Genomic DNA, 115,343 nt, shown 5'->3' on the forward strand with positions numbered 1-115,343 from the left:
GAACTGAGGTCAGGCCGTGTTGCCGGGCCAGCGCGAACAGGCCGGTGGCGGCCAGGTCTTCCGGGTGTTGTTGGGTGGCGACGCCCAGGTGCGTCAACGCCAGGGCGTAACGCTGCGCCAGGGCGGGGCTGCCGACCAGATGCACAGTGGCGTGGCTACCACGATGCTCGCGGAGCTCGTGGCCGATCAGCAGGCCCGAGAGGTACGAGGGCAGGGCCTGTGCGCTGAGGCGGTCGAACAGACCCAGCGTGCGGGTGCCGAACAGGTGGTGGCTGAGGCCGCCGGGTTCGGCGCTGCGATCCACGCCTGACAGGAATGCGGCCTCATCGAGATCGGCATGGTCGTCGGGCATCAGCTTGCCGAGGATGCTGTGCTGGCGCAGTACCGCGTACAGCTCGCCGGTCATCACGGTGGCGAAGTCGGTCAGCTGGCCGTTGGCGATCGTCGCCCATTTGCTGTGCGTGCCGGGCAGGCAGGCGATGTGGTCGCCGTCGCCAAGTGCGGCGATCAGGCCGACCAGTTGGGTTTCTTCGCCGCGCATGACATCCGGCACGCCATGCTGCGCGCCGGTGCTGACGCCGGGGACGAACCACAGCGTGCGGCCGGGCAGCAGATCGTCGTAGCGGCGCATGGCGGCAGCTAGTGCGGCGGTGTCGGCCGGGCAGGGCAGGTAGGCCTGTTCGACCCAGCCGTTGCGGCTGCCGATCATGCCCGACAGCACGACCGGGCCGTCCCAGCCATCGATCAATGTGCGCAGGACGTCGCCAAAGCGGCCTTGGCAGGCGAGGATGCCGTCGCTGGCACGGCGTTGATCGAGCACGGCGCCGGTGGCGTCGACCAGGTAGGCGCGCAGGCTGCTGGTACCCCAATCGACCGCGATCATGCGCTGGCCACCCGGCTTTCGGGCAGACCGGCGATGGCGACGTCGCAGACGAACAGGCCGCCGGCTTCGGGCATGCGTGCGAGTTCTTCGGCGCTATGGTCCAGGCGCGAGGAGATCACGTGCAGGCGATCCAGCGCCGCGCCACCGAAGGCGCTGCAGGTGGGGTGTTTGACCGGCAGGTGCACGATGCGCTCGACACTGCCGTCGGGACGATAGCGCACCACGCGCGAGGCGCGCCATTGCGCATTCCACAGATGGCCTTTGCTGTCGATGATCGAGCCGTCCGGCTCGGCGTCGTCGCGGTCCAGGGTGGTGAACACGCGCGTGTTGCTGGTTTGCGCGGTCTCCGGGTCGTAATCGCAGCACAGGATCTGCGGGCGCACCGAGTCGCAGTAATACAGTGTGCGGCCGTCGAGGCTGAAGCAGATCGAGTTGGGGATCGATACGCCCGGCAGTGGCAACGCGCGCAAGCCATGTGCCAGCGAGAACTGATACATCGCGCCGCGCGCGGCCTTGTTGTCGTGTTCGTCCATGGTGCCGAACACCAGATTGCCGTGCCGATCGGCGCGGCCATCGTTGCTGCGCGTCAGCGGGTTGTCGGCCTCGATATCGGCCAGTTTTTCGAAGGGCAACACGTCGTCTTCGGTGCTGTCCGGGTCGGCGATGCCGATGGCCTTGGCCAGTGCGATCAGCAGGCGGCCATCGTCCATTAGGCCGAGGCAGCCGGGGCGATCGGGCAGCGTCCAGTAGCGTGTCTGCGCGCTGGCCGGATGATGCCGCCACAGGCGTTTTTCGCTGATGTCGACCCAGTACAACGCCTCGCGCTGTTCGCACCACAACACGCCTTCGCCATGCGTGCAGCGGCTGTCGATCGCCAGTACGGCGGTGTGCTCGGGCATGCTCACCATTCGGCGATGCTGCCGTCGGCGTGGCGCCACACCGGGTTGCGCCAGTCAGGCGGATTTTCGTTTGCGCGCTTGAGCATCTCTTCGTCGATCTCCACACCGAGCCCGGGCTTGGGCAGTGCGGCGATACTGCCATCCACGCACTGAAAATCGTCTTTATTGATGACGTAATCGAGCAGGTCGGCGCCTTCGTTGTAATGGATGCCGATGCTCTGTTCCTGCAGTACCGCGTTGTGCGACACGAAGTCCACGTGCAGACAGGCAGCCAGCGCGATCGGGCCGAGCGGGCAGTGCGGGGCGAAGCCGACGTCGTAGGCTTCGGCCATCGCGGCGATCTTGACGCACTCGGTGATGCCGCCGGCATGCGACAGGTCCGGCTGCACCATGCCGATGCCACCGGCGCACAGCACGTTCTTGAATTCGAAGCGCGAAAACATGCGCTCGCCGGCAGCCAGCGGGATCGAGGTGCTGGCGGCCAGGCGCGGGTAGTACTCGGCCTGTTCGGCCAGCACCGGTTCTTCGACGAACAGCGGCTTGAACGGTTCGAGCTCGCGCAGCAACGCCTTGGCCATCGGCGCGCCGACGCGGCCGTGGAAGTCGATGCCGAAGTCGATGGTGTTGCCGAAGGCTTCGCGGATTTCGGCGACCTTGACCACGGCGGCATCGACGGCGCGCGCGCTGTCGATCAGCTTCATTTCCTCGGTGCCGTTGAACTTGAAGGTGTCAAAGCCCAGCGCGCGGTAGTCGGTGATCTGCTGGATGATGGCGCCGGGGCGGTCGCCGCCGACCCAGCGGTAGGTCTTCATGCGATCGCGCACCAGCCCGCCCAGCAGCTCGTACACCGGCACGCCCAGCGCCTTGCCCTTGATGTCCCACAGCGCCTGGTCGATACCGGCGATGGCGCTCATCAGGATGGCGCCGCCGCGGTAGAACCCGGCGCGGTACATGGTCTGCCACAGGTCGTTGATGCGCGCCGGGTCCTTGCCGACGACATAGCCGGCCAGTTCGTGCACGGCCGCTTCCACGCTACGCGCGCGGCCTTCGATGACCGGCTCGCCCCAGCCGGTGATGCCCTCGTCGGTCTCGACCTTGAGGAACAACCAGCGCGGTGCGGCGTGGTAGGTGGTGAGGCGGGTGATCTTCATCCTTGCAGTTCCTGGTAGGCCTGCACGAAGTTGCGTGCATGCGTCTGGGTCGTTTCGAGTGATTGCGCGGGTTTGTACAGTTCGCCACCGATGCCGGCGCCGGCGGCGCCCTGGGCGATGAAGCCAGCCAGGGTCTGCGGGCTGACGCCGCCGACCACGTAGACCGGGATGTGGGTGGGCAGCACCGAGCGCAGCGCGCGCACATGCGCAGCGCCATAAGTCGCGGCCGGGAACAGCTTCAGGATCGTTGCGCCGGCATCGATGGCGTCGAACGCCTCGCTGGCGGTGGCGAAGCCGGCCACCACGGTCAGCCCGCGCGACACCGCATGGCGGATCAGGCTGGGGCGCGTGTTGGGGGTGACGATGAAGCGCGCACCGATGTCGGCCAGGGTGTCGACGTCTTCATTACGCAGCACGGTGCCGGCACCGATCCAGGCGCGCTCGCCATAGGTCTGCTGGGCGAGGGCAATGCTCTGTTGCCAACGCGGCGAATTGAGCGGGATCTCGATCGCATCGAAGCCGGCGTCGATCAGTGCGCCGACATGGTCCAGCGTTTCTTCCGGCGTGATGCCACGCAGGATGGCGATCAATGGCAAGGCGAACAGGCTGGCGGTGGTGTCTGAGGTCATGGTGTTACTCGCGATAGAGCGGAAAGCGGCCGTTGGCGGCCAGATGGCCGGCAACGTCGTGGGAGCTTGCGCGACTGCGCGCGGCAAGCAGGTGCTGCCGATGCGCAATCCGGAGAAGAAAACGAAGCGCGGGTGGGCGGGCGCCCGGGTGGTCGATGCTCGCGTGATGCGCGACATGTCTACCGCTACGGCCCGCAAGTGGCCGGCAAGATGCCGTCATCGTCGTCCACCTCCGCGGTCATGGCGTGCGTGCTGCCACCTGATCAAAGGCGGTCACGTCTGTTCTGGCCGCGCCCGGGAGGTAGGGGCTCCTGCTGCGGCGAGCGCTAGCCTCGCCTGGGGAGATATGTGCTGCAAATGAAATTTTCGGCATATTCTATTCCTCCGACGAATACACAGCCGCAACCGCACCCCATGGCAAATTCCGGTACTCCCTGGTTCAACGCAGCCCGCCTCAAGACGCGTCAACTGCTGCTATTGCTGCATCTGCACGAACAGCGCTCGGTATTGCGTGCGGCCGAGGCCGCCAGCATGACCCAGCCGGCCGCGTCCAAGCTGCTGGCCGAGATGGAAGACATGCTGGGGGTCAAATTGTTCGAGCGGCATGCCCGCGGTGTGGAACCCACCTGGTACGGCCATGTGCTGATCCGGCGTGCCCGTGCGGCGATGTCGGAGATTGGCCGCGCGCAGGAAGAAATCGCCGCGTTGCGGGCCGGCCGTATGGGCCAGGCCTCGATCGGGACCGTGGTCAATCCAGGAACCAATCTGGTGCCGCAGGCCATTGCCGAGGTCAAGCGCGAGTTTCCGGACATCCTGGTGCGGGTGGAGATGGACTACAGCCGCCCGCTCGTTGCCAAGTTGCTGGATGGTCAGCTGGACATCGTGATCGGCCGCATCCTCGGCCCGGAAGGCGTGGGCGAACTGGAATTCGAGCCGCTGGCCGATGAGCCGCATTCGGTGATCGCCCGTGCCGGCCATCCGCTGGCCAGCCGCGTCGGCCTGCAGCATGCGGACCTGGTGCGGTATGGCTGGATCCTGCCGCCGGCCGACAGCGTGCTGCGCGCGCGGCTGGACTCGATGTTCATGGAGCACGGCGTGCAGACGCCGACCAACGCCATCGAAACCTCGTCGTTGCCGGTGACCTCCACGCTGTTGCGCGGCACCGACATGCTGACCGCATTGCCGGTGGAATCGGTGGCGCCGCTGATCCAGGCCAAGTTGCTGACGGTGCTGCCGATCGAGCTGGGGGTGCGGATGGAGTCGTTCGGCATCATCCGTCGGCGCGATTACATCCTGCCGCCGGGTGCCGAGCGCATCCTGCAAGCGCTGCGAACCACCGCGCGCCGCTTGTACCCCGGTCTACGCGGGCCGGAATCCCTTACCTAGCGGGCTCTGCCATTTCTATTCCGTGAAGTAATACCAGTCCGTGAATTTTTCATTGGCTGGCGCTAGACCGTGCGCCTATATCTGTGCGCCAGATCGCACGCTGAAGCGCACGTGAAGTCGGGCAGGTGATCGGCGGCCAAGCCGCCAAGTTGAGCAACGGTGGAGATCGGCATCAGTGCCTGTTTCCACCCGATCACGCGGGGCGTTTTGCGCCGCGACAACCAGTCTTCAGTCGTCTTGCGTCCTGGGAGGGATTCAGATGTTCAAGTTTTCAAGCCATGCCTCGGCAGGTACGGGCGTGCGCGCCCGTCGTCTGCAACATCTGCGTCACTCGGCCATGGCCGTCAGCATCGGCGTGTTGCTTGCCGCACCGGTTTACGCGCAACAGGCGCAATCGTCGCCGGGCGCTGCGTCGAACAAGGCCGGCGCCAGCGCGGTGGATCTGGATACGGTGGAGGTGCGCGGTGTGCGCGCCAGCCTGATCAAGTCGCAGGTGATCAAGCGCGACTCCACCCAGATCGTGGATTCGGTCAGTGCCGAAGACATCGGTGCGCTGCCCGACCGCAGCGTCACCGAAACCCTGCAGCGCGTCAGTGGCGTGACCATCGACCACTTTGCCGCGCGCAGCGACCCGGACCACTTTTCGGCAGAAGGCAGTGGCGTGATGATCCGCGGCCTGACCCAGGTGCGCGGCGAACTCAATGGCCGCGACATCTTCAGCGCCGCCAGCGGCCGTGGCTTGAGCTTTGAAGACGTCCCGGCCGAGTTGATGGCCGGCGTGGACGTGTACAAAAACCCGTCGGCAGAAATCATCGAAGGCGGTCTGGGCGGCACGGTCAACCTGCGCACGCGCATGCCGTTCGACAACCCGGGGCGCATCGTCGGCGGCAATATCGATGTCAACTACGGCGACATGAGCAAGAAGTACAAGCCGTCGGCGTCGTTCCTGTTCAGCGATCGCTGGGACACCGGCGTCGGCGAAATGGGCTTCATGATCGATATCGCCCATTCGGAACTGGCGACACGCTCGGACGGCATCCAGGTGGAGCCGTATGTGCGGCGCACCGACGACGCGGTGCTGGCCGGCAGCGGGCGCAGCGAGGTGTACGTGCCCGGTGGCGTCAATTGGCGTCAGCTGGATTTCGAACGCAAGCGCGACGGGATTGCCGCAGCGTTCCAGTGGAAGCCCAGCGACCAGACCGAGATCTACGCGCAGTACCTGCGTTCGCGTTACGACATGAACTGGCAGGAGCGCGCGGCGTTCTTCAACGACAGCAACAACAGCATCAGCCCGGCGCCCGGCACCACCTTCGAGTACGACCAGGACGGCGTCTTCCAGCGCGGCTCGCCGGTGTCCAACTCCTGGCGCGGCGTGCTGACCGGCGACGGCGTGCGCTTCAATACCGACAACCGCTATTCCGAGCAGCGCACCACCACCTCGGACCTGTCGGTGGGCTTCAGCCACTATTTCAACGACAACCTGCAAATCAAGGGCGATGTGCAGCTGGTGCAGTCGGAGAACGACCAGCTGGACTTCACCGTGTTCAGCGCGACCTATCTGCCTGGCTTGACCTATGACGTGTCGGGCAAGTATCCGACCGTGCAGATTGCCAACCAGGGCTTCACCCAGGACCCGTCCAATTATTTCTGGGCGGCGGCGATGGATCACCTGGGCAAGAATCGCGGCCGGCAGCTGTCCACCCGCGTGGACCTGGAATACACCTTCCAGGACAGCAGCTGGCTGCGTTTCATGCGCTTTGGCATGCGCGCCACCGACCGTAACCAGACCAACAAGAACTCCGGGTACAACTGGGGCGTGTTGTCGGACAACTGGGCGGCGATCCCCGGCAGCGCGACGGGCCTGGCGGACATGTCGCAATACCTGCCCGACGAGTCGTCGCGGTTCACTTTCTCCAATTTCTTCCGTGGCGGCGTGAACGTGCCCACCACGCTGGTGGTGCCCAACGGTGGCCTGGTCAAGAACTACCGGCGCGCGTCGGACCTGCTGCAACAGCAGATCGTGGCATTGCGGGGGTGGGGCTGGGCGCCGGATACCTATCAGCCGCAGGACACCAATCGCCAGTTCGAGCGCACCCAGGCCGCGTACGCGGCGCTGTACTTCGGCAACGACGAGGCATGGGGTGTGCCGGTGGACGGCAATATCGGCGTGCGCATCGTACAGACCAAGACCCAGGCCGAAGGTTTCGGTCAGTTTCAGGACCTGTCCGGGTTGAACGTGTCGCCGGAGCTGCAGGCCCGTTACACCGGCCAGTACTTCGACAACAACGCGCAGGGCAGCTACACCAATGTACTGCCGAGCTTGAACATGCGCTTCCGCTTCACCGACACCTTGCAGTGGCGTATCGCTGCGTCCAAGGCGATGGCACGCCCGGATTACACCCAGTTGCAGCCATACGTATTGCTCAACGTGGAAACCGACGACGCCGGCAATGCGACCAATTTCGTCGGCACTGCGGGCAATCCGACCCTCAAGCCGATGACCGCCAACCAGTTCGACACCGCGCTGGAGTGGTACTTCGACAGCAGCGACATGCTGTACACCACGCTGTTCTACAAGAAGGTCAAGGATTACTTCTCCACCCAGACCCGCAGCGAGACCTACGACAACCGCGAGTGGCTGGTGACCCGGCCGTACAACACCGACGAAGGCACCATCCGTGGCGCCGAAGTCGGCTACACGCAGTTCTTCGACGAACTGCCGGGCTGGATGAGCGGGTTCGGCATCAATGCCAACTTCACCTTCGTCGACAGCAAGGGCGGCGCCAATACCGCCATCGACCCGTACACCCGCACCACGGTGACCGGTGTCGAGCTGCCGCTGGAAGGCTTGTCGCGGCGCAGCTACAACCTGGCCGGCATCTACGAGAAGGGCCCGCTGTCGCTGCGCCTGGCCTACAACTGGCGCTCGCGTTATCTGTTGACCACCAGCGATGCGGCCACGCGCCTGCCGACCTGGGCCGACGACTACGGCCAGCTCGACGGCTCGTTCTTCTACCGCTTCAACGACCATCTGCAGCTGGGCGTGCAGGCCAACAACCTGACCAACACCGTGACCAAGGTGCTGATGGGCCCGACCTCGTATGCGGACGGCGAAGTGGACCCGCGCCTTTACACGCGCTCGTCCTTCGTCAACGACCGGCGCTACTCGCTGGTGCTGCGCATGAACTGGTAAGCGACGTCGATCACGGATCCACTGTGAGCGGACTCGCAGAGTCGAGTCCGCTTCTGCCGAGCCACTTACCCTGCCTGCCGATGCCGGAGCAATCGGGTTTGCCGGGCTTGCTATAGCTTTAACGAATACCTTTCCAGGAATATTTCATTGGTGTGGCATGACGGCCGCGCCCTATGCTCCCGCCGCAGCCGCAGGTCTGCCCGCCAGGGCGACCACGCATCCGCGCCTCCGGTCTTGCCGGGTGGCAGATGCGGGCCAGCAACAACGACGGGCAGGGCGTTCGCGCACCGGCCCGCTAAAACGAGTAGTACATGCGTCCTGGGAGGGAGCACCATGTCAGTGCAATATCGCCACATTCCGGCAGGCCGGACTGTGGGCCAGCGTTCGATCCGTGATTTCCGCCGCTCCGTGATGGCCATCAGTGTGGCCACGCTGTTGAGCGCGCAGGCCTACGCGCAGGATGCGACCACCACTGCCGCGCCCGCATCGGACGCCACCACCCAGCAGCTGGACACCGTACAGGTCACCGGCACGCGCAGCAGCGTCACCAAGGCGCAGCTGGTCAAGCAGAACGCCGAGCAGATCGTCGATTCGATCGTCGCCGAAGACATCGGCAAGCTGCCCGACAACAACGTCGCCGAGGCGCTGCAGCGCATCTCCGGCATCCAGATTTCGCGCAACTACGGCGAAGGCAGCTCGATCGCCATCCGTGGTCTGACCCAGGTGCGTACCGAACTCAATGGCCGTGACATCTTCACCGCCAACGATGGTCGCGGCCTGAGCTTCGAAGACGTGTCGGCCGAGCTGCTTGGCGGCGTCAACGTGTACAAGAACCCGTCTGCCGACATGATCGAAGGTGGCCTGGGCGGCACCGTCGACCTGCGCACGCGTCTGCCGTTCGACTACGACGGCCGCAAGATCGCCGGTAGCGTGCAGTACAACCATTACGACCTGGCCGACGATGGCAAGCCGGCGTTCTCGGGCCTGTTCAGCGATCGCTGGCAGACCGGGATCGGCGAGATCGGCATCCTGGTGAACTACTCGCAGCAGAAGAGCCCGTTCCGCCAGGACACCATTTCGATCGAGCCGTGGTACACCCAGACCGATCTGCCGGGCTATGAAGGCCAGCAGATCTCGGTGCCGCACGGCGCCGGTATCAACACCACCGTTGGCGAGCGCGAGCGCAAGACCGGCGCGTTTGCGATGCAGTGGCGTCCCAACGATGCGGTCGAGGTCTATACGCAGGTACTGCGTTCGGAATACGACTTCAGCTGGCACGACTATTCGTTCTTCGCGTTGACCGGTGCCAACCCGATGCAGGGCACCCCGGGCATCCAGATCAACGACCGCAACGAGTTCGTCAACGGCACCTTCCAGAACGTGCCGGCCGACTCCAACACCAGCCTGACCGAGCGGCATTCGGTGACCACCGATTACTCGCTGGGCGCCAAGTGGACGGTCAACGAAAAGCTGACCCTGAGCACCGACTTCCAGTATGTCGATGCCACCACCACCGGCACGCGTTACATCGTGGCGACCGGTTTGAACAACACGCCGTTCTTCAATATCGATTTCCGCGGCGACCTGCCCAAGTTGTCGGTGACCGATGCAAGCGGTGCCGAAGGTTTCCTGGCCAACCAGGACAACTACAACGGCTGGCGCTGGCACCTGGATAACAAGGACGACAACAAGGGCACCGAATTCGCCTGGCGTTCGGATATGGATCTGGCGTTCGACAGCGATTTCGTGCGCAGCTTCAAGGCCGGCGTGCGTTACACCGACCGCGATGCCGAGACCAAGGGCAACGTGTTCCGTTTCATGTGCATCAACGGATGCGCCGGCACGCCGTTCTCGCAGTTCCCCACCGTGGGCGTCGTGACCAACCCGATCACCGACTTCTTCCGTGGCAAGAGCAGCACCTTCGGCCCGACCTTGACCGCATCCGATGTTGCCGTGGGTAACTACGAGCAGACGCTTGCGACCTTTGGCGGCACCCCGCTGGAGTTTGCGCCCAACAACATCAATACGCAGAACGAGAAGACCTACGCCGCCTACGGCGTGCTGCGCTTCGGCGTGGATGGCGACATCCCGTTCGACGGCAACATCGGTGTGCGCGTGGTGCGGACCGAAGTCGGCTCGCAGGGCGTGCGGACCGGCACCGACGCTGAAGGCGGCGGTCTGATTCCGGTCGATGCACAGCAGACCTACACCGACGTGCTGCCGAGCTTGAACTTGCGTTGGATGCTGAGCGATCAGCTGCAGTGGCGTTTTGCGGCCTCGCGAGGCATTTCGCGCCCGACCTTCGATCGCCTCAATCCGAACCTGAGCCTGAGCACCGGCACCTCCAATGGCGCGTCGACCTTCACCGGTGCCGCAGGTAATCCGAGTCTGGAAGCGGTCAAGGCCGACCAGTTCGACACCGCGCTGGAGTGGTACTTCGGCCAGGGCTCGATGATGTACGGCACCTTGTTCTACAAGAAGGTGGAAGGCTTCATCGCCAACGCCGTCTTCAACGAGGTGTACGACGGCCAGGTGTGGCAGATCACCCGTCCGGTCAATGGCGACTCGGGCAAGATCCGCGGCGCGGAACTGGGCTACACGCAGTTCTTCGACTTCCTGCCGGGCTGGTTGAGCGGCTTCGGCGTGCAGACCAACTACACCTACGTCGACAGCGAGGCGCCGAGCCCGACTGCCACCGATACCAACGGCCAGTCGTTGACGGTGCCGCTGGAAGGCCTGTCCAAGAACAGCTACAACGCGATCCTCAGCTACGAAACTTCGCGCTTCCAGGGCCGTGTGGCCTACAACTGGCGCAGCGACTGGCTGGTGACCACCGCAGGCAACGGCACCGGCAACCTGCCGGTCTACAACAAGGGCTTCGGCCAGCTGGATGCTTCGCTGCGTTTCAACATCAATGCTGTGTGGTCGATTTCGCTGGACGGCGTGAATCTGCTCGATACCCGTCGCGAAAGCTACCTGGGTAACGAGTCGCGCTACCGCGACTTTGTGATCAACGATCGTCGGTATGGCCTGACATTGCGGGCCAGCCTGTAGAACGCGCCGTAGGAAGTGCGTCTCCGGTCCGGCGAGCTGTGCAGGCAGCTCGTTGGACCGGTGTTTTTCCTATCGATGGCGCTGCCGTCGATCGCGAAGGGAGCCGGAGGAATGATCGCCATGATCGATCCGCCTACTAAGCGCCGCCTTTTCGCAGCACATGCGTGGCTGACTGCTGTTTGCCTGACGCTGGTGTTGCTCTTCATGACGTCTCACGTGCACGCGGCCGAGCCCGTCACGCAGGGGCCGTACCAGTGGCGCAGCGTGGCCATTGGCGGTGGCGGCTTTGTCACCGGTGTGCTGTTTCATCCCGCCGAACGCGATCTTGCCTATGCGCGCACCGATGTCGGTGGCGCGTATCGCTGGGATGCGCGTGCGCAACAGTGGGTGGCACTGACCGATTGGTTGGGCGCCGACGACTGGAACCTGATGGGCATCGATGCGTTCGCCATCGACCCTGCCAATCCCGCCGCCATCTATCTGGCGGCCGGGACCTATATGCACGCGCGCGCCGGCAATGCCGCGGTGCTGCGTTCGTTCGATCGCGGCCGCAGCTTCGAGCGCGCCGATCTGCCGTTCAAACTGGGCGGCAATCAACTGGGCCGCGCCAACGGCGAACGGCTGGCGGTGGACCCGCACGATGGTCGTGTGCTGTTGCTGGGCGCACGCGATGCAGGCCTGTGGCGCAGCGATGATCGCGGCGCGCACTGGGCGCGGGTGGACGGATTTCCTGCCGAGGCATTGGCCGGTGCCACCGCGCGCAACCATGTCGGACGCGACCAAACGGTGGGGATTGCCTTTGTCGTGTTCGACGCCGCCAGCGGCCGCGCTGGCAGTCCCACGCCACGGATCTACGTTGGCGTCTCCACCACGCGCACCAGCCTGTATGTGTCCGACGACGCCGGTCGCACGTGGTCGGCGGTGGCCGGGCAGCCGCAAGGCTTGCGCCCCAGCCATATGGACGGCGGCCGCGATGGGCAGTGGTATCTCAGCTACGGCGATCAGCCCGGCCCGGACCTGATGGCCGGTGGTGCGCTGTGGAAGTACAGCCCGGCGCAGGGGCGCTGGAGCGAGATCAGCCCGATTCCGCAGCCGGCCACTGGCGATGGTTTTGGCTGGGGCGCTGTGGCGGTGGACCCGCACGATCCGCAGGTGCTGCTGGCCAGTACCTTCCGCCGGCGGACGCCGCGCGATGAGCTGTTTCGCAGCGTCGACAGCGGCAAGCACTGGACGCCGTTGTTGGCCGATGCGGTGTTCGATCACAGCGCCGCGCCGTGGACCGCGCAGGCGACACCGCACTGGATCGGCGCACTGGCGATCGATCCGTTCGACAGCAACCACGCGCTGTTTGTCACCGGCTACGGCATCTGGGCCTCGCGCAATCTGCGCGACTTCGCCGACACGCGGCAACCGTTGCAGTGGTGGTTCCAGGACCGGGGGCTGGAAGAGACCGTGCCGTTGGACTTGCTCAGCCCGATGGCCGGCGCGCCTCTGCTCAGCGCGCTGGGCGATATCGATGGGTTTCGCCACGACACTCTGGATACCGCGCAGCTGCAGTATGTCGGCCCGCGTCTGACCAACGGCGAGAGCATCGATGCTGCAGGGCAGGCGCCGCTGACGGTGGTACGCAGCGGCACCGTGCGCGACCGTCGCAACAACGAGATCCGCGCGCTGCTGTCGCGCGATGGTGGCGCGCACTGGAGCGCGTTTGCCAGTGAACCACCGGCCGGGCAGGGCGCGGGCACCATTGCCATCGCGGCCGATACATCGCAGGTGGTCTGGACGCCCAACAACGGCGGCAACTGGCGCACGGGCGATTTCGGCAAGCAGTGGCAGCGCGTGCAGGGGCTGCCCGACACGGCAGTGGTGGTGGCAGACCGCGTCGATGCGCAGCGCTGGTATGCCGCCGACACCGTCAGCGGACACTTTTACGAAAGTAGCGATGGCGCGGCCAGCTTCCGCGATACCGGGCACCAGGTCGGCAACCCTGCGCGCGATGAGCGTGTGCGTCCGCAGCTGCGGCCCGACCCCTGGCGTGCCGGCGTGGTGTATCTGGCCAGCCCTTCGCTGGGCGTGATGCGTTGGCAGAACGGACGCTTGCAGACCCTGTCCAAGCCGGACGAAGCGCGCTCGCTGGGCATCGGCAAGCCACTGCGCGATGGCGCACCGCCAACGCTGTATCTGGCCGGGCGCGTGGCCGGTGTAGATGGCGTATTCCGCTCTGACGATGAAGGCACGCAGTGGCTGCGCATCAACGACGACGCGCACCGTTTCGGCAAGCCTTACAGCGTCACCGGCGACCCACGACGACCTGGCCGCGTCTACTTCGCCACCGGTGGCCGTGGCATTTTTTACGGTGATCCACGATGAGCGCTGCGTGCCTGCGCGCGGCATCGCGCTGCCGTACCTTGACCCGCTGCATTCCCTATCGCCTCGTTGCGCGCCGACCGGCCGCGCTGTTCCTGGAGATCACCGCATGACCGCACCTCTCGTTCGCCGCGCCTGCCTGCTGGGTCTGGTGCTGGCCAGCCCGCTCGCGCTGGCCCAGCCGACCCTGCCGCTGTTGTTTGCCGATGGCGCGGTGTTGCAGCGCGACCAGCCCATGCCGGTGTGGGGGTGGGCATCGCCCAATGCCGCGATCACGGTCAGCTTCGATGGCAAGCGCGCCACCGCCAAAGCCGACGCAAAGGGCGCCTGGAAGGTGAGCTTGCCCGCGCACAAGGCGGGCGGCCCGTACGTGTTGAGCGTGCAGGGCGATGGTGGGCAGCTGCAGGTGCGCGACGTGCTGGTCGGCGATGTATGGCTGGCCAGCGGGCAATCGAATATGGAATGGCCGCTGGCGCAGGCCAGCGATGGCCCGCAGGCGGTCGCTGCCGCCAACGACCCGCAGTTACGCCATTTCAAGGTGCCCAAGTCGTGGTCGGTGCAGCCGGAAGCGCGCCTGACCGGTGGCGAGTGGAAGGCCGCCACGCCGGCCACTGCCGGCGAGTTCACCGCGGTGGGGTATTTCTTCGCCAAAGAGCTGCGCGCCAGCACCGGCGTGCCGATCGGCATCGTCAACAGCACCTGGGGCGGCAGTGCGATCGAGGCGTGGATGGATGCCGCGTCGCTGGGCTTGAATGCCGAGCAGAACCAGGGCGCGATCGAAGCGATCAAGCAACGCGACGCTGCCGCACAGGCCGCCACCGGCAAGCGCATCGCGCGCTGGCCCAAGGTCGACGGCGACATGCCGCAATGGCGCGACGCCGAGTTCAACGACAGCGATTGGGACAGCATCCCCACCACCCAGCAATGGGAGTCCAACGGTTACGACGGCATGGACGGTATCGCCTGGTACCGCACTACGGTGACCTTGAGCGCTGCCGAGGCCAAGGCCGGCATCACCCTGGGCGTGGGCCAGATCGACGATTCGGACATCACCTACGTCAACGGCCAGCAGGTAGGCACGACCGAGAAGCAATGGAATCTGCCGCGCGTCTACAGCGTGCCGGCGGCGGCACTGCATGCCGGCGTCAATCACATCGCCGTGCGGGTGGAAGACCTCAGCGGCGGTGGCGGCATGCACGGCCCGGACGAGCAGCGCTTCGTGCAGACCAGCGATGGCGCCAAGCGCGCGCTGAGCGGCTGGAAATTCCGCCCCGCCGCAGTGCGCGTGTCGTTGGTCGACAACAAGAACCAGCTGCCCACGCTGCTCTACAACCAGATGATCCACCCGCTGCAGCCGTTCCCGGTCAAGGGCGTGATCTGGTACCAGGGTGAAACCAATGCCACCGACAACGGAGCAGTGGCGTATCGCGAACAGTTCGCCGCGATGATCCAGCAATGGCGTGCCGAACGCGGCGCCAAGGCGCTGCCGTTTTTGTGGGTGCAGCTGGCCAACTTCAAGGCGGGTGACGACAAGGGTGAACTGAGCCCGTGGGCGCTGTTGCGCGAGTCGCAGTCCAAGACGCTGGCGCTGCCGGCGACCGGGCAGGCGGTGATCATCGATATCGGCAACCCCACCGACATCCATCCCACCAACAAGCGCGATGTCGGCCATCGTTTGGCGCTGGCGGCGCGGCACGTGGCGTACGCCGAAACGCTGGTGTACAGCGCGCCGGTGTTCAAGCGGGCAAGGTTTGAAGGTGGCAAGGCGGTGCTGACATTCGACCTGCAGGGCAGTGCGCTGCAGGTACGTGGCAGCGGTGTAGTGCAGGGCTTGCGTGTCGCTGGTGCCGACAAGCAGTTCCATCCGGCCACCGCGCGCATCGACGGCGATCGGGTGAGCGTGCAGAGCGATGCGGTGCCTGCACCGGTTGCAGTGCGCTACGGCTGGAGCGAGAACCCCGACGACGCCAACCTGATCAATCGCGACGCCCTTCCTGTTTCCCCTTTCCGCACCGATACCTGGTGACACGGAGCCTTATGTCCATGTATTCCCCCGTTGCACATGCCATCACGTATTCCAACGCGCGGCGTTGCCTGCGTCCGCTGCTGCTGTCCGCACTGACGCTGGCCTTGGCCGCGTGCCAGTCCGGCGAGCAGGGCGATGCAGACAAGCCTGCCGCCTCCACGCCGGCTGCAACCACCGCAGCGGCAACGCCGGCCACCGCACAGACCCCGGCCGCGCAGACAGCGATGCCGCAGTTCGTCAGCAAGGACGGCAAGCATGCCTTGATGGTCGACGGCGCGCCGTTCCTGATCCTGGGCGCGCAGGTCAACAACTCCAGCAACTATCCCGGCGTGATGGACAAGGTGTGGCCGGCCATGCAGGTGCTGGGCCCCAACACCGTGCAGGTGCCGATCGCCTGGGAGCAGGTCGAGCCGGAAGAAGGCAAGTTCGATTTCTCCTTCGTCGACACGCTGCTCAACCAGGCGCGCGAGCACAAGGTGCGGCTGGTGCTGCTGTGGTTTGCGACCTGGAAAAACAATGGCCCGGCCTACGCGCCGTTGTGGGTCAAGGCCGACAACCAGCGCTTCCCGCGTGTGATCACTCGCGAGGGCAAGGCGATCGGGTCGCTGTCGCCGCATGCGCAGGCCACGCTGGATGCCGATCGCAAGGCGTTCGTTGCCTTCATGCAGCACCTGAAAAAGGTCGACCCGCAACACACCGTGATCATGATCCAGCCGGAAAACGAGCCGGGCACCTACGGCAGCGTGCGCGACTTTTCGCCGATGGCGCAAAAACTCTTCGACGGCCCGGTACCGGACGCACTACTCAAGCGCTTGAACAAGCAGCCGGGCAGCTGGGCGCAGGTGTTCGGCGCCGATGCCGATGAAATTTTCCATGCGTGGTCGATCGGGCGTTACATCGATCAGGTCGCCGAAGCCGGCAAGGCCGAGTATCCGTTGCCGATGTACGTCAATGCCGCGCTGCGTGGCCCGTTCAATCCGGGACAGCCCGGCCAATACGCCAGCGGTGGCCCTACCGACAACGTGCTCGATGTCTGGAAGGCGGCCGGCCCGCATATCGATCTGCTGGCGCCGGACATCTACATGCCCGAATACCGCATGTACACCACCGTGCTGGAGCGTTACGCACGCCCGGACAATGCCTTGTTCGTGGCCGAAACCGGCAACCGCCAGGAATACGCGCGTTACCTGTATCCCACGCTGGGCCACAACGGCATCGGCTGGTCGGCGTTTGGCATGGACTACACGCGCTATTCCAACTATCCGCTGGGCGCCAAGCACGTCAACGAAGAAACGCTGGCGCCGTTCGCGCTCGGCTTCCAGGCGGTCAGCATGGGCATGCGCCCGTTCGCCAAGGCCGCCTCCGAAGGCAAGCTGCACGGCACCGCCGAAGAGCCCGGCCAGGCCGTGCAGGAGCTCAAGCTCAACGACCGCTGGAGCGCCACCATCACCTACGGCGTGCCACAGTTCTGGTTCAAGGGCGAGCCGCCGGGCAACCCGGAGCCGATCGGCGCGGCGTTGATCGCCGAGCTGGGCCCGGATGAATTTCTGGTCACCGGTTACCACGTGCGCGTGACATTGCACCCGGCCAGCGACGCCACCGCAAACATGTTCTACGACCGTGTCGAGGAAGGCGTGTACGAAGACACCCAGTGGAAGTTCCAGCGCAATTGGAACGGCGACCAGACCGATTACGGCGTCAATTTTTCCAGCGTGCCACAGCTGCTCAAGATCAAGCTAGCCACCTACAAATAATCAGCAATCCATGCGCTGCCGCCCCCGCGGCAGCGTTTCGAAATTCAAAGGGAGTGACCATGCAAACCACCATCCGTTCCGCCGGCACCGCGCCTGCCAACCGACGTACACCGCTTGCCCATTGCCTGGCGTTGTCGCTGGCCCTGTTGGCCAATGCCGCGCATGCGCAGGAAGTGCGCAAGGCCGCCGATGGCGTCACCGTGGTGCCGAGCGCCAAGGGCGCCGCACCGGTGCGCCTGCAGGTGGTCGATGCCGGCATCATCCGCGTCAGTGCCGATCCGGACGGCGACTTCGCACGCAGCCCCAGCCTGATGCGCGTGCCGGTGCAGGGCGATAGCGCCTTCCAGGTGGCCGAGCAGGCCGACAGCGTGCAGCTGAAGACCGGCAAGGTCACCGCCACAGTGTCCACCGTCGACGGCCATGTTAGCTTCGCCGATGCCAATGGCAAGCCGGTGCTGTCCGAAGTGGCTGGCGGACGCAGCTTTGCCCCGCTCAAGGTCGAAGGCAAGCAGTACCTGAGCGTGCGCCAGCGCTTCCAGTCGCCCGATGACGAAGCGTTGTACGGCTTCGGCCAGCACCAGCAGGGCTGGATGAATCAGAAGGGCCGCAACGTCGAATTGCAGCAGAACAACATCGACATGGCGGTGCCGTACCTGGTGTCCAGCCGCAACTACGGCCTGCTGTGGGACAACAACTCGATCAGCCGCCTGGGCGACCCGCGCGGCCTGCAGCCGCTGCCCAAGACGCTCAAGTTGTACGACGCCAAGGGCAAGGCCGGCGCACTGACCGCACGCTATGCCATCAACGGCAAGCAGGTGCTGGAGCGTCGCGAGAGCGAGGTGAACTACCAGTACCTCAGCGACCTGACCAAGTTCCCCAAGAAGGCCATCACCAAGGACAAGGACAGCCGCATGCAGGTCACCTGGGAGGGCGAGATCGAAGCGCTCACCGGTGGCGAGCACACCTTCTCTCTGTATTCGAGCGAATACGCCAAGTTGTACGTCGACGGCAAGCTGGTGATCGATCGCTGGCGCCAGAACTGGAACCCGTGGAATCACGAGTTCAAGCTGGACCTGGAGCCGGGCAAGCGCCACACCGTCAAGGTCGAATGGGATCTGATCGACCCCAGCTACATCGCGTTGCTGCATCGCGACCCGCTGCCGGCAGCGGAAGCGAAAGATCTCTCGCTGTGGTCCGAAGCCGGCCAGATGATCGATTACTACTTCGTCTCGGCCGATTCCTACGACCAGGCCGTGGCCGGCTACCGCGAACTCACCGGCAAGTCGGTGATGCTGCCCAAGTGGGCCTATGGTTTCTGGCAGAGCCGCGAGCGTTACAAAAGCCAGGATGAGTTGGTCGGCGTGCTGGCCGAGTACCGCAAGCGCAAGCTGTCGCTGGACAACATCGTGCTCGACTGGTCGTACTGGCCGGAAAATGCCTGGGGTTCGCATGATTTCGACCCGAAGCACTTCCCGGATCCGGATGGCATGGTCAAGTCCGTGCACGACATGCACGCGCAGATCATGATTTCGATCTGGCCCAAGTTCTATCCCACCACCGCCAACTACAAGGAACTGGATGCCGCCGGTTTCATGTACAAGCGCAACGTGGAAGTGGGTGAGCTGGACTGGATCGCCAAGGGCTACAAGAACTCGTTCTACGACCCGTACTCGGAGAAGGCGCAGGCGATCTATTGGCGCCAGGTCAACGAGAAGCTCAACAGCAAGGGCTTCGATGCGTGGTGGATGGACGCCGACGAGCCGGACGTGCACTCCAACCTGGACATCGGCGAGCGCAAGGCACGCACCACGCCGACCGCGCTGGGCTCGTCCACCGAATACTTCAATTCCTACCCGCTGCCGCACACCCATGGCGTCTACGAAGGCGACCGTGCGGCTGACGACAAGCGCGTGTTCATCCTCTCGCGCAAGGGCTATGCCGGCACCCAGCGCAATGCGGTGGCGGTGTGGAGCGGCGACATCGTGTCGCGTTGGGACGACATGCACGACCAGATTTCCGCCGGCGTCAACATGGCGCTGTCGGGCCTGCCCAACTGGACCTTCGACATCGGCGGGTTTGCGGTGGAGAAGCGCTACGAGAACCAGGACCCGGCGCATCTGCCGGAATGGCGCGAGCTCAACACGCGCTGGTTCCAGTTCGGTGCGTTCGTGCCGATCTTCCGCTCGCACGGCCAGTTCCCGTACCGCGAAATCTGGAACATCGCCCCGGAAGGCACGCCGTTCTACGACAGCATGGCCTACTACAATCGCCTGCGTTACGCGTTGCTGCCGTACATCTACAGCCTGGCCGGCGATACCTATCAGCGCGATGGCGTGATCATGCGCGGCATGATGATGGACTTCCCGAATGATGCGAAGGCGCGCGACATCAACGACCAGTACCTGTTCGGACCGGCGTTCCTGGTGGCACCGGTGACCCGCTTCGGCGCCACCTCGCGTCAGGTGTATCTGCCGGCCGGCACCAGCTGGCTCGACTTCGCCACCGGCAAGCGTTACGACGGCGGCCAGACCATCGAGGCGGCCGCGCCGATCGAACGCATGCCGCTGTTCGTGCGTGCCGGCTCCATCGTGCCGACCGGCCCGGTGCAGGAATACGTGGACCAGAAGCCGGATGCGCCGCTCACCGTGGTGGTCTACACCGGCGCCGATGGCCAGTTCTCGCTGTACGAAGACGATGGCAAGGGCTATGGCTACGAAAAGGGCGAGTTCAGCCGCATTCCGCTGGTATGGAACCAGGCCAAGGGCGAGCTGAGCATCGGCAAGCGCGAAGGCAGCTGGACCGGCATGCAGGCCAAACGCACCATCAATGTGCGCTTCGTCGATGGCCCACGCGACGATGCCGGTGCGCTCGAGCCCAAGATCGACACCAGCCTCCAGTACGACGGCAAGGCGGTCAGCGTGTTGCAGCGCAAGATTGCGTCCGGCAAAGCACGTCGTCGATGATCGCAGGCTGTCTTCAGTCGATGAGCAAGCAGATGCCGGAACGCCGCAAGGCAGTCGCGGGCGGTTCCGGTGATGCAGCACGGCGGTGGCCGTGCTGACGCGTCGGGAACTGTGCAAGGCAACCGGGGCTGCGATGGCGGTCCTGGGTGCCGCACCGGTTGCCGCACAGGCTGCAGCGTCTTCCAAACACGCCGCGTTGCCGCCCGTGGCGCCCGCTGACGCATTGCAGCTGTGGTACCGCGAACCGGCCAACGAATGGGTGGAGGCCTTGCCGGTCGGCAATGGCCGACTCGGCGCGATGGTGTGGGGCGGTATTGCCCACGAGCGCCTGCAACTCAACGAAGACACGCTCTACGCTGGCGGGCCCTACGATTCCACCAGCCCGGACGGATTGGCCGCGTTGCCGCAGGTGCGTGCGCTGATCTTCGCCGGGCGCTATGCCGAGGCCGAACAACTGGCCGATGCCAAGCTGCTCTCGCGTCCGCTCAAGCAGATGCCGTATCAACCGCTGGGCGATCTGTTGCTGGATTTCGATCGTGTCGACGGCATCAGTGAGTATCGCCGTCAGCTGGATCTGGACACCGCAGTGGCCACCACCAGCTTCCGCTCCGGCGGCGTGCTGCATCGGCGCGAGGTGTTCGTCTCTGCGCAGTCGCAGTGCATCGTGGTGCGTCTGTCGTGCGAGCGGCCACGCGCGATTTCCTTGCGCGTGGGCATCGACAGCCCGCAACACGGCGAGGTCACGGCAGAGCAGGGCAGCTTGCTGTTCACCGGCCGCAACGGCAGCTTTGCCGGCATCGACGGCAAGTTGCGGTTTGCGTTGCGCGTGCTGCCGCAGGTGAAAGGCGGCAAGGTGACCGCGTTGCGCGATCGCTTGCGTATCGAAGGCGCCGATGAAGTGGTCTTGCTGCTCACCGCAGCCACCAGTTACCAACGCTTCGACGCGGTGGATGGCGACCCGCTCGCACGCACCGCAGCGAGCCTGCGCAAGGCCGGAACGCTGGACTATGCCGCATTGCTGCGCGCGCATCTGGCCGATCACCAGCGCCTGTTCCGGCGTGTGGCGATCGACCTGGGCACCAGCGACGCGGCAGCGCTACCCACCGACCAACGCGTGCAGCGCTTTGCCGGCGGCAACGACCCGGCACTGGCCGCGCTTTACCATCAGTACGGCCGCTATCTGCTGATCTGCAGCTCGCGGCCCGGCTCCCAGCCGGCCAACCTGCAGGGCATCTGGAACGACCTGATGCAGCCGCCGTGGGAAAGCAAGTACACCATCAACATCAACACCGAGATGAACTACTGGCCCAGCGAGGCCAATGCATTGCACGAGTGCGTGGAACCGCTGGAATCCATGCTGTTCGACCTGGCCACCACCGGCGCGCATACCGCACGCACGCTCTACGACGCGCCCGGCTGGGTGGTGCACAACAATACCGATCTCTGGCGTCAGGCCGGGCCCATCGATGGCGCCAAGTGGAGCCTGTGGCCGATGGGCGGGGTGTGGTTGTTGCAGCAGCTGTGGGACCGCTGGGATTACGGGCGCGACCGTGCGTATCTGAGCAAGATCTACCCGTTGTTCAAGGGTGCGGCGGAGTTCTTCGTTGCCACGTTGATGCGCGACCCGCAAACGGGCGCGATGGTGACCAATCCATCGATGTCGCCGGAAAACCAGCATCCGTTCGGCGCTGCCGTGTGCGCCGGGCCGAGCATGGATGCGCAGCTGTTGCGCGACCTGTTTGCGCAGTGCATCGCGATGAGCAAGTTGCTCAACGTCGATGCAGCGCTGGCGCAGCAGCTGGCCTCGCTGCGCGAACAACTGCCGCCCAACCGCATCGGCAAGGCGGGGCAGTTGCAGGAGTGGCAGCAGGATTGGGATATGGACGCGCCGGAGATCCACCACCGTCACGTCTCGCATCTCTACGCGCTGCATCCGTCGAGCCAGATCAATCTGCGCGATACGCCGGAACTGGCCGCTGCCGCCAGGCGTTCGCTGGAAATCCGTGGCGACAACGCCACCGGCTGGGGGATCGGCTGGCGGCTGAATCTGTGGGCACGGCTGGCCGATGGCGAGCATGCGTATCGCATCCTGCAACTGCTGATTTCGCCCGATCGCACCTACCCGAACCTGTTCGACGCACATCCGCCGTTCCAGATCGACGGCAACTTCGGCGGCACCGCCGGCATCACCGAAATGCTGTTGCAAAGCTGGGGCGGCAGTGTGTTCCTGCTGCCCGCCTTGCCCGCTGCCTGGCCGCGCGGCAGCGTGCGCGGCTTGCGCGTGCGTGGCGGCGCCAGCATCGATCTGGAATGGGATGGCGGTCGCTTGCAGCAGGCACGCCTGCACAGCGATCGTGGCGGACGCTATCAACTGTCCTATGCAGGGCAGACCCTGGACCTGGAACTGGGCGCGGGCCGCACTCAGCAGGTGGGACTCAACAACAACCGATTGGTGAAGCAATGAGCTTGTACGTAGGACTGGACGTGGGCACGCAGAGCGTCAAGCTGGTGGCCTACGACGCGCAGGAGCGCGCCGTGATCGCCACCATCGCCGCACCGATGGAGCTGATCAGCCGCGATGACGGCACCCGCGAGCAGCAGGCGCAGTGGTGGGTCGACGGCATCGTGCATTGCTTCGCGCAGCTCGATGGCGAACAACGTGCGCGCGTGCGCGGCATCTCGGTGTCGGGCCAACAGCACGGCTTCGTGCCGGTGGCCGCCGATGGCAGCGTCACCGCGCCGGTCAAGCTGTGGTGCGATACCAGCACGGCACTGGAGTGCGACGAAATCATGGACGCGGTGGGCGGCGCAGCGGGCAGCGTGGCTGCCGCAGGCAACCCGATCCTGGCCGGCTACACCGCATCCAAACTGCCGTGGACGCGCAAGCATCGCCCTGAGGCGTATGCGGCGATGACCACGGTGATGCTGCCGCACGATTACATCAATTTCTGGCTCACCGGCGAACGCTTTGCCGAAGTGGGCGATGCCTCCGGAACCGGCTGGCTGGATGTACGCACGCGCCAGTGGTCCGAGCGCATGCTCGGCGCCGTCGATGCGCAGCGCGACCTGCGCGCGGCGTTGCCGCCGCTGGTGGAAACCGGCGCGGTGTATGCGTTGTCCGATGCGGCCGCCGATGCATTGAAATTACCGGCCGGCGTGCGCGTCACCACCGGTGGTGGCGACAACATGATGGCGGCCATCGGCACCGGCAATGTGGTGCCGGGTCGGCTGACGATGAGCCTGGGCACCAGCGGCACCTTGTTCGCCTACGCCGATCATCCGGTGGTGGACGACGACGCACGTTGGGCCGCGTTCTGCTCGTCCAGCGGCGGCTGGTTGCCGCTGATCTGCACCATGAACTGCACCGTCGCCACCGAAGCGGTGATGCGCATGTTCTCCATCACCCGCGAGCAGACCGAGGCGATGATTGCCGACACCGCACCGGGTGCCGACGGGCTGGTGTTGCTGCCGTTCTTCAACGGCGAGCGCACACCCAATTTGCCCGATGCACGCGGCTGCCTGTTCGGTATGGATCTGCACAACACCACTGCCGCGCATTTCTATCGCGCCGCGATGGAAGGGGCCACCTACAGCCTGCGCAATGGCTTCGATGCCTTCGTCGCGGCCGGCCTGCAGTTCGATACCATCCTGCTCACCGGCGGCGGCAGCAAGAGCGCGCAGTGGCGGCAGATGGTGGCCGACGTTTTCAATCTGCCCGTCGTGGTGCCAACCCAACCCGAAGGCGCCGCCTTCGGTGCCGCGCTGCAAGCGTTGTGGGCCTGCGACCGCGACGATGGTGGCGATGCCGCGTTGTCGGAGGTGGTGCTGGAGCACCTGCAGGTAGACGACGCACTCGCCGCACAGCCCGACCCGCAGCGCGTGGCCCAGTATCAGCAGCACTACCAAGCCTTCCTCAAGCACCTGCACGTCGTCAGCCCGCTCTACGCTGACTGATTCACCACTCCCCCAGAACCAAGGACATCACACCCCATGAGCAACACCGTTTTCATCGGCGCGAAGGAATATTTCCCCGGCATCGGCAAGATCGGCTTCGAAGGCCGCGACTCCGATAACCCGCTCGCGTTCAAGGTCTATGACGCCAACAAGAAAATCGGCGACAAGACCATGGCCGAGCATCTGCGCTTTGCCGTGGCCTACTGGCACAGCTTCTGTGGCAACGGCGCCGATCCGTTCGGCCCGGGCACGCGCGCGTATCCGTGGGATGCGGGCAACACCGCGCTGGGTCGCGCCGAAGCCAAGGCCGACGCCGCGTTCGAATTCTTCACCAAGCTCGGCGTGCCGTATTACTGCTTCCACGACATCGACCTGTCGCCGGATGCCGACGACATCGGCGAATACGAAAGCAATCTCACCCACATGGTCGGCATCGCCAAGCAGCGCCAGGCCGACACCGGCATCAAGTTGCTGTGGGGCACCGCCAACCTGTTCTCGCACCCGCGTTACATGAATGGCGCATCCACCAACCCGGACTTCAATGTGGTGGCGCGTGCAGCGGTGCAGGTCAAGGCTGCGATCGATGCCACCGTGGAATTGGGCGGCGAAAACTACGTGTTCTGGGGCGGCCGCGAAGGCTATGCCTGCCTGCACAACACGCAGATGAAGCGCGAGCAGGACAACATGGCGCGCTTCCTCACCCTGGCACGCGATTACGGCCGCGCGATCGGCTTCAAGGGCAATTTCCTGATCGAGCCCAAGCCCATGGAGCCGATGAAGCACCAGTACGACTTCGACAGCGCCACGGTGATCGGCTTCCTGCGTCAGCATGGCCTGGACCAGGATTTCAAGCTCAATATCGAAGCCAACCACGCAACGTTGTCGGGCCACAGCTTCGAGCATGACCTGCAGGTGGCATCCGATGCCGGGTTGCTCGGCAGCATCGATGCCAACCGCGGCAACCCGCAGAACGGCTGGGATACCGACCAGTTCCCGACCGACCTGTACGACACCGTCGGCGCGATGCTGGTAGTGCTGCGGCAGGGCGGGCTGGCACCGGGCGGCTTGAACTTCGATGCCAAGGTGCGGCGCGAGTCGTCCGACCCGCAAGACTTGTTCATGGCGCATATCGGCGGCATGGACGCGTTCGCACGCGGTCTGGAAGTGGCCAACGCGCTGCTGACCTCCTCGCCGCTGGAAACCTGGCGCGCCGAGCGTTACGCCAGCTTCGACAGCGGCGCCGGTGCGGCGTTCGCCAATGGGTCCAGCACGCTGGTGGACGTGGCCAAGCATGCCGCCGGCAATGTGCCGACCCAGATCAGTGGCCGCCAGGAAGCCTACGAAAACCTGATCAATCAGTACCTGACGCGTTGATGTCCCGTGGCCGGCGGCGCATTGCGTCGCCGGCCGACGGCGGCCACACCAGTGACCGCTCCCTTGCATGTTTCCAGGTGAACCCATGTCCAGTGTCTCCGTAAACGGCGCCCCCGATGCCGGTGAGAACACCCGTTTCATCGTCCTGATCAGTTGCGTTGCAACGATCGGCGGTTTTTTGTTCGGTTTCGATAGCGGCGTGATCAACGGCACTGTCGATGGTCTGAAGCAGACCTTCCATTCCAGTGCCGCCGAGACCGGATTCGAGGTCGCCTCGATGCTGCTGGGTTGCGCCATCGGCGCCTTCTTCGCCGGCCGCCTGGCCGACCGTTGGGGCCGCCGCGCGGTCCTGATCATTTCTGCGGCGCTGTTCCTGCTCTCGGCCATCGGTGCCGGTGCCTCGCACAGCTCCGGCTTTTTCATCTTCGCGCGCGTCATGGGCGGCTTTGCCGTCGGTGCGGCGAGCGTTATTTCACCGGCCTACATAGCCGAGGTTGCCTCCGCGCGCTATCGCGGCCGGCTGGCCACGATGCAGCAGATCGCCATCATCAGCGGGCTGTTTTGCGCCTTCCTGAGCAACTATCTGCTCGCCAATGCGGCGGGTGCCTCCACCGAACCGTTGTGGGCCGGGCAGGCCGCCTGGCGCTGGATGTTCTGGATGCAGGCGATTCCGTCGCTGGCGTTCCTGCTGTTGCTGCTGGTCATCCCCGAAAGCCCGCGCTACCTGGTGGTCAAGGGCCGTCGCGAGCAGGCGCTGGTGGTGCTCAAGCGGCTGTATGGCAATGCTGCCGCGCAGACCAAGCTGACCGAGATCTCCGCGTCCATGTCGGCCGACCAGCACAAGCCTAAGTTCTCCGACCTGATCAGCAAGGCCACCGGCAAGGTTCGCCCCATCGTCTGGATCGGCGTCGGCCTGGCGGTGTTCCAGCAATTGGTCGGCATCAACGTGGTGTTCTATTACGGCGCGGTGTTGTGGCAGGCGGTGGGCTTCTCCGAACAGGATGCACTGCTGATCAACGTGCTCTCCGGCGGCCTGAGCATCGGCGCCTGCCTGGTCACGGTGATGCTGGTCGACAAGATCGGCCGCAAGCCGCTGCTGTGGATCGGCTCGGTCGGCATGGCTGTGTCGCTGGCCTTGGTGACTTATGCGTTCGCCACCGCGTCGCTTGACGCCACAGGCAAGCTGGCGATGTCCGATGCCATGGGCATGCTGGCGCTGGTGGCCGCTAACGTCTACGTAGTGTTCTTCAACGCCTCGTGGGGCCCGGTGATGTGGGTGATGTTGGGCGAGATGTTCCCCAACCAGATCCGCGGTTCGGGCCTGGCCATTGCCGGTGCCGCGCAGTGGACCTCCAACTTCGCCATCACCGTCAGCTTCCCGATCCTGCTCGGCAGCATCGGTCTTGCCGGCGCCTACGGCATCTACACGGTTGCCGCCTTCATCTCGGTGTTCTTCGTGCTCAAGTACGTCTACGAGACCAAGGGCAAGGAGTTGGAGCAGATGGAGGGCTGATCGTGTCTGCTATGCCAATATAGGCATGTAAAACGAAGAAGGCCGCGCACTGCGCGGCTTTTTTTGTTGGGACGATTCCTTATGGCCAACCGCTATGCACGCTTGCATCAGCTGCATCAGTAAGCCGAACCATGCAGCACGGTCTGGTTCGCGTCATCAGCATTGCGCGCTTGCGTTTTCCTAGCCGATGCACCGTCAGATGCATTGGCTATCGCTAGCTACCGAACTCAGCGTTCATCCATGTATGGGGCTAATGCACCAGCAAAGTGCAATGTGCGTCGTTAAACGCACGCGCTACACGCCAGAACGTACACCTCCTTATCGCAATGTGTGCGCCATCGCTATACTCCGCTGAGCAGTTCCCTCCAGACTAGGACGCATCGTGGAACCAAGGAGTGGTGGTATGTCGGTAGCCAAGGAAGTCCTCAGAGGCATGCTGATCAGCGTGTGCTACGGACTGACGTTTGTGATGCTTTGGTTCTTCTCTATTGATCAGTGGTATCTGCCTGTCGGCTTACGTGTCGTCACGTTGCTATTTCGGCCATATCGTGAGTGGCCGTTCTTATTAGCTGGCGATGCTGCGGCCATGCTCTGGCTTCGTGTTCCATTGGCTCAGCGTCAGGACTACAGCCTGTTATGGGCTTATTTCAGCCCGTTTTTGCATGCGCCGATGATCGCGTACTTTATATGGTTAGCTCGGCATCACGCACGCCTGCTTTTTCAACAAGCTCGCTGGTTGATTCCCTTTGGCATTGCCATTGCTTTTTGTAATTCACTGTGGAGCATCGTGGTCAATGCATTGCTGGATGGCCCGCCTACAACAAATTTTTGGGAGTTCCTACTTCGCTACTGGCTTGGTAGCTATCTTGGTATATTGATGTTCTTGCTTCCAACGATGCTTCGGTCGCCTAAGCAGTCGCAGCCGATCAGGGGTGACTTGCCACGTGATCTTGGCGCTTCAGTGATTGTCATTGTTGCGTTGTTTTACATGCTTACTTACGTGCATGCCCCGCTTCCAAAGAACGCGTTGATGATCGCCCTGATAGGGCCCGCAATTTTTCTAACTCGACGTCATGGCCTAGTAGGGACTACTTTAGGTACATTGTTGGCAATTGTTGCACTTTCCATTAGTATTCCAAAGGTCTATCAAATTGGGTATTACGACCCAAATCTATTCTTGATTCAGTTGTTCCATGTATTTGTCAGCACTGGCCTTTTTATCTTCGGTGCTCGGCTAACTGTTCCTTTGAAACGTTTCGATACCATCCGTCGCATCAGGGCGGAGGCGCAGCAGACTGTGAAAGATAGCTATTTGGCCGCTGAGCGCACTTTGCGCAGTCAGGTCGTGGAATATTCTGATGTCAATGTGCAAATAAATCGAATGAGTAAAGATATTGTTGCAGACTTGCGCGCGCGTGGACACCACGCGGCGGCAATGGAGATTACAAGAGTTGCAGTGATTGAATCGCGGTTACTTCAAGAATATGTGGCAAACCTGTATCCACTAGAGATCGAAACGCACGGTTTGTTCAAGTCGCTTCGTTCGCCAGCACTGGCGCGCTTCAAATCTACAGAATTCGAATACCTGTTGCAGGGAGACTGCCGTCAGCTCTCACTCGGTCTTCAGTTGGCTGCCTATCGTTGTACGCTGAGTGCGATCGAGTTGCTGCCCCATGCAAATAAACATTTTATCCAAGCCCGTGTATGGCGGGGCCGAGGCGGGCAAGGTGTTGCAATACGCGTGTTTGCGGACACGTCGTTGGTAGAGTCTGTGCGGCGTGATTCGCCGGAGGTGGAGGCGGAGTTTCGTGCCAGATTAAAGTCGCATGGCGGCATGTTCCGTCGCCGCCATGCGCTAGTGCTGACCTTCCTTGTCGCGGAGACGTCTGCCCTTATTTCGAAGGAGAGACCTTCCAGTGTTCCCCGTTGGCTTGCGACTCGACGTGTACAGTGAAGTTTGCAGTTCGATAAACCATGCGAGCCCCGTAGCTAATTGCTGTGTTAGCCGCGGAATAAGCTGTGTTGGCCCAAATGGAGTTGGTGGGTGGTAGTGAAACGCGGTCTACATCCTCGCCCATCGGGACTACCCAAAGCGCATTGTCGACACGCGCCACCACTGCCCGCACTATGCCTGCAGTGTCGTTGATCTGCAGGTAGGTCACGCCATCACGTTGGAATTCGTAGATTGACCACTCAGCATCCAATGCGAGGTTAGTGGCAATCGGATGGCTGTCACCGAGTCCCGTCGCTCGCACTCCCGAGCCACCAGTGGGGCAGCATACTTGTGCCGACGCTTCGCCTAAAATCAAAAATCCCGCCAGCACGCATATGGCTTTCAGTGCGTTCGCTTTCATATTCATGATTGTCGCCTTCCCCTGCTAGGGGCGATTCTGCCTGCGATTCAGGCTCGCCTACGTTACGTCCATAGAGCGGACGGGTGTGGGCGATCACACAAAAATTGCTGACAGTCACTCTGTCTCGCGCACTTTCGACATTTAGGCAGGACTGACTCTGCCTTTATCTCCTCCCAATCTCTTATCGACTGCAGTGCCCAAGAGGATATGCAGAGTCAGTTATTTGACAGCTTGCCAGCTGCGAGCATTGGTCTCAGCGAAAGGTCGCGTTCGTCTGCGCATCGGAAATTAAGAGTCGCCGAGCGTTAGATCTGTTGTCTTGCCCAGTTCGCTAGTGATACGAATCTTGACGAGGTTTTTGAACGCCATAACCCAGCGACTTAACGTGTTGGTCCCAAATTCTGCAGAGCACGCTCAAACCACCCAACCACCTGCTGGTGATGCACCGGTCCCCAGCGACGCAGGAATTGCAGGGTGTGGTGGTCGCCAGGGTCGTGAAGCGCTGACAGGCGCTGGGCAATGAACGCCTCTGTCAGAGGCTGGGCGCAGTCGACCTCAATGCAGTGGCGCCAGGCGTTATAGGTCTCGGGGAGATGGTGGGACATGGGCGGCTTCTGGACGAGGAGATGAACGCGGGGCGCAGGACGGCAGTGACGGGCTTGCTTTTGCCGAATGAATGTTACTTTATAACACTTCGTTGCCGCCACCCAGTCTTGCCTACCGTGTCCTGCCTTCGTCTGTGTAGCTGCTGTCTGGAATCGCACCGCGCTCTGCGCTGCCGTTTGCTGTGGCGGGTCGATTGCTTGAGTTGTGAGGGGAGGGCGTGATGAAGCGTCGGCACCTATTACAGGGTGGAGCTGTCGCATTGATGCTTGCGCCGGCGTTGGGGTCTGCGCAGAGGCTGCCCGCCTTGCGGGGATGCAGCGTGCAGCAGCACGGCGAGTTGGTGCGCGTGCGGCTGGAGTTGTGCGCGCAGGTCGCCTATCGCAGTTTCAGGTTGTCCGACCCCGAGCGTTTGGTCATCGATCTCTCTGGCGTTTCGTCGCAAGCGCCGCGCATCGATCCATTGCCCGCCGATGCTGCAGTGACCCGCGTACGCACTGCGCCGCATCTCGATGGTCTACGCGTCGTGCTGGATCTGCAGCAACCATGTTCAACCAACCTGCACTGGGAGGACAGTACGCTGGTGTTGGAGCTTTCCGCCATGTCCGGCCCTGTGGCGTTGTCCGCAAGCGACGATGCGGCAGCAGCGGCGACATCGCCAATAGCTTCCACCCGCTCGCGCCTGCATCCCTATATCGTCGCCATCGATGCCGGCCATGGCGGCAAAGACTCCGGTGCGGTTAGTGCCGATGCGCGTTATGAGAAGTATGTCGCTATGGCGGTGGCCGGGCGTCTGCATCAGCGGCTCGCTGCCGACACGCGCTATCGACCGACCATGATCCGTAGCGACGACCGTTTCGTACCGTTGCACGAACGGGTGTTGATCGCCCATCGCCACAACGCCGATCTGTTCGTGTCCATCCATGCCGACGCCGCGCCCAACACGCAGGCCAGCGGCGCGTCGGTGTTTGCCTTGTCCGAAAATGGTGCCAGCTCGGCGTTGGCGCGTTGGATTGCCGACAGCGAGAACGCCGCAGACGACATGGGCGACAACGCACGCCGGCTACGCGTGCCGAGCAATCCGGTGCTGTCGCAGGTGCTGGCCGATCTGTCGCTGAGCGGAACCATCGCCAGCAGCGTTGCGTTCGGTAACTTGATGCTGGGCCGCCTGCAGCACGTGACCCGGCTGCATCAGCCTCAGGTGGGGCAGGCCGGTTTTGCGGTGCTGAAGTCGCCCGACATTCCCTCGCTGCTGGTGGAAACCGGCTTCATGAGCAACCGCGACGATTGCTATCGCTTATGCGGCGATGCGCATCAGGACGAGCTCGCGCAGACCCTGCATGCGGGCATCGACGACTACTTCCAGGCATTTCCTGGCCGCGCCTGATACGCGGCTGTCATCTTCATCATCAACGAGTTCCCGATGTCCGCCACGCTTCCCGATGTTGCCGTTACCGAACCGCCCGCGTTGAGCGCACCGCTGCGCTGGGTGGGCATGCACGATATTGCCATCCCCGTACGCCTGGATGAGGCCGAGCCCAGCGGTACCGTCTCGGCTCGCGCCAGCGTGCAGGTCGATCTGCCGCGCCCCGAGATCAAGGGCATCCATATGTCGCGGCTGTATCGCCTCTTGGACCGGCATCTGGAACAGCCGGTCTCGCCAGCGATGTTGTCGCAGTTGCTGCAGGCCTTGATCGACAGCCATGCCGACTGCGGCAGCCGGGCGGCGCGGGTGACGCTGTCGTTCGAGGTGATGCTGCGCACGCCGGCTTTGCTCAGCGAAGGCCTGGCCGGCTGGCGCGCATACCCGGTGCGCATCGATGCGCAGTGCAGGGCAGGGCGCAGCCAGGTCCAACTGCAGATCGACGTGCTCTATGCCTCGACCTGCCCGTGCTCGGCGGCATTGTCGCGGCAGTTGTTGAGCGAGGCATTTGTGCAGCAGCATGCCGGCCGCGCTGCGGTGCCGTTGGACGACATTGCGCAGTGGCTGCAGGTGCACGGTTCGTACGCCACACCGCACAGTCAGCGTAGCCTGGCGCAGGTGCGCGTGGATCTGTTGGCCTGCCTGCAGCGGCTGGATATCCGCGCATTGATCGGCGTCTGCGAACAGGCATTGGCGACGCCGGTGCAGGCGGCGGTGCGGCGGATCGACGAGCAGGCATTCGCACGTTTGAACGGCGCCAACCTGATGTACGTGGAAGATGCCGCGCGGCGTTTGCGCATGGCGTTGGCCGAGCGCTACACGTCCTTCGACGTGGCAGTGCGCCACCTGGAAAGTTTGCATGCCCATGACGCCGTTGCCGAAACCGGCAGCGATGAAGATCGCACATCCCCGTTTGCCAGTTGAGGAGAGGCCATGCACTGCAAATATCCAAGGCGTGTCGCGCGGATGGCGCGCAAGTACGGCATGTCGGCTATCGCGATGGGGCAGGAGCGATACAACATGCGCTGCGCGCCAGGGATCGATCTGTCTGTGCTGCTGGCGCTCATCGTGTTGCTGTGATCGACCAGCCTGCGGATCACGCCGCGCACGCGGGGCAGTGCAGCAGATCGCTCGGCGGGGTGCGATCTCGATTGCTTCCAGGTCGGCCAATGGTGTGGCGCTCAACCGGACTCGGCCAGATGACTCGATTGACCGGAGAGTGCTGGTGACGGGAGGACTGCCGAACGTCACGGCCTGTGCGGTCTCGCTGCCCGCCGCTGCAGCGGCACCACCCATTAAAACTACCTGCGCCACAATGCAAAAACCCCGCAATGCGGGGCTTTGGCGTGGTCTGCAGCAGGACGAACGTGGTGCTCCCTAGGGGACTCGAACCCCTGTTTTAGCCTTGAGAGGGCCACGTCCTAACCATTAGACGAAGGGAGCGTTTTTGTCGCGTCTTGTGCAGCGCGCTAGTATAGTGAGGTAATAGCCGTTGGGCAATCCTGCAACACAAGACGGAAGCGCCATCATCGAACCCTCAGTTACATCCCCGTTCACGCTGCGCGTCATCCCACGCGATCAGCACACCATTTCGCGTAAGGACATCAGCCCCAACGCGCTGCGCGTGCTGTATCGCCTGCGCGAGTCCGGCTTTGGCGCCTACCTGGTCGGTGGCGCAGTCCGCGACCTGCTGGTCGGTGGCCACCCCAAGGATTTCGACGTTGCGACCAGCGCCACGCCGGAAGAAGTCAAGGCGCTGTTCCGCAATTGCCGGTTGATCGGCCGTCGCTTTCGTCTGGCGCACGTGGTGTTCGGCCGCGAGATCATCGAAGTGGCCACGTTCCGCGCCAACATCGACGATGGCAGCGGCGACCGCGAGCTGGATAACGGCCGCCTGGTGCGCGACAACGTCTACGGCAGCATCGAAGACGACGCGATCCGCCGCGACTTCACCTGCAACGCCTTGTATTACGCGATCGAAGATTTTTCGGTGCGCGATTACTGCGGCGGCTTCGAAGACGTGCAGGCACGCCTGATGAAGTTGATCGGCGACCCGGAGCTGCGTTACCAGGAAGATCCGGTGCGCATGCTGCGTGCAGTGCGCCTGGCGGCCAAGTTGAACTTCGAAATCGAAGCCGGCAGTGCCGAACCGATCCCGCGTCTGGCCGGGCTGTTGTCCGAAGCCGCGCCGGCACGCCTGTTCGAAGAAATTCTCAAGCTGTTCCTGTCCGGGCACGGCGTGGCCAGTTTCGAAGGCCTGGAGCGTTACGGCCTGCTCGGCGCGTTGTTCCCCGAGAGTGCAGCGGCGCTCAAATCCAACCGTAGCGGCGCGTTGCGCGCGATGGTGCTGGAAGGTTTGCGCAATACCGATGCGCGCGTGGCCAACGACGAGCCGGTGTCGCCGGCCTTCCTGTTCGCGTTGCTGCTGTGGCCGGCGTTCTGCCGCACCTTGATGGGGCTGCAGGCGCAGGGCGTGCAGCCGGAAGATGCGCAGCGGCGCGCCGCCGACCGGGTCACCTTGCACCAGCTTGAGCGGGTGGCGTTGCCGCGCCGCTTCTCGCTGCCGATGCAGGAAATCTGGCTGCTGCAGACGCGCTTCTCGTCGCGTCAACGCAAGCGCGTGTTCCGTACCTTGTCGCATCCGCGCTTCCGCGCGGCGTTCGATTTTCTGGTGTTGCGTCAGTTCGCGTCGGCCGATCATGCGGCCGATGTGGAGTTCTGGCGCGAGGCGCAAAAGTCGTCCGGCCAGGAGCTGGTCGATGCGATCGAATCGGCGCAGGCCGATCACGACGGCGACGAAGGTGCACCGCGCAAACGTCGCCGCCGTCGTCGTCGCACCGGCGCGTCGGCAGGCGAGTAAGGCATGCATGTCGCCTTTGTCGGCCTGGGTGCCAACCTGGGCCCGGCCGAGGCCAGCGTGCGTGCAGCCATCGCTGCGCTCGGCGCGCTGCCGCAGTCCACGCTGATTGCGGCTTCGCGCCTGTACCGCACGCCGGCCTGGGGCCACGAAGACCAGCCCGATTTCATCAATGCCGTGGCGCAGCTGCGCACCGAGCTGGCGCCGCTGCCGCTGCTGGAGGGCTTGCTCGGCATCGAGCAGTCGTTCGGCCGTGAGCGCCGCGCCGGCGAGCGCTGGGGCCCGCGCACGCTGGATCTGGACCTGCTGCTCTACGCTGATCAAGTGATCGATCTGCCGCAGCTGCAGGTGCCGCACCCGCATCTGCACGCACGCGGCTTCGCACTGCTGCCGTTGTCCGAGCTGGCACCGGAGGCCATCATTCCAGGTCATGGAACAGTGCGGCACGCATTGCAGGCGATCGATGTCTGCGGGCTGGAGCCGATTGGGTAGATAATGGCCGGCTTATCACCCCACGTAATGACTTCATGAGCAGCCACGCCGACAGCAAGCCCTGGACCGTGCCCGCCTTGGCGCAGGCCAAGCGCGAGGGTCGAAAACTGGTGATGTTGACCGCCTACGACGCCGGGTTTGCGCGCAGCTTCGACGCCAATGGCGTGGACCTGATCCTGGTCGGCGACTCGCTCGGCATGGTGGTGCAGGGGCACGATTCCACCTTGCCGGTCACCACCGCCGACATGGTCTACCACACCGCCGCGGTGGCACGCGTGCTGGAGCGGGCCTTGCTGGTGGCCGATCTGTCGTTCCAGGCCGATGCCACGCCCGAGCGTGCGCTCGATGCCGCCACCCAGCTGCTGCAAGCCGGTGCGGAGATGGTCAAGATCGAAGGCGCCGGGCACAAGCTCGACGTCATCCGTTACCTGGTGGAGCGCGAGATTCCGGTGTGTTCGCACCTGGGGCTCACCCCGCAATCGGTGCTGCGGTTTGGTGGCTACAAGGTGCAGGGCCGCGGCGAAGCCGGCGAGCAGTTGCGCCGCGATGCGCAGGCGGTGGTCGACGCAGGAGCCAGCCTGGTGGTGCTGGAATGCGTGCCCACGCCGATCGCCGCGCAGATCAGCGCCGACCTCAGCGTGCCCACCATCGGCATCGGTGCCGGCCCTGGCTGCGATGGCCAGGTGCTGGTGATGCACGACATGCTGGGCCTGGACAGCGGCCATCGCCGGCCGAAGTTCGTCAAGGATTTCCTGGCCGAAGGCGGCTCGGTGGCCGGCGCGGTGCGTGCCTATGCGCAGGCCGTGCGCGATGGCAGCTTCCCCGATGCAGAGCACGCGTACGCCGCATGATCCAGACCATTACCGATCTTTCCACCTTGCGCGCCCTGGTCACCGGCTGGAAGCGCGAGGGCCTGCGCGTGGCGCTGGTACCGACCATGGGCAACCTGCACGCCGGGCATTATTCGTTGGTGATGCTGGCGCGCCAGTATGCCGACCGCGTGGTGTCGAGCGTGTTCGTCAACCCGACCCAGTTCGGGCCCAATGAAGACTTCGCCCGTTACCCGCGCACGCCCGAGGCCGACCTGCGTGGGTTGGAAGACGCCGGTTGCGATGCGCTGTGGCTGCCGGACGTGGACACCATGTATCCGCTCGGCACCGCGTTGGCCACACCGGTCCACGCACCGGGCGTCAGCGATGTGCTGGAAGGCGTGTGCCGGCCGGGGCATTTCGATGGCGTCTGCACGGTGGTGGCGCGTCTGTTCAACCAGGTGCAGCCGGATGTAGCCGCATTCGGCAAGAAGGACTACCAACAGCTGGCGGTGATCCGGCAGATGGCGGCCGACCTTGCATTTCCGATCGAGATCCTGGGCGGCAGCATCGTGCGTGAAGCCGACGGCCTGGCGATGAGCTCGCGTAACCAGTATCTGTCGGCCGAGGATCGGCCCGTGTCGGCACAGATCCGCAAGGTGCTGCTGCAGATGCGCGACAGGTACACCGCCGGCACGCCACGCGCGCAGGTTGAAGAAAGCGCCGCGCAGGCGCTGGAACAGGCCGGTTTCCGGGTCGATTACGCGGTGGTACGCCTACCCGATCTGAACGAGCCGGACGACAGCAATGCCGGTGCGCGTGTGGCCTTGGTCGCCGCGCGTCTGGGCGCGACGCGGCTGATCGACAACCTGGAATTCTGAGGCTGCCCGGATCGCCGCTTGCTGCCGCGCTGAGCGCTGGCGGCACGCGCGCGATCCAGGGCCAAAGGTCAGGGCCAAAAGTCTTGCCTCACCGCCGCCTGAAGCCCTCACCAGCGGCCGCGCGGCACCCGGGTGGGCGCGGGCGCTTTCCGCTAAAATGCCATCTTTCCTTTCGTTGTTGCCTGCGTCCATGCACCTGTCCCTGCTCAAAGCCAAGATCCACCGCGCCACCGTCACTCACTCCGAGCTCAATTACGAAGGCTCGATCGCCATCGACGGCCTGCTGCTGGAAGCGACCGGCATCCGCGAATTCGAACAGGTCCACATCTGGGACGTCACCAACGGTGCGCGCTTCAGCACCTACGCCATCCGTGCCGAAGAAGGTAGCGGCATCCTGTCGCTCAACGGCGGCGCTGCGCGTCACGTGCAAGTGGGCGATCTGATCATCGTGGCTGCGTTCGCCAGCATGAGCGAAGACGAAGCCAAGACCTTCAAGCCCAATCTGGTATATGTGGACGCGCACAACGCAATCTCCCACACCAACCACAGCATCCCCACGCAGGCCGCATGACACACACCAACGGATTCGACGCGCTTCACGCCCACGCCCAGCGCCTGCGCGGCGCTGCCATCCCCGCATTGCTTGCCGCCGAGCCGGAACGGCCGACGCAGTACGCCAGGCAAGTCGGTCCGTTGTATTTCAATTTCGCGCGCCAGAAGTACGACCGCGCCGCCCTCGACGCTCTGTTCGCCATCGCGCGCGAGCGCGATCTGGCCGGTGCATTCCAGCGCCTGTTCCGTGGCGAGCAGGTCAATGTCACCGAACAGCGCGCTGCATTGCATACCGCGTTGCGTGGCGATCTGACCGACGCGCCGGTGGCCTCTGAGGCTTATGCCACCGCTGCAGAAGTGCGCCAGCGCATGGGTGCGTTGATCGAGCAACTCGAAGCCACCGACGTCACCGATATCGTCAGTGTCGGCATCGGTGGGTCGGACCTGGGCCCGCGTCTGGTGGCCGATGCATTGCGTCCGGTGACCGGTGCGCGCTTCCGCGTGCATTTCGTGTCCAACGTCGATGGCGCCGCCATGCAGCGCACGCTGGCCACGCTGGACCCGGCACGCACCGCCGGCATCCTGATTTCCAAGACCTTCGGCACCCAGGAAACCCTGCTCAACGGCGGCATCCTGCATGCCTGGTTGGGCGGCAGCGAGCGCCTGTTTGCAGTGAGCGCCAACCCCGAGCGCGCGGCCAAGGCATTCGACATCGCACCGAGCCGCGTGCTGCCGATGTGGGATTGGGTCGGCGGGCGCTATTCGTTGTGGTCGGCGGTCGGTTTCCCGATTGCGCTGGCGATCGGCTTCGAACGTTTCGAACAGCTGCTCGAAGGCGCCGCGCAGTTCGATGCGCATGCGCTCAACACGCCGCTGGAAGAAAACGTCGCGGTGCTGCACGGCCTGACTGCAGTGTGGAACCGCAATCTGCTCGGCAGCGCCACGCATGCGGTGATGACCTACGACCAGCGCCTGGCCCTGCTGCCGGCGTATCTGCAACAGCTGGTGATGGAGAGCCTGGGCAAGCGGGTCAAGCTCGATGGCTCGGCGGTCGACAGCGACACCGTGGCGGTGTGGTGGGGCGGCGCGGGCACCGATGTGCAGCACAGCTTTTTCCAGGCGCTGCATCAGGGCACCAGCGTGGTGCCGGCCGATTTCATCGGCACTGTGCACAACGACGACCCGTATGCCGAGAACCACGTGGCCCTGATGGCCAATGTATTGGCGCAGACCGAGGCGTTGGCCAATGGTCAGGACAGCAGCGACCCGCACCGTAGCTACCCGGGAGGCCGTCCGAGCACGGTGATCCTGCTCGATGCGCTCACTCCGCAGGCGCTGGGCGCATTGATCTCGATGTACGAGCACAGCGTCTACGTGCAATCGGTGATGTGGGGCATCAACGCGTTCGACCAGTTCGGTGTGGAGCTGGGCAAGCAGCTGGCCAGCCAGTTGCTGCCGGCACTGAAGGGCGAGTCGGCCGACGTCGCCGACCCGGTGACACGCGAGCTGCTGAGCAAGTTGCGCGGCTGAGCCGCCGCACAGCTGTAGCGTCAAGCGACGGGGCCTGCGGGCCCCGTTTCAGTTTGGGCGGCTAACAAAACGACGGCGCTCGCCGCCAGGTGGGCGCGGCCGGTGCTGGGTGCTCGTCTGTCTTAAGTTCTGAGTGCGCCGTTTGCACCCACCTGATGACTGCCCACCACGGTTTTTAGCCGCTCTCGTGTAGGGTTGGGTGTGGAATAGTCCAAAATGGACAAATTTCCAAAAATGGGTATTTTGGCGTAGCCTGGGTCACTCACTTCGCAGGACCGCCCCATGTCCCGTCATCAGGACTTGCCCGAGCTCGAAAAAGCGCCAGCGGCCGACATCAAGATCAAGGGCTGGCCCAGCCTGATGCGCAAGGTGCGCACCCACGGCGCGGTGGTCATCACCAATCACAATCACCCCGAAGCGGTGGTGGTGGATGCGGAGGAATACCGGCATCTGGTGCGGCAGGCCAGCGCGCTTGCCGATGCGGCCACGCGCGCGCAGTCGCTGCAGGCCTTGCAGGTCAGATTCGACGCGCATCTTGCCGCGGTTACCGATGGCGCGGTGCTGGGACAGGTGATCGCCAAGCCCGCACGCCGTGGCCGCAAGATTCCCTTGGGTCCGTCGCTCTGATCGATGGGACATATTCTGGTGCTGGCCGGCGTCAACGGCGCCGGCAAGAGTTCGCTGCTGGGCACCTTGCTGCAGGAAGACGGTGCCACCTGGTTCAACTCGGATGCCTTCACCCGGCAACTGGTGGAGCAGGGCTGGACGTTGGAAGAGGCCAATGCCCAGGCTTGGCAGGAAGGTGTGCGACGGTTGCGCCAGGCAATGGCGGACGGCAGCGATTACGCCTTCGAAACAACATTGGGCGCGACCACCATCCCGCGCTTGCTGCGCGAGGCCTGTGAACGGCACACGGTGGCAGTCTGGTTCTGTGGCTTGTCGACGGTGGAGTTGCATATCGAACGCGTTGCAGCACGGGTTGCCGGCGGCGGCCATGCGATTGCCGAGCACAAGATCCGCGAGCGCTTCGATGCATCGCGCGCCAATCTGATCGCCTTGCTGCCGCATCTGTCGGTGCTGCATGTCTACGACAACAGCGCCGCTGCCGATGCATTGGGGCAGGCCGAGCCGCTGCTGGTACTGGAACTGGATCGGGCCGGTCTGCATTACCCGCAGACGCCCGCAGAGCTGGCACAGGTACCGGAATGGGCCAAGCCCATCGTGATGGCAGCACTGGAAACGCGCCGCGTGTCTTGAAGCGTGCATCCGGTCCTGCGAGTGGTGATGGCGCCGCGCGCCCGACTCACTCAGCTTCTGACTGTATCCAAACGCCTCTACGACTCAAATCCTTTGCCGCTTTTGCATCTTGTGTCTGGATGGAATTAGATATTTCGGATAGATCACATGCAGAGCGAATGATTTACAGCGTGGCTGCAGGGCCCTTGCCCGCCCACCCTCGCGGGACACGCCGTGAATCCGTCCCTGGAGGCTCTTACGCGGCATCCATGCCGCGTAAGGTCCCGCGACGGTGGGCGGGCAAGGACCAGTCGGGAATGTCGGTCCGCATGGTGCAAGCAATGCGCGATGTATGTTGTTTGGATCACCGTGGTTTCTGTTAGCTTTCCAACGCAAGCCGAGCCACCAATAAGCTTTCAAAAAAGCAACCGACTAACTTTCTGGTGAGGGCACCGTGCCCTCGACTCACTCAGCTTTTGACTGTATCTAGACGCCTCTACCACTTAGATCCGTGGCTGCTTTTTCATCTTGTGTCTGGATGGAATGAGACAGTCGGATGGATCAAAAAACAGAGCGAATGATCTGCAGCGTGCAACACCACTGCATTCATTACTAGGCGAGTGCTCGCTACGTTGTGTCAGTCGCTCAACATCTGTGCCGCAGGCAGACCGCGATTGCACAGACGGGCGCCGATCTCCGAGCCTCGACAGGCATCGGTGTTGCAGAACAAACGCGTTGCCGAATTGCAAAAATGCAGATGGATTGGATTCAACGCATTGCGTTGTCCGCATGAGATAGCCGTACACCAGCGCCCCTTCGTGCAAGCGTCCGTCGCCCATCGCCCAGTTGAAACGACAGAAAGACGGTGCCGCTCGCAGCGCTTTGCCAGCACTGCGAGCGACGACAACCTGCGCTTACGCCTTGCTCAATTGCACCGCCACCGGGTCGCCGGTGAGATACCCCACCGCAGCGCCAAAGCGGTTCTTGTAATTGGCGCGCACCAGCGGGTCCAGGGTGGCCTTCACGGTGTCGTGCAGCGGGGTTTCCCAATCGCCGGGGTGCTGGAAGTTGCTCATCACGTAGGTCCAACCGTGGATCTGGTCGACCGCATGCAGCCCGGTGGATTCGGCGCCTGCCGGCACCGACAGCACGCGTGTCAGTGCGCCGCTGTCCACGTTGTAGGCCCACAGGAAGTTGTTGACGTGCAGGCTGCTGTCTTCGCCGATGAACAAGGTGCGCAGCGCTTCGGAGAACTTGAGATTGTCCGGGTTGGCCAGGCGTTCCGAGTCGGCGAGATTGCCCAGCGCGTCGGCGCTGGCCAGGTCATGGCCGGTGAGCGCGGCCGGGGCGGCCATGTCGATCGGTACCCAGTCGCTGTGGATTGTCGCACCGTGGCTGTCGCGCTGGCCGCCGCGTAGATTCAATGCGTACACCGCGCCGGATTCCGGGCCTTGCACTTTCACGTCGCCCGAGCCGTTGAGCATGCTGGTGACGATGTAGGACATCGCCATGTAGGCGACCTTGTCCTTTGCATTGACGGTGGTGCCTTCGAGCTTGGTAAAGCCCAGACTGCCGCCGGCCAATGCCGCGTAGCGGTGGGTTTCCAGATACGTGGCGGCCTTTTCCATGCCGGGCTTGATGCGGATCCAGTTGAAGGTGCCGTTGAACGGGATCTTGGTGAAGCTGGCATCGCCCGGGTCGCTCAGATGCACGTCGAGAATGTCGTCGGCGGTAAGGCGGTCGGCCATCGCCTGGATCTCGGCGCTGGTGGCGTGGCCCAACTTGATCCAGCTCAGCGTGGCCGCACCCGGGCCGATGCCCGAGGTCTGGTGCCACTTGCCGACATACAAGGTGCCAGCCGACAGGTCGGCCTTGCGGTCGGCGATGAACATGAAAAGCCCGCCATTGGTGGCGTCGTCGCCCATCAGCACGGTGCGTTGGTCTGGCATTACCTGCACCAGTTCGTGCGAGATGCGGCCCAGGCAGTAGTGCTTGCGCACGCTCCCGGTGCCATCCGGGTGCACGGTGATCTCCGGCAGGTGGCCGTAGTGATACGGGTTGGCCTTGGTCGGGTCGCCGTAGAGATGCGTGCTGTAGCTGCGGAACTGGGTATTGCTGGCCAGCGCGGTGGCGTCGGGTTCGTACTCTTCGCTGGACAGGTGGGTATTCCACGGCGACAGGCTGGCGCCGCAGGTGGTCCATAGCCCGTGCACCGGGGCGGTGTCGACGTTGTGGTACTTCACCAGCGACAGCTTGCCGGTGGCTGGGTCCTGGTCCAGCGTCAGCACCGCGATCGGCGCGGGTAGATGGCGATTGGTGTCGTTGCCGGCCTGGTCGCGGGTGGTGTATTCGAACTGCACCACCGCAAACACGTGATTGCCCTTGACTCCGGTCACCTTGGCATTGGGCAGGGTCAGCAGCGACGAGCCGTCCGGGCAGTCGGAAAAGAACGGGCGCTCGGCGCCGGGTTTGGAACGGTCGATGATGGGGCGATGCTGGATGTCGTAATAGCCGCCGGCCAGCACGGTGCCGCCCTTGCCGTCGGGCACTTGATCGCCGGTGACGAAGAACGGGTGGTAGGCCAATGCGTAGCGCTGGGTGCTGCCGTCGCTGCGGGCCACGGTCAGCGCCGAACCCACCGTGGTGGTGGCCATCGCGGCCGGGTTGGCCAGGCTGGGCGCAGGCATGCCATGGAAGGTGGCCGAGACCAGACGGGTGGGGTTTTCCGATGGCCGCAACCCACGCGCGGCCATGGCGGCACCGCCAAGTTGCTGGAGCGCGGCGGCGCTGGCGCTGCCGAGCGGCAACAGGGGAACGGCCGCCAGCAGTTGCATGAGGCGGCGACGGGAGGGGTCAGGGGAGGCAGACATCGGAACTCCAGGCAAAGACAACGATCAACGATGGCCGGTGGCGCATCGGCAAGCGGGTCACGCTAGGCCCGGGATATGACAGTTGTTTGACGGCGAGCTCACCCGTTGGCGTCGGTTCGGATGCCGCGCGCAAAGCGGGTGCGGCCAGTCCGCTGCGAGGTGCGGCGCCTGCGCAGTGCGGCCCGCGCCCGGTGGTGCGATGCAGCAAAGTACGAGATGGGCCAAGGCCAAGCGGCGCGCCGGATTTGGCGATTTTCCGTGGTTTGACAGGTGCTGTCGGTATTCCAAGGCTATAGCCCCGGCCAATAAGTTGGCCGTCATTCGGCATACGGGCGAGCGTGGTTGACAGGGTAGGGGAATCACGCAAGCGTACGCCGCCTAATGGCCTGCGGCGCAACGCATCGCCGTGGGAGAACCACCCTGGAGACCCGGATCTTGGACATGCTGCTTCGCCGTACCACCGCGCCCGTCGCGCGCCGCGCCCTCTCTCTGGCTACCGCTGCGGCGGTGCTGATGCTGGCTGCCTGCCAAGGCAAGGACGCCACCGCCGAGGCCAGCAAGACCGCGCCGGCCGCAGCGCCTGCCGAAGCGTCTACCACCATCCATCCGGACCAGTGGCCGTCGCCGAAGTGGCCGTTTGCTCAGGATGCGGCGCTGGAGCAGCGCGTCACCGACGTGATGGCCAAGATGAGCGTGGAAGAGAAGGTCGCCCAGACCATCCAGGGCGACATCGCCAGCCTGACCCCGGACGATGTGCGCAAGTACCGCCTCGGCTCGGTGCTGGCCGGCGGCAACTCCGATCCCGGCGGTAAGTACAATGCCAGCCCGGCCGAGTGGCTGAAGCTGGCCGACGCCTTTTATGAGGCGTCGATGGACACCTCCAAGGGCGGCAACGCGATTCCGATCATCTTCGGGATCGATGCGGTGCACGGCCAGAGCAACATCGTCGGCGCCACGCTGTTCCCGCACAACATCGGCTTAGGGGCCACGCGCAACCCGGAGCTGATCAAGAAGATTGGCGAAGTGACCGCCGCCGAAACCCGCGTCACCGGCATGGAGTGGACCTTCGCGCCCACCGTCGCGGTACCGCAGGACGACCGCTGGGGCCGCAGTTACGAAGGCTATTCCGAGTCACCGGATGTGGTGGCCAGCTTCGCCGGCAAGATGGTCGAAGGCGTGCAGGGCATTCCGGGCACCCCGCAGTTTCTGGACGGCAGCCACGTGATTTCGTCGGTGAAGCACTTCGTCGGCGACGGCGGCACCACCGACGGCAAGGATCAGGGCGACACCAAGGTGTCCGAAGCCACCATGCGCGACATCCACGCCGCCGGTTATCCGCCGGCGATTGCGGCCGGCGCGCAGACAGTGATGGCCTCGTTCAACAGCTTCAACGGCGAAAAGATGCACGGCAACAAGGTCATGCTGACCGACGTGCTGAAGGGCCGCATGAACTTCGGTGGCTTCGTGGTTGGCGACTGGAACGGCCAGGGCCAGGTCAAGGGCTGCACCAACGACAACTGCCCGGCCTCGTTCATTGCCGGTGTCGACATGGCGATGGCTGCCGACAGCTGGAAGGGCATCTACGACACCGAACTGGCGGCAGTGAAGTCCGGCCAGATTTCGGCCGAGCGCCTGGACGATGCGGTGCGTCGCATCCTGCGCGTCAAGCTGCGCCTGGGCCTATTCGAAGCCGGCAAGCCGTCCAAGCGCCCGCTCGGCGGCAAGTACGAATTGCTGGGCGCGCCGGAACATCGCGCCATCGCCCGTCAGGCGGTGCGCGAGTCGCTGGTGCTGCTGAAGAACCAGGCCGGCATCCTGCCGCTGGATCCGAAGAAGCGTGTGCTGGTGGTCGGCGATGGCGCCAACGACATGGGCAAGCAGTCCGGTGGTTGGACGCTGAACTGGCAGGGCACCGGCACCAAGCGCAGCGACTACCCCAACGGCAACACCATCTGGGAAGGTCTGGACAAGCAGATCAAGGCCGCCGGCGGCACCGCCGAGCTGGCCGTGGATGGCGCCTACAAGACCAAGCCGGATGTGGCGGTGGTGGTGTTCGGCGAAAACCCGTACGCCGAATTCCAGGGCGACATCGCCACGTTGCTGTACAAGCCGGGCGACGACAGCGAGCTGGCCTTGCTGAAGAAGTTCAAGGCCGAAGGCATTCCGGTGGTGGCGGTGTTCCTGAGCGGCCGTCCGCTGTGGATGAACCAGTACATCAACGTGGCCGATGCATTCGTCGCTGCGTGGCTGCCGGGTTCGGAAGGCGAGGGCCTGGCTGACGTGCTGCTGCGCAAGGCCGATGGCACGGTGCAGAACGATTTCAAGGGCAAGCTGAGCTTCTCCTGGCCCAAGACCGCAGTGCAGTTCGCCAACAACGTGGGCCAGAAGGATTACGACCCGCAGTTCAAGTTCGGTTTCGGCCTGACCTATGCCGACAAGGGCGACCTGGCCGCACTGCCGGAAGACTCCGGCGTGTCCGGCGAGCAGTCGGTGGGCGGGGTGTACTTCGTCCGCGGCAAGCCGGCGCTCGGCATTGCGATGCAGCTGTCCAACGCGGGCCAGGCCAACATGCCGGCGACCACGCTGCCGGTGGGCCTGTCCGACGGCAGCCTGAAGATGAGCGCGGTCGACCACAAGGCGCAGGAAGACGCGCGGCGTTTGGTGTGGTCCGGTGCCAAGACCGCCAGCGTGCTGCTGGTGTCCGGCAAGCCGGTGAATGTCTCGCGTGAGAGCAACGGCGATGTGCAGCTGCAGCTGACCGTGCGCCGCGACAGCGCAGTGACCGCGCCGGTGTGGCTGGGCGTGGGCTGCGGCGACAAGTGCGGCGGTCGCGTCGATGCGCAGAAGACCCTGGCCGCACTGCCGCAAGGCCAGTGGAAAGTGGTCGGAATCCCGCTCAAGTGCTTTGCCAAGGCAGGTGCCGACGTCACCAAACTGACCCAGGTCGCCAGCATCGAAAGCGGTGCGGCACTGGATCTGGCGGTGTCGAAGATCGCGCTGGGCGCGCTCAACGAAGCCGACGTCGCGGTGGACTGCGCGGTCAAGTAATCCCCATGCCCGGAGGCACGCTTCCGGGCACGGTGCAGGTCAAGCGAAACAGGTGCGTCGCCGCTTCCGGCGACGTCTCAAAGCGGCCACCGATCGCGGTGGTGCCATCAGCCGCCGCGGGGGCGGTGTTGTCGATCGGCCGGGATGGCCTGCAGACGCGGTTCGCCGCGCTGCCATTGCGCACCTGGTGCGCGGCGGCGGCATTCTGCAGCCCTGCCTGATCGTCGGCGCATACCCCAGAGCCAGACAGGAGAGTGCAGTGGGTTTGGCGACGTTGGATATCGTGATTGTGCTGGTCTACCTGACCGGCATCTTCGTGCTCGCGCAGTGGGTGTCGCGCGAGAAGGCAGGCCACAGCAAGAGCGCCGAGGATTACTTCCTGGCCAGCAAGTCGTTGCCGTGGTGGGCGATCGGCGCTTCGCTGATTGCCGCGAATATTTCTGCCGAACAGATCATCGGCATGGCCGGCTCCGGCTATGCGATCGGCTTGGCGATTGCGTCCTACGAATGGATGGCGGCGTTGACGCTGCTGATCGTCGGCAAGTTCTTCCTGCCGATCTTCCTGCGCAACGGCATCTACACCATGCCGCAGTTCCTGGAGCAGCGTTACGGCAAGTGGATACGCACGCTGATGGCGGTGTTCTGGCTGCTGCTGTACGTGTTCGTCAATCTCACCTCGATCCTGTGGCTGGGGTCGATCGCCGTCAGCCAGGTCACCGGCATGGACCAGACCCTGGCGCTGACGCTGATCGGCGTGTTTGCGCTGGTCTATCAGCTGTATGGCGGGCTGAAGGCGGTTGCCCTGACCGATATCGTGCAGGTCACCCTGCTGGTGCTGGGCGGGCTGCTGGTGGCCGGGCTGACGCTGGCGCGGATCGGCGATGGCGCCGGCGTGCTGGCTGGCTTCAAGCAGTTGTGGGCCGCGCACCCCGAGCACTTCCACATGATCCTGACCAAGGACAACCCGTTCTACAAGGATCTGCCGGGCCTGAGCGTGCTGCTCGGCGGGCTGTGGGTGATGAACATCAGCTACTGGGGCTTCAACCAGTACATCATCCAGCGCGCGCTGGCCGCCAAGAACATCGGCGAAGCGCAGAAGGGCATGGTGTTTGCGGCGTTTTTGAAGCTGCTAATGCCGCTGGTGATCGTGGTGCCGGGCATTGCCGCGGTGGTGCTGGCGCCGGATCTGGCCAAGCCCGATCAGGCCTATCCGACCATGATGCAGTTGCTGCCGACCGGCATCCTGGGTCTGGTGTTTGCGGCGTTGGTCGCGGCGATCGTGGCGTCGCTGGCATCGAAGATTAATTCGGTGGCGACCATCTTTACCCTGGATTTCTACGCCAAGTTCCGCCCGCAGACCGAGCAGAAGCAGCTGGTGCGCGTGGGCCGGATCGTGGCCGCAGTGTCGGTGCTGATCGGCATCCTCACCGCGCGTCCGTTGCTGGGCAACTTCGATCAGGGCTTTCAGTTCATCCAGGAATTCACCGGCTTCTTTACGCCGGGCGTGGTGGTGATCTTCATGCTCGGCCTGTTCTGGAAGCGCGCCAACGAAGCAGGCGCGTTGACCGCAGCGATCGGCTCGGTGGTGCTGTCGTTCGCGCTGAAATTCGCCTGGCCGGAACTGCCGTTCATGGACCGCATCGGCGTGGTGTTCCTGGCCGCACTGGTGCTGGCGGTGGTGGTGTCGCTGATGACCGCACCCACCCAGGCACGTGACCTGATCCGTACCGACGATGTGGCCTACGGCACCACGCTGGGCTTCAAGATCGGCGCAGCCGGCGTGATCGCGATCCTGATCGTGCTGTACACGGTGTTCTGGTAAGTCAGGAAGTTGTTTGGAGTTGCCGACGCATCGTCTGTCGGCTGCTCCAGGGCTGAAAAACAACACGGCGCGACACTTCGGTGTCGCGCCGCGTTGCGTTACAGCGTTCGTCGCTGGCGTAGCAACCAGTGACAGTTACATTGCTGGCATGGCGAGCGGCTGCGGAGCGGCAGCGCGCGATGGCGCAGGCATCGGGTGCGCGTGCTTACACCCGCGCCGCAGCCAGGCTTGCTGCAAGCAACGTTGCCGGCGCGTTGAATTGCGCGTGCCACGGTGTCTGCAGCCAGGTTTCCAGTGCGGCGGCCGGCATTGGCTTGGCGATCCAGTAACCCTGGCCTTCGTCGCAGCCCCATGCGCGCAACTGCGCATACGCCTCGGCCGACTCGATGCCTTCGGCCACCACACGCTGGCCCAGGCTGTGGCCGAGCTGGATCATCGCCGGCACCAAGGTGCGGTCGGTGCGGTTGTCCGGCAGCGAGCGGATGAAGGATTGATCGATCTTCAGCGAGCTGGCCGGCAGCTGCTTGAGATAGCTGAAATTGCTGTAGCCGGTGCCGAAATCGTCGATGGCGATGTGCACGCCCAACGCGGCCACATCGGCCAGCTGTTCGGCCAGATGATCGGGGTGGCGGATCATCGCGCTTTCGGTGAATTCGATTTCCAGCCGGCGCGGGTCGAGCTTGTGACGTTCCAGCCCGCGTCGCAGCATGCCGGCAAAGCCGGGACGGTCCAGATCGGCCGCCGACACATTCAAGGCCAGGTTGAAGTCCAGGCCCTGCTGCTGCCAGCGCGCGGCCTGGGCGATGCCGTTATCGATGACCCATGCAGTGATGCGGTTGATCAGCGCGGTCTTTTCGGCCATCGGTATGAAGTCCGATGGCATCACCGGGCCGATCATCGGGTGCTGCCAGCGCAGCAGCGCTTCCACCGCCACACAGCGGTGATCGTTCAAGTCCACGCGCGGCTGGTAGTGCAGGCGCAGCTGGCTGGCGCTGTCCAGCGCGGCGGGCAGGGCGGCAAGCAGGCGAAAGGTGTTGCGCTGTGCCACGTCGTGCTTGCGCTCGTACATGCTCCACGCCAAGCAGCGCTCGCGCGACACGTCCACCGCAGTGGTCAGCGAGCGGATGGTGTCGGCCGCGCCGTAGCTGGTCTGCAGCGACACCGCGCCGATCGAGGCTACTGCGGTATGCGGGATGCCCTGGTGATCCAGCGGCTCGGCAAACGCCTTGGACACCTTGTTGCACAGGCTGGACAGGCGTTGGCTTTCGGCCTGGGTGAGGAAGCCGAAGGTGGTCGGGTCCAGCCGGTACAGCACCGTGGTGGCAGGCAGATACGCGGCCAGGCGACGCTGCGCCAGCGCGACATACCCGTCGGCGTAGTCCCAGCCCAGCGCCTTGACCATGTCGCGGAAATAGTCGCTGCCGCAGATGTCCACCGCCACCGCAGTGGTGGTCGATGCGGTATCGCGCTGCAACAGCCAGGCATCCAGATCTTCGCCAAAGCGCGAACGATTCGGCAGCCCGGTCGACCCGTCGCGATAGGTGGTGCTGCGTAGGTTTTCCACCCGCAGCACGGCCAGATCGCGCAGGTCCTGCAGATGCGTCAAGGCGTCCGCATCCAGACCTTCGCGCGGGCTGGTGCCGATCACGCACAGGGTGCCGATGCGGTGACCATCGCGCAGCCGCAACGGCGCGCCTGCGTAGAAGCGGATGAAGGGCGGGCCCAGCACCAGCGGGTTGTCGCAGAAACGCGGATCCAGGTGCGCATCCGGTACCACCATTACCTCGTCCGAGCGGATCGCATGCGCGCAAAACGCCTGGTCGCGCGGAGTTTCCGGTGCATCCAGACCGACACGCGCCTTGAACCACTGGCGATGTTCGTCCACCAGCGACACCAGCGCGATCTCCGCGCCCAGGCTGCGCGCTGCCATCGCGGCAATGGTTTCGAACATCGGGTCCGGCGGCGAATCCAGCAGGCACAGGCCGCGTAGAACGGCCAGACGGGTGGCTTCGTCGGACATGGAGGTCGCTTCAGTATCGGAGGTGGGTACGGATTGCATGTGGCTCTATCGGCCTCGGCCGTATCCACTTGACGCGACCGTGCTGGCTTATTCAGCTGCCAGCAGCGCAACGGCATGCTGCAGCGCGGCGGATGGAGCGCGCGCGGTGTTGTTGCTGCTCACGCGGCAGATCCGGTTTTCGCGCTGCAGCACGCGAGTGCGCACTGCCGCGCACCGCCAGTGCGTTGCGCTGTCAGGCTGGGCGCGTCGTCATGCCGACACCGCAACGCGCTTGAACACACGGAAGTTAACGTTACCAGCGGGCTGGTGCCTGGTCTGCGCGCTCGGTCTGCATCCCGCAATTTTTTCGGATCTGTGAACCAGCCGCAGATCGCGCCCGCCGGCCACCGGCACGGTTGGGCGCACGTGGGCCGGGCATGCGAGTGCGTGTCGGCGCGCCCGCGCTACCCACTCCTGGAGCCGATCATGAAGATCTTTAATCGTCTGGCGCAGCGCCTGGTGCTGCTGGTCGCCGGTCTTGCGCTGGCTTCGGCCGCGCACGCCGGCCTGTCCGTGTCCGGTACACAGTTGCGAGAGACCAACGGCAACACGCTGGTCTTGCGTGGTATCAACCTGCCGCATGCCTGGTTTGCCGATCGCACCGATGCGGCGCTGGCGCAGATTGCCGCCACCGGTGCCAACAGCGTGCGCGTGGTGCTCAGCAGCGGCCACCGCTGGAACCGCACGCCGGAGGCGGAGGTGGCGCGCATCATCGCGCGCTGTAAGGCACTGGGCCTGATCGCCGTCCTGGAAGTGCACGACACCACCGGCTACGGCGAAGACGGCGCGGCAGGCACCCTGGCCGATGCCGCCAACTACTGGACCAGCGTGCGTGGCGCGCTGGTGGGGCAGGAGAACTACGTCATCCTCAATATCGGCAACGAACCGTTCGGCAACCGCCTCAGTGCCAGCGAATGGGTCACCGGCCATGCGCGTGCGATCGCCACGCTGCGCAATGCCGGCCTCACCCACGCGTTGATGGTGGATGCCCCCAACTGGGGCCAGGACTGGCAGTTCTACATGCGCGACAACGCTGCGGCGTTGCTGGCGCTCGACAGCCGCCGCAATCTGGTCTTCAGCGTGCACATGTACGAAGTGTTCGCTAACGATGCGACCGTGGACAGCTATCTGCGTGCGTTTCGCAGCAATGGACTGGCCTTGGTGGTCGGCGAATTCGGCGCCGACCATCGCGGCGCGCAGGTCGATGAAGCGGCGATCATGCGCCGTGCGCGCGAGTACAACGTCGGCTACATGGGCTGGTCGTGGTCGGGCAACGACAGCAGCACGCAATCGCTGGATATCGTGCTGGGCTGGGACCCGACGCGGCTTAGCAGCTGGGGTCGCACGCTGATTCAAGGCCCCGACGGCATCCGTGCAACCTCGCGCAGGGCCAGCGTGTTCGGTGCCAGGCAGCGCTGACGCAATGGTCGCGGCGACTGGATGCGCTTTGCCCGGGCGGCATCAGCGCCCGGTCAGCGTAATGGTCCAGGGCTGGGCCGCTTGGTCAGCTTGCGCTGCAGCGAGCGCCGATGCATGCCCAGCAAGCGTGCGGCAGCGGAGACGTTGCCGCCGGTTTCGTGCAGCGCCTGTTGGATGTGTTCCCACTGCAGGCGGCTGAGCGGGGTCATCATTTCCTGCGCGGTTTCTTCTTCGTTCGGCTCGGGCAGGTCGTCGTCTTCTTCGCCCAGCGCCCGCATGATGGTGGGGATATTGGCCGGCTTGGGCAGGTAGTCGTCGGCGCCGAGTTTGATCGCTTCCACTGCGGTGGCGATGCTGGCGTAGCCGGTCACCAGCAGGATGCGCATGTCGGCGCGGATCTCGCGCAGCGGCTGGATCAGGCTCAGGCCGGAATCGTGGCCGAGCTTGAGATCGACCAGCGCAAAATCCGGCAACGCGCTGCGCGCGATCGATAGCGCGCTTGCCGCATCGGTGGCGGTCAGGGTTTCCACGCCGCGCCGCGCCAGGCTGCGTTGCAAGGTGCGCAGGTACAAGGTGTCGTCGTCGATCAACAGACCGGTGCGGATCGGAGTGCTTGTCATGCCAAGGCCTCGTGTTCGGAAAGCGGCAGGCGGAAACCGACGCGGGCGCCGCTGCCTTCGGCGGGCAGCATCCACAACTCGCCCTGCAAACGCTCGACGGTGGCGTGCGACAGCGCCAGACCGACGCCCATGCCATCGTGCTTGCCGCTGTTGAACAAGGTACCCGGCAACATGGCTTGCGCGGTGTCGAAGCCAGGCCCGTAATCGCGGACTTCGCCACTGAGATGGTCGTGTTCCACCCGCAAGGTCAGATCGATCTGCGGGCGTCCGGCGCGTTCGCCGGCATCGGCGGCGTTGTTGAGCAGCACCATCAGCAGATGGCTGACGCCGGGCTGCAGCATCAGCCGCATCGGTGCGTCGTCGTTGCGCCGCAGTTCGATGGTGGGGCGCACCAGCCGCCATTGCTCCAGCACATCCTTCACTGCCACTTCGCGGCTCAAATGGCCGTTGTCGGCCGGCGCGGCCAGCGCCAATACGCGCTCGTGGCATTGCACCAGCAGCTCGCGCAAGGTGTCCAGATCTTCGCGCAGTTCGTTCTGATCGCACTGGTCGGCAATGTCGTCGACCAGCAGGGTCATCGTGGCCAGCGGCGTGTTGAGTTCGTGCGCCACCGACGCCGCATGCGTGGCCAGCGCGACGATGCCCTCATTACGGGCGAAGCGCTCGCGCAGGGTGGAGATTTCGCGCTCGCGCTCGCGCATCGACAATGCCAGCCGGGTGGCGAAGGCCAGCACCACCACCGTGGACAGCAGGAAGTTGGCCGCCATGCCCCACATGTGCAGACTGAGCGGGTCGAAGCTGCCGTACGGCAGCGGCAGGCCGAACGCGGCGCTGACCACATAGCCGGTCACGCACGACGCTGCCACGGCCATCGCCCAGCTCAGCGGCAGGGCCAGTGCGGCCAGCGCGATCAGCACCAGGAACAGCGAGCCGAACGGGTTGGCGATGCCGCCGCTCCAGCCCACCATCCAGGTCAGCACCGTCACATCGACCAGGATGTGGCCGAACTCGGTGGCCGGGCTCACCGCGCCGCGATGCGCCACGCGCAGCTGCGCATACAGGTTGAACACCGCCAGCGCTGCGACGCCGGCCCACAGCGGTTGTTGCGGCAGGTGCAAGCCCATCAGGCCGGAGGCGACCAGGATGGTGGCGGCCTGGCCGGCGGTGGCGAGCCAGCGCAGGCTACACAGGGTCCGCAGGAAGGAAGCGTCGGAGCTGTTCATCTGGGCAATGCTATGCGCTCAGGGACGTGATGGCCTGCGACAAACCGTCGCATCGGCCGGGATGGCGGCCCGCACGACGCTTCAGCTGTGAGCGGACGACGGACAGGCTAAAATAGCGCCATGTACGACGCCGTGACCCGCCCAACCCCTCCCGCCGACGCCACCGCCTGGCCGCGCCGCATCACCCAGGCCGTCAAGATCGGCAGCGTGATCGTGGGCGGCGGCCACCCGGTGGTCGTCCAGTCGATGACCAACACCGATACCGCCGACATCGCCGGTAGCGTCAAACAGGTGTCCGAACTGTGGCGCGCCGGCTCGGAGATGGTGCGTCTGACCGTCAACAACGCCGAGTCCGCCGCCGCCATCCCGCGCATCGTCGACAAGCTGCGCATGATGGGGATCGAAGTGCCGCTGATCGGCGACTTCCATTACAACGGCCACCAGCTGCTCGCTGCCGAGCCGGCCTGTGCCGAAGCGTTGGCCAAGTACCGCATCAATCCAGGCAACGTCGGGTTCGGCAAGAAGAAGGATCTGCAATTCGCGCAGCTGATCGAATTCGCAATCAAATACGACAAGCCAGTGCGCATCGGCGCCAACTGGGGCTCGCTGGACCAGTCGCTGGCCGCGCAGCTGATGGACGAAAATTCCAAGCGTGAGACGCCGTGGGACGCCAGCCGCGTATTGCGTGAGGCGCTGATCCGGTCTGCGGTGGATTCGGCCGAGCGTGCGGTGGAGCTGGGCTTGTCGCGCGAGCGCATTATCTTGTCGGCCAAGGTGTCCGGCGTGCAGGAGCTGATTGCGGTGTATCGCGACATGGCGACGCGCTGCGATTTCGCGCTGCACCTGGGCCTGACCGAGGCCGGCATCGGCAGCAAGGGCATCGTGGCCTCGGCCGCGGCGTTGAGCGTGCTGCTGCAGGAAGGCATCGGCGACACCATCCGCATTTCGTTGACGCCCGAGCCGGGCCAGTCGCGCACCCAGGAAGTGGTGGTCGCACAGGAACTGCTGCAGACCACCGGCCAACGCGCCTTCACCCCGATGGTCACTGCGTGCCCGGGCTGCGGCCGTACCACCTCCGAGTTCTTCCAGGAGTTGGCCGGCGTGGTGCAGAACCATGTGCGCGCCAAGATGCCGGAGTGGAAGATTTCCAACCCCGGCGCCGAGAACATGACCCTGGCGGTGATGGGCTGCGTGGTCAACGGCCCGGGCGAATCGCGCCACGCCAATATCGGCATCTCGTTGCCGGGCACGGGCGAAGCGCCGTCGGCGCCGGTGTTCATCGATGGCGAAAAAAGCGTCACCTTGCGTGGTGAAAACATCGCGTATGAATTCATCGATCTGATCGATCAGTACGTCGAACGCACGTATGTCCGCCGCGCCGGCTGAATCGCCGGCCGGTTTCAGCGTCTGGCTGCGCAACAATGCATGGCGCATGGCGCTGTTGTTTGCCGGGGTCCTGCTGCCGCTGGGTTTGTTCGTAGACCTGGCCGATGAAGTGCATGAGCTGGAAAACTTCTATTTCGACGAACCCTTGCTGTGGAGCATGCGCAGCATCGCAACGCCCGGGCTTGATGCGTTTTTCGGCGTGATTTCCAAGGTGGGCTACCAGTACGGCGTGATCCCGATCGATATCGCGATCGTTGTGGTGTTGTTGGCGCTGCGGCGCTGGCGCGAGGGCACCTTTGCGGCACTGGGATTTGCTGGTTCGGCGTTGTTGAACATGGGCGCCAAGCAGTTCTTTCAACGCGATCGGCCCAGTTTGTGGGAGTCGATCGCGCCGGAAAGCACGTTCAGTTTTCCCAGCTGGCCACGCGATGGGCTCGATGACGCTCGCCGCAGTGGTCATCGCGCTGGCATGGCGCACGCGCTGGCGTTGGCCGGTGACCATCGCCGCCAGTCTGTTCGCCGCGTTGGTGGGCATTTCGCGCATCTATCTAGGCGTGCATTACCCCTCCGACATCCTCGGCGGTTGGTCGGCGGCGTTGGTATGGGTGGTGGGGCTGTATCTGGTGATGTTCCGCGGCGCACGGCGGCCGCATTGGCGTCGTCCGGTCGTGTCGGGCTAAGCGAGGGTAACCGGGAGACTGCGCAATCGGCAGGCATGCGCGGCTGATGTTCGGTGCGGCATGTGCACGTTGTATTCGGTTGCTCCGCGCTGGCCGCCCCGGTCAACGATTGCTCGTTCTGTCAGATGCCGCTCTACGCAGACGGATGGCCGGCATGGTCCCGGCGCCAAAGCTGCAGTCCAACCGTCGTGCCGATCACTGCCAGTAACACCATGTAATAGCCTGGTCCCATGGGATGTTGCTTGGCCAGCATCACCACCAGCAGCGGTGTCAGCCCACCAAATACGGCATAGCCCAGGTTGTAGGCGAACGACACGCCGGACAGGCGCACTTCCGGCGGGAACACCCCAACCATGATGCGCGGGATCACCCCAAGCACGCCCAGTGCGGCGCCCAGTAGCGCATACAACGGAAACACCAGCTGTGGATCGCCGGCCAGGCGGTAGAACAACCATGCCGAAACGCCCAGCAGGACGCTGCCGATGAGCAGTACGCGCCCATTGCCGTAACGGTCGGCCAACGCACCGGCCACCACCGACCCCGCAGCCTGCAGCACGATCGCCAGACTATTGGCCTGCAGCGCCACTGCCGCCGTGTAGTGGTAACTGCTCTGCAACAGGCCAGGTGTCATCAACGACACCACCAGCACGCCGCCGGCCACCATCCAGGTCAATGCCAACGACAGCAGCACGCCAGGCCGATGATCGCGCAGCACCAGCTTGAGCGGGGTTTCGCGCGCCAGCGCACGCATGGCGACCAGTTCTGCGAACACCGGCGTCTCGTGCAGCCAGCGCCGCAAGTAGACCGATACCAGCCCGAATACGCCGCCCGCCAGGAACGGCAGCCGCCAGGCATAGTCGGCGATCTCGGCAGGGCTGAAGTGGCGGTTGAGGGTGCCGGCGCCCAGTGAGCCGAGCAATACGCCACCGGCCAGGCCGGCGGTCAGGGTGCCGCAGGCGAGTCCGGTGCGGTGCGCGGGGACATGCTCGGCGACGAACACCCAGGCGCTGGGCACCTCACCGCCGATTGCGGCACCCTGCAACAGGCGCGCGCCCAGCAGCAGCAGCGGCGCAGCGATGCCGATCTGCGCGTAGGTCGGCAACAGGCCGATGCACAGCGTTGGCAGCGCCATCAGCAGCAGGCTCAGGCCGAACATCCGTTTGCGACCGAGCAGGTCGCCGAAATGGGCCATCACCATGCCGCCGAGCGGACGCACCAGGTAACCGGCGGCAAAGATGCCGAAGGTCTGCAGCTGCCGCATCCACTCCGGGATGCCGGGAGGGAAGAACAATTCGCCCAGCACCGCGGCAAAAAAGATGAAAATGATGAAGTCGTACAGCTCCAGCGCACCGCCCAGCGCAGACAAGGCCAGCGTCTTGTAGTCGCCGCGTTTCAGATGCGGCTTCGGTGCAATGCCTGTGGATGGCTGGGTCTTCAAGGCGTGACATCCTGTAGCGGGTGATAGCGCATGCGTGTGGGCAGCAGTACAAGTGCAGGTAGCAATGCTAGCGCGCCAAGAGAGTCCAGCTTGCATGCTTGTATTGGATGGCACGTATGCTGTCTTCGGTAAACGCGCGGTGCCTGCACCCGTGGTAACGCATCAAGCGCGCAGGCTTGCCAACGCCGCTGCTTCGGCATGCAGCACGGTGGTATCGAACAGCGGCCGCGCTGCATCGCCGGCATCCACCAGCAATGAAATCTCGGTGCAGCCAAGCACGATCGCTTGCGCGCCTTGCCGGTCGAGTTCGGCCATGACCTGACGAAAATACGTGCGCGACCCGGCATCGATCACGCCCTGGCACAGCTCCTCGTAAATCACCCGATGCAATTCCGCGCGTGCATCGGCAGGCGGTATGACGACTGTCAGTCCACGTGCTTCCAGACGCTGACGATAGAACGGCTGCTCCATGGTGAAGCGCGTGCCGAGCAGGCCGACCTGGGTGATGCCTGCCGCGAGCAAAGCATCGGCGGTGGCATCGGCGATGTGCAACAACGGCAGTGGCGTTGCGGCGGTGATCGCATCGGCAACGCAGTGCATGGTGTTGGTGCACAGCACGATGAAGTCCGCGCCGCCAGCATGCAGAGCACGCGCGGCAGCCGCCATCTCGCGTCCTGCGCCTTCCCAGTCGCCGGCGTGCTGCAGGCGTTCGATGTCGTGGAAGTCGACGCTGTACAGCAACAATCGGGCCGAATGCAGCCCGCCACGTTCGCGGCGAATGGCCTGATTGATATGTCGGTAGTAGGGCAGGGTGGACTCCCAGCTCATGCCGCCGATCATCCCGATGGTTTTCACGAGCGGTCTCCTGGGTGCAACCGGGTTCGCCTGCATGGTCGCATACGGCCTCAGTCGCGTGACAGCAGTGCCAGATGGCCGCCGGGACCTGCTCGTGTGCCGCGACGTCACTGCCTTGAGTGTGGTGCGCATGATGACGGGTGAGACCAAGCGCACTGCGCGCGTATGCCCCATCGCTGTCGCGTCACTCGCCCGGCTTTGCGCCCTCCACCGGGGCATGCGTGGCAGCACGACGTGCCAGCACCGCTTCGCGATGGGCGATGTAGACGTTGGCACCGATGATGATGGCCGCGCCGATCAAGGTGTGACGCTCGATGGCCTCGCCAAACAACCACCAGCCCAGCAAGGCCACCAGCGGTAGCTGCATGAAGCTGATCGGCTGCAGCGCGGACACTTCGCCCATCTTCAGCGCACGCGTCCAGAACAACTGCCCGACAGTGCCGAAGATGCCGGTCGCCACCAGCCACAACCAGTCGATGCCGTGCGGCAACGTCCACTGGAATAGCGCCGGAATCAGCGACATCGGCACCCAGAACACATAGGTGTAGAACACCACCGTATCCGAGTCGTCGCTACGCGACAGTTGCTTGATCTGGATCGCGACGATGGCACTGATCACTGCCGCCAGCAATGCAATCAACAGCCCCGGACTGAAGGTGGATGAGCCCGGGCGCAAAATCACCAGCACACCGATGAACCCGGCCGCCACCGCCAGCCAGCGTCGCATGCGCACCTGCTCGTGCAGCCACACCACCGCCAGCACGGTGACGAACAAGGGCGTGGAATAGGACAGCGAAATCGCCTGCGATAGCGGCAGATGCCCGATGGCCCAGAACCCGCACAGCATCGAGGCCAGGCCAATCAACGTGCGTGCCAGATACTGCGGCAGCTGGCGTGTACGCGGCAGCGTCTTGCCGGGGCCGATGAGCAACGGCAGCAATGCCAGCAACCCGAATGCATTGCGGAAGAATGCAATCTCGGTAGTGGCGATATTCTTCGATGCCAGCCGGATGGTGATGGCCATCAGGCCGAACGCGAGTGTGCTGATCAGCATCCAGACGGCGGCGCGCACGGGCGCCGATGCAGCAGTCACCAATGCGCTCCGATGATGCGCGGCTCCGGTTCCAGGATCACCGAGTAACGCTCGCGTACCGATTCGGCGATGCGCCGCGCAAAGTCGAGCAACTGCGCGCCGCTGGCAGTGCCGTAGTTGACCAGCACCAACGCGTGGTCGGGGGACACGCCGGCATCGCCTTCGCGCTGGCCCTTCCAGCCGCATTGCTCGATCAACCATGCAGCCGATAATTTGCCCTGGCCTGGCTGCTCGCCGGGATACACCGGCATGTCGGCGAAGGTGGCCTGCAACGCGGCGATCTGTTCGCTGGGCAACAATGGGTTCTTGAAAAAACTGCCGGCATTGCCCAGCACATCGGGGTCCGGCAGCTTGCGTCGACGGATGTTGATGACCGCCTGCGCCACGTCGGCCGCGCCTGCCAGCTCGGCACCCATGCTGGCCAATTCTTCGCGAATGCCTGCGTAATCCAGGCGTAGCTCATGCAGCAACGGCAGATTGAATTCCACCGCCACAATCAGATAACGCTCTGGCTGCTGCTTGAACACGCTGTCGCGGTAGGCGAATGCACACTCGGCCGCGGTCATCCGCACAAACTGCTGGCTAAGCCGATCGAACGCTTCCACCACGTGGATGAAGTCGCCCACCTGCGCGCCGTAGGCACCGATATTTTGGATCGGGCTGGCGCCGACAGTGCCGGGGATCAACGCCAGGTTTTCCAGACCCGACAAGCCTTGCTGCAACGAATACAGCACCAACGCATGCCAGTTCACACCGGCCCCGGCGCGCACGATAGCGTGGTCGGCATGGTGCGCGATGATGGCGATGTCGCGGTTTTCGAAACACAGCACATAACCTTGCGGGTCGCCGGCCAACAGCACATTGCTGCCGCTGCCCAGCACCAGCAATGGAAGCTCGGCGATCTCCGGCGCGGCCAGCGCCTGCGGCAGTGCCTCGGGCGTGTGGATGCTCAGCAACCAGCGTGCCGTTGCCTCGACATGAAACGTGTTGAGCGCACGCAGCGGCGCATGCGCGCTCAAGCTCCAGCCGGTCTGCACTGCATCGCTCATAGCGGTGAAACCGCGCCACCGCTGGGCGCTTCGCGGCGACGACGGATGGCATCGACGCACTCGCCGATCAACGGCGGACCGCGATACACCAGGCCGCTATAGCACTGCACCAGGCTCGCACCGGCCGCCATTTTGGCTAACGCATCGGCGCCAGAATTGATGCCACCCACGCCGATCAACGGAATCGACTCGGGCAGGCGTGCGCGCAAGCGTCGTAGCACCAGGGTGGATTGCCCCAGCAACGGCGCGCCGGACAACCCGCCGGCCTCGCCAGCCAGCGGATGATTGGCGATCAAGGTGCGCGTCACCGTGGTGTTGGTGGCGATCACGCCATCTACGGCCAGGTCGGCCAACACGCGTGCGGCGGCATCGATGTCGCGGTCGTTGAGATCCGGCGCCACCTTCACCAGCATCGGCACGCGCTTGCCATGTTGCGCAGCCAACGCTTCCTGGGTTTCGCGCAGATCGGAAATCAGCCGACGCAGCGCCTGTTCTTCTTGCAGCTCGCGCAAGCCGGCGGTATTGGGCGAGGAAATGTTGACGGTGATGTAGTCGGCCAGCGGATACACGCGCTCCATGCAATAGCGATAGTCGCTGGTCGCGTCCTCGTTGGGCGTGTCCTTGTTCTTGCCGATGTTGATGCCGAGCAGCCCGCCGCGTCGGCGCGCACGCTGCACATTGGCCACCAGCGCATCCACGCCCAGATTGTTGAAGCCCATGCGGTTGATCACCGCCTGATATTCCGGCAACCGGAACATGCGCGGCTTGGGATTGCCTTCCTGTGGCCGCGGGGTCACCGTGCCGATCTCGACGAAGCCGAAGCCCAGCGCCAGCAGTGCATCGATGTGTTCGCCGTTCTTGTCCAGGCCGGCGCCAAGGCCGACCGGGTTGGGAAACATCAGCCCGAATGCCGGCGTCGGCAGCGGGACCGGTTGCTTGGCCAGCAGCGACGTGGTGCCGGTGCGGTAGGCGATGTCGATGGAGCGCAGCGCCAGCGCATGCGCGCGCTCGGCATCGAGGGTGAACAGCAGGGGGCGGGCAAGCGAATACATGGGGTCAGTTCAATTTTCCTGCGAACACGCGGGTCTGGTATTGGAAGTCGATCTGCCCGTCCTGTGCGTGCGCGTCGAACAGCGTGCGCAGCGCGGCGAGCATCGGCGCATGGCGTGGGTCGTGTGCGAGCGGCGCGTACGAAGACGACAACAGGCGGCCGCGCAGTGCGTCGAAATCCAGTCGCTGCACATTGGGAAAGCGCGCCATCGCACGGAACCCATCACCAAACCAGGCCTGCATGGTCGCATCGTCCTGGTAGCGCTCTGCCACTGCCGAGTAGTCGGTGCCGTAGTCCAGCAATAGTTGCTCATAGCCGCGCAAGAAGGCGGTGGTATCCAGCTCGCGCGAGTTCCAGTAGATCACCGCCAGCCCGTCGGGCCGCAGCACGCGCGCCCATTCGGCACGGATGGCTTGGGTGTCGAACCAGTGGAAGGCCTGCGCGGCAGACACCAGACCCATGCTGGCATCGGCCAGCCCGGTGGCTTCGGCCGTGCCATCGATGGCCTGAAACTTGGGGAAACCCGCCAGCCATTGCTGCGCGGCCTCACGCATGGCCGGATTCGGCTCCACTGCCGTGACCGCATAGCCGGCTTCCAGGAATAGCCGGCTGGAAATGCCGGTGCCGGCGCCGATATCGGCCACCGCGGTCGCTGGGGTGATGCCAAGTTCGTCATGCAGCCAGCGCAGCAACTGCGGCGGATAACTGGGCCGGTAGCGCACATAGGCCGCCACGCGGTCGTTGAAACGCTGGGCCGAGGAGGGCGCGGCCATGCTCAACTGTTTGCGGCCGCAAGCCAGGCCATGCCGCCAAAGAACAGGACGAAGATTGCAATGCCGATTAGCCACATGGCCGCTGCCAGCCAACCGAGGATCAGCCCGCCGATCGCCAAGCCGTCGCCTTCCAGCCCCTGCGGGTTGCGGCGGATTTCTGCGCGCGCCAGGTGGCCGGTGATGATGGCGCACACGCTGCCGAGAAACGGGATCAGCGTCCAGCCGAGAATGCCTGCGACCAGGCTGACGATCGCCATGGCGCTGGTCTGTCGAACGACAACGTTCATCATGAACTCCTAGAGATTGGCGGCAGCAGAGGGCTGGCGTGGGCAGATTATCCCAGAGCAGCCGACCGAATGGCGTGCCGTCTGCGGCGGAAACGCGATCGCCGGGCCATCAGTGGCCGGGAAGAGGGGCCTGAACTGTCTGATTGCGTGGGGCAGGGAGGCGTTACCGAATGGGCTCCGGTCCCGGCCGAGACGTCAGCGGCCCTTGGCGAACCGCTGCGGGGTGGCGCGTACCGCTCTCTCTTTATCGCGATTGCAGGCCGCCCGTAGCAGAGGGTGGCCATGTGACAGCTGCAGCGCGCCGGCCATAGCCGGGCGCGCTGCGATGTGATCGATTACAGATCGAACTTGATGCCCTGTGCCAGCGGCAGCGAGTCGGAGTAATTGATGGTGTTGGTCTGGCGACGCATGTAGACCTTCCACGCATCCGAGCCGGACTCGCGACCGCCGCCGGTTTCCTTCTCGCCACCGAACGCGCCGCCGATCTCCGCACCGGAGGTGCCGATGTTGACGTTGGCAATGCCGCAATCGCTGCCCGCAGCGGACAGGAACTTCTCGGCCGCTTTCAGGTCCTGGGTAAAGATTGACGACGACAGGCCCTGCGGCACGCCGTTCTGCAGATCGATCGCCTCATCCAGCGTGCTGTACTTCATCACGTACAGGATGGGTGCGAAGGTCTCGTGCTGTACCACCGCGTCGCTGTTCTGCAGCCCGGTGACAATCGCTGGCAACACGAAGTTGCCCGGGCGATCGATCGCGGTGCCGCCTACTTCCACCGTGCCGCCAGCGGCCTTGGCCTTGGCGATCGAGGCCAGGAACTGCTCCACCGCGCCGCGGCTGTTGAGCGGGCCCATCAGGTTTGCCGGGTCGGTGGGGTCGCCGATCTTGCTGTCGAGCTGCTTGTACGCCTTGACCAGCGTGGCCAGCACGTTGTCGTAGATGGACGCATGCACGATCAGACGGCGCGTGGTGGTGCAGCGCTGCCCGGCGGTGCCGACCGCGCCGAACACGATGCCGGGGATCGCCAGCTTCAGGTCGGCGGTGTCGTCCAGGATGATGGCGTTGTTGCCGCCCAGCTCCAGCAGGCAACGGCCCAGGCGGTGCGCAACCTTCTCGGCCACCACACGACCGATCTGGGTCGAGCCAGTGAAGCTTATCAGCGGGATGCGGGTGTCTTCGACCAGCTTTTCCGACAGAGTGATGCCGGCATCGTTGATCAGGAAGAAGATGTCCGGGAAACCGGCGTCTTTCAATGCCGCATTGCAGATCTTCATCGTGGCAATCGCGGTCAGCGGCGTCTTGTTGGACGGCTTCCAGATGCAGATATCGCCGCAAATCGCCGCCAAGAACGCATTCCACGCCCACACCGCCACCGGGAAGTTGAACGCGCTGATGATGCCCACCAGCCCCAGCGGCTGGTACTGCTCATACATGCGGTGACCGGGACGCTCCGAATGCATGGTGTAGCCATAGAGCATGCGGCTCTGGCCCACGGCAAAGTCGGCGATGTCGATCATCTCCTGCACTTCGCCATCGCCTTCGGGCTTGCTCTTGCCCATTTCCAAGGCCACCAGCGAACCGAGTGCATCCTTGTGCTTGCGCAGCGCCTCGCCACACAGCCGCACTGCCTCACCGCGACGCGGCGCCGGCGTGGTGCGCCACACCTTGAAGGCCGCCTGCGCGCGCGCCACGATCAGCTCGTAGTCGTCCGGCGTGGTCGCCTGTACATCGGCGATGACCACGTTGGTGGTCGGATTGAGCGGCTGCAGCACGCCGGCGCCGGTGGCCTGCGACCAGGTCGCCTCGCCGAGGTAAGTGCCGGAATTGGACGCAGCGAGGTCGAGCGCCTTGAGCAGGTCAGCGGACATGGAATCTCCTGGAAGCAGTGGCGGTCGCGCGGCAGCCAAGGCCGGCAGCGACACGGGTAGCCGCCGATTTTAGCAGGCTCCACCCACCCCCGGCCGGCTTGGCAAGCTGGCTGAACATGCGACAATGCCGCCCTTGGCCCCGTAGCTCAGCTGGATAGAGCGTCCCCCTCCTAAGGGGAAGGTCGCCCGTTCGAATCGGGCCGGGGTCACCAGGAATCAATGGTTTAGTTGCGCGTTCAAGCATTGCCTCCGGCAGATGTTGATACATATCCACAAGCGTTTGCCACAGCTGCCACAGCACTCGGCTCGCAGAATATCGAGGTGATATGTTCAGGTTCGGATCTAAGTCTTGGCCATATATCTTGGCGGTGTTGGCAAGCCTGGTAGTAATATTTTTTCTCCAGAATAATGGTTCAATCTCGAACAAAGAGCTCGGGCTATTGCTGGGCTCATTATTGAGCACTTTCCTCGGTGCACAATTCGCTTATAGATTAGGTCAGGCCAAGGACGAGGATGCGGAGCGATCACGGCAAATTGCCTCTCTCAATCGTGCGCTACTTGTACTCCTGGCTCAGTACAACGAAATTCGGACCACCATGATTGAGTTCGAAAAGTATCCGAATGATCTCTTTTGTGCATTCAACATGGCGGCGGTTTTGCCCATCGAGTCCTTCGGACTTGTTCAAAAAATAGATGACTTGGATTTTATTCTAAAGACGCGGCAGAGAAATATCCTGCTTGAATTACACACGGAGCAGCTGAGGTTTGACCAGGTACTAGTCACCATTAGGATTCGGGCCGAACATGCGATTCGAGAATTGCACCCTGAAATGTCTAGGCTTCGCCTTCGGGACGTCTATGTGAATGAAGCAATTCTCAGGGAGTCTTTGGGGGAATACATGTTTGAGACAGCTGTGAACTTGACTTCAAGCATGAGGCGCCATGCAGCAGCAAGTGATAAGTCGCTGCCCGAAATGATGGAGAAGCTTAAGGCTTTTTCGGAGCAGTTATTTCCGGGGGAGAAGTTTATCGGTCACGCCTTGGTGAATGCCCCTGAATCAAATCCATAAGGTGATGTTCAACTGCAGTGATGCATTCGCACAAGTGGTTGGCTAGCTAAAATTTGATTTTGTCCACCGCCGAGGCATTCCCCTCCGGCGTGAGGTGAACGTAGTATTTTTTCGGTTGTGGCATAATCAGAATAGCCAGCAAGGATCTGCACCCGCCGCAGCGGGATGCCTGCGATAACCAAATGGGCACAAAAGGTGTGGCGCAATCTATGAAGGCTCCCGCCGATGCCTGCGTTGACGGCGTCCGCTGAAAACCAATCACTAATGGTGTCTCTGTGTACATCCACTACGGGGTCAAACAGGTGACGCAGTGCCCATCTGGCATAGCGATTAAGCGGCACCTCGCGCCATTTGCCTGACTTTGTCCGGCTTTTCCCGGTTTCGTCTGGCTCACTCTCCACAATAAGCCGATTTCCGCGTACGGAAGACTTGCGCAGTTTTGCCACCTCCCCTCGACGTAGCCCTGTATGCGCCATTAAAAGCCATAAGGCGGCGCGCCTAGGGTTCGCGCGATACAATTCCCGCACGGCAACACGATCATAGAAGCGCACTGCCACACTACGGACTCCACGAGGTGCGTTCACGCTTTCTAGCGGATTGACATCGAGATCCTTCCATTTCACTCCTCTTCGGAACGCGACCTGGAGCCTGCGGATCTCTTTGCCAACAGTTTCGGGGGCTGCCTTGTCGGTGAGCAGGCGATCGCGTTTCTAACCTTCCATCTCCATCGGACGAAGCGTGTCGAACGGGCGATGGCCGAAGTTGGCGATGAAGCGCTTCACTTCGCTGCGCGCTTTGCCTGCTGTGGTGGGATGCTCGGCCGTGTACCAATCCAAGTACCAGTCAAGGTAGGTGCTCACCAGCGGCAGGCGAGCGAGGATGCGAACGCCATGGGTTAGCTCAGCTTCTTTCGCTGCTCGTATTTCTTCAGCCTCATGAGGGCCGAGGCGGCCGAGGGAGATGCGGTGACCTAAGCCGCCCTGATGCCAGAGGAGGTAGGCGCTTGCGCCTCGCCAGTAGATCTTGACTGTTGCCATTGATGTGCGCCGTGTATCGCCGCGTAAAGAGCGGACTTCTCATAGAGTTGCTTGCCCATGAAGCGTCGCGGGGCAAGGCCATAGGCAATTGCGTCCTTTCGAAACTGGGATTCGGAGACGCCGCAGTAGCGGGCTGCCTCTGCGACGTTGAGCCAGTCTTTGCCAGCGAGATTCGCGACATCTTCGTTGGTCATGCACGACCTCCAACGTGGTTAGTTGTTTCGATCAGACGATCTAAGTGACCTCGGCCTGAGGTTGTTCGGGTACTCTGAGAACCTTCTAATAAATAAGGATTTTTTCAGTGGAAGACGTTCAGAGGATTAGGTTGGAGCGCATCGTGAGGCATATGCTGGTCCAGATGCTTTATATCGGTATTGCGCTTACATTTGTTCTTCTTATTTGCCCCGTCGATCTTGGAAAGGATGCTCCAGCATGGGTACAGGCAGTCGGGAGCATCGCCGGCATCGGTGTTGCCATTTGGATTCCACTTCGAATTCAGGCGGGACAAGAACAACGAATTGAGAAAGATCGAGTGCTCAGAACTAAAGCGTTTGCAATCGCTTTTCAGCCCCTTATCGAGAAGTTCAGAGAGGGGCTTGTACAGGCCTGGGTCGCCGCAAAAGATTTCGACAGCCCGGATGGGCCCTTGCTTCATGAGGCAAGTGGATACGCTCAGCTTCCAGAGGCACTGACTCAGCGCGCATCTGAGATCCACGAAATTGGTCCAGCTGCTACGGGACTTCTGCGCGCAATTGTGCTTGCAGGAATGGCTAGGCAGGCGTTGATGTACGCCGCCATCTATCAAAGTAACGGGGGTGTAAGTTACGAGAATGATGGTCGTCCATTGGAAATGGAAGCTCCCGATGATTATCTCGATTCGCTTAAGGAGGCCCGGATTGAAGTGGAGCAAACCCTCAATCACATAAATCATTTGATCGGATAGGTGTTTTTATCGTCACGATGGATTCTGGCTCTGCGTTGTTTTGGTCTGCATGCGAGCGTTGTTAGCCTGGCTCCGCGACAGAATCTTGCGCGCGGGAGTAACGCCCAATTTTTCGACGACCCCGCCGGTCTTGGCGAAGGCCTTTAGGTGAGCGGCTAGGTCGGCGCGTTCGCGGTCTTTGTGGCGGACAGTGGATTGGGCGAAGGTGCTCATTGCGCATCTGCCTTGCCACGCGCAGCGGATTCGTCGCGCAGCAGCTGCTCGGCGTAGGCGATGCCGCGCGGGTTGAGGGTGATGATGTTCGGGAATTGCGGGTCGTCAAACTGCACTAGGCCGGCTTCGTCGAGCCAGTTGATGCATCGGCGGGTGAACGCTTGGATCTGCACCGGACCGCTGGTTTGCACTTGTGCGGGCATGGCGGCGAAGCCGCCGCGCGTGCGGCGCAAAGTGCGGCCTTGGGTGCCGTAGGCCGCCTTGAGCGCGACCTGTGCTTCGGGTTGTAGATGCATGGTGACCTCGATCAGGCGGCGTGAGCCGCGTTCGCCAGCTGTGCGAACAGCTGTTCGCGTGCACGGCTCAGGTGGGACAGCGGGATGCGGTGCTGGGAGGTGGGTTCGGTCCAGCGGCTTTCGGTGAGGGGCGGCTGGGGCTTGGCGTAGTGGCCAGCGCGCAGCGGTAGCACTCGATGTTGAATGTGGTGGGCGCTGGGCCGCCGATGCCGTAGCGGTGCGGCGCGCCGTGGGTGGTAACCAGCTGCGGGCGATGACCCTGCTGGCATGCAGGAATGGTGGGCGGCAGTGGCGTGGCTTCCTGGCGCATGTCAGTCCTTGGCCCGCGCCAGCCGAGCGTGGGGGAGGGCAGGCTGCTGGGTCTGCGACATCAATAGTTGGGGAGATGTTCATCTAGTGCAGTTCGAATCATTTGTTACTATCGCGTTAGCTGTAGGGATGCGGCCCCATGCCGCAATGGAAGCAACAGGGGAATGGAATGAAAAAGCTACTCGCCGCTGCGATCGTGATCGCGGCGCTTTCTGGCTGTGCGGCCAATCCGCCGCTCAACTTCTCAGTGCCGGGCGTAGGAGTCAGCAGCAAGAAGCTCGATGCCGAGCTGAAGTCGCTGACGGTCACGCTGGCCCGGCCGGACGAGGCAAAGGGCAAGGTGCCGCCTGAGGCGCAGCACGAAATACCGGACATGTGGGAGAACGCCCTGACTGAGGCGCTCAACCGGATGGCGATCTTTCGTGACGACGCACCGCGAAAGCTCAGCTTGTCGGTGAAGATCCTGGCGATCGACATACCGTCGTTCGGCGCGTCCATGACCACCAAGACCATCGCGCGCTACGAGCTGATCGATCGCGCGAACGGCAGCATCGTCTACACCCAGGATGTGAGCGCTTCGGGCACTGTGCCGGCGGGCTATGCGTTCGCCGGCGTGATCCGCGCTCGCGAGTCTATCAATCGCTCCGCCCAGAACAACATCGCGCTGTTCCTGCAGGCGTTGGAAACGGTCGACGTGAGCAAGCCGATGTTCCCGAGCAGTCAGGCGACTCCGTGAAGTCGCTCATCGTCGCGACCTGCCTCGCGGTCGCAGTGGTTGGGTGCGCACCTAATGTGCGCACCGACAGCTACTCAGTGGGGTCGGTTGGCCAGGTCAATCGGACCGTGGCAGGCACGGTGATCAGTGCGCGCGCTGTTTCGATCGATGGCACCCAGGGGGGCGGCGCCGCGGCGGGCGCGGCTGCGGGCGGCATCGCCGGCTCATCGATGGGGGGCAGTGGTCGGGCCAACGCAGTCGGAGCGGTTGGCGGGCTGGTCGCCGGCGCCATCATCGGTGCTGCAGCTGAGCGTTCGGCGTCGCGTGCGGAGGGCATGGAGTACGTCGTCCAGACCGAAAACGGATCACTTATGACGGTAGTGCAGGGTGTAACGCCCGCATTTGCGGCAGGTGCCCCTGTGCTGGTTCTGTATGGCTCGCCGTCCAGACTGATCGCCGATCCTCGCAACTGATCGGCAGCGCCAGACCCCGCAAAAGCATAAATGGGCCAGTGCGGACCTACTTGCGTCTGAAGCACCTTCGAAAAATTTTAATTTAGGGCTGACTCATGGAACTGATCTACTTCGCAGCTGCGATCTTCGGCCTGGTGCTGTCGATATTGTGGCTGCTGGTGCCGTTTGCTGTTTTTGGCATCAAGCCGCTGCTGGGACAACTGCTGGCGGAGCAGCGCAAGACGAACACTCCATTGGCGACAATGTCGCAGCAGCTGCACTTTATTGCTCAGCGTCTTGATGGTGCGGGGCAGCCGACGTCCCAAGTCGTGTTGCCTCTGGGAGGTGAACTGTCAAGGTAGGACCTAGCAGCCCGAACGATCTAAGCATGGGCAGCTAGACTCGCCCGCAAAGCAAAAACCCCGCCAGAGCGGGGTTCGATCTCAGGGCGATCGCGTACTTCTTCATTACTTGACTTCTCGTGGCAATGGGGGCCATGCCGGCGGAGTCGCAACTGTACGATGCTCCTTTTCATTAAGGGCGGGATATTGCACAAACTGCTAAATCACTCACCGATGCCGCACCACCCGCACTCCCACCGGCCGTGCAGACTTGTCCATCGACACCGATGAGATGCGGCTGTGGCGGAGCAGGGTGCCGAGTTGTTCGGTGGCGCCCAGGCGTTGGTCCACTTCCAGTTCGGCAACGGTGCGGGGGCGTTTGCGCTTGTCGGCATTGGCGAAGCGCAGGCGGTTGTATTCGGCCCAGCCGACCGTGGTGATGGCGGCCATCAGGGCGATAACGGGCAGTGCGCCGAGGGCGAACGGGTCGATGGCGTTGTGCTTCAGGTAGAGCTCGGTGTACGCGCTGCGCAGGCCGAAGAACCAGGCGATCAGCGTGGCCAGCGGTGCCCAGAGATAGAAATAGACCATCCAGGCGCCGGCGGTGGCGGCGCCATAGGCGAGACGGCGCGAGCGGCCGAGGCGTTGCGGCAGGTTGATGATGGGCGGGGTCATTGGATTCCTCGGTCGGGGCTCTTCCATCGCGCGCGTTTATTGCGGCGTGCGATGAGAGCGCGGGGGAAGGCGATGACGGCAGTGAGCATGCCGATCATCCAGAAGGCAGCGGGGTACCAGATCACCCAGAAGAACTGGCGTGCCAGGCCTTTTTCGTAGCGACGTTCAATGATCAGGCTGGTGCCGAACTGCAGCAGGCAGACCACTGCCAGCACCAGGCCATGCCAGCGCGGCAGGATGGTGTCGACATACAACGCAGGCGGCATCGCGATGAACTTGCCGAGCACCCACAGCACGATGATGAACAACATCACGTAGGCCCAGATCAGGCTCAGCGTGTATTCCAGCAGCACTGCCCACATGCGCCGGCTGCGCCAGGCCAGTGCGCGGCGGCCATGGCTCAGCAGTACCTCGACGCCACCGCGCGCCCAGCGCAGGCGCTGCATCCACAGGCCGCCAAAGGTTTCGGGCATCAGGATCCAGCACAGTGCGTTGGGCTCGTAACGGATATCCCAGCCGTCGAGCTGCAGGCGCCATGAGATGTCGATGTCTTCGGTGACCATGTTGTCGGACCAAAAGCCGACGTGGTGCAGGGCCGAGCGACGAAATGCGCAGATCACACCGGACACGGTGAACAGGCGGCCGTACACGCGTTGGGCGCGCTTGATCAGGCCCACGATCGCAGAGAACTCGCCGACCTGCATGCGGCCCATCAGCGTGGTGCGATTGCGCACGCGCGGGTTGCCGGTAACGCCGCCGACGCGCGGGCCGGAAATCAGGTGGCCCACCATCCAGCGCGTTGCATGCGGATCGAGAATCGCATCGGCATCCACGCACACAAGATAATCGGACCGCGCCGCAAGCGTGCCTACGCGCAAGGCGTTGGCCTTGCCGTGGTTCTGCTCAAGGTGCACCACGCGCAAGCGCGGATGCTGATGCGTGAGGTCGTCGAGGACTTCGGCGGTGCGGTCGGTACTGCCGTCGTTGATGGCAATGATCTCGAAGTCCGCATAGTGCTGCGCACTCATCGCTGCGATGGTTTCGGCGACATGCTTGGCCTCGTTGTAGCAAGGCATCAGCAACGACACGAACGGCTCGCTGGCCATCGGCGGCGGCTTGGACGGCCCTGGCGTGCCGCGTTCGCGCCGCAGGTAGTAGTAGATGCCGCCGATCATCCAGAAAAACGCCATGATGATCGGGTAGTAAAACGCGAAGTTGAACAGGGCGGCCAGTAAGAGGCTGGTCGTCATCGGTCATCGCTCGATATAGGGGAATTGGCGGGCCGAGATGGCTTCGCGCGCTTCGGGCAGGGACGGATGGCCGCCAATGAAATCGTCGGGGTAATACGCCAGATGACGCACTCCGGCCGCCAGCAGCAACTTGGAATGTGCCAGTAGCACGCCATCAGGTAGCGGCTTGCCGCTGCGCCAGTCCACGGTCTGCAGTTCGAAGATGGTCTTCTCGAAACCATGTGGCTGCTGACCGACGCGCGTGACCAGTTGCGTGAGCCACTGCTGCGGGTCGTCGGCGTTTTCCATGTAGGGCATCGCCATCAGCGCGGTGTAATCGTAGGCGGCAGAAAAAGCGTCCAGACGCTGCGCAAACCACGCTTCGCTGTGCGGATCCAGCACCGGCTGCGCGAACAGATTGCGCACCGTGACCAGCTTGGGGCGCCAGCGCTCTGCGGCGACCTTGAGCTGCTGAGTGAAGCCGATCAGCGCCTGCGTGCGCCTGGCCGGATCGCCGCCGCCGTAGGCCGGCACGTCGTCATCGCGCAGGTAGGCATCGTCATGGAACAGCAGGCCTTCGAAGTAGGCATTCGCAGCGAGGTCTTCGTAGACGTCGGCCACCAATTGGCGGGTGCGCGGGTTGCCCGGGTCCAGACGCGGCACATCCTTCGGGTCGTTTGCACGGATCTGCAGTGCGGCCTGTTGCTGTGCGTCGGGTAGATGGAAGCCGAGCACCGGCAACCAGGCGAACACGCGCACACCGGCACGGGTACGCAGCTGCCACGCCACGCGTCCGAACAGGTCGGCGCGCATCGGCAGATGCCGATTAGGGAAATACAGCGCATCGGCTGCACCATCGCCATCCGGGTCGGCAAAGGCCTGCAGGAAGACGTGGCTGGGCCCGATATCCTTGACGCGCTGAACCAGAATGTCGAGATTGCGCGCCAGCTGTGCGGGGTCCGGGTCGTAGACGTAATCCAGGTCGATCTGGATGGCGCGCAGCCCATCGCGCGACAGATCGCGGCGCAGTTCGCCGGCCAGATCGCGCACGTCGGGGTTGTTGAACAACAACAAACGCCCGAGGCTGGCCAGCGATTGCCCATCCACGCGGTCGCGGCCTTGCTGGCCGATATCGGCTTCGTGCGAGCGGCCTTCCAGATCGAAACTGAGCGTCATGCCCAGTTGCGCGGCAATGGCGTTGCTGGCGCGGTTGTAGGCGGCATACGGCCACACCATCGTGCGCGGCGGCTTGCCCAGATGCGCCACGATGGCATCGCGGCTATGCCGCAGATCGGTTTCGATGCGCTGGCGATAGTCGGCTTCGTTTTCGTAGCCGCTGCTCGCATCCCACAGCCGGGTAACTGCCGCAGGGGTCTGGTTGCCGAAAGGATTGCCGGCAATGCCCTTATGCAGGTCGTCGCTATGCGAGCCGATCTCGACCAGGCCGCTGTCCTGCATCTCGCGCAGTTGCGCCCAGGTGACGAAGTCGTCGCGGGTGAAATCGCGCGGGCCGTACGGCACCACCTTGCCCGCAGGCAGTTCGACCCAGCTGGTTACCGGCGCGACCAGGGCGGGGTAGCCGTAGGCCTGCAACAGCGGAAATACCCGCGTATAGACGCTGCGCAAGCCGTCATCGAAGGTAAGCAACACCGGCCGCGAGGGCAGGGCGCGCCGGCCGGCGCGTGCATCCAGCACCTGCTGCACGCTCACCGGGTGATACGCGTGCGAGCGCAGCCAATCCAGATGCGCGGCGAAGTTGCTGGTGGACACCGCATAGCGATCCGGGTCGCCTTTGGCGGCGACGTCGTCGCGAATATCGTGGTAGCTGAGCACCAGCAGACCCGCATGCGCCGACGACGCGAAGGTCATCAACAGCAGTGCGAGCAGCAACAGCGGCAGGCGGATCAAGGCGTAACTCCCCATCGGAAATCCAGGTCCAATCCAAGTTGTTGTTCGCGCCGGCCGTCGTAGACCGGGCGCGACCAGCTCACGCCATACGTCAACGCGCTGCCATCGCCGAGCGACCACAGATGCCGATAGGCCAGCGCGGGCACCCATTGGCTGCCAAAGCCGGATTGGTAGGTCGGGCCGGCGGTGACTTCCAGACGCTGCCGAAACGCGTAGTCGTAACGCCGCCAGCCAATCTGTTCGATCCGCACACCCGCAGCCACGCCTGCGCTGCGGCGTGGGTTGAAGTAATCGACCACGCGGTCGTCTTCGGCACGCCCGGCAGATGCAGAAATCAGCCCATCGATCAGCACATGCGGGCGTGCCCACAGGCGTTGGCTGCCCGACAGATCGAGCTGGTTGCGCCGATTGCCATCGCTGTAACGCAGCTGTCGTGCCTGCAGGTCCCAGCGCGTTTCATCGCTGGGTGTCCAGCGAAGCGTTGCGCCGATACTGTCGCCGGTGATGCCCAAACGACGCGCTTGCAACGAGGCCTCCGGGTCGCGTGTGCGCCAGGCAACGCTGCCGTACCACGCATCGGAGAATCGCCAACCCGCGTCCAGTGCCCAGGCGGTGCCATCGCGATCGAAATCATCGAGTGCGCGGCCACCGTAGGCGCTCAAGTCCAGCCGGTCGTAGCGGTAGTGCGTGCCCAGCCAGAAGCTGCGATAGCGCACGCGGGTCTCCTGAAAATCGGCCCAGTCGTCGCGCGCGCGCAAGCCCACGCGCCAGCGCTCACCCAGCAGCGGCGATTCGGCTTCCAGCAGCGCGCTGCCGAAATGATTGCCGAGCGGCGAGGTTGCGGTGGCGCTGTTGTCGTTGTCGCTACGTCCCCACGCATGGCTCAGATGTACCTGCCAGCCGCGTTGGCGCTCCAGCGACGCACCCAGCCGTTGCAGGCCGACATCATCGGGGTACTCGATGCGCAAGGTCTTGAACTGCGCATCGGCCAGATCCAGGCGATCGAGATCGCGCTGGTTTTCGACCACGCCGCTGCGTGCCTGCTTTTGATGCGGGTCCAGCGTCAGCGCGATCTGATTGCGTTGCAGGGCTTGCGTGGTGTGTCCGCGGCGCGATTCGATCGAAGCCAGAGCCGCTTGCAGTTCGGCATTATCGGGCCCAATCGCGATGCGCTCGCGCAATACCTGATCTGCACCGCGGTTGTCGTTGGCTGCAGAGCGTGCGGTGGCGAGTGCGACATCGGCGCTGAAGCGGTCCCAGTTTTCGTAGCCGCTGGTTGCGCCGGCGCGACGTGGCCAAGGCGCTTGCGTCGCGGCCAGCTGCTCGAACAACGGCATCGCCTGATCGAAGCGTTCTTGCTCCAGCAATGCGTAGCCGAGCAGTAGTTGCGTGTTGAAGTCGTCCGGGCTGTGTTGCAGCGCTTGTCGCAGGACGGTCTCGGCTTCGGCAGGGCGACGCAGCCCCATCAGCGAATCGCCAACCGTCGGCAGCACGTAGCTGGGCACCTCGATGCCTTCCGCACGCAATGCCTGATAGTTGGCAACCACGTCGCGATGGCGCTGACGCTGATTGAGGGCAACCAGGCTGTCGATACGCAACCGCGTCGCTTCCCAGGCCACCTGTGGTGGTGCGTCGCGCTCGATGCGCGCCACATTGACCAACGCCTGATCGGTCTCGGCATAGCGGTGCGCGGCATCGACCGGCTCGGCGCTGGCCCAGCCGATCATGCGCGCGACGCGATCGTTGTCGATGCGCTCGCGCTCCTGCTGCGAAAACCAGTCCGGATGGCGCCACATCGCTTCTGCGGCAAGCTGCGCGCCGCCCAGATCGCTGAGCGTGAGCGCACGCAGCGTGTACGCGCCTTTGTCGCGCGGGTCTGCACGCAACACGCGTTCGTAGATGGCGAGTGCTTCCGCATAGCGCTGCTGGCCGCGCAATTGCTCGGCTTGCTGCATGGGCGTAAGGGCGATGGAGGCGCCAGTCACATCTGTCGACCGCACTTCTCCGCTGTGCGCCAGGGGCACACATGCGGCAAACAAGGCAAGGCTGATCAGGGGAGTGAGTGCGCCTGTACGGTCAGGACGACCGCGCTGCACGTGCATGTGCAAACAGGGGGAAGAGAAGTTCACAAGCGATCCAGCTATGAAGTGCGGCGATACTGCGTATGCCCGTGTAAAGCGAGTGTCATCACTATGTTGATGGGATGTTCATTACTTGAGATCGGTTGGCATAAATGCGCAGGTCTGCACAATCATGGGCGCCAATGTAGCGGTCCATCTATTGAGTCGACAGCAGCGTCCTGCCCCACTTTTTAAAAGCCGTCCACGCGTCAAGAATGAGTTAAGACACAGGTAGGGGTGACGGTATGCGTTGTGGTGCATGTCTTGAATAGTCTCAATAGCCGCGCGTTGGCGGAACTTCGGGCCTATGAGAGCTATTAAGCGACCCGGCGATCTCCGTGACCTTACGGTAGCGTCCGATATTTGTGTGATTTATGTCACATAAATGCATTTGTCGGCATTTTCTTACAGGGTGGCCCCTACACGCTGCGTTGACCTGCTCTTAACGCTGCAGCACAGTGGCGCCGCATTCGCCGTGTCCAAGGGTTGTGCTGCCGTTTTGGCAGCCATGTGCGGCGATGTGAGCAGCGGCAGGCCCAGGTCTGACCGGTGCACAGGGGGCATGACAGATGTGGATGCGATCGGCGCCGTTGGCGCTGGCGGCTTGCCTATGGGCGGTCGCCGGGCTGGCGGCTGCACAACAATCGGCACCGACCAGCCTGGACCGGCAGGAGCAACTGCGCCAGGCCGAAGAGATTCAGCGTCGGCAGGAGCAGGAGCGCCAGGCGCCTTTCGCCGGCCCGCGCGAGGATGCCGAGCGCGTGGACGTACGCAGCACTGTGCTACCCGATGAAGCGCTGTGTTTTTCGATCACGCGTGTGCGCCTGTCGGGCGCGGGCCAGGATGCTGCGCGGTTCGCTTGGCTGTGGAAATCGCTGCGCCGTTACGAGGGGCGCTGCATCGGCCGCATCGGCATCGATGTCATTCGCCGTCGCGCACTGGATCGGCTGGTCGCGCGCGGTTTTGTTACAACGCGCATCGGCGTGCCCGAGCAGGATTTATCGCGCGGCGAGTTGCGCTTCGAACTGATGCCGGGCCGTCTGCGTGCGGTACGTGTGGTGTCTGATACCGACGGTGCGCACTGGAAGACCGCCTTGCCATTGCGCACTGGCGATCTGCTGGATCTGCGCGCGATCGAACAAGCCGTGGAGCAGTTCAAGCGCCTGCCATCGCAGGACGCCAAGATCGATATTGCACCGGGCGAAGCGCCAGGCGAATCGGATCTGGTCATCACCTTGCAGCATGGGCGGCGTTGGCGCGGTGTAGTCAACGCCGAGGATTCGGGCGTGGAAGCCACCGGTCGCGTGCAGGGCGGGCTGGATGTGTCGCTGGACAATCCGTTGGGGCTCAACGACCTGCTCAGTGTCGGCTACAGCCACGATCTGGCGACACGCGATGAAGAGCGCGGCACTCGCGGCAACAGTCTGAGCTACAGCCTGCCGTGGGGCTGGTGGACGGTTGCGCTCTCGGCGTCGTCGTACCGCTATCACCAGCGCGTGGACGGGTTCTTGCAGACCTTCCAGTCCAGCGGCGAATCCAGTAATGCCCAGCTGGACATCCAGCGCGTCTTGCATCGCGATGGCACCAGCAAGACTTCTGCCGGGGTGACAGTGGGGCGGCGGCGTGCGCGCAGCTATCTGGACGGCGTGGAGATCGGCATCCAGCGGCGCGATACCAGTAGTGCCGAGTTCTATTTCACGCATCGGCGTTACCTGGGCGCGATGCAGCTGGACGTGCGCATCGCACACCGGCGCGGCACGCCGTGGTTCAACAGCCAATGGACTGGCTATGACCCGCAGATCGGTTTCCCCAGTTTTCGGTATGGCGTGACCACGCTGGATGTGAGCACTGCGCTGCCGTTCAAGCTGGGGCCGGTGCCCATGGCCTGGGAAAGCAGCCTGCGCGCGCAGACCGCAGGCGAACTGTTGCTTGGCTCGGAATTCTTCACGATTGGCGGCCGGTACAGCGTGCGCGGCTTCGATGGCGAAGCGACCCTGGGTGCCGAAAAAGGCGCGTATTGGCGCAATACCTTGAGTTTCCCGGTGCAGCAGATCGGGCTCACGCCTTACCTGGGTTTGGACGCGGGACGCATCGATGGCACCAGCGCCAGCGGGCTGCGCAGTCGCAGTCTGGTCGGTGGCGCGGTGGGGCTGCGCGGCGGCTGGTTCGGCGCCAGCGTCGATGCATTTGCCGGTTGGGCGATCCACCGGCCCGATGGATTTGGAAGTGCGCAGCCGGCCTACGGCGCGCGTGTGATCTACCAGTTTTGACATGGATCGCGCTGCCAGCCGGCGGCGCGCTTGTTGATTGATGACGCCTGCGGGCGGCGAGAGAGAAACGATGGACACCGAAGCGATGAGCGTGCGTGGTTACGTAGCCGAACAAAGCAAGCGCGCGTTGGCGCTGCTGCTGTGCTTCACCGTGACCTGGACATCGTTTCCGGCGTGGGCGCAGGTTGCGCCGACGGCCAACCCCGGTGGTCAGACACCCGGCCAACAGGTAGCAGCCAACGGTGTGCCGGTGGTGGATATCGTCGCCCCCAATGCACGCGGCATTTCGCACAATCGCTACAGCAGTTTCAACGTCGGCCCGAACGGGTTGATCCTCAACAACAGCGCGCAGATCTCCAAGACCGAGCTGGGCGGCTATGTGGCCGGCAACAACAATCTGCAGCGCAGTGGTGCGGCATCGTTGATCCTCAACGAGGTCACCTCCGCCAGCAGCCGTCTGCAGGGCTACACCGAAATCGCTGGCGCCAAAGCGCAATTGGTCATTGCCAATCCCAATGGCATTTCCTGCGATGGCTGCGGATTTCTCAATACCTCGCGCGTCACGTTGACCACCGGCACGCCCAACCTGGGCGGCGATGGCGCATTGACTGGTTTCACCATCACCGGCGGTGCGCTCAGCATCGGCAGCAATGGTCTTGACGCCTTCAATGTGGATCGTCTGGATCTGCTGTCGCGTCAGCTCAGCGTCAATGGGTCGATCTGGACCAAGGAATTGGTCGCGAGCGCGGGCGCAGGGCGCGTCAACTACGACGGCATGTTGCTCGACGTGCTGCCTGGTACCGATGGTGCTGCGCCGTCGATCGGCATCGATGTCGCGCAACTGGGCGGCATGTATGCCGACCGCATCCGTCTGATCGCTACCGAAGCCGGCGTGGGCGTGGTCAGCCGCGGCACCCTGGCCGCGCAGAGCGGTGATCTGCAGATCGACAGCGCTGGTCAGGTGAGTCTGAGCGGCACCGCCGTGGCACGCGATGGCTTGAACGTGCGGGCAAGCGGTGATCTGGACCAGCGCGGCGTGCTTGGCTCGCAGCAGGGTGATGTCAGCCTGCGTGGCGCAGGCATGCGCCTAGCCGGCGACCTGGTGGCCGCTGGCGCGTTGAATGCGCAGGCCGACGGTGCGTTGAGCCATACCGGGCGTAGCAGCGCGGGGGCGATCCGCCTGTTCGGCTCCGAATTGACCGCCGATGGCAGTGTGCATACCACCGGCGCGCTGGAGCTTGGCGCTGACGGCGTGTTGCGCAGCGGCGGTGTGGCCTATGGCGGCACGGGTGCAACGCTGCGCGCGAATCGCGTTGCATTGTCCGGCACCTTGCAGAGCGGTAGCGCCATTGCATTGAACGCAGCCAGCATCGATGCGCTGGGGACGCTGGATGCAGCGTCCGCACTGCGTGTGGTCGGCAGCGGTGATGTGCGCATGGGCGGTTTGGCCCAGGCCGGGCAGGGTGCAGAGATACAGGCCGGTGGCCGCCTGGATGTGCAGGGTCGGGTGATCGCTGCCGATACGCTCGTGCTCAACGCCGCTGCGATCGATATTGCGCAACGCGGCGCCGTCTCGGCTGGCACGGATCTGGATCTGCGCAGCGCTGGTGCGTTGAGCAATGCCGGCAGCGGCTACGCGGGGCGCGATTTGCGTGTCCAGGCCAACAATCTGACCACCACCGGCAGCTTGTCTGCCGCGCGTGACGTGCAGGCAACCGTGGTTGGCGGGCTGGTCAACGCCGGGACCGTCGTCGCCGGCAATGCATTGACCGTGGACGCCGCACAGCTGGAAAGCCGCGGCGACATTGGTAGCCAACGCGGCGACGCCACGCTGCGCAGCCGCGCTGGCTTGAGCTTGAGCGGCAACACGGTGGCAGGCGGCACGCTGGCACTGGATGCCGGCACGGATGCACGGATTGCCGGTGCGGTGAATGCCGCCAGCGTGAACCTTCGCAGCGGCGGCGATGCGGCGGTGTCCGGCACGTTGCAGAGCACGCGTGGTGCACTGAACATCGCCACCGGCGGCGCGCTGAGCAGTGATGCCATCGTGCAGTCGGCTGGTGTGCTCGACCTGCAGGCGAACGGTGCATTGCGTCAACGTGGGCAGCTGCGCAGTGGCGGCGCGCTGCAACTGCGTGGCTCCACGGTCGATCATGATGGCGTAATCGATGCAGGCGGTGATCTGCGGATTGCAAGCACTAACAATCTGGCCCTGAGCGGAACGGTGCAGAGCGCAGGCGCTGCTACCTTGCAGGCAGGTGGGCTGCTGGACAATCGCGCCAACGTGGTTGCAGCAGGTGCACTGCAGGTGGATGCTGCGTCGCTGCGTAATGCTCAGGGTGCGGCATTTTCGTCCGATGCCAATGCGCGTCTGCGCAGCACGGGTAGCTTCGATAACGCCGGCAGCCTCTATGCCGGCAATGCACTCCAGCTCGCCGCTGACACGCTGACCCAGAGTGGCCGGGTCGGTTCGGGCAATACGCTGTCGGCGTCGGTAGCAGGTGCGCTCGACAACACTGGCAACATCGTGGCCAAGAACGCCTTGCAGATCGAGGCCGGTAGTTTGCGCAGCATCGGTCAACTCGGCAGCGAAGCGGCAGAGGTGCGCCTGACCACCGATGGCGACATCGCATTGCAGGGTGTGGTCGCTGCGGGGACGTCGCTGCAGGCCACGGCCGGTGGCGATCTGCAACAAGCAGGTTCCGCGACCGCGCAAACCATGGTCCTCGCTGCCGGACGCGATCTCACTGCGGCCGGCACTTTGCGTGCTGCATCCACGCTGGATGTGCAGGCGCAGCGCACGCTGACGTTTGCCGCACAAGGCCAGGTGGGTGGCGATGCTGCATTGCGTGCAACCACCGTGATTAACAGCCAGGGTGCGGTGTTGCAGGCTGGCGGTGCGATCGCGTTGGACGGCGCCGCAATCGATAGCCGCGGCACACTCGACGCAGGCAGCGATCTGCAGATGCGCAGCGATGGCGATCTGTCCCTGGCTGGCATTGCACAGAGCGGACGTGATATGCGTCTGAGCGCGGCCAACGCCGTCAGCAATGCCGCGCAGGTCGTCGCAGGCCGCAATCTGACAGTGCAGGCGCAACGTCTGGACAACACCGCCGCTGGCGTATTGGCAGGCGAGGGCAATGTGTCCCTGACGACCACGGCGCAGCTCAACACCGCCGGCCGCGTGCAGGCCGGTGGCGATATGCAGCTCACCGCGGCAGCGCTGGACCAGAGTGGCAGCGTGTCTGCAGGCAAGGCAATGACGGTTGCGGTAGCGGGCACGCTGGACAATCGCGGCACGCTGATTGCCAAGGATGCGATGCAGATCGATGCAGGCACGCTGCGCAGCACCGGGCAATTGGGCAGCGAACGTGCCGATGTGACGTTGGCGAGCCAGGTCGTCATGCAGCTGGGCGGCGTGGTCGCCGCGGCAACCACGTTGCGCGCTACCGCCGGCAGTGATCTTGAGCAAGCCGGCGTGCTCAACGGACAGTCCATTGCACTGCAGGCTGGCCGCGATCTCACTCTCGGCGGCACCCTGAATTCTGCATCCACCCTGGATCTGCAGGCCCAGCGCACGCTGGCCTTGAATGGCCAGGCAGCGAGCACGGGCAGCGCCGTCCTCAAGGGCGCAACCATCGCCACTGGTGGCACGGCTGTCCTACAGAGCGGTGCCAACATCACCCTGGATGGCGCAGCGATCGATAGCCGTGGCTCGCTCGATGCAGCGACCGATCTGAGCGTGGTTAGCGCAGGCGATCTGACATTGGGCGGTATCGCTCGGGCCGGACGTGACGTCGCGCTGACCGCTACTGGTGCATTGCGTAATGGCGCGCAAGTTGTCGCCGCACGCGACCTCAGTGTGCAGGCGGCCAGCGCCGAAAACCTGACGAATGCGACGCTGGGTGCGATGCGCGATCTGCGTGTCGACGTCGCTGGCGCACTGGACAATAGCGGTACCTTGCACGGCGAGCGTGGGCTGGCGCTGTCGACAGGGTCGCTGTTGCAGCGCGGCCGACTCTATAGCGGCGATGCGATCTCGATTGCATCGACTGGCGCATTCGACAATCGTGGTCAGCTGGTTTCCGGCAAGGATCTGAGCATCGCCGCCGGCAGCATTACCAGCACCGGCCAGCTTGGCTCGGTGAATGGCGCGCTGACGCTGATCAGCCAGAATGCGATCGATCTGCAAGGCGTCGTCTCTGCCGCCACCACGCTGCAGGCCACTGCAGTGGGTGACCTGGTGCAATCTGGTTCGCTCACCGCGCAGACAGTTGGCCTGCAAGCGGGTCGCGATCTCACTGCCGGCGGTACGCTGCAGTCAGCCTCCACACTGGACTTGCAGGCGCAGCGTGCGCTGGTCCTGAATGGTCAGGCACAGGCAGGCAGCGATGCCGCGTTGCGTGGCAACAGCATCGCCACCGGCACTGCCGCTGTGCTGAAAAGCGCTGGTTCGATCACCCTGGAGGGCGCGGCCATCGACAGCCGCGGCACGCTCGACGCCGGCAGCGACCTGCGTCTGCGCAGTACCGGCGCACTGGCATTGGCAGGCGTGGCGCAAGCTAATCGCGACGTCGTACTCAGTGCCGACGGCGCGTTGAGCAACGCCGGTCAGGTCATCGCAGGCCGTGACCTATCAGTGCAGGCAGGCACTGTCAGCAATGCTGTCACGGGCACGCTGGCTGCACAGGGCGGCGTCACACTCACCACTGGCACATTGCAGAACGCAGGCAGCGTGCAGAGCGGTGGCGATTTACGCATGACCGCCACCGGCATCGACCAGAGCGGTGCCGCCATTGCTGGCAAGGCGTTGACTGTCACGGCGACCGGGCTGGTCGATAACCGCGGCAACCTGATCGCCAAGGACGCATTGACCGTGGACGCAGGCACCCTGCGCAGTAGCGGGCAGCTTGGCAGCGAAACAGCCAACGTCACGCTGGTCAGCCGCGGCGACATCGCGTTGCAAGGTGTTGTGGCTGCCGCAACCACGTTGCAGGCAACCGCTGCTGGTGACCTGCAGCAAGGCGGATCGCTCAAGGCGCAGTCGGTCGCATTGCAGGCAGGGCGCGATCTGGTTGCAGCAGGTACGTTGCAGTCGGCTTCCTCCCTCGACCTGCAGGCGCAGCGCACGCTGGCGTTGAACGGGCAGGCCGTCACGGGCGGCAACGCAACCCTGCGCGGTGCGACGGTCACCACCGGACAGGCTTCCGTATTGCAAGGCGGCGGTGCGATCAGTCTTGATGGCGCAGCGATCGACAGCCGCGGCGCGTTGGATGCGGGCACTGATTTGAGCCTGCGCAGCACGGGCAACCTGGCAGTGGCCGGAGTGGCACAGGCTGATCGCGCAGTCGTGCTGAGCGCGGCCGGCGCATTGACCAACGCGGCGCAGGTTGTTGCCGGCCAGAATCTGTCCGTCACCGCAGCCAGTGCAAGCAACACCGCCACGGGCGTGCTGCTAGCGCAAGGCGATACCACGCTGTCTATCGCCGGCTTGCTCGACAATGCAGGCGCGATGCGCGCAGGCAATCAATTGACGCTTGGTGTCGGTTCGCTGCGTCAGACCGGTCAGGCGTACGGCTTGCAGCGCTTGGGTCTGACCGCCGCAGGTGCGGTGGACAATCGCGGTGATTTGATTGGCGGCAACGGCCTGCGTGTGGAGGCCGCGCAGCTCGCCAGCACTGGTCAGCTCGGTAGCGAGCGCGGCGACGTCGCCTTGATCAGCCGTGGCAACCTGCAGCTCGACGGTAGCCTGGCAGCGGCGGGCGCATTCTCTGCGCAAGCCGACGGCGCGTTGGCGCAAAGTGGCACCCTGAGTGCAGGCAGCACGCTCGACCTGCGCTCGAAAAGCGATCTGACCGTTGCAGGTCAGCTGCGCGGCCAGCAGATCACGCTGGCCAGCGACGCCGTGGTGCGTCAGCAGGGCGTGGTCAGTGGTGAGACGGTGGGACTGCAAGGCGCGCGTATCGAAAACGCCGGGCAGACCACCGCCGCCGGAAATCTGAGCCTGCGTGCAGGCGAAATCACCATCGCCGGTACGGTTGGTGCAGGCATTGCCGGCGATGGCAACCTGGGGACCGGCAGTACGTTGAGCCTGGTCGCCGATCGCCAGCTGAGTGCCTCGGGCAAGTTGTTGGCAGGCGGCAATCTGCTCGCGCAAGGCGCCCAGCTGCAGCTTGCTGGCGCCAGCACGCGCGCCACCGGCAATGTCGCGCTGACCACCGGCGGTAGCCTCGACCATCGTGGCGGCGACCTGCTCGCCGGCGGCACGCTGACCGTGCAGGCAGGCGGCACCATCGATAACGGCCGTCTCACGACGACTGGCGGCCAACTCCAGGCCAGTCAGCTCAGCATCGATGGCGGCAGTTTGAACAATGCCGGCGGCCGTCTCGTTCAAAGTGGTGCAGGCGCGACGCGCGTCAGCATTGGTGGCGCAATCGACAACACGTTGGGAACCTTGGCCAGCAATGGGCAGGATCTGACCATCACTGCCGCAAGCCTTGAGAATGCGCAGGGACGGATCGAACATGCGGGTACTGGCACTGCGTCGGTCACCAGCCGTGGCGCATTGGGCAATGCCAACGGTCGCATCGTCTCGCAGGGGACGTTGACCATCGGCGCCAGCAGCGGCATGAACAATCAGGGGGGCACGGTGGCTGCCGCTGGTGATGCAACGCTTGCTGCGGCCAGCCTCAATAATGTTGGTGGTTCGGTCGCTGCACGCGGTTTGACGGTGCAAAGCGGTGGTGCTGTCGACAACCGTAGCGGCCTATTGCAGGCCAGCGGTGGCGCGATGACATTGCGTGCCGATAGCCTCAGCAATAGTGGTGGCACGCTGCAGGCGGTGAGCAGCGGTGGTACGGGCGGCAGTCTGCGCGTCGAGCTCACTCGTGGGTTGGATAACGGCACCGGCATCATCGGTGCCAGTACCGATGCAGTGATCACTGCGGAAAACATCGCAAGCTCCGGTGGCAGCCTGCAAGCCGGGCGCGACCTCAGCGTCACCGCACGCGGCCAGCTGGACAATCACCAGAGCGGCAAACTCAGTGCGGGCCGCGATCTCAATGTTGCGGTGACAGGCGCGCTGCTTAACAGCGGCGGCCAGCTCGACGCCGGTAACACGCTCACCGTATCGGGCGGACGGATCGACAATACGCAGGGCAGCATCGTCAACAATGGCGGCGGTCTGACGCGTATCAGCACCGGCGGTGCGCTGACCAATACCAGTGGCAATCTCGGTGGCCGCGGCAGCGTGGTGATCGATGCCGCCAGTATTGCCAATAACAGCGGGCAGCTTGTGGCAGGCGGCGACTTGATCGCCAATACCAACACCTTGAACAATCAGGGCGGCAACATTTATGCCGGCGCAAGCTTCCTGCTGCAGCGCGCAGGCGCCACGCTGAACAATCAGAACGGCAGGATCAAAGCCGAGCAGGCAGTTCGCCTGAACCTGCAGAGCCTGAGCAATGCCGGTGGTCAGATTGGCGCGGGCAGCATCACCGGCGGCGCTGGCGATGTGGTGATCGATACCGTCGGGTTCGACGGTGGTGGCAGCATTCTGGCGCAGAACCTGCTGGATCTGACCTTGCGCAGCGACTACACGCATCGCGCCGGCGCAGATCTCACCAGCAATGGCGATTTCAACCTGCGTGTGGGCGGCAACCTGGTCAACGAGGCCACGCTCAAGGCAGCGCGCCGCCTGGACATCACCGCTAGCAGCATCGCCAACCGTGCCGGCGCCAACATCCTGTCCAACGATACCCGCCTCAACGGCGGCAATGTCATCGACAACGCCGGCAGTATTTCCGGCAACGCTGCGCTCTCGCTGGTGGCAAACAGCGTCTACAACACCGGCAGCATCGTCGGCGGCAATGTGTCGGTGAATACCGGCACGTTGGTCAACGGCGCGGACTTTGGCGGTGTGACCAACAACGCCGCCTATGGTTCGGCCTTGCTGGGTTCCACCGGCAACATGAACCTGATCGTACGCGATCAACTGCTCAACCGCGATGCGCGCATTTTCAGCCTGCGCAATATCGCCATTGGTGGTGCGCAGGATGGTGCTGGCACCTTGGTCTCGCGCACCGGTGTGGTGAATAACCTGTCGGGCAGCATTGAGGCCGATGGAAGCATTTTGATTGCGGCTAATCAGCTGAATAATCGGCGGCGTGTGATCAATACGACCAGCGTTTCTACCGATCCCGGCGACGATGTGTATTCGGGTGGCGAGCTTATCGAAGGCAAAACAATCAGGAATCTGCAAGGTGCGCGTGCGCCTTATCCTTACAGGGGGCTCGCGCCGGGTATTTATCGCAACTACCAAGTAATCCAGCAGGAACAGCTGTCATCGGCAAGCGCTGAGGGAAAGATTGCTGCAGGCGGAAACATCCTGCTCTCCGGTAGCGTCACAAATAATGCATCCACTATCGCCGCTGCTGGGCTTTTCGCAGCAAATCAACGGGGTCTTGGTGGGCTCTCGGACAACATGATTGCCGGCAGCGAGCAATTGTTCAACCAGGCGCTCGCGTTAAACCAGACGGTTCGCCAGAGTGATGTCGAACATATCGTTACTGCGATCACCAACGACTGCATGCAGCCGGTGGGGCAGAAGGTCGTCTGCTATTACGAGGAAGAAGACCAGAGGCTGAATTCCTCGACCACGAGCAGTAGCTATATTGCCCTGGGCGCCAGCATGACCGGCGGCCAAGGCGTCAGCATCAACGGCGCCAACATCAGCAACGGCGCCGTCGGTAGCGATGGCCGTAACATCAGCGGTGCCTCGCTAAACGGCGTCAGTGCACAAGGCGGATTGAGCGGCCGCACGCGGCAGACCGCGGCAAATGTCGGTGGTCAGGCGGTCATCGGTCGGGCCAATGGCGGTGCAGCCAGCATCAGCGTGGCGAGCAATACCGCCGGCAACGCGGGTGCGCAGGTTGGTGCGAATACGCAGGATGCCTCGCTTGCGGCATCTGGCGGCATCGTCGCCATGTCGGTTGCACCGGTCATGTCCAATGACAGTGGCTTGGTGCGCAGCACCGTTGATCAGGCCAACGTGCAAGCCACCGCTACCGGTACCGGCGTCGTTGCAGGCGCTAGCGAAAGCCGCACCCGCATCGATCCGGCCACCATTCCGGTGACCAACATCGTTGGCGGCGGCCAGACCTCGCTGACGCAGATCGATCTGCCCATCGGCGGGTTGTATCGCTTGTCCAATGGCAACGCCACCGATCGTACTGCCATGGGGCGCGCGGCAGTCGGCCTTGGCGGCATCAACGCCTGGCGCAGCAATGGGCCGGGCCGTCGTTACCTGATCGAGACCGATCCGCGCTTCGTCAACTACGATAACTTCATCAGCAGCGATTTCCTGCTGGACAAGCTGGGCGTAGACCCGGAGTGGACCCAGACCCGCCTGGGCGATGGCTTCTACGAGCAGCGCCTGGTGCTGGACCAGATCACCCAGCTCACCGGTCGTCGCTATCTGGGCAACTACGCCGATGGCGTGGCGCAGTACCGCGCCTTGCTGGAGTCGGGTGTCGCGGCCGCTGGTCAGCTGCAGCTGAGCATGGGCGTGGGCTTGACCGCCGCCCAGGCGGCAGCGTTGACGCAAGACATCGTGTGGATGGTGGAGCAGGACTACCAGGGCCAGAAGGTGCTGGTACCGGTGGTGTATCTGGCCTCCAACTCGTTGCAGTTGCGCGGTAATGGCGCCTTGATTGCTGGCGGCAACGTCGAGCTCAACGCCACCAATGCCATGAGCAACCAGGGCGTGATCGCCGGTGCCGACGTCAGCATTACCGCAGGCAACCTGCTCAACCAGGGCCGCATCAGCGGCACCGGCAGCGTGGTGCTGGAAGCACGTAACGACCTGTTCAACCAAGGCCAGATCCAGGGCCGCGATGTTGCGCTAGTCGCTGGCAACAACCTGATCAGCGAAGCAACCAAGGCCATCAACGGCGTTGGCATCCTGTCGGGCATTACTGCTAGCAACACCCTGCAACTGTTTGCCGGCAACGACATGACGTTGACCGGTACCCGCGTGCAGGCCGACGGCAGTGCGGCCTTGATCGCAGGCAACAACCTCAGCCTTACCCCAAGCGCGTTGCGCGACGATAACGGCCTGCTGCGCGGCGGCGATGCTGTGTCGGTCATCACCGGCAAGGATCTGATTGTCTCGGCAGGCAACGACCTGCAACTGCACGGCGTCACCATCAAGGCCGGCGGCAGCGCCGCGCTGCAGGCGGGTAACGACCTCTCGCTGACCCCGACCACCGGTCTGGACGGCAAGGTCGCCACGCGTACCACCATCAGCACCGGCGACAGCCTGCAACTCACCGCAGGCAACGACCTGACCATCCGTCAGGCCAACGTCAACGCCGGCGGCGATCTGATCGCGGCAGCAGGCAACAATCTCAACGTCGAGTCGGTGCTCAACGACAGCGAAACCAACAGCTACAAGACACGCAACGGCAAAACTCGCGTCACCACGACAACCACGACCCAAACCATCGATCAGCAAGCACTGACGGCCGGCGGCAACCTCATCCTCAGCGCCGGCAATGACGTCAATCTGGTCGCGGCCAAGCTGGACGCCGGCAAAGGCCTGGGCATCAGCGCCGGCAATGACATCAATGCCAGTACGCTGACGACGGTGGACACCAGCAACACCCTGGAAACGCGCAAGCGCTTCAAGCAGACCACCGCGACCAGCGATGAAACCGTCTACGGCACCGAGTTCAGTGCCGGCGGTAACTTGGCGATGCAGGCTGGTAACGACATCACCCTGACCGCCGCATCTGCGGCCGCCAAGGAAGGTGGCATCACCCTGGCTGCCGGCAACGACGTCAACCTGCTCGCTGCCAGCGAGCAGCACGATGCCGTGCAGGACATGACCAAGAAGAAGAAGGGCACGTTCTCCAGCAAGACCACGACTACGCATGATGAGTGGCAGGACACGTTTGCGATCGGTACGGCGCTGAGCGGCGAGTCCGTCAATATCTCCGCCGGTAACGATGTGGCAGTGGTCGGCTCAACGGTGCTTGCCAATGGCGATGTACGTCTGGCGGCAGGCAACAATGTCACCATCGAGTCGACGCAGGACATCAGCAGCGAAGCACATAGCTTCAGCCAGAAGCGATCCGGCTTGACCGGCAGCATTGGCGGTGGTGTTGCCAGCATTGGTTACAGCAAAGCGCGCAGCAATAGCGAGAATTCATCTGAATCGGTCACCCAGGTTGCCTCATCCGTTGGCTCAACCGATGGCAATCTTGTCATCAGCGCGGGCAACCAACTGACCATTGCCGCCTCGGACATCGGTGCCGGCAAGGATCTGACGCTGGCAGCCAAGGACATCGCGCTGCTGGCACGCCAGGACACGGTCGAGTCGCAATCCAGCCAGTCGAGTAAATCCAGCGGATTCTCGGTGGGCGTGACCTACGACCCGGGTGCCTCGTACCGCAGCGCACGCGATTCGACCACCAAGAACATGGTCGATACCGGCTCGACCATGAGCAAGATCAGTCGTGATGCCGAAGGCGCAGCGGCCGGCACCATGGCCGCCATCACCCCGGTGGTGATCCAGGCCAGCAGCCACCGCTCCAATGCATCGCAAAACGAGAGCACCAGCGACGCGCGCGTCAGCCAGTTGGCGGCCGGCGGCAACCTGACCCTGCTCGCCAGCGATGGCTCGATCACCAGCCAGGGCACGCAAATGTCTGCGGAGGGCAATGCGCTGCTGCTCGCCAGCAAGGACATCGTGTTCGACGTCGCGCACAACACCCAGTCCAGTGGTAACGCCAGTAACGGCAAGGGCTGGGGCTTCAACAATGCCGCCGGCTTGCCGTACGGCAACTACAACCAGCAAGGCACCGGCAACGGGCAGACAGACACCATCACCGGCACGCAATTGTCGGTGGGCGGCAATGCCAGCCTGACCACCACCCAAGGCGACATCACCCTGACCGCAAGCAATGTCGCGGCGCAAGGCAATGTCAGCCTGCGCGCAGCGGGCGATCTGACCATCCAAAGTGGCCAGGACATCCTGGGCAATACCAATCAGTCCACCAGCAAGGGCATCGGCACGGTGGTCATCTCCGACACCGAGCGTTTTGCCGGCTACAACAAGAAGAACCACTTCGACGACAACGCCCAGGTCGCGCAGGTGGCCAGCACTGTCGGCAGCCTGGGCGGCAATGTCAGCCTGACCGCAGGCGGCACGTATACGCAGTCGGCCAGCAACGTGGTCGCGGCCAAGGACGTGGACATCACCGCGGCCTCGATCCAGCTGCTGACCGCCAACCAGAGCAGCTCCGCCTCGCAGCAGGACGACGACCTCAAGATCGGCGCGTTCGCGCGCATCAAGTCGCCGCTGATCGATCTGATCAATAACGTGGACGATGCGCGTCAGTCGGATGGGCGCTTGGGCGCGATGCAGGGCATGGCGGCGGCGGCGAATGCGTATCAGTCGGCCAGTGCGATCAGCAGCATGGCCGGTGGCGCGGGTAGCGGCTCTTTACTCAGTGTCGAAGCGGGCGTGGGTTTCGCCACCAACGAGAGCAGTTTCAACAGCAGCAGCCAGATCTCGCAGGGCTCCACCATCACCGGTGGCGGCAATGTGCGCCTGAAGACCACCGAAGGCGACCTGCGTATCGTGCAGGGCAACCTCAAGGCCGGCGACACGCTGAGCCTGGATTCGGCACGCGACCTGGTGCTTGAGGCAGGCAACTCCAGCAACACCGAACAGAGCAAGGGCAGCAACGCCGGGTTTGAGGTCGGTGTCGGCGCATCGGTTGGTGCGCAGACCGGCGTGTACGCGTATGTGCAAGCCAGTGCCGGGAGCCACAAGTCGAACGTGGATGGCAGCACCTGGCAGAACACGCAGCTGGCCGGCCAGAACATCGTAATCAAGTCGGAGGGTGACACCACCTTGCGCGGCGCGGTGGTCAAGGGCGACAGGGTCGATGCACAGATCGGTGGCGACCTCACCATCGAATCGCTGCAAGACAAGCTGGACATCCAATCCAAGGAAAGCAGCGTTGGTGGACGTGTACAGGTCTCGGCGGGTACCGCGTGGGATGCCAGCGGCTATGCCAGCGCGGCCAAGGCCAATGGCAACTACCTCGGTGTCGTCGAGCAGTCGGGTCTATTTGCAGGCAACGGCGGCTACCACGTCACTGCTGGCAACGTGAACCTGATCGGTGGCGCCATCGCCAGCACCAATGCCGGTGCGAGCGAGCTAACGGCCGACTCGCTGACGTTCACCGATCTGAAAAACCAGATGGATTACAGCGCATCGTCGGGCAGCATCAGTGGCGGCTTCGGCAGTACCGGTAACCAAACCGATGCCAACGGCAACCCGATCCAACGGACCGCTGGCGAACAGTCCAGTGACATCGGCAATAACATCGCCAACGGCAACTACGGCAAGGCCAACACCGGCAGCTTCATGCCGGGCATGCCGATGAGCGAAAGCGGCAGCGACACCACCTACACCCGCGCCACGTTGACCGAAGGCAACATCAAGATCGGCGGCAAGACCACCACGGCAGCAGCGACCGGCATCAACACCGATGCCAGCGCTGCCCATGAAGCGGTAGCGGCGCTGCCGGACGTGCGCAAGATCCTGGGCGAGCAGCAGGCGATGGCGGCGGCGGCCGGCACGGTCATCGCAACGGGCAGGCAGATCGGCCAGGACATTGCCGCATCGGCCGAGAACAAAGCGCGCGCCATCGAAGACCAGTACGAGAACGACCTCAAGACCGACGATGAAAGGAATCGCTTCGCGGCCTTGACGCCTGCCCAGCGGGAAAGCGAACTGCTGCAGAACGTCTCCGCCTACCGTGCGGCTTACGAATCGAAACAGCAATGGGGCACCGGCGGCGACTACAGCCGGGCATTGCAGGCGGTCACGACGGTCCTCGTCGGCAGCGTCGCCGGCCAGGGGGTGAGCCAAGTTGCCAGTAATGCACTGGCACCTTATGCCGCCCAACTGGTCGGCAAGACCTTCGACCAGAACCACGGCAGCAACCCGAACGCCGTGCTGCAAGGGCTATCGCATGCAGTCCTCGGCGCGGTGCTAGCGCAAGTCAACGGCACATCCATGACCGGTGGCGCACTGGCGGGCGCAGGTGGCGAGCTGGCGGCGCAGTACCTGACCAAGACCCTGTACGGCGACGACCCGCAAGCCTACGGCCCGGATGGCAAGTTCGATCCAAACCGGCTCCCGGAAGCAGATAAGCAGATGCTGGTGTCGTTGTCGCAGGCCGTTGGTGCGATTGTGGGTGGAATGACGGGCGGGAGTCTGGCGGATGCTGCGACGACCGCAAATATTGCGAAGAATTCGGTCGAGAACAATTTCCTCGGCAAGGATGATCATGCGCGATTGAAACAACTTCGCCAAAAATCTGAAACACAGTTTGGACTGAATCCACAGGAATCACTGGAACTCGTCTTGCTTGACGCCGGTGACCAGATGAGTGCCGGTCTTCTGAGGAAGGTACTGGCTGGAGAGCCTCTCACTGAGGTCCAGAAAGCTGGTCTCGCTACTTATTACCAGCGCTACATCGATCAGAATGGAAGCTTCGATCTAAATACTTTGCAAGGTATCGGCCCAGACCAGGTTTACGGCTTTCCGTATGCGGGATTGAGCGTCGATCAGCGCGCATACGCAAGTACGAATTTCACATTCATGGAGCGCTTGTTCGGCCGCGACAAGACAGCGAATGACAAGATCTACGTTGACGCGCTCATCAAGTCAGGGCTTGAAGTCACTCGTACTGAAGATCTGCTCCCATCCTCGATGCAGCTGAGAGGTTTCTTCGCCCTCCATGATTCATTGAGCTCAAGCGCACTTGCAAGCCTAGGCTATCTCGGTGCAACTGCGGCGGGAATGAGTGAGGATAATCGTCGAAATATAGCAAATACGATTTCCCACCTTGTTCAAATTGGAGGCGCGGCAACCGCTCCATGGACTGGCCTATCACCTGACGGAGGTAGTCTTGGGGTCCCGCGTCAACTAAAGCCCGGTGTGAAGGAGGTGCCTTCAAAAATATTGATGGGTCCGCCTAATAAACCGGCCAACGAACTTGTATCTTCCCCACCAAACAAGCCAGTAGAAGTTGCTGAAGTTATTCCGCCTGGAATGACTCGTCCTTTCAGGTCCTTGAATCCCGAATTTCCGCCAAATGAGGATGTTGTAAGAGAGATGGGGTCGAGTAAAATCAAGTATATGAAGACTTGCACAAGTGAGGTGGATTGCTCTGAAATCGCCGAGAGGCTTCTCACTGTGTCAGGAGGTAAAGGTTATGTATTGGAAGTAAGGCCTTCTAAGGCCGGAGACTTGAATGTCTACGAAAACGGCGTATTGGAACCTGATCAGTTTTATCATCAGGTTTATACGGACGGGCGTTATGTGTATGATCCGAGGCTCTCTAATGCTCCTATACCAAAAGGCGACTGGGAGCAGCACATGAAGGGGATAAATCCGGGTGGTCTTCGAATTTCCAGGAACTTGAAAGGATTTGGAAGGTGAGTATGAAAATTGTTGAAGCCAGAGAGGGGCGGTTGCTGAATATAATCAACTGGATGAGCCCTCTTGAGTGGAGGCGTTATCAGTCGCGTGAAGCTAGAGTTTGGAATGGACGCTTTTTTGAAAAGCAAGATATGTCAACATATCCTCCATATGTGGCTTTTAGGTTTGTAAAGGAAGAAAGTGTTGTTGTTCAAAGGCTCATGGATTTTGTTGCGAGATACAAAGGTACGGTGGAGTGGGTGATGAAAGGTCACTTGCGAGAAGCAATTCCAAGTACTAATTGGGTAATCGCGCCATCATTTTTTTTTGCAGCTGAAAGCGCCGCTCGTTTGTCGGATATGTCGATAGGAGATTACGTCGCTACGAATGATGTTGGGTCATCTTTGGTGGCTTACAAAGACATTGATTTATTGACAGAGTATATAGCCGATAAAATTGGCGTGGGTTCTAGGTATTAAGTGTAAGGTGCGGAATTTTCGCGTCTTGCTAAAGTGAAGAGGAGAGTTTTTCTTAAAATTGAATTAGTCGGAAATTGGATTGGTGGGGCGCTTTATGTGGGTAAGCAGAAATGATCGTGGTATTGAATGTGTAAAGAAGGAAAGATTATCCTCAGGTTATAATTAAGTGGATTTGGGGGATTTATAGCAAGTAATATAAATTGGAAAATTTTTTGCATTTAATTAATAATTCGGCCGGCCTACGTTCTTGTTGGGAGAAATAGTTGAGAGGGGTGCTGTCAAATATTATTTGATGTAGCAAAATATATCGATAAAAGGCAAGTGGATTCTTGATGATATTGGCTATGTTAATAACTGGAACTTTATTGAACCGCCTGTCAATTTCATGGGGCTAGGTGGCTATTCATCGAAAGTGAGGTTTGACGGGTTTGAAGTTGATTATTCATTAGCTGGATATGCAAGTGTCCCTGTTTTAAGTGAAAAAGCTGTTGATTCCCTAATAGGGTTGCCTGAAATTGACGAGCCATGCCGAAATGTTGTCTTTGCGCCAGTGGAAATCAAGCATAAAATTCTGAAGCAAAATTATTTTGCGATGATAATCGAAACTCAAATTGATTGCGTGGATGAAGGGAGTTCTGAATTTTCAGTTTTTGAAAATAATGATCCAGTACGCCCAGATTTGGCAGGGACATATCGAAGCTTCTTTAATCCTGTCATAGAGGTGTCTAAGGTGGGCGAAAAGCATATATTTAGGCTAAAAAATATCTTGGGGCAGTAATCGTTAGTGAGGAAGTGAAGCGGCGATTTGAAGGTGCCGGGGTAACGGGGGTGGTTTTTGATTTATTGAATGGTCCAGAAAAAGTTGTTGTTTGATTAGGTTGTAAATATAATTTTTTTGCCTTGTTGCTATAGATTATTCGGGTGGTATTAAAACAAGAGGAGTTGCGAAAAATGCCAATAATAGATTTATCATATGGGATATTGGTTTGAATATCCGCGACTAATAGTCAGCAATGGTACCGGCCGTCGCTACCTAATCGAGGCGGATCCGAGCTTCGTCAACTACCACAACTGAAGCGTCCTCGTTAACTCGATCCACTTGGAAGTAGAGTTCCATCCCAAGGAGCTCTGTATGAAGAAGTCGAAGTTCACCGAAGAACAGATGGTTCGGATCCTCAAAGAAGTCGAGGCCGGTGCAAGAGTTGGCGAGACCTGCCGCAAGCACGGGATCAGCGAGCCGACCTATTACGTCTGGAAGTCCAAGTACGCCGGCATGGAGGTGTCGCAGTTGCGGCATCTGAAGGATGTGGAAGTCGAGTTGGCCCGGATGAAGCGCATGTATGCCGAGTTGGCATTGGATCACCACGCGCTCAAGGACGTGCTGTCGCGAAAAGGTTGAGCCAGGCTCGTCGACTGGAATTGAGTCTGGCCATGCAAACTACTCACGGCCTCAGTGCCCGTCGAGCTGATCGGGTGCTGCAGCTGTCCCGATCTGCACGGCATTCCCGTCCGCGCCAGCGCGACGATGGCCCGCTCATCGCCGCAATCGAGGCGCATTTGAAGGACAACCCCGGCCACGGTTTTGGCCTGCTGATGGATTGGGCATTGCGACCGCAGGGCTGGGGCAAGACCCGCGCCTGGCGGGTCTACACCGCGCTGAAGCTCAACCTTCCACGTCACGGCAAGCGCCGATTACCTGACCGCATCCGCGCGCCGCTGGAGATCCCGCAAGCAGCAAACCACACTTGGTCGGCGGACTTCATGTCAGATGCCTTGTGGTCTGGACGCCGCTTCCGCACCTTCAACATCAACGATGACTTCAATCGCGAATCGATGAAGATAGAAATCGACACCAGCCTGCCCTCGGCACGGGTCATCCGCGCACTGGACGAATTGGTCGAGCTGCGTGGTGCTCCAAGGCGACTGCGCCTGGACAACGGCCCGTAGTTCATCAGCGCTGCGCTCAGGCAGTGGGCACAGCAGCACGGCGTCACCCTGATCCACATCCAGCCCGGCAAACCTACCCAAAACGCCTACATCGAACGCTTCAACCGCACCTTCCGCACCGAAGTGCTGGACCGCTTCGTGTTCACCACGCTCGACGAGGTTCGGCGCATGGCAGAGGACTGGCGTCATCGATACAACCACCAACGGCCACATCGATCACTCGGCGGCTTGCCGCCCATCCGCTTCGCAATGGCACAATCAACAACCACCTCTACTTCTGAGTGAATCGAAGAATCGAGGACGCTTCATAGGCGGGTTACTCACCTTAACACTCGACAATCCTTGGCCGGATGGAGCGAAGCGCATTCCGTGGCTCTGTGCGCGCGAACGATGCAACGCACTTGCCGATGTCATGCACCAACAGCCTCGGCTTGCGCTTTGCTCCATCCGGGCTACAGCCTCAGGGCATCCCAAGCTCCCGCATCATGGTGCCGCAGTGCAACTCGGAAAGTCTTTGAGATAATCTGCGAGCGAAGCCATCCCCACGCTCGTGCGCAGCGCGTCCACATCACCGCTGCCATCAAGCGGCTGCGCCACACGCTTTCCGTCGACGCACGTCACCTGCGTGCCGTAACGCTGCCTGCCGGTCAACTTAAGCATCACCCGATCATGTAGGAAAGCATACTGACGGGGCAGGGCACGACCCTCGTAACTCCGCTGCAGGGCCTGCAGCGCGTCGTACTGCAGCTCAGGGCGATGGTCGCCGTGCTGCACGAGCGCCCACAGTTGCTGCTGCATGTCCTCGCTGATCCTCGGCGGCGCAGGCCAACCTCCGTAGCGGGCAATCTGCTCCTGGGCGTACAAGATATTGCTGTCGTCCAGCAAGCGCAGGTCCGCCTCGAGCGCAAATGCATATAAGGCAAACGTGGGAGTGCCGATCGCTTCCTCACCATGACCCGGTAGCGAATCAAAGGCGTATCTCAACACTTGATCCTGTGCGAATCGACGCCCAAGCTCCTTGGCATCCTTGGTGGCGGAATCCACGTCGTCACGGACTTTGTGAACGGCATCGACCGAGGTTGCGACTTGCCGATACGTAGCCACATAGGGCTGCGCCTGCCGCGCGGCAGTAGCAAACGCGTCCAATGAAGCAGCATCAGCTGCCGTGGCCTCGGCGCTGAATACCAGCGCGCATCGATGGTTGCCATAGCATCCGCGCGGCAGCGCCGACGCATCCACGCCACGGTCCGCAAACGCTTTTCGCAGACGTTGTGTCTCCGCCTCGCTTGCCGGACCTCGCGCCCACGCGAGCAGCGAATCCCATCGCGCACGCTCGGCCGCGTCGGCGGAGAACCGAGGAGCAACCCACTGCAGCGATGCAAGATCAACCACCGCATCCGACGGGACCTGCTCCAGCAGCACGGGCGCAGCGGCGGTAGCGCTGACCGGCAAACTGCTGCCGGTCAGCATCACGACCACACCCATGCGAAACAATAACGACGCTCCATCATTCATGTCACAAACCGTAAGGGAGGGCGTACTGCGTCAGGCATCCTCATCGTCAATGATGTTGCTTAAGCTTGCCTCCGCGGCCGCAAGGCGGGTCCGCGATGTGGTGCCACCAGAGACGGCATTGAGTTCTGCATCGGTCAGTTCGCGTGCCAGGTTACGGCTCAGCAGGCGGAAAGACCCGGTCGTACCATGCTGCTTCGATTCTTGCTTGGACATCGGGAGGACGTCCTTGGGTTGAGCGCCATCCATGAAAACCGGAGCCAGACTGCTTTATCACCCCCATCGGAACGGCGTCAAGTGATTTGGTGGCATAAATAGATCCCCATGCGCGTGAGCCCGCGAAAGGCAAGGCACGAACATTAGGGACGGAGGTAATTAAGCAGCGGCCCTGACCGCCAGCATGACCTGCAGCAAGGCGCAGCATCAGCGGCAGTGCGCTCAACGGCATCGGTGCACAAGGCGGCCTGAGCGGCCGTACCCGCCAGACCGCAGCAACTGTTGGCAGCCTTGTGGTGAACGGTCGTGCCAGCGGTAGCGCCGGCAGCATCCGCGTTGCGACAGGCACCAGCGGCAGCACCGGCACGCAAGTCGGCACCAATACGCAGGACGCCACGCTCGCCACATCAAGCGGCATCGTCAAGATGTCGGTCGCACCGATGATCTCCGATGACAGCGGCCTGGTGCGTAGCACCGTCGAGTCAGACGAATGTTCAGACCACCGCTGCCGGTACCGGTGTCACCGCAGGTGCGAACGAAACCCGCACACGTGTTTGACCCCGCCACCATCCCCTTCGCCAACATCGTTGGCGGCGGCCAGACCTCGCTGACGCAGATCGATCTGCCCATCGGCGGGTTGTATCGCCTGTCCAATGGCAACGCCACCGATCGTACTGCCATGGGGCGCGCGGCAGTCGGCCTCGGCGGCATCAACGCTTGGCGCAGCAATGGGCCGGGCCGTCGTTACCTGATCGAGACCGACCCGCGCTTCGTCAATTACGACAACTTCATCAGCAGGTGTCGACTCCCCGCAATTCAGTACCACATGAAATTTAGAGGTCCGCGGTTGATGTTGACCACGAAACTCGGCGGGCGTTAGTCCGCCTATGCTGTCGTGCGGTGTCTGTTCGTTCTAGTCGTTCAGCCAATGCTCGGTCTGCTCGCTCAACTCGCTCGGTGTGCGGAAGATGTGCATGTCCAGCACGCCGCGCCGGTAGCCTCCGTTGAAACTCTCGACAGCAGCATTTGCACCGTCTGGACAGCCGTTATGGCAGTTTAGCGGCTTCTGCGAGTGCGGCATCAGCGCCTCGTTTTTCACTCTGGGATATGCCGTGATGATGTTTAAGAAAGGGCAGTGGTTCGGGCTGATTGGGTGGCTGGCACTGTGCTATGCCGTGGCCGGGCTTGGTGCGATGGCGTCCATCCAGGCGGCCACCTTCTATGCGGGACTGGCGCGGCCGGCGTGGGCGCCGCCCGGTTGGTTGTTCGGTCCGGTGTGGACGGCGTTGTACGGGATGATGGCGGTGGCGGCCTGGCTGGTGTGGCGACGCGGGGGATGGCGTGCGTGCCGGGGAGCGCTTGGTCTATTTGTTCTGCAGTTGGGCTTGAACGGGCTGTGGAGCTGGTTGTTCTTTGCGTGGCATCAGGGGGCGTGGGCATTCGCGGACATCGTGGCGCTGTGGCTGTCATTGGCCTGCACGATTGCCGCCTTCGGCAAGCGGCAACGGTTGGCCGGGTGGCTGTTGGTGCCGTACCTGTTATGGGTCAGCTTTGCAGCGGCATTGAATTACGCGGTGTGGCAGCTCAACCCTGGCGCTCTGTGAGCAAGCTAGCTCAAGGCGCTTTGGCCGAGTTCCAGGCGGGATAGGTTAAGCGCACGAACAGAGCTGCGCGCGAAGATCTGCTTGCCGCGACGCCCTTTCCGCGGGTACGTGGGCTGCGCAAGCAACGGTCTTGCCACTGCCTAAAAAGTTTCCATAGCAATCAATCGCTTGCCGAGGGATTGCTTAAAGCACTGTCCAGCAAGGTTTTCTGATCACGCGATCATCGGGGCGCAAGCGCGCATTCACGCAATGCTTGACAGGCCTCGGCCCGGTGATGTCTTTTGCGTACATGCCTAACGCCTGCGCCACCGCTTCGCTTCTCTGTCAGCCGCTACTGCGGCCGGGTGCGGGCGTGGCCGGCATTACCACCACCATTACCACCATTACCACCGTCACCATTCGCCCGGTGCGGCCCGTCGTCTTCGCGTAACTTCCGAAAACAACGGCCCCGCACCCGGATCAGGATGCGGGGGCTTTCCTCCCTCATCTGATGCGGACGGGGCCTCCCTAACGAGGTCTGTCGATGTCATCGCCTGTTGTTTCGCTCGAACCCGCTGCTGTTGCCGCCTCTTCCGCACGCACCGTCGTGCACAAATTCGGCGGCACGTCGGTCGCCGATGCCGAGCGCTATCGGCATGTTGCACGCCTGTTGCTGGCGCGCGAGGAGACCGTGCAAGTCACCGTGGTTTCGGCGATGAAAGGTGTCACCGATGCCTTGATCGAACTGGCCGAGCTGGCTTCGCAGGACCGCCCGGAGTGGCGCGAGCGCTGGCATGACACGCGCGCGCGCCATCGCGGTGCGGCGGTGGCCTTGCTCGGCGAACATTCGGGGCCAACGGTGGAGTGGCTGGACGAACGCTTCGAGCATCTGGCGCAGATCCTGGGTGCTTTGGCGGTGATCGGCGAGTTGCCGCGCGAGGTGCTCGACCGCGTGCAGGGACTGGGCGAGGTGTATTCGGCGCAGCTGCTGGGCGATCACTTCCGCGCCATCGGCGAAGACTGCGCGGTACTGGATGCGCGCGATGTGCTGGTGGTCAACCGTGGTGAGCTCGGCGTGGATGTGGACTGGGATGTCAGCGCGCAGCGGCTTGCGACCTGGCGCCAGGCGCATCCGCAGACGCGGGTCGTGGTGACCGGATTTGTGGCGCGCGACCGCGCCGACCGGATCACCACGCTGGGGCGCAACGGCAGCGATTATTCCGGCGCGATCTTCGCTGCCTTGTTCGATGCCGAGGAGCTGCATATCTGGACCGACGTGGATGGCGTGCTGTCGGCCGATCCGCGCGTGGTGCCCGAGGCGGTGCAGCTGGAAACCTTGAGCTACGACGAGGCCTGCGAGCTGGCCTATTTCGGTGCGAAGGTGGTGCACCCGCAGACCATGTCGCCGGCGATCGAGCGCGGCTTGCCGATCATCATCCGCAACACCTTCCAGCCGGAACATCCGGGCACGCGCATCACCGCCAGCAGCGCGGTGAGCGGGCCGATCAAGGGGTTGACGCTCAGTCCCGACCTGGCGGTGCTGAATCTGGAAGGCACTGGTTTGATCGGCGTGCCAGGCACTGCCGAGCGCGTGTTCGCGGCGCTGCGGACGGCGCAGGTGTCGGTGGTGATGATCTCGCAGGGCTCGTCCGAACATTCCATCTGCTGCGTGGTCAAACAGCACGAATCCGAGCGTGCACGCAATGCGTTGTTGCAGGCGTTTGCGCACGAACTCACCGTCGGCCAGGTGCAGCGTGTGCAGTTGACCACCGGCATCAGCGTGTTGGCGGCGGTGGGCGATGGCATGGCCGGCCAGCCGGGTGTTGCTGCGCGCTTGTTCGAATCGCTGGGGCGCGCACAGGTCAATATTCTGGCCATCGCGCAGGGTTCGTCGGAGCGCAATATCTCGGTGGCCATCGATGCGGCACATGCGACAAAGGCCTTGCGCGCGGCGCATGCAGGCTTCTGGCTGTCGCCGCAGACGTTCTCGGTGGGCGTAATCGGGCCGGGCAATGTGGGCGCGGCGTTGCTGGATCAGTTGCGCATCGCGCAGCCGCAATTGCTGGGCAAGGCCAATATCGACCTGCGCTTGCGTGCGGTGGTGTCGCGCGGACGCATGTTGCTCGACGAGCGCGGTCTGGTGGGCAACTGGCGCGATGCCTTCGCGTCCGCAGCCACCGCGACCGATCTGGAGCGGTTCACCACGCATCTGCTGTCTGCGCATCTGCCGCATACGGTGATCATCGATTGCAGCGGCAGTGCCGAAGTGGCCGACCGCTATGCGGGTTGGTTGGCGGCCGGTATCCACGTGGTGACGCCGAACAAGCAAGCCGGCTCCGGCCCATTGGCGCGCTACGAGGCGATCCGTGCGGCAGCCGATGCCAGTGGCGCGCGTTTCCGTTACGAGGCCACCGTGGGTGCAGGCCTGCCGGTGATCACCACGTTGCGCGATCTGGTCGATACCGGCGATGCGGTGACCTCGATCGAAGGCATCTTCTCCGGCACGCTGGCGTGGCTGTTCAACAAATACGACGGCAGTGTGGCGTTCTCCGAGCTGGTCACCCAGGCGCGGGGCATGGGCTATACCGAGCCGGACCCGCGCGACGATCTGTCGGGCGTGGATGTGGCCCGCAAACTGGTGATTTTGGCGCGCGAAGCGGGGCGCGCGATCAGCCTGGAAGACGTCAACGTGGAAAGCCTGGTGCCCGAAACCTTGCGTCAGGCCAGTGTGGATGACTTCATGGCGCATCTGCAGGACGTGGACGCGGGGTTTGCGCAACGGCTGGCCGATGCGCGCGCACGCGGCAATGTGTTGCGCTATGTCGCGCAGCTGCCGCCCGATCGCGCGCCCAGCGTGGGCCTGGTGGAACTGCCGGCCGATCATGCGTTCGCCAATCTGCGTCTGACCGACAACGTGGTGCAGTTCACCACGCGGCGTTACTGCGAAAACCCGCTGGTGGTGCAGGGTCCGGGCGCCGGACCGGAAGTTACCGCGGCCGGTGTCTTTGCCGATCTGCTGCGCGTGGCGGCGGGCGAGGGGGCGCGGTTGTGAATCAGGCGGTGAGCGGTCAATCCGCAGTCGCGCATGCGCAAGCAAGCGGTGTGTCGTTCGGCATGGGCGCTCTGCACCAAGCGCGCGCCTTCGCCCCGGCATCGGTTGCCAATGTCGCCGTGGGCTTCGACCTGTTGGGGTATCCGGTCGATGGCGTGGGCGATACGGTGACGGTGCGTCGCATCGATACGCCGGTGGTACGCATCGCCGCCATTCGCGGCACTACCGTCGCGTTGCCGCTGGATGCCGAGCGCAACACAGCCGGCGCCGCCTTGATGTCGCTGCGCGCTGCATTGGAGCTGCCTTACGGCTTTGAAGTGGAGATCGACAAGGGCATTGCGCTGAGCTCGGGCATGGGCGGCTCGGCAGCCTCGTGCGTAGCCGCGTTGGTGGCGGCAAACGCGCTGCTGGACACGCCGTTGAGCACGACGCAGTTGTATCAGCATGCGCTCGATGGCGAAGCCGTCGCCAGCGGTAGCAGGCATGGCGACAATCTGGGGCCGCTGTTTTTAGGGGGTTTGGTGTTGTGCACGCTGGAGCGGCTGGTGCCGATCGCGGTGCCAGCGGCGTGGCATAGCCTGTTGGTGCACCCGGACGCCGTACTGGAAACCCGTCGTGCGCGCGAGGCTCTGGCCGGCGATTATCAATTGCGCGAGTTTGTCGCGCAGAGCACCAATCTTGCGTTGGTGCTGGCGGGCTGCCATGCCGGCGATGCCGAGTTGGTTCGTGCCGGCTTGCGCGATGTCCTGGTCGAGCCACGCCGTGCGCCATTGATCACCGGCTTTGCCGCCGCCAAGCAGGCTGCGCTGGAGCATGACGCAATGGGCGCCAGCATTTCCGGTGCCGGCCCCAGCCTGTTTGCCTGGTTCGAAACGCGCGCCGCCGCGCAAGCCGCTGCGCCTGCGGTGCAGGCTGCCTTCGCCGCTGCCGGGTTCGAGAGTCAGTCCTGGGTGTCGCCGATCGCCAGCCCGGCCGCACGGCTGATCGAATGAGCCGGCATCTGCATGTCCCGGCTCGGCAGGATGCAGCGTGCGGCGTGTGGACCACGCAACACGCTGCAAGCACCTCATTCCACCACGACCTCGCTGATCTGCATCACCGGGCTGAGGTCGGTGTAGTTGGCGATGTCGCCCAGGATCTCCGTCGCGTGCGGGCCGAAGCTGCCGTTGAAGGCTTCCACCGAGTCGCAAAAGATATGGCACATGCCGATGAAGGCCGGGGTACTGCCCGGCTCGCCGCCACTGAGTCCCTTGTCCACCGTGTAACGCAGGCAGGCCGCACCCATGCGCGCGGCCACCAGCGGCATGTGCTGGTCGCGGTAATAGGTGTGGTCGAAACGGGCGCCTTCGCGGTAGGGGTACATCACACTGACCTTGATCATCTGCCGACTCCACGGAAAGGTGCGCGCAGCATAGCGCCGCGCCGGCGCGCGCAGGCGACCATTCGGCGGAACGCAGCAACCGCGCCAGCCATGTCCATTGCCTCGATCATTTCATTGCCGGGTCACGCCCGGTCCTGTTTTTGCCTGGAGTCACGCTGATGTTCATCTCCACCCGTGGCGGCGCACCCGCCGCAAGTCTGAGCCAGGCGATTGCCGCCGGCCTGGCCCCCGATGGCGGACTGTATGTGCCGCAGACCTTGCCGCCGGCGCGCACGCTGGCCGCCGGTGCCGACCTGGCCGCGACAGCCACCACCTTGCTGCAGCCGTTTTTTGAAGGCGATGCGTTGGCGCCCGAGTTGCCCGCCATCTGCGCCGAGGCGTTCGATTTCCCGGCGCCGCTGGTGGCGCTGGCCACGCCCGGCGATTACGCGCTGGAGCTGTTTCATGGCCCCACCGCTGCATTCAAGGATTTCGGTGCGCGCTTCCTGGCTGCCTGCCTGACCCGCTTGCGCCGTGCTGAAGACCGCCCGCTCACCATTCTGGTGGCCACGTCCGGCGATACCGGCGCTGCGGTGGCGGCGGCATTCCATCGCCAGCCGGGCTTGCGCGTGGTGGTGCTGTACCCGGACGGGCGGGTGTCGCCGCGTCAGGCGCATCAGCTGGGCTGCTTTGGCGACAACATCCAGGCGTTGCGGGTGGCCGGCTCGTTCGACGATTGCCAGGCGATGGTCAAGCAGGCCTTGAGCGACCCAGCGCTGCAGACGCAGGTGCCGCTGAGCTCGGCCAACAGCATCAGCCTGGGCCGCTTGCTGCCGCAGATGAGCTACTACGCGCATGCCGCCCTGCAGCACCAGGCGACGGCGGGCAGTGTGCTGAATCTGGTGGTGCCCACCGGCAATCTGGGCAACGGGCTGGCCGCGATCCTGGCGCGCGCGCTCGGGGTGCCGTTGGGCACGATCGCGCTGGCGTCCAACGCCAACCACGTGTTGCCGGATTACTTTGCCGGCGACGACTACGCCCCGCAGCCCAGCGTGGCGACCCTGGCCAATGCGATGGACGTGGGTGCACCAAGCAATTTCGAGCGGCTGCGCTGGTTGTACCAAGGCGATGATGCGGCGTTGCGCGAGGCTTTCCGCGCCCTGTCGGTAGACGATGCGGCCATCAGCCACACCATCCAGCAGCGCTATGCGCGTTACGGCGAAGTGCATTGCCCGCACACCGCCACCGCAGTGCATGTGCTGGAGCACCTGCGTGCCGAAGGTGCCGAGGGCGTGACCGGCGACTGGGCCGTGGCCGCCACCGCGCACCCGGCCAAGTTCGAAGGGGTGGTGGAGCCGTTGATCGGCCGCGCGGTCGATGTGCCGCCGGCATTGGCGGCGCTGCTGCAACGTCCGGCACACGCCGAAGCGCTGGCGCCGGATTACGTTGTGTTCCGGCAGCGCCTGCTTGCGGATGCGGGCTGAGCCAAACGCGTTCAGCCAGCCGGGGTTGGAAAGTGCCGCGCATGGGGCTATCTCTATCGGGGTGCGGCCCCGGCGTGGCGCCGCGTTCGATGTGGGTTGCTGCATGTCTTATCGAGTGATTGTCGTTGCCGCCGCGTTGTGCGGATGGGCAGCGGCGGGGACGGCCGTGGCGGCCGATACCATGGCTGCGTCCCCGGTGTCACCGTTGGGCGCGCCGCGTGCGGGGCTGATCGATGCCTTGGCGCGTCAGGCGCCATCGTTGGACCGCCAGGTTCTGGCGCTGGCCACCGAAGCGTTGCAATGCGCGCGTCAACGCCAGCAGGTGGGCGATGAGCGTGTGCTCAGCGTCATCGATTACAGCCGGCCGTCGACCGAACGCCGGCTATGGGTGTTCGATCTGGCGCGGCAGCGGTTGTTGTTCCAGGAATGGGTGGCGCACGGGCGCAATACCGGCGAGAACCTGGCCGCGAAGTTCTCCAACGCCGACGGCAGCTTCCAGTCCAGCCTGGGGGCGTTTACCGCGCAGGAGTCCTACACCGGCCATAACGGCTATTCGTTACGGCTCAAAGGCCTGGAGCCGGGTTTCAACGATCACGCGCGCGACCGCGCCATCGTGATCCACGGCGCGCCCTACGTCAGCGAGGCCATCATCCGCAGCCAGGGTCGGCTGGGCCGCAGCCTTGGCTGCCCGGCAGTGCGGCCGGCAGTGGCCAGGCAGCTGATCGACACCTTGCGCGAGGGCGCGTTCGTGTTCGCCTATTACCCGGATCGTGCCTGGTTGCGGCAGTCGCAGCTCCTCAGCAGTGGCTGCGGTGCATCGGTGGCAAGTGCGGGTGGGCGTTGAAGTGTCGTGCGCTGCGTCGTGATTCGACAACGTAGTTGAGTACACGGCCGGCGTGAGTTGAGTGCATCGGCGCTGTCGCATTGCGTGCCGCCATCCGGCCAGCACACAGCTGTCTTCGTAACCGCCACCGTACTGGCGCCGCGTCGTCGCCAACGTGCAGTGGTGCGGCCATGCAATCAAACCAATTGTTCAACCACCATCGACCAGATAGCGCTCAGACCGTGTCGCCGGCCAAGCTGCGCAGGGCGGCGTAGTCCAGGATCTGCACCAGCTGCAGTTGCGGCAGCGCGATCAGCTGCTGCTGCCTGAGTTTGGTGAAGGTGCGGCTCACCGTTTCCATGGTCAGCCCGAGATGGTCGGCGATGTCGCCGCGGCTCATCGGCAGCGCCACGGTGTCGCCGCTGGCGCCGGGCTGGGTGGAGCGGGCGGCCAGACGCAGCAGAAAGTGCGCCAACCGTTCGCTGGGCTGCAGCCGCGCCAACAGCAGGCCGGTGTCCTGCGCGGCGGCCAGTTCCATGCTGGCGCGTTGCAGCAGCTTGCGCTCCAGATGCGGATAGCGATCGCGCAACTGGCGCATCTGCGCCATCGGCGTACGACACACGCGGCTGTCGATCATGGCTTCGATGTCGTGGCGGTGCTGCGCGGTTTCGGTCAGCCCCACATAGTCGCCGGGCAGCACGAAACCGGTGATCTGGCGGCGGCCGTCGGCCAGCGTGCGCACCAGGCGCAAGGCACCGGAGGTGACGGTGTAGACGTGCTGGCGCGCATCGCCGGCACGCACCAGCGTACTGCCGGGTGCATAGCTGGACGCAGTGGTGGCCTCATCGAGTGCGTCCATTTCCTGCGGCGACAATGCCGCGCAGATCGCACGGCCGCGGACCGCGCATAGCGCGCAATCGGAGCTGCGCGCGTCGCTGCCGGATGCGGTGCCGGGCGCCGGGCAGGTCACGCTGGGGTCTGAAAGCTGCCGATACATGGGTCACGCACTGCCTGGGACGCAGATCGATGATACGCCATGCGCTCAGCGCGGCCGCCCAGCCGGTAGAATTGCCGGCTCGCCCCAGTCGTTCTGCAGGAGTTTCGCTCGTGATCAAGCCCCGTACGCCGCCCGGCATCATGGAATTGCTGCCACGCGAGCAGATCGCGTTCCAGCGCATGCTGGACGTCATTCGCCGCAACTACGAGCGGTTCGGGTTCCTGCCGGTCGAGACCCCGGTGTTCGAGCTTTCCGATGTGCTGTTGACCAAATCCGGCGGCGAAACCGAACGTCAGGTCTATTTCGTGCAGTCCACCGGCGCGCTGGCCAATGCGGCTGCCGCAGCCGACGACGGTGCCGAAAACGGCGGCTTGCCGGAGCTGGCGCTGCGCTTCGACCTCACCGTGCCGCTGGCGCGCTATGTCGCCGAGCACGAGCACGATCTCAGCTTCCCGTTCCGTCGTTATCAGATGCAGCGCGTGTACCGCGGCGAGCGTGCGCAGCGCGGGCGTTTCCGCGAGTTTTACCAGTGCGATATCGATGTGATCGGCAAGGATGCGCTGAGCATCCGCTACGACGCCGAAGTGCTGGCGGTGATCCACGCGGTGTTTGCCGAACTGGGCATCGGCGATTTCAAGGTGCAGTTGAACAACCGCAAGTTGCTGCGCGGGTTCTTCGAAAGCCTGGGCGTGGCCGAAGGCGAGTTGCAGCTGGCGGTGTTGCGCGAGGTCGACAAGATCGACAAGCGCGGCGCCGATTACGTGCGCGACACTCTGGTGGGCGAGGGCTTCGGCATTGCTGCCGAGCAGGTCGCCAAGATCCTGGCCTTCGTGGCGGTGCGCTCAAGCGGCCATGCCGATGCGCTGGCGCAGTTGCAGGCGCTGGAAGCCTCGGTCGGCGCGAGTGCGACGCTGGGTGAGGGCATTGCCGAATTGCGCGAGGTGCTGGAGCTGGTCAAGGCGCTGGGCGTGCCGGAAAGCGCGTACTGCCTGAACTTCTCGATCGCGCGCGGGCTGGATTACTACACCGGCACCGTCTACGAAACCACGCTCACCGACCACCCGCAGATCGGCTCGATCTGCTCCGGCGGCCGCTACGAAAGCCTGGCCAGCCACTACACCAAGTCCAAGCTGCCGGGCGTGGGCATCTCGATCGGCCTGACCCGCCTGTTCTGGCAGCTGCGCGAGGCCGGCCTGATCCAGGGCATTGCCGAAAGCAGCGTGCAGGCCATGGTGGCGCTGATGGACGAAACCCGCCTGGACGACGCGCTGGATATCGCGCGCCGGCTGCGCATTGGCGGCATCAACACCGAAGTGCAGATGGAGCCGAAGAAGGTCGGCAAGCAGTTCCAGTATGCCGCCCGCGCCGGCATCCGCTTTGTGGTGCTGGCCGGCGACGACGAACTCGCGCGCGGCGTAGTGGCGGTCAAGGACCTGGTGCGCGAGCAGCAGTTCGATGTGGCGCGCGAAGAGTTGGCGAGCACGCTGCAGGTGGAGCTGGAACAGGCCAAGGCGATGTTGGTGGCCGGGGGCGTTCGCTCCAGCTGATGCGTGACTCGATCGAAATCGTGCTGGACGGGCCGGCGTTCTTCGCGCAGCAAGACGAAGAGCAGTTTTTCAGCTGGCTCGCAGCGTTACCGGCCTACGTTGGTGTCAAAGGCAGAGGGCGCCAGTTGCATCTGGAATTGACCGTGCCGGTGGATCCCGCGACGGTCGAATCCTTGTTGGTGATCTGTCATCGATGGCAGATCGATAAGGCGCCGCTAGCGCCACTGAAGAGTGAGGCAGTGTCCTGGCACGTGTTGTGGGGTCCCTCGGCACCGAAGGGGCACGGCGCTTTTTAGGGCAGTGCCGCCATGGAGATGCTCGTCGGGGAGGCCGGCTGAGTCACCATTTGTGATCGTCATACCAGCTGTTTCGGTCTTGCAGTGACTGCCGGGTGCCGAACGATCGTTGTAACGCGTCAGCCTTAACGCCCTCGATTCCCGAGACCCGAACGGGGTGACAATCATATCCGCTTGCGTTAATGTACTAACACGCTATTACATTAACGCAATGAAACAACGACCCGCTCCCCGCGAAACCACCGACGTCGCCGCCTCCCTCAAGATGCTGGCCGATGCACTGGCATGCCTGACCGAGCCCGGTTCGGTAGAGGCATTTCTGCGCGATCTGTGCACGCCCGCCGAGCTGGAGGCCATGGCAGACCGCTGGCGGGTGGTGCCGCTGCTGATCAAGGGCGTGCCGTACCGCGAAATCCACGAGCTGACCCAGGTCAGCGTGACCACCATCGGGCGCGTTGCGCGCACCCTGGATCATGGCGCCGGCGGCTATGCCGAGGCCTTGCGCGAGCAGTCGTCGCGCCCTGTCGATTCCCACTGAGAGAACAAGATGAGTGCTTCCACGGCAGCGCCGGCACGTGACCGGTTGCGTATTGCCATCCAGAAAAACGGCCGTCTGGCCGAGCCGGCGCGCAGCCTGCTGGCCGCCTGCGGGCTGAGCTGGCGGCAGAGCCGCGACAAATTGTTTTGCTATGGCGAATCGTTGCCGGTGGACTTGCTGCTGGTGCGCGACGACGACATCCCGGGCCTGATTGCCGACGGCGTCTGCGACCTGGGCATCGTGGGCCAGAACGAACTGGACGAGCAGGCGTCGTCGCGTCGTCGCGCTGGCTTGCCGGCTGCGTACCACGCTGTTCGCGGGGTCGGTTTCGGCCAGTGCCGGCTGATGCTGGCAGTGCCGGAAGAGTGGGACTGGCAGGGCATCCAGCAACTGGCAGGCAAGCGCATCGCCACCAGCTACCCGGCGATCCTGGCCGACTGGCTGGAGCGGCAGGGCATCGATGCGGCGGTGGTGGAATTGTCGGGTTCGGTGGAGATCGCACCGCGCCTGGGTACTGCCGACCTGATCTGCGACCTGGTGTCCAGCGGCGCGACGTTGGCGGCCAATCAGCTCAAGCCGGTGGAGCTGGTGATGGAAAGCGAGGCCGTGCTGGCCGGCGCGGTACGCGAGCCAGCCGATGCGCGCGCCGCGTTGCTGGCGATGCTGCTGCGACGCATGGACGGCGTGCTCAAGTTGCGCGACAGCAAACTGCTGATGTTCCGTGCCGAACACGGCAACGTGGATGCGCTACGCCGTCTGCTGCCCGATGCCGACCCGCTGGTACAGCTGCCGGACGATGGCAACGGCGCACTGCGGCTGCAGACCATGTGTCACGGCGCGGTGACCTGGCAACGGTTGGAAGAACTCGAACGCGCAGGTGCGCAAGGCTTGATGGTGCTGACAGTGGAGCGCTCGTTGGCATGAACATTCTCGATTGGTCCCAACTCGATAGCGCGTCGCGTACCGACGCCCTGACGCGCCCGGTGCAGACCGTGGCCACACAGACCCGCGACGCGGTCGCCAGCTTGATCAGCGATGTGCGTGCCCGTGGCGATGCAGCATTGCGCGAAATCACCGCACGTTTCGATGGCGTGTCGTTGGACAGTTTTGCAGTGAGCGCGGCCGAATTCGCTGCCGCCGAGGCCGCCGTGGCACCGGAGCTGCGCCAGGCCATGCAGGATGCGGTTGCACGCATCGACACCTTCCACCGCGCCGGCATGAGCGAAGGTTATGCAGTAGAAACCGCACCAGGCGTGGTCTGCGAAAAGATCGTGCGGCCGATCGGGCGGGTGGGGCTGTACGTGCCGGCCGGCAGCGCACCGTTGCCGTCGACCGCGTTGATGCTCGGCGTTCCCGCGCGTCTGGCCGGCTGTCGCGAGGTCGTGCTGTGCACGCCGCCGCGCAAGGACGGTAGCGTTGATCCGGCAGTGCTGGTGGCCGCGCAGCTCACCGGCGTGCGCCGCGTATTCAAGCTCGGCGGCGCGCAGGCGATTGCCGCGATGGCCTATGGCACCGAATCGGTACCGAGCTGCGACAAGTTGTTCGGGCCGGGCAATAGCTACGTCACCGAAGCCAAGCAGCAGGTGGCGCAATCCGGCGCGGCAGCGATCGATATGCCGGCCGGTCCGTCGGAAGTGTTGGTGATTGCCGACGCCGGCGCGCAGCCCGCCTTTGTGGCTGCCGACCTGCTGTCGCAGGCCGAACATGGCCCGGATTCGCAGGTCTTGTTGTTGTCCGACAGCGATGCGTTGATTGCCGCCGTGCAAGTGGAGTTGGATGCGCAACTGGCGCAGCTGTCGCGTGCCGCTATCGCCCGTCAGGCGCTGGCGCAGTCGCGGCTGATCAAGGTGCAATCGCTGGACGAGGCATTTGTGATCAGCAACCGCTATGCGCCCGAGCACTTGATTCTGGCGCTGCGCGAACCGCGCGCATGGTTGAACCAGGTGGAAGCGGCCGGCTCGGTATTTCTCGGCGACTACACGCCCGAAGCCTTGGGCGATTACTGCAGCGGCACCAACCACGTGTTGCCGACCAGCGGCGCGGCGCGCGCGTATAGCGGCGTGAGCGTAGCCAGCTTCCAGAACATGGTCAGCGTGCAGGCGGCGAGCAAGGCTGGCATCGATGGCATCGGCGAGTGCGCGTTGATTCTTGCGCGCGCCGAAGGCCTGGATGCGCATGCCAATGCGGTGGCGCTGCGCATGGGAGTGGCGGCATGAGCACGCCATCGATTCTTGAGTTGGTGCGCGAAGACCTGCGTGCGTTTGCCGGTTATTCGTCGGCCCGCACCAGCGCATTGCAGGGCGATGTCTGGCTCAACGCCAACGAATCGGCCTGGGGCAACCCGGCCGATCCCCACGGCAGCACGCGACGCTATCCCGACCCGCAACCCAAGGGCCTGCGCGTGGCGCTGGCAGAACTGTATGGCTGTGCGCCCGAGCAACTGCTGATTGGCCGCGGCAGCGACGAAGCGATCGACCTGCTGGTGCGCGGTCTGTGCGTGCCCGAGCGCGATGCAGTGGTGGTGACGCCACCGGTATTTGGCATGTATGCGGTCTGCGCGCGCTTGCAGAATGCGCCGCTGGTCGAGGTGCCGCTGGTCGATGGCAGCGATGGATTCCATGCAGACATCGCCGCCATCGTCGAAGCAGCACTGGCCTCGAAGGCGAAACTGGTGTTTTTGTGCTCGCCCTCCAACCCGGCGGGGTCGGCGATTGCGTTGCATGACATCGAAGTCGCAGTGCAGGCGCTACAGGGCAAAGCATTGGTGGTTGTCGATGAGGCCTACGGCGAATTTTCGGACGTGCCGTCTGCAGTTGCGCTGCTGAGCCGCTACGACAATCTTGCCGTGCTGCGCACCTTGTCCAAGGCGCATGCGCTTGCCGCTGCACGCATTGGCTGCCTGATCGCCAATGCCGAATTGATTGCCTTGTTGCGACGCTGCCAGGCCCCGTATCCGGTGCCCACGCCGTGCGCGGTGATGGCCGAGCAGGCGTTGTCTGCGCCGGCACTGGAGGTCACACGCCGGCGCATTACCGAGGTGCGCAGCGAGCGTGAGCGCGTGCGCGTGGCATTGACGCAGCTTGCCGGCGTCCGCCAGGTGTATGCGTCTCAAGGTAACTTTTTGCTGGTGCGTTTCGACGACGCCGAGGCTGCCTTCCAGGCGCTGCTGGAAGCCGGCGTGGTGGTGCGCGATCAACGCGCGGTGCCGCGCCTGTCCGATGCATTGCGCATCACGCTGGGCACGGTCGAGCAGAACCAACGCGTGCTTGGCGCGCTGCAGCGCAAGCAGGAGGCCGCATGACCCCGATCCTTTTTGTCGACCGCGATGGCACGCTGATCACCGAGCCGGCCGACTACCAGATCGACGCCTACGAGAAGCTGCGCTTTGTCGATAACGTGATTCCGGCCATGCTCAAGCTGCGCGATGCCGGCTATCAGTTCGTCATCGTCACCAATCAGGACGGTCTGGGCAGCGAGAGCTATCCGCGCGCCGCATTCGATGGCCCCAACAACCTGATGCTGCAGATCTTCTCAAGCCAAGGCATCGAGTTCCGCGAGGTGCTGATCGACTGCAGCTGGCCGGCCGATAACGCGCCCACGCGCAAGCCCGGCGTTGGGCTGATGGTGCCTTACCTGCAAGACCGCACCATCGACTGGGCGCGCTCGGCGATGGTGGGCGACCGCCTCACCGATATCCAGTTTGCGCAGAACCTCAACATCCGCGGCTTCCAGCTACGCACCGACGAATTCGGCGGCGACTGGGATTGGCCGGGCATCGCGCACGAACTGGCAGATGCGCCACGGCGTGCGGTGGTTCAGCGTAATACCAAAGAAACCAAGATCCGTGTCGAGCTGGACCTGGATCGCGTCGCCGAGCCGCATACCGCCACCGGTCTGCCGTTCTTCGATCACATGCTGGAGCAGATCGGCAAGCACGGTGGCTTTGCGCTGGATATCCGCGCCGCCGGCGACCTGCATATCGATGAGCACCACACCATCGAAGACACCGGCCTGGCGCTGGGCCAGGCACTGCGCGAAGCCCTGGGCAACAAGCGCGGAATTGGCCGCTATGGGTTTGATCCGGCCGAAAGCCCTTGGCTTGCGGCGGGCGAGGGTGCGCAACACGGGTTTACCTTGCCGATGGACGAAACCATCGCCAGCGCGGCGCTGGATTTCAGCGGCCGGCCGTACTTCGTGTTCGATGGCGACTTCAAACGCGAACGCGTGGGCGATATGCCCACCGAGCTGGTCCCGCATTTCTTCCGTTCCATCTGCGATGCGTCCGGCCTAAACCTGCACCTGAGCGTGCGTGGCGAGAACGATCACCACAAGGTCGAGGCGTGCTTCAAGGCGCTTGCACGCGCCTTGCGCCAGGCGATCCGTCGCGAAGGCACGGCGCTGCCCTCGACCAAGGGCGCGCTATGACCGACCTTGCGCTGATCGACGCCGGTGGCGCCAATCTGGGCTCGGTGCGCTACGCACTGGAACGGCTCGGCGTGGAAGCCCGACTGGTGCGCGATGCGGCCGGTTTGCAGGGCGCCGATCGGGTGATCCTGCCCGGCGTCGGCGCGGCACCGGAAGCGATGAAGCGTCTGCGCGCACAAGGGTTGATCGAGCCGCTGCGCCAGTTGCAGGTGCCATTGATCGGCATCTGCCTGGGTATGCAGCTGCTGTTCGAGCGTTCCGAAGAAGGCGATGTGGAATGTCTGGGCCTGTTGCCGGGTGTGGTGCGCCACATGACGCCCGCGCTCGGCATCCGCGTGCCGCATATGGGCTGGAACCAATTGGTGCCGATGCGCGAATCGGCCTTGCTGGCGGGCCTGCCCGAACGCGCCAGCGCCTATTTTGTGCATGGTTATGCCGCGCCAGTCACCCCGGATACGGTGGCCGCCTGCGATCACGGCGGCTTGTTCACTGCAGTGGTGCAGCAAGGCCTGCGCTGTGGCGCGCAGTTTCACCCGGAGCGCTCGGCCGAGACCGGTGCCCGCATCCTGCGCAATTTTCTTGAGATGAGCTTCCCATGAGTTTTACCGTCTACCCGGCGCTGGATATCCGCAACGGCCGCGTGGTGCGCTTGTTGCAGGGCGATTACGCGCGCGAAACCCAGTATGGCGACGATGTGCTGCCGCGCGCGCAGGCGTTTGCCGATGCCGGCGCACAGTGGATGCATCTGGTGGATCTGGATGCGGCCAAGGCTGGTGGCTACACCTTGGCCAGCACGCTGGGCGAGATTGCGCGCGCCACCGGCTTGCAGGTGCAGACCGGCGGCGGCGTGCGTTCGCGCGACGATGTGGCGCGCATCCTCGATGCGGGTGCGGCGCGCGTGGTGATCGGCTCGCTGGCGGTGCGCGAGAGCGACACCGTGATTGCGTGGTTGCAGGAATTTGGTGCGGATCGCCTGACCATTGCGCTGGACACGCGCCAGGATGCGGCGGGTGTGTGGCAGCTGCCGGTGCATGGCTGGACCGAAGCGGCCGAGGCCACGTTGGACCAATTGGCGGTGCGCTATGCGCAGGCCGGCCTGCAGCACCTGCTGTGCACCGACATCGCACGCGATGGCATGTTGTCCGGGCCGAACATGGACCTGTACGCGCATCTGCGGGCACTCACGCCGCAGCTGCAGGTGCAGGTCTCCGGCGGCGCGCGCAATCTTGCCGACGTCGCCGCGGCCAAGGCCTCGGGCTGCGCCGGCATCGTGCTGGGCAAGGCCTTGCTCGAAGGTCACCTGGATCTCAAGGACGCATTGGCATGTTGAGCCGTCGCATCATTCCCTGCCTGGATGTGCGCGATGGGCGCGTGGTCAAGGGCGTCAAGTTCCGCGACCACATCGACATGGGCGATATCGTCGAACTCGCATTGCGTTATCGCGCGCAGGGCGCCGATGAGCTGGTGTTCTACGACATCGGCGCCAGCCCGGAAGGGCGCTCGGTCGATTACACCTGGGTCGAGCGTGTGGCTCGGCTGATCGACATTCCGTTTTGCGTTGCCGGCGGCATCCGCGATGTCGAGACGGCGCGTGCGGTGTTGCACGCCGGTGCCGACAAGATTTCGATCAACTCGCCTGCACTCGGCCGCCCACAGCTGATTTCCGAACTGGCCGATGCCTTTGGCGTGCAATGCGTGGTGGTCGGTATCGATTCCATTCGCGAAGAAGACGGCCAGTGGCGGGTACGTCGCTACACCGGCGATCCGAGCAAGACCCAGGCGCTGCCGATGCGCACGCTGGACTGGGTGGCCGAAGCGCAGCGTTTGGGCGCCGGTGAGATCGTGCTCAATTGCATGGACAATGACGGCGTGCGGCGCGGCTACGATATCGCGCAGTTGCGCCAGGTGCGTGCGCTGTGTCGGGTGCCGTTGATCGCGTCCGGTGGTGCCGGCGAACTGCAGCACTTTGCCGACGTGTTCGACCAGGCCGATGTGGACGGCGCCCTGGCCGCCAGTGTGTTTCATAGCGGCGCGATTCCGATCCCGAAACTCAAGCAATTTTTGCGCGCGCAACAGATCGAGGTACGTGATGGGCAGTGACACCGTGGCAACCGACGACGCACTGCAGGCACTGGACTGGAGCAAGGGCGATGGCTTGTTGCCGGTCGTCGTGCAGGATGCCGACAATCTGCGCGTGCTGATGCTGGGCTACATGAATGCCGAGGCGTTGGCAGTGACGCAGCAGCGCGGCGAAGTCACCTTCTTCAGCCGCAGCAAGCAGCGTTTGTGGACCAAGGGCGAGAGCTCGGGCAACGTGTTGCGCGTGGTCTCGATCGAAGCTGATTGCGACGCCGATACGTTGCTGGTGTTGGCGCGTCCGCATGGTCCCACCTGCCATCTGGGTCGCACCAGTTGTTTTCCGAGCGCGCCCGGTCAATTCCTCGGTAGCCTGGATGCATTGATCGCCACGCGCGAGCGCGAGCGGCCGCATGGCAGTTACACCACCCAGCTGTTCGAGCAAGGCATCCGCCGCATCGCGCAGAAGGTGGGCGAGGAGGGCGTGGAAACCGCCCTGGCGGG

The 115,343-nt window shown here is 63.6% G+C and carries 81 protein-coding genes, 2 tRNA genes and 4 pseudogenes (2 of these 87 only partly in view); 55 read left to right on the top strand and 32 right to left on the bottom strand.

From position 1 onward, the window contains the following. The 4 genes in view from ACZZ0O_RS15350 to ACZZ0O_RS15365 are tightly spaced (each overlapping or abutting the next) and all read right to left on the bottom strand, a layout consistent with a single transcriptional unit that may run on beyond the window. Positions 1–883: the 5' portion of a 2-dehydro-3-deoxygalactonokinase gene (locus tag ACZZ0O_RS15350; RefSeq protein ID WP_463591185.1), read on the bottom strand. The gene continues 5 nt to the left of window position 1, outside the view; only the first 883 of its 888 coding nucleotides appear in the window; the start codon lies at positions 881–883; the stop codon falls past the left edge of the window. Continuing rightward, complete coding sequence (locus ACZZ0O_RS15355; protein WP_463591186.1) at positions 880–1,791, bottom strand: SMP-30/gluconolactonase/LRE family protein; 912 nt, start codon at positions 1,789–1,791, stop codon at positions 880–882. Before ACZZ0O_RS15355 ends, ACZZ0O_RS15350 begins: the two co-directional genes overlap by 4 nt. Further along, positions 1,785–2,933 (bottom strand): galactonate dehydratase, encoded by a 1,149-nt coding sequence (gene dgoD, locus ACZZ0O_RS15360; RefSeq protein WP_055844210.1) that lies wholly within the window; start codon positions 2,931–2,933, stop codon positions 1,785–1,787. The genes ACZZ0O_RS15355 and dgoD overlap by 7 nt, the downstream gene beginning before the upstream one ends. Then, a complete protein-coding gene (locus tag ACZZ0O_RS15365) occupies positions 2,930–3,562 on the bottom strand; it encodes a 2-dehydro-3-deoxy-6-phosphogalactonate aldolase (RefSeq protein ID WP_055844207.1) in 633 nt (210 codons plus the stop codon). Before ACZZ0O_RS15365 ends, dgoD begins: the two co-directional genes overlap by 4 nt. A gap of 414 nt (positions 3,563–3,976) precedes the next feature. Here ACZZ0O_RS15365 and ACZZ0O_RS15370 point away from each other — a divergent pair, with 414 nt between their 5' ends. The 12 genes from ACZZ0O_RS15370 to ACZZ0O_RS15425 all read left to right on the top strand — a co-directional run bounded on the left by ACZZ0O_RS15370 (position 3,977) and on the right by ACZZ0O_RS15425 (position 29,100). Further along, a complete protein-coding gene (locus tag ACZZ0O_RS15370; protein ID WP_055844203.1) occupies positions 3,977–4,948 on the top strand; it encodes a LysR family transcriptional regulator in 972 nt (323 codons plus the stop codon). Positions 4,949–5,207: 259 nt separating this feature from the next. Beyond that, a complete protein-coding gene (locus ACZZ0O_RS15375; RefSeq protein WP_323519130.1) occupies positions 5,208–8,141 on the top strand; it encodes a TonB-dependent receptor in 2,934 nt (977 codons plus the stop codon). A gap of 333 nt (positions 8,142–8,474) precedes the next feature. Further along, positions 8,475–11,195, top strand: a complete 2,721-nt coding sequence (locus tag ACZZ0O_RS15380; protein ID WP_115511932.1) for a TonB-dependent receptor — start codon at positions 8,475–8,477, stop codon at positions 11,193–11,195. A gap of 111 nt (positions 11,196–11,306) precedes the next feature. Then, positions 11,307–13,565, top strand: a complete 2,259-nt coding sequence (locus ACZZ0O_RS15385) for a sialidase family protein (protein WP_463591187.1) — start codon at positions 11,307–11,309, stop codon at positions 13,563–13,565. A gap of 106 nt (positions 13,566–13,671) precedes the next feature. After that, the gene (locus ACZZ0O_RS15390; protein WP_463591188.1) at positions 13,672–15,588 is read left to right on the top strand and encodes a sialate O-acetylesterase; all 1,917 of its coding nucleotides are present in this window, start codon (positions 13,672–13,674) and stop codon (positions 15,586–15,588) included. A gap of 11 nt (positions 15,589–15,599) precedes the next feature. Beyond that, positions 15,600–17,342, top strand: a complete 1,743-nt coding sequence (gene galD, locus ACZZ0O_RS15395) for a GH35 family beta-galactosidase GalD (protein ID WP_463591189.1) — start codon at positions 15,600–15,602, stop codon at positions 17,340–17,342. Between the two features lie 59 nt (positions 17,343–17,401). Next, positions 17,402–20,305, top strand: coding sequence for a TIM-barrel domain-containing protein (locus tag ACZZ0O_RS15400; RefSeq protein ID WP_463591190.1), 2,904 nt, complete (start codon positions 17,402–17,404; stop codon positions 20,303–20,305). 133 nt (positions 20,306–20,438) lie between these two features. After that, positions 20,439–22,769: a glycoside hydrolase family 95 protein gene (locus ACZZ0O_RS15405; protein ID WP_463591191.1), complete on the top strand. Its 2,331-nt coding sequence runs from the start codon at positions 20,439–20,441 to the stop codon at positions 22,767–22,769. Next, positions 22,766–24,259 (top strand): xylulokinase, encoded by a 1,494-nt coding sequence (gene xylB, locus ACZZ0O_RS15410; protein WP_115561872.1) that lies wholly within the window; start codon positions 22,766–22,768, stop codon positions 24,257–24,259. Before ACZZ0O_RS15405 ends, xylB begins: the two co-directional genes overlap by 4 nt. 36 nt (positions 24,260–24,295) lie before the next feature. Beyond that, the gene (gene xylA, locus ACZZ0O_RS15415; RefSeq protein WP_115559807.1) at positions 24,296–25,633 is read left to right on the top strand and encodes a xylose isomerase; all 1,338 of its coding nucleotides are present in this window, start codon (positions 24,296–24,298) and stop codon (positions 25,631–25,633) included. A gap of 85 nt (positions 25,634–25,718) precedes the next feature. Next, positions 25,719–27,146, top strand: a complete 1,428-nt coding sequence (locus ACZZ0O_RS15420; protein ID WP_055854773.1) for a sugar porter family MFS transporter — start codon at positions 25,719–25,721, stop codon at positions 27,144–27,146. A 403-nt stretch (positions 27,147–27,549) separates the two neighbouring features. Further along, complete coding sequence (locus ACZZ0O_RS15425) at positions 27,550–29,100, top strand: MASE1 domain-containing protein (protein WP_463591192.1); 1,551 nt, start codon at positions 27,550–27,552, stop codon at positions 29,098–29,100. Here ACZZ0O_RS15425 and ACZZ0O_RS15430 read toward each other — a convergent pair. Next, the gene (locus ACZZ0O_RS15430) at positions 29,039–29,506 is read right to left on the bottom strand and encodes a hypothetical protein (RefSeq protein WP_463591193.1); all 468 of its coding nucleotides are present in this window, start codon (positions 29,504–29,506) and stop codon (positions 29,039–29,041) included. The genes ACZZ0O_RS15425 and ACZZ0O_RS15430 overlap by 62 nt on opposite strands. A 374-nt stretch (positions 29,507–29,880) precedes the next feature. Beyond that, positions 29,881–30,105 (bottom strand): hypothetical protein, encoded by a 225-nt coding sequence (locus ACZZ0O_RS15435; protein WP_463591194.1) that lies wholly within the window; start codon positions 30,103–30,105, stop codon positions 29,881–29,883. Between the two features lie 221 nt (positions 30,106–30,326). Here ACZZ0O_RS15435 and ACZZ0O_RS15440 point away from each other — a divergent pair, with 221 nt between their 5' ends. Continuing rightward, a complete protein-coding gene (locus tag ACZZ0O_RS15440; RefSeq protein ID WP_463591195.1) occupies positions 30,327–31,490 on the top strand; it encodes an N-acetylmuramoyl-L-alanine amidase in 1,164 nt (387 codons plus the stop codon). A 36-nt stretch (positions 31,491–31,526) separates the two neighbouring features. Continuing rightward, complete coding sequence (gene folE2 / locus ACZZ0O_RS15445) at positions 31,527–32,450, top strand: GTP cyclohydrolase FolE2 (protein ID WP_323526008.1); 924 nt, start codon at positions 31,527–31,529, stop codon at positions 32,448–32,450. A gap of 444 nt (positions 32,451–32,894) precedes the next feature. Here folE2 and ACZZ0O_RS15450 read toward each other — a convergent pair. Beyond that, a tRNA-Glu gene (locus ACZZ0O_RS15450) sits at positions 32,895–32,969 on the bottom strand. A 49-nt stretch (positions 32,970–33,018) separates the two neighbouring features. On the opposite strand from ACZZ0O_RS15450, the gene pcnB reads away from it, so the two are divergent. The 8 genes from pcnB to ACZZ0O_RS15490 all read left to right on the top strand — a co-directional run bounded on the left by pcnB (position 33,019) and on the right by ACZZ0O_RS15490 (position 39,904). Further along, entirely contained in the window at positions 33,019–34,386 is a 1,368-nt protein-coding gene (pcnB, locus tag ACZZ0O_RS15455; protein ID WP_115511921.1) for a polynucleotide adenylyltransferase PcnB, read from the top strand. 3 nt (positions 34,387–34,389) lie between these two features. Beyond that, positions 34,390–34,875, top strand: a complete 486-nt coding sequence (folK, locus tag ACZZ0O_RS15460; protein ID WP_323538321.1) for a 2-amino-4-hydroxy-6-hydroxymethyldihydropteridine diphosphokinase — start codon at positions 34,390–34,392, stop codon at positions 34,873–34,875. Between the two features lie 35 nt (positions 34,876–34,910). Beyond that, complete coding sequence (panB, locus tag ACZZ0O_RS15465; protein WP_115527635.1) at positions 34,911–35,726, top strand: 3-methyl-2-oxobutanoate hydroxymethyltransferase; 816 nt, start codon at positions 34,911–34,913, stop codon at positions 35,724–35,726. Then, on the top strand, positions 35,723–36,565 hold the full coding sequence (gene panC, locus ACZZ0O_RS15470) for a pantoate--beta-alanine ligase (protein WP_115527636.1): 843 nt from the start codon (positions 35,723–35,725) through the stop codon (positions 36,563–36,565). Before panB ends, panC begins: the two co-directional genes overlap by 4 nt. A 190-nt stretch (positions 36,566–36,755) precedes the next feature. After that, positions 36,756–37,136: an aspartate 1-decarboxylase gene (gene panD / locus ACZZ0O_RS15475; RefSeq protein ID WP_055854797.1), complete on the top strand. Its 381-nt coding sequence runs from the start codon at positions 36,756–36,758 to the stop codon at positions 37,134–37,136. After that, entirely contained in the window at positions 37,133–38,647 is a 1,515-nt protein-coding gene (gene pgi / locus ACZZ0O_RS15480) for a glucose-6-phosphate isomerase (RefSeq protein WP_323519116.1), read from the top strand. Before panD ends, pgi begins: the two co-directional genes overlap by 4 nt. 282 nt (positions 38,648–38,929) lie before the next feature. Continuing rightward, a complete protein-coding gene (locus tag ACZZ0O_RS15485; RefSeq protein ID WP_055854802.1) occupies positions 38,930–39,274 on the top strand; it encodes a type II toxin-antitoxin system prevent-host-death family antitoxin in 345 nt (114 codons plus the stop codon). A 3-nt stretch (positions 39,275–39,277) separates the two neighbouring features. Further along, a complete protein-coding gene (locus tag ACZZ0O_RS15490) occupies positions 39,278–39,904 on the top strand; it encodes an AAA family ATPase (RefSeq protein ID WP_463591196.1) in 627 nt (208 codons plus the stop codon). Positions 39,905–40,797: 893 nt separating this feature from the next. Here ACZZ0O_RS15490 and ACZZ0O_RS15495 read toward each other — a convergent pair. Next, positions 40,798–42,753 (bottom strand): PhoX family protein, encoded by a 1,956-nt coding sequence (locus ACZZ0O_RS15495; RefSeq protein WP_311240483.1) that lies wholly within the window; start codon positions 42,751–42,753, stop codon positions 40,798–40,800. Positions 42,754–43,188: 435 nt separating this feature from the next. Between ACZZ0O_RS15495 and ACZZ0O_RS15500 the strand changes: the two genes are divergently transcribed. Both ACZZ0O_RS15500 and ACZZ0O_RS15505 read left to right on the top strand, forming a co-directional pair. Continuing rightward, positions 43,189–45,801 carry a glycoside hydrolase family 3 protein gene (locus ACZZ0O_RS15500; protein WP_463591197.1) on the top strand — a complete coding sequence of 871 codons (2,613 nt, stop codon included), beginning with the start codon at positions 43,189–43,191 and terminating at the stop codon, positions 45,799–45,801. 259 nt (positions 45,802–46,060) lie between these two features. After that, positions 46,061–47,623 (top strand): sodium/sugar symporter, encoded by a 1,563-nt coding sequence (locus tag ACZZ0O_RS15505; protein ID WP_055854870.1) that lies wholly within the window; start codon positions 46,061–46,063, stop codon positions 47,621–47,623. 205 nt (positions 47,624–47,828) lie between these two features. Here ACZZ0O_RS15505 and ACZZ0O_RS15510 read toward each other — a convergent pair whose 3' ends face one another. Beyond that, a complete protein-coding gene (locus ACZZ0O_RS15510; RefSeq protein ID WP_463591198.1) occupies positions 47,829–49,682 on the bottom strand; it encodes a putative bifunctional diguanylate cyclase/phosphodiesterase in 1,854 nt (617 codons plus the stop codon). 426 nt (positions 49,683–50,108) lie between these two features. Between ACZZ0O_RS15510 and ACZZ0O_RS15515 the strand changes: the two genes are divergently transcribed. After that, on the top strand, positions 50,109–51,101 hold the full coding sequence (locus ACZZ0O_RS15515) for a glycoside hydrolase family 5 protein (protein ID WP_323523416.1): 993 nt from the start codon (positions 50,109–50,111) through the stop codon (positions 51,099–51,101). A gap of 53 nt (positions 51,102–51,154) precedes the next feature. Here ACZZ0O_RS15515 and ACZZ0O_RS15520 read toward each other — a convergent pair whose 3' ends face one another. Both ACZZ0O_RS15520 and ACZZ0O_RS15525 read right to left on the bottom strand, forming a co-directional pair. Next, entirely contained in the window at positions 51,155–51,721 is a 567-nt protein-coding gene (locus tag ACZZ0O_RS15520; RefSeq protein ID WP_055854817.1) for a response regulator transcription factor, read from the bottom strand. Continuing rightward, positions 51,718–52,944 (bottom strand): ATP-binding protein, encoded by a 1,227-nt coding sequence (locus tag ACZZ0O_RS15525; RefSeq protein WP_055854820.1) that lies wholly within the window; start codon positions 52,942–52,944, stop codon positions 51,718–51,720. The genes ACZZ0O_RS15520 and ACZZ0O_RS15525 overlap by 4 nt, the downstream gene beginning before the upstream one ends. A 120-nt stretch (positions 52,945–53,064) precedes the next feature. On the opposite strand from ACZZ0O_RS15525, the gene ispG reads away from it, so the two are divergent. Both ispG and ACZZ0O_RS15535 read left to right on the top strand, forming a co-directional pair. Beyond that, positions 53,065–54,330: a flavodoxin-dependent (E)-4-hydroxy-3-methylbut-2-enyl-diphosphate synthase gene (ispG, locus tag ACZZ0O_RS15530; protein WP_115511909.1), complete on the top strand. Its 1,266-nt coding sequence runs from the start codon at positions 53,065–53,067 to the stop codon at positions 54,328–54,330. Further along, a pseudogene (locus ACZZ0O_RS15535) lies at positions 54,311–55,010 on the top strand (phosphatase PAP2 family protein). The gene ispG and the pseudogene ACZZ0O_RS15535 overlap by 20 nt, the downstream one beginning before the upstream one ends. A 133-nt stretch (positions 55,011–55,143) precedes the next feature. Here ACZZ0O_RS15535 and ACZZ0O_RS15540 read toward each other — a convergent pair. The 8 genes from ACZZ0O_RS15540 to amaB all read right to left on the bottom strand — a co-directional run bounded on the left by ACZZ0O_RS15540 (position 55,144) and on the right by amaB (position 63,424). Further along, positions 55,144–56,448 (bottom strand): MFS transporter, encoded by a 1,305-nt coding sequence (locus ACZZ0O_RS15540; protein ID WP_463591199.1) that lies wholly within the window; start codon positions 56,446–56,448, stop codon positions 55,144–55,146. A gap of 162 nt (positions 56,449–56,610) precedes the next feature. After that, positions 56,611–57,288, bottom strand: a complete 678-nt coding sequence (locus tag ACZZ0O_RS15545) for an aspartate/glutamate racemase family protein (protein ID WP_463592465.1) — start codon at positions 57,286–57,288, stop codon at positions 56,611–56,613. 199 nt (positions 57,289–57,487) lie between these two features. Next, positions 57,488–58,399: a DMT family transporter gene (locus ACZZ0O_RS15550; protein ID WP_055854833.1), complete on the bottom strand. Its 912-nt coding sequence runs from the start codon at positions 58,397–58,399 to the stop codon at positions 57,488–57,490. Then, positions 58,393–59,445 carry a UDP-N-acetylmuramate dehydrogenase gene (gene murB / locus ACZZ0O_RS15555; protein ID WP_463591200.1) on the bottom strand — a complete coding sequence of 351 codons (1,053 nt, stop codon included), beginning with the start codon at positions 59,443–59,445 and terminating at the stop codon, positions 58,393–58,395. Before murB ends, ACZZ0O_RS15550 begins: the two co-directional genes overlap by 7 nt. Further along, a complete protein-coding gene (locus tag ACZZ0O_RS15560; RefSeq protein WP_463591201.1) occupies positions 59,442–60,497 on the bottom strand; it encodes a quinone-dependent dihydroorotate dehydrogenase in 1,056 nt (351 codons plus the stop codon). The genes murB and ACZZ0O_RS15560 overlap by 4 nt, the downstream gene beginning before the upstream one ends. Before the next feature lie 4 nt (positions 60,498–60,501). Continuing rightward, positions 60,502–61,269, bottom strand: coding sequence for a class I SAM-dependent methyltransferase (locus tag ACZZ0O_RS15565; protein WP_055854842.1), 768 nt, complete (start codon positions 61,267–61,269; stop codon positions 60,502–60,504). Between the two features lie 2 nt (positions 61,270–61,271). Next, on the bottom strand, positions 61,272–61,556 hold the full coding sequence (locus ACZZ0O_RS15570; RefSeq protein WP_055854845.1) for a DUF4190 domain-containing protein: 285 nt from the start codon (positions 61,554–61,556) through the stop codon (positions 61,272–61,274). Between the two features lie 335 nt (positions 61,557–61,891). Next, positions 61,892–63,424, bottom strand: a complete 1,533-nt coding sequence (gene amaB / locus ACZZ0O_RS15575; RefSeq protein ID WP_463591202.1) for an L-piperidine-6-carboxylate dehydrogenase — start codon at positions 63,422–63,424, stop codon at positions 61,892–61,894. 135 nt (positions 63,425–63,559) lie between these two features. Between amaB and ACZZ0O_RS15580 the strand changes: the two genes are divergently transcribed. After that, positions 63,560–63,636, top strand: a tRNA-Arg gene (locus ACZZ0O_RS15580). Positions 63,637–63,786: 150 nt separating this feature from the next. Further along, positions 63,787–64,494 (top strand): hypothetical protein, encoded by a 708-nt coding sequence (locus ACZZ0O_RS15585; RefSeq protein ID WP_463591203.1) that lies wholly within the window; start codon positions 63,787–63,789, stop codon positions 64,492–64,494. 8 nt (positions 64,495–64,502) lie between these two features. Here the strand turns inward: ACZZ0O_RS15585 and ACZZ0O_RS15590 are convergent, their stop codons facing one another. Then, a complete protein-coding gene (locus ACZZ0O_RS15590) occupies positions 64,503–64,970 on the bottom strand; it encodes a tyrosine-type recombinase/integrase (protein ID WP_463592466.1) in 468 nt (155 codons plus the stop codon). Between the two features lie 234 nt (positions 64,971–65,204). Beyond that, positions 65,205–65,531, bottom strand: a complete 327-nt coding sequence (locus ACZZ0O_RS15595; protein WP_463591204.1) for a hypothetical protein — start codon at positions 65,529–65,531, stop codon at positions 65,205–65,207. A 301-nt stretch (positions 65,532–65,832) separates the two neighbouring features. Here ACZZ0O_RS15595 and ACZZ0O_RS15600 point away from each other — a divergent pair, with 301 nt between their 5' ends. Continuing rightward, positions 65,833–66,474, top strand: coding sequence for a hypothetical protein (locus ACZZ0O_RS15600; protein WP_463591205.1), 642 nt, complete (start codon positions 65,833–65,835; stop codon positions 66,472–66,474). Positions 66,475–66,486: 12 nt separating this feature from the next. Here ACZZ0O_RS15600 and ACZZ0O_RS15605 read toward each other — a convergent pair whose 3' ends face one another. Next, positions 66,487–66,687: a hypothetical protein gene (locus tag ACZZ0O_RS15605; protein WP_463591206.1), complete on the bottom strand. Its 201-nt coding sequence runs from the start codon at positions 66,685–66,687 to the stop codon at positions 66,487–66,489. Continuing rightward, positions 66,684–66,983, bottom strand: a complete 300-nt coding sequence (locus tag ACZZ0O_RS15610) for a hypothetical protein (protein ID WP_463591207.1) — start codon at positions 66,981–66,983, stop codon at positions 66,684–66,686. Before ACZZ0O_RS15610 ends, ACZZ0O_RS15605 begins: the two co-directional genes overlap by 4 nt. 478 nt (positions 66,984–67,461) lie before the next feature. On the opposite strand from ACZZ0O_RS15610, the gene ACZZ0O_RS15615 reads away from it, so the two are divergent. The 3 genes from ACZZ0O_RS15615 (at position 67,462) to ACZZ0O_RS15625 (ending at position 68,821) form a co-directional block, all read left to right on the top strand. Then, complete coding sequence (locus ACZZ0O_RS15615; RefSeq protein WP_463591208.1) at positions 67,462–68,028, top strand: UDP-N-acetylglucosamine acyltransferase; 567 nt, start codon at positions 67,462–67,464, stop codon at positions 68,026–68,028. Then, a complete protein-coding gene (locus ACZZ0O_RS15620) occupies positions 68,025–68,480 on the top strand; it encodes an outer membrane lipoprotein (protein ID WP_463591209.1) in 456 nt (151 codons plus the stop codon). Before ACZZ0O_RS15615 ends, ACZZ0O_RS15620 begins: the two co-directional genes overlap by 4 nt. 95 nt (positions 68,481–68,575) lie before the next feature. Continuing rightward, positions 68,576–68,821, top strand: a complete 246-nt coding sequence (locus ACZZ0O_RS15625) for a hypothetical protein (RefSeq protein ID WP_463591210.1) — start codon at positions 68,576–68,578, stop codon at positions 68,819–68,821. Positions 68,822–69,028: 207 nt separating this feature from the next. Here the strand turns inward: ACZZ0O_RS15625 and pgaD are convergent, their stop codons facing one another. The 4 genes from pgaD to pgaA are packed head-to-tail and all read right to left on the bottom strand — an operon-like array spanning position 69,029 to position 74,567. Then, on the bottom strand, positions 69,029–69,475 hold the full coding sequence (gene pgaD / locus ACZZ0O_RS15630; protein ID WP_323523428.1) for a poly-beta-1,6-N-acetyl-D-glucosamine biosynthesis protein PgaD: 447 nt from the start codon (positions 69,473–69,475) through the stop codon (positions 69,029–69,031). Continuing rightward, positions 69,472–70,725: a poly-beta-1,6-N-acetyl-D-glucosamine synthase gene (gene pgaC / locus ACZZ0O_RS15635; protein ID WP_115561894.1), complete on the bottom strand. Its 1,254-nt coding sequence runs from the start codon at positions 70,723–70,725 to the stop codon at positions 69,472–69,474. Before pgaC ends, pgaD begins: the two co-directional genes overlap by 4 nt. A 3-nt stretch (positions 70,726–70,728) precedes the next feature. Next, positions 70,729–72,627: a poly-beta-1,6-N-acetyl-D-glucosamine N-deacetylase PgaB gene (gene pgaB, locus ACZZ0O_RS15640; RefSeq protein WP_463591211.1), complete on the bottom strand. Its 1,899-nt coding sequence runs from the start codon at positions 72,625–72,627 to the stop codon at positions 70,729–70,731. After that, positions 72,609–74,567 carry a poly-beta-1,6 N-acetyl-D-glucosamine export porin PgaA gene (gene pgaA / locus ACZZ0O_RS15645; RefSeq protein WP_463592467.1) on the bottom strand — a complete coding sequence of 653 codons (1,959 nt, stop codon included), beginning with the start codon at positions 74,565–74,567 and terminating at the stop codon, positions 72,609–72,611. Before pgaA ends, pgaB begins: the two co-directional genes overlap by 19 nt. A gap of 734 nt (positions 74,568–75,301) precedes the next feature. On the opposite strand from pgaA, the gene ACZZ0O_RS15650 reads away from it, so the two are divergent. The 5 genes and pseudogenes from ACZZ0O_RS15650 to ACZZ0O_RS15670 all read left to right on the top strand — a co-directional run bounded on the left by ACZZ0O_RS15650 (position 75,302) and on the right by ACZZ0O_RS15670 (position 95,215). Beyond that, on the top strand, positions 75,302–77,002 hold the full coding sequence (locus ACZZ0O_RS15650; protein WP_463591212.1) for a ShlB/FhaC/HecB family hemolysin secretion/activation protein: 1,701 nt from the start codon (positions 75,302–75,304) through the stop codon (positions 77,000–77,002). A 70-nt stretch (positions 77,003–77,072) separates the two neighbouring features. Then, positions 77,073–92,525, top strand: a complete 15,453-nt coding sequence (locus tag ACZZ0O_RS15655) for a hemagglutinin repeat-containing protein (protein WP_463591213.1) — start codon at positions 77,073–77,075, stop codon at positions 92,523–92,525. Between the two features lie 2 nt (positions 92,526–92,527). Continuing rightward, positions 92,528–92,983 (top strand): hypothetical protein, encoded by a 456-nt coding sequence (locus tag ACZZ0O_RS15660; RefSeq protein ID WP_463591214.1) that lies wholly within the window; start codon positions 92,528–92,530, stop codon positions 92,981–92,983. A gap of 385 nt (positions 92,984–93,368) precedes the next feature. Next, a complete protein-coding gene (locus ACZZ0O_RS15665; protein ID WP_463591215.1) occupies positions 93,369–93,761 on the top strand; it encodes a hypothetical protein in 393 nt (130 codons plus the stop codon). Positions 93,762–94,115: 354 nt separating this feature from the next. Next, a pseudogene (locus tag ACZZ0O_RS15670) lies at positions 94,116–95,215 on the top strand (IS3 family transposase). Positions 95,216–95,413: 198 nt separating this feature from the next. On the opposite strand, the gene ACZZ0O_RS15675 reads toward ACZZ0O_RS15670, so the two are convergent. Beyond that, the gene (locus tag ACZZ0O_RS15675) at positions 95,414–96,445 is read right to left on the bottom strand and encodes a DUF6624 domain-containing protein (protein WP_463591216.1); all 1,032 of its coding nucleotides are present in this window, start codon (positions 96,443–96,445) and stop codon (positions 95,414–95,416) included. Positions 96,446–96,475: 30 nt separating this feature from the next. Next, on the bottom strand, positions 96,476–96,658 hold the full coding sequence (locus ACZZ0O_RS15680; RefSeq protein WP_323539259.1) for a bacteriocin: 183 nt from the start codon (positions 96,656–96,658) through the stop codon (positions 96,476–96,478). A gap of 200 nt (positions 96,659–96,858) precedes the next feature. Between ACZZ0O_RS15680 and ACZZ0O_RS15685 the strand changes: the two are divergent. Beyond that, a pseudogene (locus tag ACZZ0O_RS15685) lies at positions 96,859–97,454 on the top strand (hypothetical protein); the annotation flags it as partial. 33 nt (positions 97,455–97,487) lie between these two features. Here the strand turns inward: ACZZ0O_RS15685 and ACZZ0O_RS15690 are convergent. Then, positions 97,488–97,685 (bottom strand): annotated as a pseudogene (locus tag ACZZ0O_RS15690) (integrase core domain-containing protein); the annotation flags it as partial. 91 nt (positions 97,686–97,776) lie between these two features. On the opposite strand from ACZZ0O_RS15690, the gene ACZZ0O_RS15695 reads away from it, so the two are divergent. The 3 genes from ACZZ0O_RS15695 to ACZZ0O_RS15705 all read left to right on the top strand — a co-directional run bounded on the left by ACZZ0O_RS15695 (position 97,777) and on the right by ACZZ0O_RS15705 (position 102,285). Then, positions 97,777–98,262: a TspO/MBR family protein gene (locus ACZZ0O_RS15695; RefSeq protein WP_463592468.1), complete on the top strand. Its 486-nt coding sequence runs from the start codon at positions 97,777–97,779 to the stop codon at positions 98,260–98,262. A gap of 523 nt (positions 98,263–98,785) precedes the next feature. Continuing rightward, the gene (gene thrA, locus ACZZ0O_RS15700; protein ID WP_115553616.1) at positions 98,786–101,293 is read left to right on the top strand and encodes a bifunctional aspartate kinase/homoserine dehydrogenase I; all 2,508 of its coding nucleotides are present in this window, start codon (positions 98,786–98,788) and stop codon (positions 101,291–101,293) included. After that, complete coding sequence (locus tag ACZZ0O_RS15705; RefSeq protein WP_463591217.1) at positions 101,290–102,285, top strand: homoserine kinase; 996 nt, start codon at positions 101,290–101,292, stop codon at positions 102,283–102,285. The genes thrA and ACZZ0O_RS15705 overlap by 4 nt, the downstream gene beginning before the upstream one ends. Before the next feature lie 74 nt (positions 102,286–102,359). Here ACZZ0O_RS15705 and ACZZ0O_RS15710 read toward each other — a convergent pair whose 3' ends face one another. Further along, on the bottom strand, positions 102,360–102,674 hold the full coding sequence (locus ACZZ0O_RS15710) for an EthD family reductase (RefSeq protein WP_055846374.1): 315 nt from the start codon (positions 102,672–102,674) through the stop codon (positions 102,360–102,362). A 158-nt stretch (positions 102,675–102,832) separates the two neighbouring features. Here ACZZ0O_RS15710 and thrC point away from each other — a divergent pair, with 158 nt between their 5' ends. Together thrC and ACZZ0O_RS15720 are read left to right on the top strand one after the other, a co-directional pair. Beyond that, complete coding sequence (gene thrC / locus ACZZ0O_RS15715; protein WP_463591218.1) at positions 102,833–104,137, top strand: threonine synthase; 1,305 nt, start codon at positions 102,833–102,835, stop codon at positions 104,135–104,137. Between the two features lie 103 nt (positions 104,138–104,240). Further along, positions 104,241–104,981, top strand: a complete 741-nt coding sequence (locus ACZZ0O_RS15720) for a murein L,D-transpeptidase catalytic domain family protein (protein ID WP_323539271.1) — start codon at positions 104,241–104,243, stop codon at positions 104,979–104,981. A gap of 214 nt (positions 104,982–105,195) precedes the next feature. Here ACZZ0O_RS15720 and ACZZ0O_RS15725 read toward each other — a convergent pair whose 3' ends face one another. Beyond that, on the bottom strand, positions 105,196–105,819 hold the full coding sequence (locus ACZZ0O_RS15725) for a Crp/Fnr family transcriptional regulator (protein ID WP_193552615.1): 624 nt from the start codon (positions 105,817–105,819) through the stop codon (positions 105,196–105,198). A 248-nt stretch (positions 105,820–106,067) separates the two neighbouring features. Here ACZZ0O_RS15725 and hisS point away from each other — a divergent pair, with 248 nt between their 5' ends. The 11 genes from hisS to hisIE all read left to right on the top strand — a co-directional run. Then, positions 106,068–107,504: a histidine--tRNA ligase gene (gene hisS / locus ACZZ0O_RS15730; protein ID WP_115527665.1), complete on the top strand. Its 1,437-nt coding sequence runs from the start codon at positions 106,068–106,070 to the stop codon at positions 107,502–107,504. Further along, positions 107,504–107,800: a hypothetical protein gene (locus tag ACZZ0O_RS15735; RefSeq protein WP_115527666.1), complete on the top strand. Its 297-nt coding sequence runs from the start codon at positions 107,504–107,506 to the stop codon at positions 107,798–107,800. Before hisS ends, ACZZ0O_RS15735 begins: the two co-directional genes overlap by 1 nt. Before the next feature lie 211 nt (positions 107,801–108,011). Continuing rightward, entirely contained in the window at positions 108,012–108,338 is a 327-nt protein-coding gene (locus tag ACZZ0O_RS15740) for a YerC/YecD family TrpR-related protein (RefSeq protein WP_055846394.1), read from the top strand. A 9-nt stretch (positions 108,339–108,347) separates the two neighbouring features. After that, a complete protein-coding gene (hisG, locus tag ACZZ0O_RS15745; protein ID WP_055846396.1) occupies positions 108,348–109,262 on the top strand; it encodes an ATP phosphoribosyltransferase in 915 nt (304 codons plus the stop codon). Continuing rightward, a complete protein-coding gene (hisD, locus tag ACZZ0O_RS15750) occupies positions 109,259–110,554 on the top strand; it encodes a histidinol dehydrogenase (RefSeq protein ID WP_323539273.1) in 1,296 nt (431 codons plus the stop codon). Before hisG ends, hisD begins: the two co-directional genes overlap by 4 nt. Further along, on the top strand, positions 110,551–111,639 hold the full coding sequence (gene hisC / locus ACZZ0O_RS15755; protein ID WP_463591219.1) for a histidinol-phosphate transaminase: 1,089 nt from the start codon (positions 110,551–110,553) through the stop codon (positions 111,637–111,639). The genes hisD and hisC overlap by 4 nt, the downstream gene beginning before the upstream one ends. After that, a complete protein-coding gene (gene hisB / locus ACZZ0O_RS15760) occupies positions 111,636–112,763 on the top strand; it encodes a bifunctional histidinol-phosphatase/imidazoleglycerol-phosphate dehydratase HisB (protein WP_463591220.1) in 1,128 nt (375 codons plus the stop codon). The genes hisC and hisB overlap by 4 nt, the downstream gene beginning before the upstream one ends. Continuing rightward, a complete protein-coding gene (hisH, locus tag ACZZ0O_RS15765) occupies positions 112,760–113,362 on the top strand; it encodes an imidazole glycerol phosphate synthase subunit HisH (protein WP_055846408.1) in 603 nt (200 codons plus the stop codon). Before hisB ends, hisH begins: the two co-directional genes overlap by 4 nt. Beyond that, on the top strand, positions 113,359–114,093 hold the full coding sequence (gene hisA, locus ACZZ0O_RS15770; protein WP_463591221.1) for a 1-(5-phosphoribosyl)-5-[(5-phosphoribosylamino)methylideneamino]imidazole-4-carboxamide isomerase: 735 nt from the start codon (positions 113,359–113,361) through the stop codon (positions 114,091–114,093). The genes hisH and hisA overlap by 4 nt, the downstream gene beginning before the upstream one ends. Further along, entirely contained in the window at positions 114,087–114,863 is a 777-nt protein-coding gene (hisF, locus tag ACZZ0O_RS15775) for an imidazole glycerol phosphate synthase subunit HisF (RefSeq protein WP_463591222.1), read from the top strand. The genes hisA and hisF overlap by 7 nt, the downstream gene beginning before the upstream one ends. Next, positions 114,853–115,343, top strand: the 5' portion of a protein-coding gene (hisIE, locus tag ACZZ0O_RS15780; RefSeq protein WP_104615444.1) for a bifunctional phosphoribosyl-AMP cyclohydrolase/phosphoribosyl-ATP diphosphatase HisIE. It continues 130 nt past the right edge of the window; 491 of the gene's 621 nt are visible here — the first part of the coding sequence; the start codon lies at positions 114,853–114,855; the stop codon falls past the right edge of the window. Before hisF ends, hisIE begins: the two co-directional genes overlap by 11 nt.

The sequence above is a fragment of the Xanthomonas sp. AC360 genome, assembly GCF_979258225.1.

What these genes read in the sequence shown, in the direction of transcription:
- ACZZ0O_RS15355 (WP_463591186.1), bottom strand. Translation starts at nt 1,791, where the DNA reads ATGGTGAGCATGCCCGAGCACACCGCCGTACTGGCGATCGACAGCCGC.
- dgoD (WP_055844210.1), bottom strand. Translation starts at nt 2,933, where the DNA reads ATGAAGATCACCCGCCTCACCACCTACCACGCCGCACCGCGCTGGTTG.
- ACZZ0O_RS15365 (WP_055844207.1), bottom strand. Translation starts at nt 3,562, where the DNA reads ATGACCTCAGACACCACCGCCAGCCTGTTCGCCTTGCCATTGATCGCC.
- ACZZ0O_RS15370 (WP_055844203.1), top strand. Translation starts at nt 3,977, where the DNA reads ATGGCAAATTCCGGTACTCCCTGGTTCAACGCAGCCCGCCTCAAGACG.
- ACZZ0O_RS15375 (WP_323519130.1), top strand. Translation starts at nt 5,208, where the DNA reads ATGTTCAAGTTTTCAAGCCATGCCTCGGCAGGTACGGGCGTGCGCGCC.
- ACZZ0O_RS15380 (WP_115511932.1), top strand. Translation starts at nt 8,475, where the DNA reads ATGTCAGTGCAATATCGCCACATTCCGGCAGGCCGGACTGTGGGCCAG.
- ACZZ0O_RS15385 (WP_463591187.1), top strand. Translation starts at nt 11,307, where the DNA reads ATGATCGCCATGATCGATCCGCCTACTAAGCGCCGCCTTTTCGCAGCA.
- ACZZ0O_RS15390 (WP_463591188.1), top strand. Translation starts at nt 13,672, where the DNA reads ATGACCGCACCTCTCGTTCGCCGCGCCTGCCTGCTGGGTCTGGTGCTG.
- galD (WP_463591189.1), top strand. Translation starts at nt 15,600, where the DNA reads ATGTCCATGTATTCCCCCGTTGCACATGCCATCACGTATTCCAACGCG.
- ACZZ0O_RS15400 (WP_463591190.1), top strand. Translation starts at nt 17,402, where the DNA reads ATGCAAACCACCATCCGTTCCGCCGGCACCGCGCCTGCCAACCGACGT.
- ACZZ0O_RS15405 (WP_463591191.1), top strand. Translation starts at nt 20,439, where the DNA reads ATGGCGGTCCTGGGTGCCGCACCGGTTGCCGCACAGGCTGCAGCGTCT.
- xylB (WP_115561872.1), top strand. Translation starts at nt 22,766, where the DNA reads ATGAGCTTGTACGTAGGACTGGACGTGGGCACGCAGAGCGTCAAGCTG.
- xylA (WP_115559807.1), top strand. Translation starts at nt 24,296, where the DNA reads ATGAGCAACACCGTTTTCATCGGCGCGAAGGAATATTTCCCCGGCATC.
- ACZZ0O_RS15420 (WP_055854773.1), top strand. Translation starts at nt 25,719, where the DNA reads ATGTCCAGTGTCTCCGTAAACGGCGCCCCCGATGCCGGTGAGAACACC.
- ACZZ0O_RS15425 (WP_463591192.1), top strand. Translation starts at nt 27,550, where the DNA reads ATGTCGGTAGCCAAGGAAGTCCTCAGAGGCATGCTGATCAGCGTGTGC.
- ACZZ0O_RS15430 (WP_463591193.1), bottom strand. Translation starts at nt 29,506, where the DNA reads ATGAATATGAAAGCGAACGCACTGAAAGCCATATGCGTGCTGGCGGGA.
- ACZZ0O_RS15435 (WP_463591194.1), bottom strand. Translation starts at nt 30,105, where the DNA reads ATGTCCCACCATCTCCCCGAGACCTATAACGCCTGGCGCCACTGCATT.
- ACZZ0O_RS15440 (WP_463591195.1), top strand. Translation starts at nt 30,327, where the DNA reads ATGAAGCGTCGGCACCTATTACAGGGTGGAGCTGTCGCATTGATGCTT.
- folE2 (WP_323526008.1), top strand. Translation starts at nt 31,527, where the DNA reads ATGTCCGCCACGCTTCCCGATGTTGCCGTTACCGAACCGCCCGCGTTG.
- folK (WP_323538321.1), top strand. Translation starts at nt 34,390, where the DNA reads ATGCATGTCGCCTTTGTCGGCCTGGGTGCCAACCTGGGCCCGGCCGAG.
- panB (WP_115527635.1), top strand. Translation starts at nt 34,911, where the DNA reads ATGAGCAGCCACGCCGACAGCAAGCCCTGGACCGTGCCCGCCTTGGCG.
- panC (WP_115527636.1), top strand. Translation starts at nt 35,723, where the DNA reads ATGATCCAGACCATTACCGATCTTTCCACCTTGCGCGCCCTGGTCACC.
- panD (WP_055854797.1), top strand. Translation starts at nt 36,756, where the DNA reads ATGCACCTGTCCCTGCTCAAAGCCAAGATCCACCGCGCCACCGTCACT.
- pgi (WP_323519116.1), top strand. Translation starts at nt 37,133, where the DNA reads ATGACACACACCAACGGATTCGACGCGCTTCACGCCCACGCCCAGCGC.
- ACZZ0O_RS15485 (WP_055854802.1), top strand. Translation starts at nt 38,930, where the DNA reads ATGTCCCGTCATCAGGACTTGCCCGAGCTCGAAAAAGCGCCAGCGGCC.
- ACZZ0O_RS15490 (WP_463591196.1), top strand. Translation starts at nt 39,278, where the DNA reads ATGGGACATATTCTGGTGCTGGCCGGCGTCAACGGCGCCGGCAAGAGT.
- ACZZ0O_RS15495 (WP_311240483.1), bottom strand. Translation starts at nt 42,753, where the DNA reads ATGTCTGCCTCCCCTGACCCCTCCCGTCGCCGCCTCATGCAACTGCTG.
- ACZZ0O_RS15510 (WP_463591198.1), bottom strand. Translation starts at nt 49,682, where the DNA reads ATGCAATCCGTACCCACCTCCGATACTGAAGCGACCTCCATGTCCGAC.
- ACZZ0O_RS15515 (WP_323523416.1), top strand. Translation starts at nt 50,109, where the DNA reads ATGAAGATCTTTAATCGTCTGGCGCAGCGCCTGGTGCTGCTGGTCGCC.
- ACZZ0O_RS15520 (WP_055854817.1), bottom strand. Translation starts at nt 51,721, where the DNA reads ATGACAAGCACTCCGATCCGCACCGGTCTGTTGATCGACGACGACACC.
- ACZZ0O_RS15525 (WP_055854820.1), bottom strand. Translation starts at nt 52,944, where the DNA reads ATGAACAGCTCCGACGCTTCCTTCCTGCGGACCCTGTGTAGCCTGCGC.
- ispG (WP_115511909.1), top strand. Translation starts at nt 53,065, where the DNA reads ATGTACGACGCCGTGACCCGCCCAACCCCTCCCGCCGACGCCACCGCC.
- ACZZ0O_RS15545 (WP_463592465.1), bottom strand. Translation starts at nt 57,288, where the DNA reads ATGATCGGCGGCATGAGCTGGGAGTCCACCCTGCCCTACTACCGACAT.
- murB (WP_463591200.1), bottom strand. Translation starts at nt 59,445, where the DNA reads ATGAGCGATGCAGTGCAGACCGGCTGGAGCTTGAGCGCGCATGCGCCG.
- ACZZ0O_RS15560 (WP_463591201.1), bottom strand. Translation starts at nt 60,497, where the DNA reads ATGTATTCGCTTGCCCGCCCCCTGCTGTTCACCCTCGATGCCGAGCGC.
- ACZZ0O_RS15565 (WP_055854842.1), bottom strand. Translation starts at nt 61,269, where the DNA reads ATGGCCGCGCCCTCCTCGGCCCAGCGTTTCAACGACCGCGTGGCGGCC.
- ACZZ0O_RS15570 (WP_055854845.1), bottom strand. Translation starts at nt 61,556, where the DNA reads ATGAACGTTGTCGTTCGACAGACCAGCGCCATGGCGATCGTCAGCCTG.
- amaB (WP_463591202.1), bottom strand. Translation starts at nt 63,424, where the DNA reads ATGTCCGCTGACCTGCTCAAGGCGCTCGACCTCGCTGCGTCCAATTCC.
- ACZZ0O_RS15590 (WP_463592466.1), bottom strand. Translation starts at nt 64,970, where the DNA reads ATGGCGCATACAGGGCTACGTCGAGGGGAGGTGGCAAAACTGCGCAAG.
- ACZZ0O_RS15595 (WP_463591204.1), bottom strand. Translation starts at nt 65,531, where the DNA reads ATGGCAACAGTCAAGATCTACTGGCGAGGCGCAAGCGCCTACCTCCTC.
- ACZZ0O_RS15605 (WP_463591206.1), bottom strand. Translation starts at nt 66,687, where the DNA reads ATGAGCACCTTCGCCCAATCCACTGTCCGCCACAAAGACCGCGAACGC.
- ACZZ0O_RS15610 (WP_463591207.1), bottom strand. Translation starts at nt 66,983, where the DNA reads ATGCATCTACAACCCGAAGCACAGGTCGCGCTCAAGGCGGCCTACGGC.
- ACZZ0O_RS15615 (WP_463591208.1), top strand. Translation starts at nt 67,462, where the DNA reads ATGAAAAAGCTACTCGCCGCTGCGATCGTGATCGCGGCGCTTTCTGGC.
- ACZZ0O_RS15625 (WP_463591210.1), top strand. Translation starts at nt 68,576, where the DNA reads ATGGAACTGATCTACTTCGCAGCTGCGATCTTCGGCCTGGTGCTGTCG.
- pgaD (WP_323523428.1), bottom strand. Translation starts at nt 69,475, where the DNA reads ATGACCCCGCCCATCATCAACCTGCCGCAACGCCTCGGCCGCTCGCGC.
- pgaC (WP_115561894.1), bottom strand. Translation starts at nt 70,725, where the DNA reads ATGACGACCAGCCTCTTACTGGCCGCCCTGTTCAACTTCGCGTTTTAC.
- pgaB (WP_463591211.1), bottom strand. Translation starts at nt 72,627, where the DNA reads ATGGGGAGTTACGCCTTGATCCGCCTGCCGCTGTTGCTGCTCGCACTG.
- pgaA (WP_463592467.1), bottom strand. Translation starts at nt 74,567, where the DNA reads ATGCAGCAAGCCGAGCAATTGCGCGGCCAGCAGCGCTATGCGGAAGCA.
- ACZZ0O_RS15650 (WP_463591212.1), top strand. Translation starts at nt 75,302, where the DNA reads ATGTGGATGCGATCGGCGCCGTTGGCGCTGGCGGCTTGCCTATGGGCG.
- ACZZ0O_RS15655 (WP_463591213.1), top strand. Translation starts at nt 77,073, where the DNA reads ATGGACACCGAAGCGATGAGCGTGCGTGGTTACGTAGCCGAACAAAGC.
- ACZZ0O_RS15660 (WP_463591214.1), top strand. Translation starts at nt 92,528, where the DNA reads ATGAAAATTGTTGAAGCCAGAGAGGGGCGGTTGCTGAATATAATCAAC.
- ACZZ0O_RS15665 (WP_463591215.1), top strand. Translation starts at nt 93,369, where the DNA reads ATGGGGCTAGGTGGCTATTCATCGAAAGTGAGGTTTGACGGGTTTGAA.
- ACZZ0O_RS15675 (WP_463591216.1), bottom strand. Translation starts at nt 96,445, where the DNA reads ATGAATGATGGAGCGTCGTTATTGTTTCGCATGGGTGTGGTCGTGATG.
- ACZZ0O_RS15680 (WP_323539259.1), bottom strand. Translation starts at nt 96,658, where the DNA reads ATGTCCAAGCAAGAATCGAAGCAGCATGGTACGACCGGGTCTTTCCGC.
- ACZZ0O_RS15695 (WP_463592468.1), top strand. Translation starts at nt 97,777, where the DNA reads ATGTTTAAGAAAGGGCAGTGGTTCGGGCTGATTGGGTGGCTGGCACTG.
- thrA (WP_115553616.1), top strand. Translation starts at nt 98,786, where the DNA reads ATGTCATCGCCTGTTGTTTCGCTCGAACCCGCTGCTGTTGCCGCCTCT.
- ACZZ0O_RS15710 (WP_055846374.1), bottom strand. Translation starts at nt 102,674, where the DNA reads ATGATCAAGGTCAGTGTGATGTACCCCTACCGCGAAGGCGCCCGTTTC.
- thrC (WP_463591218.1), top strand. Translation starts at nt 102,833, where the DNA reads ATGTTCATCTCCACCCGTGGCGGCGCACCCGCCGCAAGTCTGAGCCAG.
- ACZZ0O_RS15720 (WP_323539271.1), top strand. Translation starts at nt 104,241, where the DNA reads ATGTCTTATCGAGTGATTGTCGTTGCCGCCGCGTTGTGCGGATGGGCA.
- ACZZ0O_RS15725 (WP_193552615.1), bottom strand. Translation starts at nt 105,819, where the DNA reads ATGGACGCACTCGATGAGGCCACCACTGCGTCCAGCTATGCACCCGGC.
- ACZZ0O_RS15735 (WP_115527666.1), top strand. Translation starts at nt 107,504, where the DNA reads ATGCGTGACTCGATCGAAATCGTGCTGGACGGGCCGGCGTTCTTCGCG.
- ACZZ0O_RS15740 (WP_055846394.1), top strand. Translation starts at nt 108,012, where the DNA reads ATGAAACAACGACCCGCTCCCCGCGAAACCACCGACGTCGCCGCCTCC.
- hisG (WP_055846396.1), top strand. Translation starts at nt 108,348, where the DNA reads ATGAGTGCTTCCACGGCAGCGCCGGCACGTGACCGGTTGCGTATTGCC.
- hisD (WP_323539273.1), top strand. Translation starts at nt 109,259, where the DNA reads ATGAACATTCTCGATTGGTCCCAACTCGATAGCGCGTCGCGTACCGAC.
- hisC (WP_463591219.1), top strand. Translation starts at nt 110,551, where the DNA reads ATGAGCACGCCATCGATTCTTGAGTTGGTGCGCGAAGACCTGCGTGCG.
- hisB (WP_463591220.1), top strand. Translation starts at nt 111,636, where the DNA reads ATGACCCCGATCCTTTTTGTCGACCGCGATGGCACGCTGATCACCGAG.
- hisH (WP_055846408.1), top strand. Translation starts at nt 112,760, where the DNA reads ATGACCGACCTTGCGCTGATCGACGCCGGTGGCGCCAATCTGGGCTCG.
- hisA (WP_463591221.1), top strand. Translation starts at nt 113,359, where the DNA reads ATGAGTTTTACCGTCTACCCGGCGCTGGATATCCGCAACGGCCGCGTG.
- hisF (WP_463591222.1), top strand. Translation starts at nt 114,087, where the DNA reads ATGTTGAGCCGTCGCATCATTCCCTGCCTGGATGTGCGCGATGGGCGC.